The organism is Metabacillus mangrovi (assembly GCF_009711125.1).
In the GTDB taxonomy this organism is placed as follows: domain Bacteria; phylum Bacillota; class Bacilli; order Bacillales; family Bacillaceae; genus Metabacillus_B; species Metabacillus_B mangrovi.
In genome coordinates this window covers 1-115,343 of record NZ_WMIB01000010.1, presented here as the reverse complement: position 1 = coordinate 115,343, position 115,343 = coordinate 1, and the positions used below count along the sequence as shown (strand labels likewise).

Sequence of the window (115,343 nt, the reverse complement as noted above, 5' to 3'; positions counted from 1 at the left end):
GGCCGAGAGAAGATCAGGTGGTCATCAAGTACAGTGGAATGCATGCTGTAGAAGATTACATCATGAGCCGATATCAAATGTATTGGCAGGTTTATTTCCACCCGGTGACACGCAGCGCCGAAGTAATCCTGACTAAAATCCTCCACAGAGCCAAGCAGCTTCACGAAGAGAACTACACGTTCAAACAGGAACCGGTTCACTTTTACTCCCTTTTTAATGGAGAAGTCATTTTAAAGGATTATCTCAAGATGGATGAATCTGTCATTCTCTTTTATTTTCAGGCATGGGAGGAAGAAGAAGATCCGATTCTTTCCGACCTGTGCAGCCGGTTCCTCCACCGTAACCTGTTCAAATACGTAGAATTCAACCCGTCCAACGAACAGATGATGAAGCTTCTGGAGCTGAAAGCTTTGTTTAAAAAAGCGGGAATCGACCCTGAATACTATCTGGTATTAGACTCCTCGTCCGATCTGCCTTATGATTTTTACCGTCCCGGAGAGGAAGAAGAACGTCTTCCGATCCATCTGCTTATGCCCAATGGAGAGATCAGAGAATTATCAAGGCAATCAGAAATTGTTGACGCGATTTCCGGTAAACGAAGAACAGACCATAAACTGTACTTCCCGCTTGATCTGATCGAGGACCTGTCCGTCAAGCGGACGGCCAAGAAAAAAATTATCGAACTGCTCAATCTACATAAATAGAGAGAGAATAACCGGAAGTAAGGAGTTGAAGGGGATTTGCTTACAGAACATGCCAAAGTCCTGAAGGTATTTTCGTCGGCCGGAGAAGTCATCGGACGGAAAAAGCTTCAAAAAATGATCTACATCGCCAAAAAGATTGATTTCCCATTTTACGAAAAATACGACTTTCACTTTTACGGACCCTACTCAGAGGAACTCACACTGAGGGTGGAAGAACTTTGCAACCTCGGCTTCCTGGACGAAGTCCGCGAAAAAAAAGGCGGCTACTATCAATACCGTTACAATCTGACTGAATCCGGCGAAGAATTCCTGGCCAACCATGACCTCGAGCTTCCGCCGCTCGATCCATGCATGACCGACCTCAACACCCAATCCGCCCGCTTCCTCGAACTCGTCTCCACCATCCTGTACTTTGACAGCCTGGAGCGGGAAGAAGTAAAAGAAAAGGTGTTCACCCTAAAAAGCAAACAGAAATACACCGAAGAAGAAATTGCAGAAGCGTACGCGTATGTAGAAGCATTGAGAGACAAAACGAAGCATTGATAGAAAAGGAGAGCCGGCCATGGGCCGGCTTTTTGTGTATTGGGCTTAAAGTGAGTGGTTTGCAGCAGTTTACGGGGACAGGCTCCTGGATCGAGTGGCAGCCGGGGGCTGTCTCTTAGATTGAGCGGGAGTGGGGACAGTCTCTTAGATTGAATGGGAGGCGGGGACAGTCCCCTGCTGCTTCACCGTATCGGGGGACAGAGACCGATGGGCTGCATCCCTTGTGCAGCAAGGGATTGCGGAGCCGGTGCCGGAGCTTTAGTGCTTTAGCGAAAGTGGGGACAGGCACGGTGCCTGTCCCCACATCCTTTAAAGCAACGGGGGACAGAGACTCATCCGTCTCAACCCTTGCATAGCAAGGGATTACAGAGTAGGTGCCAGAGCTTTAGTGCTTTAGCAGAGTGAGGGACAGACCCCGCTTCTGCCGATCTGCGCATCTCTCCATCTCAACGGCCTGTCAAATAAGCCCAAACTCCCTCTCTGCCACCTCCGCAAACTCTTTTTCTCCAATTTCCTGCTTCACTTTCCCTTCCGAGTTCGTCACTGTAAAGGATTGTGGGGATAAGGATTTATAGCCGCCGTCTGCCGTCCTCATCGCAGCGAGCGGAGCTTTGTTGAATGGAGAGTCCGGATGTGTGTGGATTTTGTGCTGCATAGCTGTCAGCTCTTCTGTGTAGATGGGCTGATCCGCGCAGAACGCATACCCTGTTTTCCATTCTCCTGCTTCTTCGTAAGCGAGCTTCATTTGAAGGAGATGGGTGCCTTCCTCTGTCTCCTGCCGGAGGACCCGGAATTGGCCGGAAGCGGTTTGGACTGCCTCTCCATTCATCGGGATCGGCACACCTGCTACATTGGTGCCGAAGCCGGCATCCACTAAGAACACGCCCTTCTCATTAGTCATTAAAAGAGCAGCGTGGGTTCCGCTCAGGCTCCAGCTTCCTTTGGCATGGTTGTATACGGTTCCCTGGATCAGCCGTACATCCAGCCCGTTTTCCAGCAGAAAATAATACAGCAGTGCATTTAATTCGTAACAGACGCCGCCGCGGCGCTGGTTCACGATTTTTTCTGTTAGAGAGGCTTCGTCAAGCCCGGTTCTTTCCCCGCGGATGATTCCGAGGTTTTCGAATGGGATCGTGCTGTAGAAAGCGGTCAGGATTTGTCCCAGATCCAATGAGGCTGTTTCCGGTAATCCAATCCGTTCAAGAAAGGCTTTATTCATGGGAACTCCTCCTTTTAAAAAACGGCCGGCCTGCAAGATCAGGCCAGCCGCTTATGCATTACATATCGCTTAATCGTTTTCCGGCTACGCCGTAATGGTTTTTGCTCATTTCCTCAATAAAGACAACGATTTTGTCTTCAGCCGCGCCGGTTGTTTCGGAAACGGCAGCTGTGACCTTTTCAACGAGGGCTTTCTTCTGGTCTTCTGTGCGGCCTTCCAGCATTTTGACGGTTATGTAAGGCATGTCAATCACTCCTTTTTTTATGGGTTGGAAAATTCGTGAGACTGCTATTCAGCCATAAATATAGTATACTTTAATCAGGAAATCGTTGCAGTGATTATGCGTGTTAAAGGAGAAGAGTACGTGGAAGATGCATTCAGTTTTTTGGCCTTTCCTTTAGAAGTTCTGCCATATGTCATTATTACCTTGCTGGTCGCTTTTACGGTGCATGAATTTGCCCATGCGTATGCCGCATACAAATTTGGAGATCCGACTGCAAAAAATGAAGGCAGGCTGACCCTGTCTCCTCTTGCCCATCTGGATCCGTTTGGCACCATCCTGATTCTGCTTGCCGGTTTCGGCTGGGCAAAGCCTGTACCAGTGAACCGTTTTTATTTTAAGAACCCGCGGCTTGCGGGGGTCATCGTTTCAGTAGCCGGCCCGTTGAGCAACCTGCTGATGGCGTTTATCGGGATCGCGATGTTTTATATTCTGCAAAGTCAGGCGGGCCCGATGCCATCTGGATTTTTGCAGGCGCTGCTGGATTTCTTCCGGATCTTCTACAATCTGAACGTTATTTTATTTCTGTTTAATCTGCTTCCGATCCCTCCGCTGGACGGATACCGGATCATTGAAGACCTCGTTCCGCGCACGATTAGACCGAAGATGGCGAAGTTTGAAACATACGGTATCATTGTATTTATCGTTCTGTTTGTCACGCCGCTTGATCAGTATACAATCCGGCCGTTTCTTGATAATGGCACCTATATAATCACCAGCATCTTTAACGGGATCCTGATCCCGCTGTTTTAGGAGGGTTAATGGATGGAAGAGAAAAAGAAAAAAAGCATCGGATTTAACATTATTAAAAACGACCCGACGGACGGCCACGGAGGCTTTGGAGTCGGAGCGCTCAGTCTCGATAACATTTCGCCGGTCTTCGTTGATATTCAGGAAGAGGAAGCGTTCGTAGACATCGGGGCGATGCACGCCCGCAGTGTAGTCGAAAAAGGCATAAAGTTTCTTCCAAATAAGGAAGACGTCCCTGAAGCGAAGCCTTACTGGCTCGTCTGGGTAACGATTGACCGCAGGGAAGAGGGGCCTTATTATGCAGGGGTCACAGCCTGTGAGATGACGGTTAACCGGGAGATCAGAAGAGGCTATAAATCTCTTCCCGAGCATGTGAACAAAATGGATAAATCCATGAAACGCCAGATTATGGTGGACCATATGGATGAAAAATCCAAAGCAATTCTTACAAACTTTCTCCGGTCCCATGATGAAGGAATGTGGGAGCGCGCAGAAGAGAAGCTGAAAAACGATCTGAATGCATAAAAAGACCCGGCTGAAACCGCCGGGTTTTTTTCAGTTCCAGAATTTTAATCGATCCCATATGCTCTCTTTTTCTTTTATGGTTTTATTCTGCGGCTGTTTCTTTTCCTCGACTGGGCCTGTGCAAAGTCCAGCCGGCTCGGTTCCGATCTTGAAATAGACGAAGCGCTTCACCGGACAGCCGGGGCCTGCAAGCTTGCCGTTCTCAGGGTTGATGTAGACTCCTGTTACACCCTCCGGAGGCTTAAACTCTTTCATGGATTTTCCCTTCAGTGCATCCTCCATAAAATCAGCCCAGATGTTTTTGGCATAGGAGCGCTCAGCCACCTGATTCATCTCAAGGTCCCGGTCATAGCCGATCCAGACGCCCGCTGCGAGCTCGGGGCTGTAGCCGATCATCCAGCTGTCTGTTTTCGTCGTTCCGGATTTCCCGGCATAAGAACGGGTCAGCTTTTTCGCGATTTTTCCACCGGTAACGGCTGTATAGGCATCCATTTTTTTATCGAACATTCCGGTCATCAGCTGGGTCGTAATATAGGAAGATTGTTCGCTGAGAACTTGTTTTCCGGGTCCTTTGTTCCATTCATATAGAAGCTTTCCGGTTGAATCCTCGATTTTCGTGACATAGACCGGAGTGATTTGTTTTCCGCCGTTGGCGAGAACCCCATAGGCGCTGACCAGCTCTTCAAGCCTGGCAGGGGCCGTTCCGAGTGCGAGGGAGGGCAGCTTTGGCAGCTTGCTTGTAATCCCGGCAGCCCGGGCAGTCTCAGCCAGTTTCTCCGTGCCGATAAACAGATGGGTTTTAACGGCATAGATGTTATCGGATAAGGCGATGGCCTGAGCCAGTGTGATCGGACCGTTCGCATAGTAATCATTGTAGTTGCTTGGTTTGTAGACCGATTTTCCTGAATCGTATTCAAATTCAGTTGGCTCACTCACCATCTGGGTCGAAGGGGTATAGCCGTTTTCAATGGCAGCATAGTACAGAAACGGCTTGATGGTCGAACCGGGCTGCCTTAATGCCTGCGTGGCACGGTTAAAGGGGCTTTTGCTGTAATCGCGTCCTCCGATAAGGGCGCGCACAGCCCCCGTTTCAGGGTCCATCGCGATCATGCCGGCCTGAATCCCGGAATCAGGATCAATCCCCGCCTTTACCTGTTTCTCCGCCTTCCGCTGCATGTCAGGATCGAGCGTCGTATGGATCTTCAGCCCTCTTGTGGACAGGGCTCCGGGCTCTGTTCCCAGGAGGCGGGCGGTTTCTTTTAATGCTTCATCATAAAAATACGGCGCCTCGGTTCCGGCTGGCTCCTCAGGCTTCTGCGAAGCGAATTTCAGCGGCTCCTGTTCCGCAGCAGCTGCCTGTTTTTCGGTCAGATCTCCCGCTTTTACGAGACTCTTCAGAATCAGCCGCTGTCTTTCTTTTGCTTTATCCTCATTCAGGAATGGGGAGTACAGACTTGGACCTTTCGGAATTCCGGCAAGAAGGCTTGCTTCAGCGATGGTCAGATCCTTCGATTTTTTCCCAAAGTACATCCTCGAAGCTGCTTCAATCCCATAAGCTCCATGTCCGTAATAAATGGTATTCAAATAGCCTTCCAGGATCTGCTCTTTGCTGTAGTTCACTTCCAGGCGTACCGTATAAAAGGCCTCGGTCAGTTTTCTGGACCACGTTTTGTCATGGTTTAAATACAGGTTCCGCGCATATTGCTGGGTGATCGTACTTGCTCCCTGCACCTTGGCCATGGCTTTCAGGTCAGCCACAGCGGCACCGGCAATCCTCTTAAAATCAAAACCGTGGTGCTCATAGTAGCGGCGGTCTTCAATCGCCAGTGTAGCCTTCACTGCATTCGGTGATATATGCTGGAGCTTCGTCCAATACCGCTTTTCCCCGTAATGCGTTTCCCCGAGCTTGGACTCATCCTTTGCAAATAGGATGGTTGCCTGGGGAACATTTAAAGAAGGCGGGCCCTGTAATTTTGCAGTAAGCAGAATGCAGCCGGCAGCGATTGACATCAATATGATTGCAATCAAGCTGATGAAAAACAAAGCGCGAACCAGCTTGACGGTCTGGCGGATTCGTGAAGGATGGATCACGTTCATTCTCTGCACCCCGTTTCGTCACGTTCTTTTCTTACCATTATGGAAAAAGAGCGGCTGTTCTAAACGGAGAGCCCTGTAAATATTCCTTGATTTTTTGCAGGATTCCTCTATACTTTCTTTGAGGTTTTGTTTAAAACTGTCAGGGTACGATAAAATGAGTCACAAAATAAATCACAATCGGAAAGGATGAAAAACATGTCCGAACTTTGGTATACAGAGAAACAGACAGAAAATTTTGGAATCACAATGAAAATCAAGCGCACCTTACATACAGAGCAAACGGAGTTCCAGCACCTTGAAATGGTGGAAACAGAGGAATTCGGCAACATGCTGTTCCTTGATGGAATGGTCATGACTTCCGAAAAAGACGAGTTCGTTTACCATGAAATGGCAGCTCATGTACCGCTCTTCACCCATCCAAATCCTGAGAACATTCTTGTAGTTGGCGGAGGTGACGGTGGCGTTATCCGCGAAGTGCTGAAACACCCGTCCGTTAAGAAAGCAACACTTGTTGATATTGACGGAAAAGTAATCGAGTACTCAAAAAAATACCTTCCTGAAATTGCCGGAAAGCTTGAAGATCCGCGTGTGGAAGTGAAGGTAGGCGACGGATTCCTTCACATCGCCGAAAGCGAAAATGAATACGACGTAATCATAGTAGACAGCACTGAGCCGGTCGGACCGGCTGTTAATCTGTTCACAAAAGGCTTCTATGCCGGCATTTCCAAAGCATTGAAGGAAGACGGAATCTTTGTTGCACAGTCGGACAACCCATGGTTTACACCGGATTTGATCCGAAACGTACAGCGCGATGTCCGGGAAATCTTCCCGATTACGAACTTGTATATCTGCAACATCCCAACTTATCCGAGCGGCATGTGGGCGTTCACAATCGGTTCGAAAAAATACGATCCGCTTCAGGCAGCAGACGAGCGTTTCCACGAAATCGACACGAAATACTATACAAAAGAACTTCATAAAGCAGCGTTCGTGCTTCCGAAGTTTGTAAAAGACTTAACGAAATAAGAAAAAAGGGGAAAGGGCGTTTAATCAAACGCCCTTTCCTGAATTGGAGGGAAAACGATGAAATTTGATGAGGCTTATTCCGGAAATGTTTTTATTAAAAGCCATCCGTCCTATGAAGAGAGTGAAGCCGTCATTTACGGCATGCCGATGGACTGGACGGTAAGCTACCGTCCCGGCTCAAGATTCGGCCCGTCCCGCATCCGCGAAGTTTCAATCGGTCTTGAGGAGTACAGCGCGTATTTGGACCGTGAGCTGGAAGAGGTAAAATACTTTGACGCAGGCGACATTCCATTGCCATTCGGCAATCCGCAGCGCAGCATTGAGATGATTGAAGAATACATCGACGGCCTGATGGCAGCGGACAAGTTCCCGCTTGGCATGGGGGGAGAGCACCTCGTCTCCTGGCCGGTCATGAAAGCAGTCGCGAAAAAATACCCGGACCTTGCCATCATCCATATGGATGCTCATACCGATTTGCGTGAGGAATACGAGGGCGAACCGCTCTCCCACTCTACACCGATCCGCAAAATTGCTGAGCACATCGGACCTGAAAATGTTTATTCATTTGGCATCCGCTCCGGAATGAAAGAAGAATTCCAATGGGCGAAGGAATCCGGCATGCATATTTCAAAGTTTGAAGTGCTTGAGCCTCTGAAGCAGATTTTGCCGACCCTCGCAGGCCGTCCGGTATACGTAACAATCGATATCGATGTGCTGGACCCTGCCCATGCACCGGGCACAGGAACCGTGGACGCCGGCGGAATCACGTCCAAAGAGCTTCTCGCTTCCATTCACGAAATTGCCCGTTCAGAAGTAAACGTGGTCGGGGCGGACCTTGTCGAGGTCGCGCCGATTTATGACCCATCCGAGCAGACAGCCAACACAGCAAGCAAGCTGATCCGCGAAATGATTCTCGGCTGGGTACAGAAAAAATAAACCATAAACCGGACAGTCCCATACAGCGCCATCAGGCGGTGTATGGCGGGCAATCCGGTTTTTTCAATTTCCAAATTCCGCGTCCTATTGAACTTTGCGTAAAGAATCTTTATACTATTGTAGTTATAGTGGAAGGAGTGTCCTGAATGACGCAGACACCGGTAAGCCTCTACATTCTTTCGAAAATCAGAAATGAAGGCGAAACAGAAACAATTGAGTTCCGTTCAAGCGGCAGTTTTTACATAAAAGATTCCGTCCCCTACCTCTCGTATACAGAGGAACAGGAATACGGATCCATCCAGACGATCGTCAAAATGAAGCCGGAAGAAACGATCGTGTTCAGATCCGGCGCCGTCTCTATGAAACAGCGGTTTATGAAGGATACTGAGACGCTGACACATTACAAGACCCCGCTCGGTACCCTTCAAATGTCAACTTATACATCCAGAATAACGCAAATCGTTCACCCTGAATATGCTGAAGGCAAGCTCGAAATCGAATACGAACTGCACATGGGAGAAGGGCAAAGCCATCTTCATTCACTAATGATTGATTTTAAGGAGGCTGTGAAATGACCATCGCTGAACAAATGAAAGACCTTTTAAAAGAAGAAATCAAAGCATCTGTCCAAAAAGCAGGACTGGCGGAAGCATCCCAGATCCCGGATGCGATCCTTGAAGTGCCGAAAGACAAAGTCAACGGCGATTTTTCCACCAACATGGCGATGCAGCTGGCAAGAGTAGCGAAAAAAGCACCGCGTGCGATTGCTGAAGAAATCGTCAGCAGCTTTGACAAGCAAAAAGCGTCCATCGAAAAAATTGAAATCGCAGGACCGGGCTTTATCAATTTTTACATGGACAATTCCTACCTCGCTGATTTGGTTCCTGCCATCCTGAAAGCAGGCGAAGCATACGGAGAAACGAATGTAGGGAACGGCGAAAAACTGCAAGTCGAGTTCGTCTCCGCCAACCCGACCGGAACGCTCCACCTCGGCCATGCCCGCGGCGCCGCAGTAGGCGATGCGCTCTGCAGCATTCTCGCAAAAGCAGGATACGATGTTTCACGTGAATACTACATCAATGACGCCGGCAACCAGATCAACAACCTTGCCCTGTCCATCGAAGCCCGCTACATGCAGGCACTCGGCGAAGAATTCCCGATGCCTGAGGATGGATACCACGGCCAGGATATTAAGGAAATCGGCCAAAAGCTCGCAGATGAATACGGCGAACGCTTTAAATCCCAACCCGGGGACGAGCGCCTTGGCTTTTTCCGTGAATACGGCCTTAAATTCGAAATGGACAAACTGAAAAAAGACCTGGATGAATTCCGCGTGCCATTCGATGTATGGTACTCCGAAACATCCCTGTATGAAAACGGGAAAATTGACAGTGCCCTTGCCACCCTCCGTGAACAAGGTCACATTTTCGAAGAAGACGGCGCAACATGGTTCCGCTCCACTCAATTCGGCGACGACAAAGACCGCGTCCTGATCAAAAAAGACGGATCCTACACCTACCTGACACCGGACATCGCGTACCATAAGGATAAACTGGACCGCGGCTTCACGAAGCTCATCAACATTTGGGGAGCAGACCATCACGGCTACATCCCGCGGATGAAAGCAGCCATTGAGGCGCTCGGCTACGGAAAAGATACACTCGAAGTCGAAATCATCCAGCTCGTCCACCTGTACAAGGACGGCGAAAAAATGAAAATGAGCAAACGGACCGGCAAAGCCGTCACGATGCGCGAGCTTACAGAAGAGGTCGGCCTCGACGCCGTCCGCTACTTCTTCGCCATGAGAAGCGCCGACACCCACATGGACTTCGACCTCGACCTGGCCGTGTCCAAATCCAACGAAAACCCGGTCTACTACGCACAATACGCCCATGCCCGCATCTGCAGCATGCTGCGCCAAGGCGAAGAACAAGGCCTCACGTTCGGAGCGGATGACGTTCTTTCAGGCGGACTGTCCGAAAAAGAAACCGACCTGCTCAAAAAACTCGGCGAATTCCCGGAAGCCATCGCAGATGCCGCCAACAAGCGCATCCCGCACCGCATCACCAATTACATTTTCGACCTGGCCTCCACCCTGCACAGCTTCTACAACGCCGAAAAAGTGCTCGACCCGGAGAACGTAGCCAAATCAAAAGCCCGCCTAGCTTTAATGAAGGCCACTCAGCAAACACTGAAAAACGCCCTGACTCTGATCGGAGTTTCAGCTCCAAAGAAGATGTAAGGAAAGACACCCCCTGTACGGATGTGCGGGGGGTTTTTGTATTGGGGTGGGGTTAGTTTTGGGGTTAGTTTTGGGATTAGTGTTGGGATTGGTGTTGGGATTAGTGTTGGGATTAGTGTAGGGATTAGTGTAGGGATTAGTGTTGGGATTGGTGTTGGGATTGCTCAGTTGTGAGCAAAGTAAGGGGGAGTAACAAAAAAAGGGGTCTGTCCCCACATCCTTTAAAGCATCAGGGGACAGAGACAGAAAGCTTTCGTCCTTAGAGCTGCAACGGTTTGCAGAGCCGGTGCCGGAGCTTTAGTGCTTTAGCAGAACAGGGGACAGGCACTGCCACTGACCCCACATGCTTTAACGCAAGTGGGGTCAGAGACATAAAGTCGCGGCCGCTAGAGCCGCAAGGGATCAGAGAGCCGGTGCCAGAGCTTTAGTGCTTTAGCAGAGTGGGGGACTGTCCCCGCCAAACTGAATTTAGACCAGCCAAACTGAGTTCAGCCCCGCCAAACTGAATTTAGACCAGCCAAACTGAGTTCAGCCCCACCAATCCAAGTACTAAAATTCACCAAACCACACTCCCCCCATCAACCCGCTTCACCCCGCGCACTTTCGAGACTTCGTCAATCAGCTTAAAGAGGGCGAGATCCTTTTGTTTCGCTTCGATCATCATATCCACGTCGACGTTATAGTCTTTCAGCATTTTCAATAGCGGCATGGCATATTCGAGGTCGACGAAGTCGGAGTGGCTGCGGTATTCTTTTTCGGACTTGGGTGAAGATAGATGGATTTTGGGTGGGAGGCCGGTGCCTTCCCATGTCTGAAAAAACCGCGGAAGCAAGTCGGCGAGTGCTCCGTCTTCTTCGTTTTTGTTTGCCATGTGGTGATGGTAGTCAAACATGAGCGGGGTGCCGCCTTTTTCGCATATTTGCAGGGTTTCCTCTGTTGTATAGGTTTTGTCGTCATTTTCCAGGGTCATTCTTTTAAAAATAGGCATGGATAGGGACTGTATATTGTCAAAGAAGCGTTCGGCGGAGGCGATTTTGTCACCGTAGGCTCCGCCGACGTGAAGGTTGATCAGGCCCTCTTTTTCAAGTCCCATGGCTTCAAGCATCGCATAGTGGTATTCCATGTCTTTCACAGAGTTCTCAGTTATTAAAGGTCGGTCGCTCGTGAACAAGGTGAATTGATTTGGGTGGAAGCTTGTCCGGATGCCGTGTTGCTTTACGAGGCTTCCGATTTCCTGAAATTGATCCCTGAAGGGTGTGACAAAATCCCAGCTCACGTCCGGATGGGTGGCGAGCGGGACGATACTTGATGAGAAGCGGTACAGATGGATTTCATGGGCGATGTTGTAATGAATGATCCGCCGAGTATGCTCCAGGTTTTGGGCGGTTACGCGGAGAAGGGCTTCTCGCCGTTCATCGGGATCCATTTTTTGATAGCGGGCATAGGTGATTGTTTTTGCCGGTGAGCAGTCCCATAAGGATAAGGCGTTTGCTACATAGCCGAACCGGATTTTCATTCTCTTCTCCCTCCAGATGCTATAAAAATAAGGAAAGCAGGTTCGCCGCGCGTTCTTTGGCTTTTTGGCGAAGCGGACGTTTCAGGTAATCATCGTATAAAAGCTGTTCAGCGTTGCGGATGTCTTTTTTGATGGTTTCTTTTACCCGGGACGTGAAGTCTTCATCGAAAATATACACGTTCATTTCATCATTTAAATACAGGCTCCGTTTGTCGAAGTTCGCAGTTCCGATGTCACAGAAACCGTCATCTGACAGAACGATTTTTGCATGGTAGAAGCCGGAATAAAACCGGTGGATTTCCGCTCCGGCTTTTAAAAGGGGGCCGTAATAAAGGAAGGCCGCTTCTTTGACGAAAGGATGGTCGGATTTCATGGGTACGACGATTGTAACCTTTACCCCTCTTGCCAGCACATCAAGCAATTCAGTCTGCAATTTTGTCCCCGGTATGAAATAAGGGGAACAAATATAAAGTTCTTTCTGTGTCTGTCTGATAATCGATACATATTGATCTTCAAGCTTTCCGTATGTGGAAACGAGGCGGTGGGAAATGCCGCTGCAGGAGACCGCCGGTTTATCCTCTGGAATGAACTCTCCCCCGGCATTTCTCCAGTCGCGTCTGAATTGGGCAGCGAGGTCCCTTGTTCCTCCTCCGGTGAAAAACAAATGGTAGTCGCGCCATTTTCCGAGTTTCGGATTCTTTCCGATGTATTCCTTGCCGATGTTGTAGCCGCCGAGATAGCCGGTTTGCCCGTCCACTACGGTGATTTTCCGGTGGTTGCGTGCCTGCAGGGTAAAAAATAGGAAGGGCAGCCTTGGAGTATGGGAATACGCCGTCTTTACCCCGTTGGCTCTGATTTCCTTCAGCAGTTTTCCAGGTGCTTTCAGCGAACCGAGCCGATCCATCAGAAGATAAACCGCAACCCCTTCTTTTGCTTTTTCGCCGAGCAGGGTTAAAAAAGCGCGGCTGACTTCTTCATCGTTTTTGATAATATAAAAGCTTGCAAAGATGGAGGACTTTGCTTGCCTGATGTTTTGAAAATAATGAAAATAAAATTTCTGCCCTTCTGTAAAAAATTGCACCCCGCCCTGTCTGATTGGGTAAGCCTGAAGTCCGGCCTTCCGGATGTGACGGCTGAATCCTCCTGTAAAATCGAGGCGCAGCCAGACAATGACGAGCAGGGTGAGAAGGATTCCGACAAAGAAGCCCATTCATAAACCTTCTTTCCACATACTGAGGTACTCTTATCATGGAACGAGGCAGGGAAAATTATGAAAAGTTTAATGGAAAAGGATTGACTGAATGCTCATTCATATTTATGATGAAGTCAGGGATAATTTCTGAAAATTTGCTTGTTTTAAAATTTTCAAGAGATGAATGAGAAATGATCGAGACATCAGATAGGGGGAAATGAAATGGGCATCCTGCTGTGGATTAATCTGGCTGCATTCTTATTTGTAACCGCTTACGCCGTTGCGCTGTTTGTTCATTTGATCCGTTCCCGGGTGGCTTACATCCGGATGGGGAAAAAGGAAGAATTCGATGGGAAATGGAAGGAACGCCTTAATCAGATTTGGGTGAATGTCTTCGGCCAGAAAAAATTGCTGAAGGATAAAAAGAGCGGAATCATTCATGTCATGTTCTTTTATGGATTCATCCTTGTGCAGTTTGGGGCGATTGATTTTATTATAAAAGGGATTTCTCCGGGGAACCACCTGCCGCTTGGACCGCTTTATCCCGGATTTACATTTTTTCAGGAAATTGTGACGTTTGTCATCTTGGTTGCTGTTGTCTGGGCATTTTACAGACGCTACATTGAAAAACTCGTCCGCCTGAAGCGCAATTTTAAAGCGGGTCTTGTCCTCATTTTCATCGGCGGGCTGATGCTTTCCGTGCTTCTTGGGAACGCGATGGCACTCATCTGGCATGATCATGAGCTGACCTGGACGGAGCCGATTGCTTCATCGCTTGCCTTCTTATTGAGTTTTATGAACGAGACCGCGGCGATTGCAGTGTTTTACGTATCCTGGTGGGTTCACCTGCTGATTTTGCTCACCTTCCTCGTATATGTTCCGCAATCAAAGCACGCTCACTTGATCGCCGGTCCGGCGAATACGTTCTTCTCCAGAGTTGGGCCGCCAGGAAAGCTTTCAAAAATTGACTTTGAAGATGAATCCCAAGAGTCCTTCGGGGTCGGGAAAATAGAAGATTTCAGGCAGTCTCAGCTGATCGACCTGTATGCTTGTGTCGAATGCGGACGCTGTACGAATATGTGCCCGGCAACCGGTACAGGAAAAATGCTGTCGCCGATGGATCTGATCCTTCGTCTCCGTGATCACCTGACGGACAAGGGAGCCGCTGTAACTTCCCAGACACCATGGGTTCCGGCGTTCGCTTTTGCGGATACGCAAGGGAACCAGCTCGCAATGGCCTCCGCGACTCAAGGTTCAAAGGAAGCAGCAGCTACCTCTGCCTACAATCCAAGCCTGATCGGCGAGGTCATCACCGAAGAGGAAATCTGGGCATGCACGACGTGCCGCAACTGTGAAGATCAGTGCCCGGTCATGAACGAGCACGTGGATAAGATCATTGACCTTCGCCGCTACCTTGTACTGACAGAAGGGAAGCTTGATGCAGATGCACAGCGTGCGATGACCAACATCGAACGCCAGGGAAATCCTTGGGGGCTGAACCGGAAAGAGCGAGAAAACTGGCGTGAGGCAAGAGAAGATGTTATCATCCCGACGGTTAAAGAGCTGCAGAAAAAGGATGAGGAATTCGAGTACCTGTTCTGGGTCGGATCCATGGGGTCCTTTGATAACCGAAGCCAGAAAATTGCCCTTTCTTTTGCAAAGCTGCTGAACGAAGCTGGCGTTACCTTTGCCATTCTCGGCAACAAAGAGAAGAATTCCGGTGATACACCAAGAAGGCTCGGCAATGAATTCCTGTTTCAGGAGCTTGCTTCAAAAAACATAGAAGAATTCGAGAAAATCGGTGTGAAAAAAATCATCACCATCGATCCCCACGCCTATAATATCTTTAAAAATGAGTACCCGGACTTCGGGCTGCAGGCAGAGGTATACCATCATACCGAGCTGCTCGCCAAGCTTGTAAAAGAAGGGAAGCTGAAACCGGTGCACGAGGTGAAGGAAACCATTACCTTCCATGATTCCTGCTACCTCGGCCGCTACAATGATGTGTATGATGCACCACGGGATATTCTGAAATCCATTAGAGGGGTAAAGCTTGTCGAGATGGCGCGCCGGCGTGAAACCGGAATGTGCTGCGGTGCGGGAGGCGGTTTAATGTGGATGGAAGAGGATACCGGCACACGGATCAACGTCGCCAGGACCGAACAGGCGCTGGCCGTGAATCCAACGGTGATCAGCTCCGGCTGTCCATACTGCCTGACGATGCTGAGCGACGGAACGAAGGCGAAGGAAGTGGAAGAGACCGTATCCACTTACGATGTTGCCGAGCTTCTGGAAAAAGCAGTCATTGGTGAAGGGAAAAAAGACATCGCATAAAAGGAGAAAGGCGGCGCAATATGTGCTGCTATCCCTTTTTTCATAGACTGAGCGAGCGTTCAGTCAGCTTTTTGTAAGCGTTTCCTAAATAAAAGGAGGAATTATAATGGGAAGAACAGTGATCGTTGGAGGAGCCCGTACACCTTTTGGAAAATTTGGAGGAGCGCTGCAGGCGCTGACAGCTTCTGAGCTTGGCGGCATCGCGGTTAAGGAAGCGTTGAACCGAAGCGGCGTCCGTCCTGAAGAGGTTGGGGAAGTCATTCTCGGTAATGTGCTGCAGGGAGGCCAGGGACAGATCCCTTCGAGGCAGGCCGCGCGCCATGCCGGAATTCCATGGGAAGTAAAAACAGAGACAGTGAACAAAGTATGTGCCTCCGGATTAAGAAGTGTCACGATGGCTGACCAGATCATCCGCGCTGGAGATGAAGAAGTGATCGTTGCCGGAGGAATGGAATCCATGTCCAATGCCCCTTATATCGTTCCGAAAGCCAGATGGGGCTTCCGGATGGGTGATGCTGCGGTTAAGGATCTGATGGTGCATGACGGTCTGACGTGCAGCTTTGAAGGTGTCCATATGGGAACCTATGGGAACAAAACGGCAAAAGATTTGGAGATTACGAGAGAGTCCCAGGATGAATGGGCATTACGGAGCCATCAGCGGGCAGCAAAGGCAGGCGATTTGTTCCGTGAAGAAATCGTTCCCGTCAGCGTTCCGCAGCGCAAAGGGGACCCTGTTCTTGTCGAACGCGATGAGGCTCCGCGGGCAGATACCTCTATTGAGCGGCTGTCGGCATTAAAACCGGTCTTCGGCCATGACGGCACCATTACTGCGGGTAATGCGCCGGGGGTGAATGACGGAGCAGCAGCCTTTGTCCTGATGAGTGAAGAAAGAGCACAACAAGAAGGCAAAGACGTACTTGCTGCAATCATTGCTCACACAGCCGTTGCGACGGAAGCGGCAGATTTTCCGAAGACGCCGGGTCTTGTCATCAGCGAATTGCTGAAAAAAACCGGAAAGACCGCTGCAGATATTGATCTATTTGAAATCAATGAAGCGTTTGCCGCCGTGGCCCTCGCCAGCAATCAGATTGCCGGCCTTGATCCGGAAAAGGTGAACGTGAACGGAGGAGCTGTTGCACTCGGCCATCCGATCGGAGCCAGCGGAGCGCGTATTCTGCTGACGCTCATTCATGAATTGAAAAGACGGGGCGGAGGCATCGGGATTGCTGCAATTTGCTCGGGCGGCGGCCAGGGTGACGCCATTATGGTAGAGGTGTAAGGATCTTTTAAGGGGGATGGGAAGATGGAAATCAACAAAGTGATGGTGATTGGAGCAGGCCAGATGGGTTCAGGGATTGCCCAGGTTTGCGCGATGGCAGGCTTTGAAGTCATTTTGCAGGATTTAAAGGATGAATTTTTAGACCGCGGGTTCTCAGGCATCCGGAAAAACCTGCAGAGACAGGCAGATAAGGAAAAAATCACAGCAGCCGAGATGGAAGAAACGATCGGCCGTCTGGAGCGGTCCCTCAGCATCGAAAGTGCTCGTGAGGCAGACCTCATCATCGAAGCCGCGGTAGAGAATATGGAAATTAAAAAAACGATTTTTGCGAAGCTGGATGAGCTCGCCCAGCCGCATGCGATTCTTGCAACAAACACGTCATCCCTGCCGATCACAGAGATTGCTGCGGCAACGGACCGTCCGGGCAAGGTTATCGGCATGCATTTTATGAACCCGGTGCCTGTTATGAAGCTCGTGGAAATCATCCGCGGCCTTGCGACAGAGGACTCCGTTTACGAAGCGGTTGAACAGATGACACACTCGCTAAAAAAGGTGCCGGTAGAGGTCAATGATTTCCCTGGCTTTGTGTCGAACCGGATTTTAATGCCCATGATCAACGAAGCCATTTTCACGCTGTATGAAGGTGTCGCGAGCCGCGAGGCCATTGATGAAGTGATGAAGCTTGGGATGAATCATCCGATGGGGCCTCTGACGCTTGCAGATTTTATCGGTCTGGATACATGTCTGTATATTATGGAGACGCTGCATGAAGGCTTCGGGGATGACAAATACCGGCCTTGTCCGCTGCTGCGGAAATACGTAAAAGCCGGATGGCTTGGTAAAAAGTCGGGGAGAGGTTTTTACGAGTACGCATAAACGGCAGGGGGAAACAGCGTGAACCTTCATTTTACAGAAGAACAGAAGATGATGAGGAAAATGGTGCGCGATTTTGCAGTCAGCGAAATCGAGCCGTTTATTGAGAAAATGGAGGCTGGGGAGTTTCCGCGGGAAATCCTCGCCAAAATGGGAGAGCTCGGGTTAATGGGGATCCCGGTCCCGGAGCAGTACGGCGGAGCCGGAATGGATTTTACGTCCTATATCATTGCCATCCATGAGCTATCAAAGATGAGTGCGACCGTGGGAGTGATCCTGTCTGTCCATACATCTGTCGGTACAAATCCGATTCTTTACTTCGGCAATGAAAACCAGAAGCAGCGGTATGTGCCAAAGCTTGCTTCAGGTGAATACCTCGGGGCTTTTTGTCTGACGGAGCCGGGGGCAGGGTCAGATGCAGCCGGGCTGAAAACGAAGGCAGTGCGCAAAGACGGTGACTACGTTCTGAACGGATCGAAGGTATTCATCACGAACGGCGGTGAAGCAGATATGTACATCGTATTTGCTTCGACGGATCCTGCTGCAGGCAGTAAAGGGATTTCAGCTTTTATCGTGGAGAAAGGGACGGAAGGGTTCATCATCGGTAAGGATGAACACAAAATGGGGCTGAACGGTTCGAGAACAGTGCAGATCTCACTTGAAGACTGCCGTGTGCCTGCTGACAATCTTCTCGGGGAAGAAGGGCATGGCTTTAAGATCGCACTTGGAAATCTCGATGCAGGCCGGATTGGAATTGCCGCTCAATCTCTCGGAATTGCAGAAGCAGCACTTGAAAAATCAGTCGAATACGCAGCTGCAAGAAGCCAGTTCGGAAAACCGATCGCCGCCCAGCAGGGAATCGGCTTTAAGCTTGCCGATATGGCAACGGCAGTGGAAGCCTCAAGGCTCTTAGTCTACCAGGCTGCCTTCATGCGCCAGAACAACATTGCATGCGGGAAGGAAGCTTCGATGGCGAAGCTGTTTGCCTCAAGAACCGCAATGGAGGTCAGCACCGAGGCGATTCAGGTGTTCGGCGGCTACGGTTATACGAAGGATTATCCAGTAGAGCGGTACTTCCGGGACGCAAAAATCTGTGAGATTTATGAGGGAACGAGCGAGATTCAAAGACTGGTCATTTCGAAAAATTTAACGAGCTAACAGGGGGAGAAGACGATGCAATTTAAACTGACAGAAGAACATGAAATGATCCGGAAAATGGTGCGTGACTTTGCCAGGAAAGAAGTCGAACCGACAGCAGCAGAACGGGATGAGGAAGAGCGCTTCGACCGGGAGCTTTTTGACAAAATGGCGGAGCTTGGACTGACGGGCATCCCGTGGCCGGAAGAGTATGGCGGCATCGGAAGTGATTATCTCGCCTATGTAATTGCGGTCGAAGAGCTGTCCCGTGTCTGTGCTTCCACTGGTGTGACCCTTTCTGCTCATACTTCCTTAGCCGGTTGGCCGGTTTACAAATTTGGTACGGAAGAGCAGAAACAGAAGTACTTAAAGCCGATGGCGCAGGGAGAGAAAATCGGTGCTTACGGACTGACAGAGCCGGGCTCCGGATCAGATGCAGGCGGAATGAAAACGTACGCGAAGCTTGACGGGGATGACTATGTCCTTAACGGCTCGAAAATTTTCATCACAAACGGGGGCATTGCAGACATTTACATCGTATTCGCGGTAACGGATCCGTCCCATAAGCATAAAGGCACGACAGCCTTTATCGTGGAAAGCAGCTTCCCGGGCTTCTCGGTGGGCAAAAAAGAGAAAAAACTCGGCATCCGCTCTTCACCGACAACGGAGATCATCTTTGAAGACTGCCGTGTGCCGAAGGAAAACATGCTTGGTGAAGAAGGAGACGGCTTTAAAATCGCGATGATGACGCTGGATGGCGGCAGAAACGGAATCGCCGCCCAGGCTGTCGGAATCGCTCAGGGAGCACTGGATGCGTCCGTCCATTATGCAAAAGAAAGGCAGCAGTTCGGCAAGCCGATCGCAGCCCAGCAGGGAATCGGCTTCAAGCTTGCAGATATGGCGACAAGCATTGAAGCGGCACGCCTGCTGACGTACCAGGCAGCATGGCTTGAGTCGGAAGGGCTTCCTTACGGAAAAGAATCCGCGATGTCGAAGCTGTTTGCGGGAGACGCGGCCATGAAGGTGACAACGGAAGCTGTTCAGGTATTCGGCGGATACGGCTATACAAAGGATTATCCGGTTGAGCGGTATATGAGAGACGCGAAAATCACCCAAATCTATGAAGGCACCCAGGAAATTCAGCGGCTCGTTATTTCCAGAATGATCACAAAATAACCGCTTCTTCAGGGAGCGGGTCACTCTCCCTGGGGGCTGTTAAAAGGGGCCGATCCTTATGAGAAGAGAGGTGCCGGCATCCGTAAAGGATGAACGGCTGATTAAAAAGAGACGGGATCAAATGATCAAGGGAGCCGTCAGCCTGTTTAAGCAAAAAGGCTTCCACCGCACGACCACAAGGGAAATCGCAAAGGCATCAGGCTTCAGCATCGGCACGTTATATGAATACATCCGCCAGAAGGAGGATGTGCTGTACCTCGTTTGCGATACGATTTATGATGAGGTCCGCATCCGGCTGGAAAAGGATATTGACCCGCAGCACGGAACGGTGGAAGGGCTTGAACATGCCATTGCCAACTATTTCAGGGTCATTGACGATATGCAGGATGAAGTGCTTGTTATGTATCAGGAAGCAAAATCCCTGTCGAAGGATGCCCTGCCTTATGTCCTCCAAAAAGAAGTCGAAATGGTCGGCATGTTTGAACGGGTCATCGACAACTGCATCGTGAACAAAGCGTTTCAGCTGTCCGACAGCGAGAAAAAGCTGCTGGCACATAACATATTTGTCCAGGGCCAGATGTGGGCCTTCAGGAGATGGGCGCTCCAGCGGCTTTGTACGATTGAAGAGTATATTGCCTCTCAGACGGTGCTGATTTTAAATGGGATAAGGATACAAGACCAGTAAGCCGCACATGGGGATGGGCGGTGAATAAAAGGGGGAAACGCAGCATGCATATTTACAAGCCAAAGCATGCCGTTCGATTTGTAACAGCTTCAAGTTTGTTTGACGGACATGATGCATCCATCAATATTATGAGACGGATCCTGCAGGGAAGCGGAGCAGAGGTCGTCCATTTGGGGCATAACCGTTCCGTAGAGGAAGTAGTGAATGCAGCCATCCAGGAAGATGCACAGGGCATCGCCATCTCCTCCTATCAGGGCGGGCATGTCGAATATTTTAAATACATGTATGACCTGCTTAAGGAAAAGGGAGCCCCGCATATCCGCATTTACGGCGGTGGCGGCGGTGTCATTATTCCTCGGGAAATAAAGGAACTGCACGAATACGGGATTGCGAGGATCTTTTCTCCTGAAGATGGCCGGAAAAATGGACTGCAGGGCATGATCAATCAGATGATCGAGGAGTGCGATTTTCCAACTGTCACAAAGCTTGACGGGGAGCTGGAAGAGCTGAAGAACGGAAGCGTGACAGCCGTTGCCAAGCTGATCACCCTCGCAGAGGCGCAAGCGGATAAATCCAACGAAGCCGCCGCAGCAGCGGAAAAAATGATGGCCGGCCTTCAGCAGACAGCCTCTAAAGCACCGGTCATCGGGATTACCGGAACGGGCGGGGCCGGAAAAAGTTCACTGACGGATGAGCTCATCCGCCGGTTCATCAATGAACTGCCTGAATTGAAAATCGCGATCCTCTCCGTCGATCCGACGAAGCAGAAAACCGGAGGAGCCCTGCTCGGAGACCGGATTCGGATGAATGCGATCTTCAATCCGAGAGTTTACATGCGGAGCCTTGCAACGAGACAGTCGCGTTCGGAGCTGTCCCTTGCGATCAAGGATGCCATTTCAGTCGTAAAAGCAGCCGGCTATGACCTTGTCGTAGTGGAAACGAGCGGGATCGGGCAGGGTGACGCAGGCATTACCGATATCTGCGACCTTTCCATGTATGTGATGACCAGTGAATTCGGTGCCCCGACCCAGCTTGAAAAGATCGATATGATCGACTATGCCGATCTCATCGTCATCAATAAGTTTGAACGCAAAGGATCAGAAGACGCGAAGCGCCAGGTCCAAAAGCAGTACCAGCGGAGCCGGAACCTGTTCGAACAGGATCTGGACGAGATGCCGGTATACGGGACCATTGCGAGCCAGTTTAACGATATCGGCACAAACAGCCTCTTCCAGGCCCTTTTAACCGAGCTTCGCCAGAAAACAGGAGTGGAATGGCATTCCCGCTTAGAAACCTCAGCAGAAGTAACGAAGCAAAACGTCATCATTCCAAGTGAACGCCGCTATTACTTAAGAGAGATCAGCGAAACGGTCCGCAATTATCATAAAAAAGCAGAACAGCAGGCGGAAGCCGCCACAAAGCTCTATCAGCTTGATGGCGTAATGGCAATGCTTCCCGAGGCAGAAGTGTCATCCCTGCAGCATTTAAAAGAGCAAGCCCTGGAAAAGCTCTCCAAAGAATCCCGCAGCCATCTTGAAAACTGGGATTCTTTAAAAGAGAAGTATCAGGCAGATCAATTTACGGTAAAAGTCCGCGATAAGGAAATCGTGACAAAACTGAAGACGGTGTCATTATCCGGGCTGCGCATTCCGAAGATCTCTCTTCCTGCATACAGGGATAAAGGAGACCTGCTTCGCTGGATCTACAGGGAAAATGTACCGGGGGCCTTCCCTTACACAGCAGGCGTCTTTCCGTTTAAACGGGAGGGAGAAGATCCGAAAAGGCAGTTTGCCGGAGAAGGGACTCCTGAGCGGACGAACCGCCGTTTCCATTATCTGTCCAAAGACGATGCAGCGAAGCGGCTGAGCACAGCGTTCGATTCCGTTACCCTATATGGCGAGGATCCTGCCCACCGTCCCGATATTTACGGGAAAGTCGGCGAAAGCGGGGTGAGCATCTGTACGCTTGAGGACATGAAGAAGCTGTATGCCGGCTTTGACCTCTGTGCTCCGTCCACATCGGTCTCCATGACGATCAACGGACCGGCACCGATTATCCTGGCAATGTTTATGAACACAGCCATCCAGCAGCAGCTTGATAAACGGAAAACAGAGCTTGGGCGTGAGCTGGATGAAGCAGAGAAGGCAGAAGTCAGGGCGTTCACCCTGCAGACTGTACGGGGTACTGTCCAGGCGGATATTTTAAAAGAAGACCAGGGACAGAACACGTGCATTTTTTCAACAGAATTTGCCTTAAAGCTGATGGGGGATATCCAGGAATATTTCATAGAGCAGAAGGTGCGGAACTATTATTCGGTTTCCATCTCCGGCTACCATATTGCAGAAGCGGGAGCTAACCCGATTTCCCAGCTCGCCTTTACGCTCGCGAACGGCTTCACCTATGTGGAGTATTATTTAAGCAGAGGCATGAACATCGACCATTTCGCACCGAATCTATCCTTCTTTTTCAGCAATGGCCTTGATCCCGAATATACGGTGATCGGGCGGGTGGCGCGAAGAATCTGGGCAACAGTGATGCGTGATAAGTACGGGGCGAATGAGCGGAGCCAGAAATTGAAATACCATGTCCAGACGTCCGGGCGCTCCCTGCATGCGCAGGAAATTGATTTTAATGATATCCGTACGACGCTGCAGGCGCTAATGGCCCTTCATGACAACTGCAACTCCCTGCATACAAATGCTTATGACGAAGCCATCACGACGCCAACCGAGGAATCGGTGCGCCGGGCAATGGCCATTCAGATGATCATTACAAAAGAGCATGGACTCACGAAAAATGAAAACCCGCTGCAGGGATCGTTCATCATTGAAGAACTGACGGATCTGGTGGAAGCAGCTGTGCTTGAGGAGTTTGACCGCATCAACGAACGCGGCGGGGTCCTTGGTGCAATGGAAACCCAATATCAGCGCGGCAAAATACAGGATGAATCGATGCATTACGAAATGAAGAAGCATAACGGAGAGCTGCCTATCATCGGCGTGAACACCTATCTCAATCCAAATCCGCCATCCGAGGAAGCGCTGGACAGCATGGAAATCGCCCGTGCCTCACAGGAAGAAAAAGAAACCCAAATTCAAAACCTGAAAGCTTTCCAGCAAAAGCACGGAAAAGAAGCGGAAGCCGCACTCGAAAAACTCCAGCAGACGGCCATAGCGAACGGCAACCTGTTCGAGGAGCTCATGCATACTGTACAATATGCAAGCCTCGGCCAGATTACCGGAGCCCTGTATGAAGCAGGAGGCCAGTACCGCCGGAATATGTAATCAGCTGATTGGATCAGCACCCCCGGGAAACGTTCGGATTCCGGGGGTTTTGTCATTGCCAGCCAGAAACAGAGGGTCTTGACAAGGCTTGATTGAAGGGGCCGGACTATGGCAGAAAAAAAGGGGGGCTCAAAGGTCCTTGGGCCGGGGGATGAGTTTTTCATCTGCAGCATCCTGCAAAACCATCAAAGTATGTAAAGGAAGGAACTTTACAAAACGGACTTCCAGACTTGGTGTTTCATTATATTTTCAAAGAATCCGCTAGCATAAAGTGCTAGAATTTGTTTATAATGAAAGATATGAATTTATGTCATCATCATAGCTTACATACGGGCCAGGCAGGCGATCCGCCTTACTCCGCCTTTATATAAAGAATGGACGAATAAGAAAGGGAGTGCCTTCATTGAGTTTAAAGCAATACTCGAAAGAAGAAATCAAAGAGATGTCTTTTATTGAAATCGCCCACCAGATTCTAAAGGAAAAAAATCAGCCGATCGATTTCCAGGAATTAATGAAAGAAATAAAAAATGTACTCGGCCTTTCCAAAGAAGAGGTTGAAGAAAAGATTGCCCAATTCTACACGGATATGAACATCGATGGACGGTTCATTTCTGTAGGCGATAACCGCTGGGGACTCCGTAACTGGTATCCGGTTGATACGCTTGAGGAAGAAATGTCCGCTGCACCAAAAGCGAAGAAGAAAAAATCCAAAAAAGCAGCTGCTGCAGATGACGATTTTGAAGAGGAAACGTTTGATGAGGCGGAAGAAGAAGAGGATCTGGACTTTGATGATCTGGATGACTACGATGCGGATGACCTCGATGAAACAGATGCAGATGATGCAGATGACGAGGACGAAGAGGATCTGGATGAAATGATTGAAGAGGATCTGGAAGACGATGAAGATGAAGACGATGACAGCTTCGATGATGACGAAGAGGACGAAGATTAAGATTCATCTTGACTTTCATCCATGAAGTAGGTAGTATTTTATCTGGGCTCTTTTTAAGTGCTTTTAACGATGATTATATCAGCTCCCTTCTGAGCAATTGGAAGGGGGCTTTCTTATTTTAATCAAAAGGCATACGACTGTACCTGTATTTAGCAATGCCATTGCTCCGGCTGTAAGTAAAATAGGCGGGATTGGCACAAATTATACAAAGATTGAATCTCGCGAGGGGGAAGACCATCAAATGACAAAGTATATTTTCGTGACCGGCGGTGTTGTCTCATCGCTCGGTAAAGGTATTACGGCTGCATCCCTGGGCCGTCTGCTTAAGAACAGAGGATTGAATGTAACCATCCAAAAATTCGATCCATACATTAACGTGGACCCGGGAACAATGAGTCCTTATCAGCACGGAGAAGTGTTCGTAACAGGAGACGGCGCTGAAACCGATCTGGACTTGGGGCACTACGAACGTTTTATCGACATTAACCTGAACAAATACAGCAATGTGACGACGGGAAAAGTTTATTCCACAGTGCTGAAAAAAGAACGCCGCGGCGATTACCTCGGCGGAACCGTACAGGTTATTCCTCATATTACCAATGAAATCAAAGACAAAGTGTTCCGTGCCGGGAAAGAAACGCACGCAGATGTTGTCATTACAGAAATCGGGGGAACCGTCGGCGATATCGAATCCCTGCCATTCCTTGAAGCAATCCGCCAGATCAAAAGCGATATTGGCCGCGATAACGTCATGTACATCCACTGTACCCTCGTACCATATATCAAAGCTGCAGGCGAAATGAAAACTAAGCCGACCCAGCACAGCGTTAAAGAACTGCGAAGCCTTGGCATCCAGCCGAACGTTATCGTGGCTCGTACCGAGTACCCGATCTCTCAGGATATGAAGGACAAAATTGCCCTTTTCTGTGACATCGACTCAAAAGCAGTAATCGAGTGCCGTGATGCGGACACGCTTTACTCCATTCCGCTCGCACTTCAGGAACAGAAGCTTGACACCATTACTTGTGAGCATCTTAAACTGAACTGCCCGGAACCAGATATGGAAGAATGGAAAGAGCTGGTGCACCGTGTGACTAACCTTTCCAAAACGGCGAAAATTGCCCTTGTCGGAAAGTACGTTGAGCTTCAGGATGCCTACATCTCTGTAGTGGAAGCTCTCCGTCATGCAGGCTACGCATTTGACGCCGATATCAGCATCGACTGGATCAATGCAGAAGAAGTAACAGATGAAAACGTAAGCACCCTTCTTTCCCATGCAGACGGGATTCTCGTACCGGGAGGATTTGGGGACCGCGGAGTGGACGGCAAAATCGCTGCCACGAAATATGCCCGTGAAAACCGCGTGCCGTTCTTCGGAATCTGCCTCGGCATGCAAGTTGCATCCATTGAATTTGCGCGCAACGTCCTTGGGATGCAGGGAGCACACTCTGCAGAAATCGATCCGCTCACTCCGCATGCAATCATTGACTTGCTGCCTGAGCAAAAGGATATTGAAGACCTCGGCGGTACACTCCGTCTCGGGATCTACCCGTGCAAGCTGACGGAAGGCTCCAAAGCCATGGAAGCTTATGCGGATGAAGTGGTCTACGAACGCCACCGCCACCGCTATGAATTCAACAACGAATACCGTCAGGCTATGGAAGAATCCGGCTTCATTTTCTCCGGTACAAGCCCGGACGGCAGACTGGTCGAAATCATCGAACTGAAAGACCACCCATGGTTTGTCGCATCCCAGTTCCACCCGGAATTCACATCCAGACCGACAAGACCGCAGCCGCTCTTCCGCGACTTCATCCAAGCATCACTCAAAACTGCGGAAAAGCTGTAATATAGAAAAAACCACCCCTTTTTAACGGAGGGGTGGTTTTTTTTGATGGGTGAGGTGAGGTGGAGAGCAGTGTAGAGTAGTAAAGAGCTGAGGCGGGGTCAGTCCCGCTCTGCTTTAACGTAAGCGGGGACAGAGGCCTGTCACCGCAAACCTTTGGGCGGCAAGAGTTTCCAAAGTCGGTGCCGGAGCTTTAGTACGGCAGAGAGTGTGGGGACTGGCACGGTGCCAGTCCCCTTCCGCTTTAACGCAAAAGGGGACAGAGACCTGTCACCGCAAACCCATGGGCAGCAAGAGTTTACAGCTTCGGTGCCGGAGCTTTAATGCTTTAGCAGAACAGGGGTCAGACACTTCCTTGGCCGCTGCGGTTCTTTTAACCGTGCACTGACCCCCACCGCTTTAAAGGAGCGGGGGAAAAAGCATGACCCCGCCAATCCCTTGTGCAGACAGCGTTCGTGAAGATGGGGACGGAGGTTTCGTGCTTTAGCGAAAGTGGGGTCAGAGCACCCCACCCCATCCGTCAGTAATTTAAGTCCTCGATCTCCCCTAAAATCTCCTCCACCGTAAACCGCAATGCATAATAAACAAACAGCCCCGTCATGATGGCCGGGAAGCCATAGCGGCTGCCGTCTTCAGCCGGGATCATCGGTTTTTTGAGTTTTGAATCGATGTGGATGTCCACGGCGGACTGGAACCCGTCTTCAACATCGATGGCGGACACGCCAACGGTTGATATGCCTTCCTGCTGCAGCTTTTGTGCGAGCAGAATAGCTTCCTCGTCTGAAGCCAGCCGGGTGAACAGCAGTACACGGTCAGAGGGCTGGACGCTGGCCATTTCCCCTTTTTCATTAAAAAGGGCCCTGGCTCCAGGGAACGGCTCCAGGCTTTCTGTTGCTTCCTTTACAATGGCAGCCATTTCGCTGAACCCGTGCACATAAACCGTGCCGTCTCCTGCGCAGCCCTGGGCAAGCAGTCTTGCTCCATCCTCTATTGAAAATTCCTCCTGGCTCTGGATCCGCTGGAATTGCCCGGCAAGCTGGGTGGAAAATATTTTAAGCATAGGAAAAACTCCTTTTTCGATGTTCTTGTCACAGGCATTATACGGAATATCAGCTCATATTACAAAAAGTTAGGCATTATCCATTTTGAGGCAGGAGATTGACCATCCGGACAGAATTAGTATCATAGATGATAAGGAATAATAGCGGAGAGGTGCACAAATGGCGAAAGAAAAGATTTTAATCGTGGATGATCAATATGGAATCAGAATCCTGCTCAATGAAGTGTTTCAAAAAGAGGGCTACGATACGTATCAGGCGGCAAGCGGCTTTCAGGCACTGGAAATCCTTGAGCAGACTCCACCTGATTTAGTACTGCTTGATATGAAAATTCCTGGTATGGATGGAATTGAAATCCTGAAAAGAATGAAGCTTGTAGACCCGAACATCCGGGTGATTATCATGACGGCATACGGTGAGCTGGATATGATCCAGGAAGCGAAAGACCTTGGGGCTCTAACGCATTTTGCGAAGCCGTTTGATATTGATGAGATCCGCGCTGCGGTAAAAAAACATCTTCCCTTAAAATCGAACTGACAGTAGTTTGAATTTTTGGACTTGTGTCGAAAAGTTGCCGATTTTCCTTGTTATTGGTATGCTATTGTTTAGAAAAGCTATGCATCCATTTCTTAGTTACATATACAGGAAATTTTCTGGTCAAGCTAGATTTGATAAGCTTTTCGGGTTTAGCAAAATCAGGCTATACAAGGAGGATTATTCGATATGCCTTTAGTATCAATGACAGAAATGCTTAACAAAGCCAAAAGCGAAGGCTACGCTGTTGGCCAGTTCAACCTGAATAACCTTGAGTTCACTCAAGCGATTCTTCAGGCAGCAGAAGAAGAAAAATCACCGGTTATTCTTGGTGTATCTGAAGGCGCGGCTCGTTACATGGGCGGCTTCAAAACAGTTGTGGCACTGGTTAAAGCGCTGATGGAAGAGTATCAGACAACAGTACCGGTTGCGATTCACCTTGACCACGGTTCAAGCTTCGAATCTTGTGCGAAAGCAATCCATGCAGGCTTCACGTCTGTCATGATCGATGCTTCCCATCACCCGTTCGAAGAAAATATCGAAACAACTTCCAAAGTGGTTGAGCTTGCTCATTTCCATGGTGTTTCTGTTGAGGCAGAGCTTGGAACTGTTGGTGGACAGGAAGATGACGTCATCGCTGAAGGCGTAATCTACGCAGATCCTAAAGAGTGCCAGGAACTTGTTGAGCGCACAGGCATCGACACGCTTGCACCTGCACTTGGTTCCGTTCACGGTCCTTACAAAGGCGAACCGAACCTTGGCTTCAAAGAGATGGAAGAAATCGGCGCAGCAACGGGCGTTCCACTAGTTCTTCACGGCGGAACAGGCATCCCGACTCACGATATTCAAAAAGCGATCTCTTTCGGAACAGCAAAAATCAATGTAAACACTGAGAACCAGATTTCTTCTGCAAGAACGGTTCGTGAAGTGCTTGCTGCGAAACCTGAAGAATACGATCCGCGTAAATATCTTGGACCAGCTCGCGATGCGATCAAAGAAACTGTTCAAGGCAAAATGCGTGAATTCGGTTCTTCTAACAGAGCTTAATTTACAAAAATTGAAAACCGTCTTTTATAGGCGGTTTTCATAGCTGTTTAAAGAAAGCGATAACAAGTTTTATTTTTCAGATTTTTGATAAGGGAGCGGGACAAAGTGAAATTTTTCATTGATACAGCAAACCTTGAGGAAATCAAAGAAGCTAAAGCCATGGGCATCCTTTCAGGCGTAACGACAAATCCGAGTTTAGTAGCCAAAGAGAATATCTCCTTTCATGACAGACTAAGAGAAATCACGGACATAGTAAAAGATTCGGTCAGTGCAGAAGTCGTTTCTTTAAAAGCAGAAGAAATGATTGAAGAGGGCAAGGAACTAGCCAAGATTGCCCCGAATATTACAGTGAAAGTTCCGATGACGCCTGATGGCCTGAAGGCTGTTAAGGAATTTTCGGAGCTCGGCATTAAAACGAACGTAACGCTTATTTTCAGTGCAAACCAGGCTCTGCTTGCTGCCCGTGCAGGAGCAACCTATGTTTCTCCTTTTCTCGGAAGACTGGATGATATCGGCCAGGATGGGATGGATCTTATTGCGACCATCTCTGAGATTTTTGATCTGCACGGATTGGACACGGAGATAATTGCAGCGTCCATCCGCCATCCGATGCATGTAACGGATGCAGCCTTAAACGGTGCGCATATTGCGACCATTCCGCTGAAGGTTATCCATCAGCTTTTCAAGCATCCGCTGACTGATCAGGGAATTGAAAAGTTTTTATCAGACTGGAACAACCGGGCACAGCAATAATTGAATATTCAGGGCGGAATGGCAAGCTTATGGCTTGCCATTTGCTCTGAAATACACCAGACTCATCAAAGCAGCCGTTATTCTCCAAAAGTTCCGTTTGAGCCTAAATGGATTTTAATTTACAATAGGGAGAGGCCGTTTTTAAACTTGCCTGAACGTTTAGAGTGGCACCATGCTTACCGCTCTGCCGCGCAGGGGGGACCAGCCCCCGGACAATGATGCAGATTCGTGTAAAAGCAGCCAAATCTATTTTTTTATATAAGCGTATGTTCTGTCGGTTTTATGGAGAATTTGTTGAAAAGAGTACCTTTATTGTCAGCTTCTCAGGAAGGAGACCATCATGGAAAAATTAAAAATTGCAGGCGGGGAACCCCTCAAAGGATCGGTTACAATCAGTGGTGCAAAAAACAGTGCTGTAGCCCTCATTCCCGCCACGATACTTGCGGAATCTTCAGTTGTGATTGAGGGTTTGCCGGACATTTCTGATGTGCATATATTAAAGGATTTACTGGAGGAAGTCGGCGGGAAAGTTGATTTTCAGAATGGCGAAATGCATGTGCAGCCTGAAAACATGATCTCTATGCCTCTTCCGAACGGAAAAGTAAAGAAACTCAGAGCCTCCTATTATTTGATGGGAGCCATGCTCGGCCGGTTCAAAAAAGCTGTAATCGGGCTGCCTGGCGGCTGCCATCTGGGACCGCGGCCGATCGACCAGCATATAAAAGGCTTTGAAGCTCTCGGTGCCCAGGTAACAAATGAACAGGGTGCGATTTATCTTCGTGCAGAAGAGTTAAAGGGTGCGCGCATCTACCTGGATGTAGTCAGTGTAGGCGCGACCATCAACATCATGCTCGCTGCCGTTCTTGCAAAAGGGCGCACGGTTATTGAAAATGCTGCGAAGGAACCGGAAATCGTAGATGTAGCGACGCTCCTGACGAGCATGGGTGCAAGGATTAAAGGGGCAGGAACAGATGTGATCCGCATCGACGGAGTGGAGAAGCTCCATGGCTGCCGCCATACCATCATTCCGGACCGGATTGAAGCAGGGACCTATATGATTATCGGTGCTGCTGCCGGAAAAGAGGTGCTCATCGATAATGTCATCCCTCTTCACATGGAGTCGCTGATCGCCAAACTGAGAGAGACGGGCGTTCATGTCGAAACGAGCAATGATCAGATCTGGATTGTCGGAGGACAGAAGGAACTGAAGCCGGTAGATGTAAAAACGCTGGTGTATCCCGGATTCCCGACAGATCTTCAGCAGCCGTTTACTTCTTTCCTTACAAAAGCAAACGGGACAAGCGTTGTGACGGATACCATTTATTCAGCCCGCTTCAAGCATATTGACGAGCTGCGCCGGATGGGTGCGAACATTAAGGTGGAAGGCCGTTCCGCCATTGTTTCCGGTTCTGCAAACCTGCAGGGTGCAAAGGTAAAGGCGAGCGATCTTCGTGCAGGTGCCGCTCTTGTAACTGCCGGCCTGATGGCTGATGGAATCACAGAAGTAACCGGTCTCGAACACATTGACCGCGGCTACAGCGATTTAGAGAAAAAGCTGACAAACATGGGAGCCTCCATTTGGAGAGAAAAAATGTCGGCACATGAAATCGAACAAGTCGAAAACTCATAGCAGCAACAACCTGTTTCCGTGAGGAAGCAGGCCTACATATATTTGTTACAGCGAAGGGGAGGAACCAAAGATGGAAAGAAGCTTATCGATGGAACTAGTACGCGTAACAGAAGCCGCTGCATTGGCATCTGCCCGCTGGATGGGCCGCGGGAAAAAGGACGAGGCCGATGATGCGGCAACGTCTGCTATGAGAGACGTGTTTGACACCATTCCGATGAAAGGGACGGTCGTGATCGGCGAAGGGGAAATGGATGAAGCGCCGATGCTCTATATCGGAGAAAAACTTGGAAATGGCTACGGACCGAGAGTGGACGTGGCAGTAGATCCTCTTGAAGGAACGAATATTCTCGCTACAGGAGGGTGGAATGCCCTCGCTGTCATTGCTGTGGCCGATCATGGCAATATGCTTCATGCACCGGACATGTACATGGACAAGATCGCAGTGGGACCTGATGCAGTAGGCTGTATTGACATCAATGCGCCGATCATCGAGAACCTGAGAGCTGTAGCAAAAGCGAAAAATAAAGACATTGAAGACATTGTGGCGACCATCCTAAACCGTGAACGCCATCAGGGAATCATCAGCGAGCTCCGCGAAGCCGGTGTCCGCATAAAGCTGATCAATGACGGAGATGTGGCAGGAGCCATCAATACCGCTTTTGACCATACAGGGGTGGACATCCTCTTCGGCTCCGGCGGAGCACCGGAAGGAGTTCTCGCAGCAGTAGCTCTGAAATGCCTCGGCGGGGAAATTCAGGGCAAGCTTCTGCCTCAGAATGATCAGGAGCTGGAACGCTGTGTGAACATGGGGCTTGATGTGAACAAGGTTCTCCTGATGGAGGATCTCGTAAAAGGGGAAGATGCCATCTTTGCGGCAACCGGTGTCACAGACGGGGAGCTGCTTAAAGGGGTACAGTTCAAGGCATCAAGCGGCACCACTCAATCCCTTGTCATGAGGGCAAAATCAGGCACCGTCCGTTTTATCGACGGCCAGCACAGCCTGAAAAAGAAACCAAACCTGGTCATCAGATAACATTCAGGCCAAAACGGCTGAACCGGAGCCCTCGGCTCCGGTTCGCTATTTGTTTCAAATGTTTTACGTCTTCGAAAACGTATTGATTAATCCCTTCAAATAGGGTAAAACTAAAGAGTACTGCAAACAAGATCCCAACTGCATTCAACTACTTCAAAAGCTTTCCCTTCTTTTCCTTCTCTATCTTGAAATCCATTATCTAAAAACAAGGCTGTTCTTAGCTAATTGCAAAAGTACATATAGGGCGGAAAGAAATTATTTTCTCTATTTTATATGGTAAAAGTGTGGTGTTTACATGAGTAAAGTTTCCATTTCATCATTGGAAAATATGAAGCTGAAGGAATTATACGAGCACGCTCGTCATTTTAAAATTTCCTATTACAGCAAACTGACAAAAAAAGAATTGATTTTTGCGATTTTAAAAGCAGATGCAGAACAGGAAGACCTTTTATTCATGGAAGGCGTTCTGGAAATCATCCAGTCTGAAGGATTCGGATTCCTCAGACCGATTAACTATTCTCCGAGCTCGGAGGATATTTATATTTCTGCGTCGCAAATCCGCCGTTTTGATCTGAGAAACGGGGATAAAGTTTCCGGTAAGGTACGCCCGCCGAAGGAAAACGAACGCTATTACGGCCTGCTGCACGTAGATGCCGTAAACGGAGACGATCCTGAATCGGCAAAAGAGCGGGTCCATTTTCCGGCATTGACCCCCCTTTACCCTGACCGGCAGATTGTACTGGAAACACAGCCGCACATGCTGTCCACCAGAATTATGGATCTGATCGCACCGGTCGGTTTTGGCCAGCGCGGACTCATCGTTGCTCCTCCTAAAGCAGGGAAGACCATGCTTTTAAAGGAAATCGCCAACAGCATTACTGCAAATCACCCGGAAGCCGAACTGATCGTGCTTCTGATTGACGAACGTCCTGAGGAAGTAACGGACATCGAGCGTTCTGTTGCCGGGGATGTTGTCAGCTCCACTTTTGACGAAGTCCCGGAAAATCATATCAAAGTGGCCGAGCTTGTGCTGGACCGTGCCATGAGGCTTGTTGAGCACAAAAAGGATGTAATCATCCTGATGGACAGTATCACCCGTCTGGCACGCGCCTACAACCTTGTCATCCCTCCAAGCGGCCGTACCCTTTCCGGAGGGATCGACCCTGCAGCCTTCCATCGTCCGAAGCGATTCTTCGGTGCTGCCCGGAATATTGAAGAAGGCGGAAGCCTGACCATCCTGGCAACGGCACTCGTCGATACAGGATCCCGGATGGATGATGTGATTTATGAGGAGTTCAAAGGAACAGGTAATATGGAACTGCACCTTGACCGCTCCCTTGCTGAAAAACGTATTTTCCCTGCCATCGACATCCGCCGTTCCGGAACGCGGAAAGAAGAGCTTCTTGTTCAGAAGGAACATCTTGAGAAATTGTGGGCGATCCGGAAATCCATGACAGATACCCCTGATTTCACAGAAAAATTCCTGCGGAAAATGAAGCAGTCCAAAGGCAATGAAGAATTTTTTGAAATGCTGTCTGCCGATACGAAGCCCGGCACAGCAGGATCCAGAAGATCACACTAACAGCAGGACGGTATTTCCTTTCCAGTTCCAATTTTGATCCTTGCAATCGGACTGAACCCCTGTTATAATTTTTAGCATATGCCGTTCAAGATGACGAATTCATGAAAGCGATGAGTCACGTCTCTGGACAAGATAACTCTGGATTCGGTAAGAATTCAGGGCGGAAGGAGATGAAAAGAATGAAAGCTGCAATTCATCCAAACTACAAAAAAGTTATGGTGAAATGTTCTTGTGGAAACGAATTTGAAACAGGTTCTGTTAAAGATGAGGTGCGCATCGAGACTTGCTCCGAGTGCCATCCATTCTACACTGGCCGTCAAAAATTCGCTGAAGCTGGCGGACGTGTTGACCGTTTCAACAAAAAATACGGAATGAAGTAATTTTTGGAATAGATCGAAACAAAAACAGGCAAGTCTTCATACTTGCCTGTTTTTTTACGAAAAAAAGCGCATTTGCCAGGTTACATAAGGACTTTTGGCATGTAAAACCTGGCTTCGGGCAAATTAAGAATACAGAAAAACTGGACAAACCGTGCTGTCTTGCGAGCCTCAAGCAGCAAAGGAAGGGAGAGGCCGTTTGCAATGTATGTGATGAAATTCAGCGGATGGCTGGAAGTAATATGCGGAAGCATGTTTTCCGGAAAATCAGAAGAGCTGATCCGCCGGGTGCGCCGCGCTCAATATGCAAAACAAAATGTACTGGTATTCAAGCCATCCATCGATAACCGCTACAGTGAGAAGGAAGTCGTTTCCCACAATGGGACAACCATCATCTGTTCTCCCGTACCGGGTTCGGAGGACGTATTGAAGCTCGTTGATGAAGATACAGACGTGGTCGCCATCGATGAAATACAATTCTTCGACGCCGGAATCACCGACGTTGTAACCATGCTGGCAGACCGTGGCCACCGGGTGATCACAGCAGGTCTCGACCAGGATTTTCGCGGGGAGCCATTCGGCATTATGCCTGATTTGATGGCCATGGCCGAAACCGTCACCAAGCTTCAGGCAGTCTGCTCCGTCTGCGGATCTCCCGCAAGCAGAACCCAGCGCCTGATCAACGGCAACCCAGCCGCCTATCAGGATCCCATCATCCTCGTCGGCGCATCCGAATCCTACGAACCGCGCTGCCGCCACCACCACGAAGTGCCCGGCAAACCTGCCCGTTCAGCGGAGAAAAATCGCGCAGCGCATAAATAATGTGTAAACCCTGGAGGTGATGATCTCCGGGGTTTTTTGTTTTGGAGGTGGGGTGGTGTTAATTTTGGTGTTGATTCTGTTGCTGTTGCTGGCCGGTGCTCTGACCCCATTTTCGCTAAAGCATTAAAGCTCCGTCCCCGCTCCAGTTTAGCCCTTTATTGCCAAGGGCTTCTCCATTTGATGCATGTACCCCCGTTGCTTTAAAGTAAGCGGGGTCAGAGCTGAGCTCTGACCCCACTTTCGCTAAAGCACTAAAACTCCGTCCCCTGCCCAATTTAGCCCTTTATTGCCAAGGGCTCTTCCGTTCGAAGCTTGTACCCCCGATGCTTTAAAGCATGTGGGGTCAGTGCACGGCAAAGTCCTGTTGAGCATAAGCAACAGCACAAAACGCTGCTCCGATGCACTCTTAACTGAGTGATGAGTGTTTTGAACGGTTTTTAAGAAGTGGTGTCTGACCCGCTCTGCGCTACCGGACTAAAGCTCCGGCACCACCTCTCCAAATCCTTGCTGTGCAAGGGTTTGCGTGACCACCTCTCTGTCCCCTGCTGCGTTAAAGCAGCAGGGGACTGGCACCGTGCCAGTCCCCACATTCTCTACCGAACTAAAGCTCCGGCACCGCCTTCGCAAACCGTTGCCGCACAAGGGCTCATTGCGACGGGTCTCTGTCCCCACTTGCGTTAAAGCACAGCGGGACTGACCCCGCACCGCATGCGGTTACCCGGCTGTTTCCCTCGTTTTCCAGGACCGTACCCCGGTTCCGCCCGTTCCCACAACCTCTCCTTAAAAACTAAAAAAAACCAGCCCGCGGGCTGGTCATGCGTCACAAACTAAAGATGGATTTCAGCAGCCCCTTGCGTTTTCCAACCTTCTGGTGTTCAAAAGTGAGTGCAGGCTCTGTTTGGGCATCCGGCAGCTGGGCGAAGAGGATGTCGATGGTCTGTTCGATTTTTTGAATCTTAGTGTTCAGTTCTTCCATTTCTCTGCGATGCTGGAGGAGCTGGTAGGAGACGACAGCGTCCGCTTTATGGTTTAATTTCTGCTCCAGGAGCTGAAGTTTAGCTTCAAGTTCATCGATCCGGCTGTCATTTTCCGGAGTGGAGGTTTCTTCAATGGTTTCTTCAGCGGCAGCTGCAGAAGTTTCTTCGAACGTTTTGGCGACGGCTTTTATGTCTTGAAGAAGAACGCCGTTATGAAGCTGTTCTCTTACATTTTTAAGCAGTTCCAAGTCGTTTTGACCGTAATGGTAGTGTCCGAGTTCGTTTCGTTCCATAGGCAGGTTCAGCTGCTTTACCCAGCGCTGAACGGTTTTGGTAGAGACTCCAAGTTCTTTGGCTACGGCGGCAGTGTTCATGAAACATTCCCCCTATCTCTTGATACAAAGGAATTCGCTGTTCTGTTTCAATCTCCTTTGCAAAAGACAAAACAAGAAGCTGTTCGGCAAAGTCAGTGCATTTGCGCAGGGGGAATGTCGAATCAGTCTTCGTACAGCTCAAGCGGCAGATCGTCAGGGTCTCTGAAAAAGGTGAAGCGTCTTCCGGTTAATTCATCGACCCGGACTGGTTCGCATGGAACGCCTTTGGCTGCGAGTTCTTCAACAGCTCCGTCAAGATCAGAGGTGCTGAACGCAAGGTGCCTTAATCCTCTCGCTTCCGGACCGGTTGGCCGGGGAGGAGGATCCGGGAAAGAAAACAGCTCGATCTGTCCGTCTTCCCCCACTGCCAAGTCCAGCTTGAAGGAATCTCTTTCTTCCCGGTAGGTTTCTTCAATGACCCGGAAGCCGAGTGTGTTTGTATAAAAAGCTTTGGATGCATCATAATCCGAGCAGATGATGGCTGCGTGATGAATGCGGCGGATCATTCCTGTTTCCTCCTGACCTGGCGCTGAAAATACAGGAAGACCGGGAACGGGATCACGATCCAGCCGAGGCTTTTAATGATTCCGTTCAGTGCATTTTCCTTGGCGCGCTGTTTCTCGCCTGCGACGGCATCATCAAACTGTTCTTTGATTTGTTCTTCGCTTAACGGTTTCTTGGCGGTTTCTTCCTTCATGGTTTTAAAATCAGAATAGCTTTGGTAGTAAGTGGGAGGAGATACATAATCGGCTGCTGACATAAAGACGCCGACTGAACCGCCGATGGACATCATCAGCGTAGCGAATAAAACGAGATATACGTATAAATTGCGGAATGCCATATTCATTTCCCCCTCATCTTTGTCTTTCGCTGCAGCAGATGCTGCATACACCACTCCGGTGATGAACAGTACCGCCAAAATAAGAGCTGCGGACAGGATCATGGTGAGCGCCCCTTTCCTCCTTACTTTATCACAAACAGGCCGGGAAAATGCTTTTGATTGTTGGGCTCACCTGTACTATAATTAGAATGTTATACCCAGCGGCCGGCGCTAAAATGCCGTACAGGATTTGCTGCTGGTACAAATAGGCCGGCTGAAAGAATTAGCTAGGAAATCCCAGAGGTGAAGAACGTGTTAGATCGTTTGCAAGCGGTTGAAGAGCGTTATGAAAAATTGAATCAGCTCCTGATGGACCCGGATATCATCGGTGATCCGAAAAAGCTGAGAGACTATTCAAAAGAACAATCCGATCTGTCAGATACAGTGGAAGCATATAGGGAATATAAATCCGTTCGTGAGCAGATTGCGGATGCGAAAGCGATGCTTGATGATAAGCTTGATGCCGATATGCGCGAAATGGTGAAGGAAGAGCTGTCCGAGCTTCAGGACCAGGAAGCCGGGCTGAACGAAAAGCTGAAGCTCCTTCTCGTTCCAAAGGACCCGAACGATGACAAGAACGTAATCATGGAAATCCGCGGTGCGGCAGGCGGAGATGAGGCTGCACTGTTTGCCGGAGATCTGTACCGCATGTACAGCCGCTTCGCTGAATCACAGGGCTGGAAGACAGAAGTAATGGAGGCGAACTCTACCGGAGTCGGCGGATATAAGGAGATCATCTTTATGCTGACGGGCAAGGGCGCTTATTCCAAAATGAAGTTCGAAAATGGAGCGCACCGCGTCCAGCGTGTTCCTGAAACAGAGTCCGGGGGCCGGATCCATACATCCACAGCTACCGTTGCCTGTCTTCCGGAAGCAGAGGAAGTGGAAGTTCAAATCCATGACAAGGATATCCGTGTCGATACGTTCGCTTCAAGCGGACCGGGGGGACAGAGTGTTAACACGACGATGTCCGCTGTCCGCCTTACCCATCTGCCGACGATGACAGTCGTGAGCTGCCAGGATGAGAAATCCCAGATTAAAAACAAAGAAAAGGCGATGAAAGTACTCCGTGCACGTGTCTATGATAAATTCCAGCGGGAAGCACAGGCGGAATATGATCAGACACGTAAGCTTGCGGTCGGATCAGGAGACCGTTCCGAGCGGATCCGCACCTATAACTTTCCTCAGAATCGTGTAACAGACCACCGCATCGGTCTGACGATTCAAAAGCTTGACCAGATTCTTGAAGGAAAGCTTGATGAAGTCATTGACGCCTTGATTGTCGAAGACCAGTCCAGCAGGCTGGAACAGGCGGAAAGCTGATGACAACCGTATTTGAAGCCCTGAAATGGGCTTCTCTTTTTTTAAGTGATGCGGGAAGAGATGAAAATGCAGGTGAATGGCTTCTGAGGCACCATTTGAAGATGAGCAGGTCCGAAATGCTGGCCAGTTTCCGTATGGAAATCGGCAGCGGTGCTAAGAGCGCATTTGAAAGGGATGTCCGGCTCCATGCGGACGGAGTGCCGGTCCAGCACCTGACAGGCTATGAAGAATTTTACGGCAGGCGCTTTGAAGTAAATCGTGAGGTGCTGATTCCAAGGCCGGAAACGGAAGAATTAATTGAAGGCATTAAATCAAGGATAAAAGCTCATTTTCCATCTGGTCAGCCCCTCTCGGCAGCAGATATCGGAACCGGCTCAGGCGCTATTGCCGTCACGCTCGCCCTGGAGATTCCGGAGCTGGATGTGACCGGGACGGATATCGCGCCTGAATCCCTTGAGGTGGCACAGAAGAATGCCTTGCAAAACAAGGCAGATGTCCGTTTTGTACAAGGGGATTTGTATGAGCCGCTGGAAGGAAAAACATTTGATCTGATTGTTTCAAACCCTCCTTATATTCCGGATGAAGACGTCCGCGGCCTTTCTGAAGTTGTAAAGGATCATGAACCGTTACGGGCGCTTGCAGGCGGCAAGGATGGGCTCGATTTTTACCGGAGGCTTTGTGCAGGCCTGCCTTCGATGCTCCATACACCCGGAATTACAGCTTTTGAAATCGGAGCCGGTCAGGGAGAAGCGGTAGCGGCCCTTCTTAAAGAAGCTCTTCCGGATGCGAAGACCGAAATCGTATTTGATATAAACGGGAAGGATCGGATGGTGTTCGCGGTCCGATAAGATCAGGGGGCTTGAAGAGGGATGGAGTATTTAAAGGTACTGGATGAAAAAGGCCGGATGCTCGGGACGGCTTCGAGGGATGAAATTCACGAAAAAGGCTGGTGGCACGAGACGTTCCACTGCTGGATGATCGAAGAACAGGAGAGGCGTGTCTTTCTTTATTTTCAGCTCCGCAGCGCCTCGAAGAAAGACTACCCGGATCTGTACGACATCACTTCGGCAGGGCATCTGCTTGCAGATGAAACGCCGGAGGATGGGGTGCGTGAAATCGAAGAGGAGCTTGGGCTGAAGGTGGCTTTTCAGGATCTGGAGCCGCTCGGCGTGATTCCCTGGACAAGCAGCAGCGGGACTATCATAGACCGTGAGCTTGCCCATGTGTTCCTTTACAGACTTCCCCGGCAGCCTGACTTTGTTTTTCAGGAAGAAGAAGTGGCGGGAGTGGTTAAGGCGGATATCAACGAATTTCAAGAGCTCATTCTTGGAGACCGCAGCAGCATTCAGCTTCTTGGAGAAACTAGGACGTGCACTGATCTCTCCCGGTTTGTTCCGCATCCGAAAGCGTATTATGCGGAGCTTTTTAAAAGAATCGGCTTAAGCGGATCACTAAGGTCCGGCTAGTTTATTTCACAAGTTACTTTTGACCATAAGCCATTCTTTTTTATTACGGCTTCCCTCTCTTTTCCAAAAGCAGTAAAGCACTTTTCGATAATGAGCTGATTTGCCTGATGGTTCCTGTACTCCTGGATAAACAGCAGTCCGCTTATTGCCAGAATAGCAGCACCTCCGATTATGGTGGCTTTCCGGTTCTTTTTATTCAAGTTCATCCATCCTTTCGGTTTCCTGCTTAGTATAGGGGAAAAAGGAATCTATTTCCATAGAACCTGCAGAAATTTTCAGATAGACTGCTAGATTTTCATTTTCCATGTTTACTTTCAGATGCTCCCGTCCATACTGTTTGATAGAGAAGGGATGGTTGAGGAGATATGAAAAAACAAGCGTTAGCGATTATATACATTTTATTGATTACAGCAGGTGCACTGCTGCAGACATACGGCCAGCCTTTAGCGGCAGCTCAGGCGGCTGAAGATGGGAACAGTCCTGAAGTGATTCCGGATGAGGCGATCCGGCTGAGAATTCTTGCAAACAGTGATGCACCTGAAGACCAGGCTGTAAAGCTGAGGATCCGGGATGAGGTCAACAAAGAAATCACGGAGTGGGTAAAGGGGATTGCATCGATCGAAGAGGCAAGAGAGCTGATTCGTTCAGAGATCGGCAAGGTTGAGGAGATTGCTGCAGCGGAGCTTAAAAAGGAAGGCGTCCATCAATCGGTAAAAGTAGAGTATGGGAGCAGCGTCCACTTTCCAACAAAGCTTTACGGCGAGTTTATTTATCCCGCCGGGGAATATGAGGCCATTTTGATCACGCTCGGCAATGGTGAAGGTGCGAACTGGTGGTGCGTATTGTTCCCGCCGCTCTGCTTCCTCGATTTTTCAACTGGACAGGCAGTGGAAGCGCAGGAGGAAGAAGCAGACCAGAAAGAGCAGCAGCTGAAAGCAGCGGCTGAAAAAGAAAAGGCAGAGCCGGAAGTGAAGTTTTTTCTCGCCGAATGGTTCAGCGGACTGTTCTCATAGAGAACAGTCTCTTTTTTTCTCTGCCGAAAGAGGGAGAATAAAAATAGATTCGCTCACATACATTGGACTATCAATAGACAATGGGGTGGGAGAATGTTTTATCAATTAAAGATCGCTGAGCCCTCGGATTCGGGCCGTTTAATAGAATTCGTGAAGGAAGCGGGGTCTAATGCGGATGGCATTCCTGAAAGGATTGACCAGTTTGTGCTGATGACAGACGGCGGGGAGAAGATTTCCGCCTGCATCGGTTTGGAAGTTTACGAGGAAAACGGCTTGCTCCGTTCCCTTGTGGTGTCGAAAGATCTGGATCAGGCTTACATTCTATCGCTTTTCCGCAGCGTTCATGAAGCAGGGCGCAAAAAGAATGTGAAGAATTACTATCTAGTGGCGGGAGGACAAGCCTCCATCGACTTTCTCGAAGCTGTCGGGTTCAAGCGGGTGCCGGAGGACCGTCTTCCGAAGGGCATGCTCGAATCCGAACACGTTCAAACCTCGCTGAGAAGGAAGGGGTCAGCCGTAATGGTCAAGAATGCCTGATTCGGCATAGGTCTAAATACGTTATCAACAGAGTTATCCACTAAAAAGAGGGCTTTATCCACATTTTGTGGATAAAGCCCTTCTGATTTCAGGAAAAACAGAGCGCCGCTTTTACTTCGTACTCTCCGGTGGTAAACTAACTGAAGGGAAAATCAGATCCGGACAGTAAGGAGTCAGATAAAAATGAAGACGATCCATTGGACTGTGGATAAAAAGCAGTCTCCTGAAAAACTTTATCCACAGATTGCACAGGCTGCCGGCCTCCTGGCCGCAAATGAGGCAGTGGCCTTCCCGACCGAAACCGTGTACGGACTTGGGGCCAATGCCGAAAGTGATGAAGCGGTCAAAAAAATTTATGATGCAAAAGGAAGACCGGGAGATAATCCGCTGATCGTGCATGTAGCAGACCAGGAACAGGCTCTGGGGCTTGTCCGTGATATACCGGCGTATGCGATGAAGCTGATGAACATGTTTTGGCCAGGAGCCCTAACGGTCATCCTTCCTCTGAAGGAGGACAGGCTTTCTCCGCTTGTGACTGCAGGGTTATCCACAGTCGCCATCCGCATGCCCGATCATCCGATCGCTCTGGCACTCATCAAACAGGCGGGTGTACCGGTTGCGGCCCCGAGCGCCAATACATCAGGCAAGCCGAGTCCGACCGAGGCGAAGCATGTTGTGCTTGATCTGGACGGGAAAATCGCGGGGATTATTGATGGGGGAGCAACAGGGGTAGGTGTGGAATCCACGGTTCTTGACTGCACAAAGCCGATTCCGGTGATTCTCAGGCCCGGCGGCGTGACAAAAGAGCAGCTGGAAGGGGCCGTCGGGCGGGTAGAGCTGGATGGAGGCCTTGCAGATGAGTCGGCCGTGCCGATTTCACCGGGGATGAAATATACCCACTATGCTCCAAACGCTCCAATGACCATCGTGAAAGGATCGAGGGCTTTCCTGCAGCAGACGGTGGATGAAGCCCGTTCGCAGGGGATGAAGACGGGAATCCTTACAGTCGAGGAGCATAAAAATCTTTACAGGGCAGATGCCGTCATTGCCTGCGGGAGCCTCAGCCAGCCTGAATCGGTGGCAGCCAATCTCTACAGGGTGTTGAGGCAATTTAATGAAAGAGAAGATCTGGACCTGATCTTCAGCGAGTCGTTCTCCGAGGAAGGAGTCGGACTTGCTGTAATGAACCGTCTGATGAAAGCTGCCGGACACAGAGTGCGGAGCGAATAACCCGTTCTAACCCTTTTTGGACAGACATATGCTGAAACAGAGCGTGTCCGAGGAGGGAATGAATGAACATAGAAGCGGTGATCGGCGAGATACTTACGCTGTTTATGATGGCTTTAGCCTTAGGGATGGATGCCTTCTCGGTAGGGCTTGGGATGGGGATGATTTCCCTCAGGCTCAGGCAGATCTTATTTATCGGCCTGGTCATCGGCTTGTTTCATATTGCCATGCCGCTTGCAGGAATGGGTCTTGGCAGGATGCTGTCCGATAAGTTGGGGGCTGTGGCAGGTTACGCAGGGGGAGGACTTCTGATCCTGCTTGGCATCCAGATGGTCGTGGCATCGTTTAAAAAAGATGAAGCTCCGCTTATTACCCCGGCCGGCTTCGGATTGCTGCTGTTTGCCTTAAGCGTCAGCCTCGACAGCTTTTCCGTCGGACTGACCCTGGGAATCTACGGGGCGAGGACGATGCTTGCGATCCTCATGTTCGGGTTCGTGAGCATGGTCCTGACATGGCTCGGTCTGATCATAGGCAAGCGGGTCCAGGGGTGGCTCGGCAGCTACAGCGAAATACTCGGGGGCGCGATTTTGCTTGTTTTCGGAATAAAACTGCTGCTCCCATTTTAAAAACCAGGCCTGTCTGCAAAGGTCTGGTTTTTGATTTAGCGATACACTTGGTGCAGGCTGCACTTAGTAGTACAATAAAGGTACATAAAATGATAACCGCTAAAGGAGCGGTGCCAGATAGATGATGGAGGAGTGGGATCAGTGGCGAATGTTCTTTTCGTTTGTACAGGAAATACATGCAGAAGTCCGATGGCCGAAGCGCTGCTGCAGTTCATGAAGCGGTCAGAGGAAATCAAAGTAAAGTCCGCCGGGGTTTTTGCAATGGACGGCAGCGGGGCATCCCCTTATGCGAAGGATGCTTTGCTGGAAAAAGGCATTGCCTTCAGTCACAGCTCAAGCCTGCTCAGCGGAAAGGATGTGGAATGGGCGACCCATATCCTGACGATGACCGGAAGCCATAAGCAGCTGATGCTTGAAAAATTTCCGGATGCACGGGGTAAAATCCATACGCTTTCAGAGTATGTCCACCCCGCTTCCGAAGCGCGGGATGTTCTTGATCCGTATGGAGGCCCTCCGGAATTATACCGTGCAACGAGGGACGATTTGGAAGAAATGCTGAAACTTTTAGTTGAAAAGCTTGAAAAAGAATAGGGAGGCAGCAACATGAAAGTAGTCATTGCATCTGATCATGGCGGTATGACAATCCGCGCTGAGATCAAATCATTAATGGAAGAAATGGGTATTGAATATGAAGATCTGGGCTGTGAGTGCAGCCAGTCGGTTGACTACCCGGACTACGCTGTCCCGGCCGCTGAAAAGGTCGCAAGCGGGGAAGCGGACCGCGGCATCCTGATTTGCGGGACAGGCATCGGGATGAGCATCGCGGCCAACAAAGTCAAAGGCATCCGCTGCGCACTTGTGCATGACGTATATAGCGCCCGGATGACGAGAGAGCATAACGACAGCAACGTCCTTGCTATGGGTGAGCGTGTGATCGGCCCGGGTCTTGCCCGCGAAATCGCCAAAACATGGCTTGAAACCGCATTTGAAGGCGGCCGCCATGCAAACCGGATCGGCAAGATCGGCGAATACGAAAATCAATCATAAGAGGTGAAAGGGAATGAATGAACTGGCATCCTGGCGTTCAGACCTTCAGACCATCCTTCACGATTTCGAAGAGCAGACAGCCTTTCAAAAAGACAGTCTCTTTGTTGTCGGCTGCAGCACAAGTGAGGTCATCGGCAAAAAAATTGGAACAGCGGGAACCTTCGATGCAGCGGGCATGATTTTTGAGGAGCTCAGCCGTTTTAAAGATAAACACGGCATCCGCCTCGCTTTTCAATGCTGCGAGCACTTGAACCGTGCCCTTGTGGTCGAAAGAAGCACGGCAGAACGAAAGGGCCTTGAGCCGGTAACCGTCATTCCCGTCAAGAAAGCAGGCGGGGCTATGGCTGCCCACGCCTACCGTTCCATGGAAGACGCGGTCGTAGTGGAGCACATTTCGGCTGAGGCCGGCCTCGACATCGGCGACACGTTTATCGGCATGCACCTGAAAGCTGTGGCAGTGCCGGTAAGAAGCACTCTTAAACAGCTCGGACAAGCCCATGTGACGATGGCTAAAACCAGGCCGAAACTGATCGGCGGAACGAGAGCGGTTTATGAAGCAGCCGAGGAAAATGAATCCTGTACGTAATAAATCAAATCTCTGAAGCGATTCAGGGATTTTCTGTTTTAACGGCCAATATCGAACGATGAAAGCTTTTAAAACTTAAATAGTTCGTTATTAGGCCAATTTTTTTAAAAATCAGCCGATTCTCTTTTACATTTTGTTCAGGATAAGTGTAAAATAAGACTTACAAGAAAGCCACTAGTGTACATAAGGGGGAAATACCGATGACATTTTTGCAGGAAAAAGATCCATCCGTATTTGAAGCCATCCAGAAAGAACTGAAGCGTCAACAGACGAAGATTGAGCTGATCGCTTCTGAGAACTTCGTCAGCGAGGCGGTAATGGAAGCGCAAGGCTCCGTTCTGACCAATAAATATGCAGAAGGCTATCCGGGAAAACGGTACTATGGCGGCTGTGAGTACGTGGACATCGCTGAAAACATCGCACGCGACCGGGCAAAAGAAATTTTTGGTGCAGAGCATGTGAACGTGCAGCCTCATTCAGGTGCCCAGGCAAACATGGCCGTATACTTCACGATCCTCGATCACGGCGACACGGTACTAGGCATGAACCTCTCCCACGGCGGCCATTTAACGCACGGCAGTCCGGTGAACTTCAGCGGCGTACAGTACAATTTTGTCGAGTACGGAGTGGATGAGGACACACACCGCATCAACTACGAGGATGTACGCCAAAAAGCGGTGGAGCACAAGCCGAAGCTGATCGTTGCCGGAGCGAGCGCCTACCCGCGCGAAATTGATTTCCAGAAATTCCGTGAGATCGCCGATGAAGTCGGTGCCTACTTCATGGTCGACATGGCGCATATTGCAGGCCTTGTTGCAGCCGGATTGCATTCCAACCCGGTTCCTTACGCAGATTTCGTCACCACCACTACACACAAAACGCTTCGCGGACCACGCGGCGGTATGATTCTCTGCAAAGAAGAATTCGCGAAGAAAATTGATAAATCGATTTTCCCTGGCATCCAGGGCGGACCGCTCATGCATGTCATCGCAGCCAAAGCGGTTGCTTTCGGAGAAGCGCTGCAGCCTGAATTCAAAGATTACGCAGCAAAAATCATTGAAAACGCCAAACGCCTTGGAGAAGCCCTTGTAAAAGAAGGGATCAACCTTGTTTCAGGCGGGACAGACAATCACCTGGTGCTGTTAGATGTGAGGTCCCTCAACCTGACTGGGAAAAAAGCAGAAAACGTGCTGGATGAGATCGGAATCACAGTGAATAAAAACACGATTCCCTTTGATCCGGAAAGTCCGTTCGTAACGAGCGGAATCCGCATCGGAACAGCAGCAGTCACGACCCGCGGATTCGGCCGTGAAGAGATGGATGAGATTGCCTCCATCATCGCACTTGCTCTGAACAGCACCGAAGACGAAGAGAAACAAAAGGAAGCGGCAGAGAGAGTAGAAGCTCTTACTTCCAAATTCCCTTTATATTAAACGGCAGGAGAACAGCTGTTTCACGCTGTTCTCTTTTTTATTCGGCAATTTTTTCTATTTTTTATTGCCGAGCTTTCTCTTGAAACAAAGGGTCTTTTTCTGTAGAATCTATGGAAGTGCAATGAAACTGGAACGACCTACTGAAAAGGAGATGAGCGGCATGGGCAAAGTTTACGTTTTCGATCACCCGTTAATTCAGCATAAACTGACATACATAAGAGATGTGAAAACAGGTACAAAGGATTTCCGCGAGCTTGTAGACGAAGTGGCAACACTCATGGCTTTTGAAATCACGAGAGATCTTCCGCTGGAGGAAGTCGAAGTGGAAACACCGGTCACGATCGCAAAATCTAACGTTCTCGGCGGCAAAAAGCTTGCCATCATCCCGATTCTCCGTGCCGGACTCGGCATGGTCGAAGGCATCCTGAAGCTGATCCCGGCTGCGAAAGTCGGCCACGTCGGCTTATACCGCGACCCGGAAACCCTCAAGCCTGTTGAATACTACGCCAAGCTTCCATCCGATGTGGAAGAGCGCGACTTCATCGTGGTCGACCCGATGCTTGCAACGGGCGGATCCGCTATTGAAGCAATCAACAGCCTCAAAAAACGCGGCGCTAAAAACATCAAGTTCATGTGCCTGATCGCCGCTCCGGAAGGCGTCGAAGAATTTAAAGTAGCTCACCCGGATGTCGATATCTTCATCGCAGCCCTAGACGAAAAGCTGAACGAAAAAGGCTACATCGTCCCAGGCCTCGGCGACGCCGGTGACAGAATGTTCGGAACGAAATAAACGGCAAAAAAACCTGGATCCTCCTTAGCAGATCCGGGTTTTTTTATGTTGATCAGCAGGTGGGTGTGAAATATGGCGAAAAAAGACGAATCGATAATAATGGAGATTTTCGATAATATAGGGGTTGATTTCGATAATATCTACCGGGATTTTCGATAATAAAAAGGGTAGTTTCGATAATATATGAAGATTTTCACTAAGATAGAGAATGCTTTCAATCATATCGCACGATTTTCGGTAGCAGCCAGGTTCATTTTGAACATATTCCGCTCCGGACGAGCCCCGCTGCTTTCCTATTCGCAAATAAACGGTTCAAAATCGCAAATAAAAAATTTTTTTCACAAATAAACGTCCAAAGTCCGCAAATATCCGACCGGCACACTGCTGCCAAATCATAAAAACACCCTTTCAGGAGCACCCTACTCCAAAGAAAGGTGGTTTTTTTATGAAAAGAGGATCCGTTTTAGCTCTAATCCTCATTCTCGCACTCATCCCCCGTATCTCATCCCTCACCTATACCTATCCGCAGCGGCCCCCGCTGCCTAAACCGGCTCTGAGTACAACTGAAACCCGGATTATCGTGGCCAAGCCCGGAGAATGGGCCCGTTTGTCTGCTAAATTACGCTTTGATTTCCCCCATATTAAAATCCGTCGCACGTATCAAAATGTTTTCCAGGGCGCATCACTCGAAGGGGCGCCCGCTGACCTTGACCGGCTCGCAGCCCTTCCTGAAGTAGAAAACTCCGGTCCTGTGACAACGTATCAAACAGAAAATCAGGGTTACGTGCCTTATGTCGGCGGCGACAAGGCCAGGGGTCTTTTTGACAGCAAAAATCAGCGTCTGACCGGTAAAGGAGTAAAGGTTGGCATCATAGATACCGGAATGGACTACATGCATCCGGATCTTTTCCGCAACTATGCAGGTGGCTACGATCTCGTGGATGGAGACCGCTACCCGATGGAGACAAAAGGGAAATATGCGACCCTCCATGGAACCCATGTCGCGGGGATCATTGCTGCAAACGGAAAGATAAAAGGGATCGCTCCCGAGGCGAGTCTCTATATTTACCGTGCCCTCGGTCCGGCCGGTATGGGTACGTCGGAATGGATCATAGCAGCGATCGACCGGGCGGTTAAGGATAAGGTAGATGTACTCAACCTTTCCCTTGGAAATGATGTGAACGGTCCGGACTGGCCGACCAGTCTCGCGCTTGACAAAGCTGTTGAAAAAGGAGTGATCGCTGTTGCTGCAGCCGGTAATTCCGGTCCGGGCAAATGGACGCTCGGCTCGCCGGCAACCGCGGGAAAAGCAATAACAGTCGGTGCCTCGACACCTCCAATCCGGATTTTTTCCCTGAAAATAGCTGACCAGCTTATAAAAATTACTCCCTTGCAGGGCGCGGCATCATGGAAGGCCGTCCGGAATCTCGGGATGGCTGATGCCGGGTTCGGGAGAGAAAACGACTTCCCGCAAAACGTAAAGGGGAAGCTTGTCATCACTAGGCGGGGGAAATCTTCATTCGAAGCGAAAGCTCGGACGGCAGAAAGAAAAGGTGCCGCCGGACTTCTTGTTTATAACAGTGAAAAAGGTGCATTCAGCGGATCTGTTAAACGATCCGGTATTCCTGCTGCCTCGATTTCCAGAGAGGATGGCATGAAGGTGAAAAAGCTGATCTCGCAGACAGGAAGCATCGTGGAAATGAAGGAGGAAGACACCATCGCTTCCTTCAGCTCACGCGGACCTGTTACGGTGAACTGGCAAATCAAGCCGGATCTCGTTGCTCCGGGTGTTGCCATTACGAGCACCATTCCCGGGAAGCAGTACAAAACCCTCCAGGGAACGAGTATGGCTGCACCGCTTGTCGCAGGCGCAGCCGCACTTATGAAGCAGGCTCATCCTGATTGGAAGCCGGAAGAAGTGAAGGCGGCGCTGATGAATACCTCCGTACCGCTGAAAAGGGAAAGCAATGACCTGTACGAACCGATTGAACAAGGTGCCGGCAGATTGGATGCATGGAGGGCTTTGCAGGCAGAGGTGCTGATTGTACCTGGCTCCCTGGTTTTTTCAAAATTCGAATCAGGGAAACGCCGGACAGCTTATGAGGCAAAAATAAAGATCGTCAACCACTCTGATACTGCTCAGAAGGTCCGCTTTTCCTATCCGCCTAAATCAGCAGGGCTCACGTGGAAAATACCGGGTGCCGAAACGGTCGATCCCCGTTCTTCGAAAAACATCACGATCGGTCTTGAAGGAACGCCGATGCACTTAGTGGAAGGCACTCATCAGGGGAGACTGGAAGCATTCGTTGGGAGAGAACGCTTTTCACTGCCCTATTTATACATGATGGATGAACCGGATTATCCGCGGCTGATGGGATTTGAGCTTGAGCGGGGAGAAGAGCCGGGCACGCTTGCGTACCAGGTTTATCTGCCGGGAGGAGCGGATGAAATTGGCATTGCATTATACGATTCTGCATCGTATCATTTTACTGGATATCTTGATTGGAAGGAAAACGTGGGGCGGGGCCGGATGAAAAGAATCCTGAAATTAAAGGACCTTAACATCCCTCCCGGAACATATAAAGCACTCATTTTTGCCCGCAAAGGAAAAGCGGAAGATGTGATTGAAGCGACAATTGCAATCGATAACTACAGCCAGCGATAAATTTATTTCAAAATGTGAACAAATTGTGCCGGGCAGGGCCGTTTGTGAACTTTTAGCATGGAATCACATTGACACAGTAGAGTATCAGTTGATATGCTATACGAGGGTAATGATAAGGTTTTCAAAACTTGTCAATTCCTTGTATTTTTCCTCTGAAAATACCTATTAAAACCGTGATTGAGGGGTGCTGCAAATGCGCGATAAACAGCGTCATCCGCTGCAGGCTATGGCCCTGATGTCTGGCATTCTATCACACCTGGTAGGATCTGTCTTGATAGGAGTTTTTGCCGGAAGATGGCTGGACGGCTATTTTCACACGGTACCGCTGTTTTTAATCATTGGCCTTCTTTTAGGACTCTCAGCTGGCGTTTACGGCATGCTGAAGCTTGTCCGCCACTACTTTCCAGGAGACTGAGCATCTCATGTCTGAATTGCATCTCATGAACCAGCGCTATTTTAAATACATAATCTACTTGCTTGCCATTTACGTGCTTGGCTGGGGTTTTACAGAGTACAGGGACGTGTTTCTCGGTTTAATAACTGGAACAGTATGCAGTCTCTTTAATTTATGGACGATGATCAGAGGACAGAAACGGTTTTCGAACGCGGTGGAATACGGCGGGAAAACAGGTTCGTTAGGCATGCTTTCAAGAATGGCGGCAGCCGGTCTTGGGGTGCTTATTTCTCTGAGATATCCTGAAGAAGTAAGTCTGGTTGCAACGGCTATTGGAATAGTAACAATACACATTGTTATTATGATAGATTTCCTGATTCAAACATTACGCAACAAGCTGGAAGAGAGGTGAATATTATTGGAACATGGAGCACCTATAGTAGAGTTCCTGGGACTGAATTTTAATTTGGCCAACATCTTGATGATTACTGTCTCAAGCATTATTGTCTTCATTATCGCAGTAGCTGGTACCCGTGCGCTGTCCCTTAAGCCTGCCGGGATGCAGAATTTCATTGAGTGGGTAATGGACTTTGTCAAAAACATCATCAACAGCACAATGGACTGGAAAACAGGAGGCAGATTTCTGACTCTGGGAATGACCATTCTCATGTACATATTTGTATCAAATATGCTGGGACTTCCTTTTTCAGTAGTGATTGATGGCGATCTCTGGTGGAAATCTCCAACCGCTGATCCTGTCATAACCCTGACCCTGGCAATCATGATTGTCGCACTGACTCATTATTACGGGATCAGAATGAAAGGTGCCGGCGAATATCTGAAAGATTATGTAAGGCCGATGAAATTTTTATTTCCTATTAAAATAATAGAGGAATTCGCCAATACCTTGACTCTGGGGCTGCGTTTGTTTGGTAATATATATGCCGGTGAAATCCTGCTTACCTTACTAGCGGGAATGGCCACCAGCGGATATGCCGACAGCATTTTCGGAGGGGTCATTGGAACTGTGTCAGCCATCATACCGATGCTTGCATGGCAGGGATTCAGTATATTTGTAGGGGCTATACAGGCATTTATTTTCGCCATGCTGACAATGGTGTATATGGCTCATAAAGTCAGCGCAGATCACTAATCAGGATTCAGTTTAATCCAAATAAAAATTTTAACCATTACAAGGAGGATATACACATGAGTTTAGGAGTTTTAGCAGCTGCAATTGCAGTAGGATTGGGAGCACTTGGTGCAGGTATCGGTAACGGAATGATTGTAAGCCGTACAATTGAAGGAATCGCACGTCAGCCTGAGCTTCGCGGAACACTTCAGACAACGATGTTTATCGGGGTAGCATTGGTTGAGGCCGTTCCTATTATCGCGGTAGTTATCGCATTTATCGTAATGGGCCAATAATAAAAGCCCGATGGAATTGGCGAAGATTAGCTTGCTTCGCCAATTCTCTTATGTAAAAGACCTTCTCTTTTTTTTGTCCCAAAACGAACATTCATCCTTTTCTATAACATAACCCTTGGAGGGAGTGAACGAAAGCAATGCATAATCTACTTGTACTAGGTGCAGCAGCAGGTGAAGGCCTGAACACCGGAGATATCATTTTTCAGCTCCTGTCCTTCCTGATCTTGCTGGCCCTTTTAAAACGTTTCGCATGGAAACCTCTAATGGGAATCATGCAGCAGCGTGCAGAATTCATTGCTGACGAAATTGATTCTGCTGAAAAAAGAAACAGTGAAGCAGCAAAGCTGATTGAAGAGCAGCGTGAACTGCTTAAGCAGGCCCGTCTTGAAGCACAGAATCTAATTGAAAACGCCAAGAAAATCGGAGAACAGCAAAAGGAAGAAATTGTGATTGCTGCCCGGAATGAGTCAGCTCGCCTTAAGGAATCTGCCCGAAAAGAAATCGAGCAGGAAAAAGAGCAGGCAGTTGCCGCACTCCGCAGTCAGGTTGCTTCATTGTCTGTCATGATCGCTTCTAAAGTCATCGAAAAAGAACTGAACGAACAGGCTCAGGAAAAACTCATCAGTGACTATCTGAAAGAAGCAGGGGATCACCGATGAGCAGCAGCGTTGTTTCCAAACGGTATGCTTCAGCCCTTTTTGAAATTGCAAAGGAAACAAAGATGTTTGATCAGTTTGAAGATGATCTGATGACAGTCAAAGAAGTGTTCACGCAAAACCCGACGCTGATGGTTCTCCTTCAGCATCCGAAAATGGACATGCAAAAGAAAAAAGAACTGGTAAAAGAGGGCTTTGGCTCCCTTTCTTCCCAAGTTTTAAATACGGTTTATCTCCTCGTTGATCGTCACCGGACAGACATCATCCCTGCTGTGGCAGATGAATTTGCAGTCCTTGCAAATCAAGTCCGCGGAACAGAGGATGCCATTGTCTACTCTGTCCGCCTGCTGAATGAAACCGAATTAAATGAACTATCTGCAGCGTTTGCAAAAAGAATCGGAAAAACGTCCCTTAGGCTCAAGAATGTCATCGACCAAACCTTAATCGGAGGCATTAAGCTTAAGATCGGAAACCGCATCTTTGATGGAAGCGTAAGCGGCAAACTTGCACGGATCGAGAAACAGCTCGTTATAAAATAGATCACAGATAGGGGTGAAACTCATGAGCATCAAAGCTGAAGAAATTAGTGCTCTGATAAAAAAGCAGATTGAATCCTATCAGTCTGAAATCGAAGTTAGTGATGTCGGTACAGTTATCCAGGTGGGTGACGGTATCGCTCGTGCTCATGGCCTCGACAATGTCATGGCTGGAGAACTTGTTGAGTTTTCAAACGGCGTTCTGGGAATGGCTCAGAACCTTGAAGAAAGCAACGTGGGTATTATCATTCTCGGACCTTACAAAGACATTCGCGAAGGCGATGAAGTAAAACGTACAGGACGCATCATGGAGGTTCCAGTTGGAGAGGCTTTGATCGGCCGTGTAGTAAATCCGCTTGGTCAGCCGGTTGATGGTCTTGGACCGATTGAAACAACGAAGACGCGTCCAATTGAAAGCCCGGCTCCAGGAGTTATGGACCGTAAATCTGTTCATGAACCTCTGCAGACAGGAATTAAAGCCATCGATGCACTTGTTCCGATCGGCCGCGGCCAGCGTGAGCTGATCATCGGAGACCGCCAGACAGGTAAAACATCTGTAGCCATCGATGCAATCCTGAACCAGAGAGATCAGGATATGATCTGTGTATACGTAGCGATCGGCCAAAAAGAATCAACGGTCCGCAACGTAGTAGAAACACTTCGCAAACATGGCGCTCTTGAATACACAATCGTCGTTACGGCTTCAGCTTCCCAGCCGGCACCGCTCTTGTTCCTTGCTCCTTATGCAGGGGTAACATTCGGTGAAGAGTTCATGTACAACGGCAAGCACGTTCTTGTTGTGTACGATGATCTTTCCAAGCAGGCAGCTGCATACCGTGAGCTTTCCTTGCTCCTTCGCCGCCCTCCAGGCCGTGAAGCATATCCAGGGGACGTTTTCTACTTGCACTCCCGTTTGCTTGAGCGCGCAGCGAAGCTCAGCGATGCAAAAGGCGCAGGTTCTCTGACCGCTCTTCCATTCGTTGAAACACAAGCCGGAGATATCTCCGCTTATATCCCAACGAACGTAATCTCCATCACAGACGGACAGATCTTCCTTCAGTCTGACCTGTTCTTCTCAGGCGTACGTCCTGCGATCAACGCCGGTCTTTCTGTATCCCGTGTAGGGGGCTCCGCTCAAATCAAAGCGATGAAAAAGGTAGCAGGTACACTGCGTCTTGACCTTGCATCCTACCGTGAGCTGGAGGCATTTGCCCAGTTTGGTTCTGACCTTGATAAAGCAACACAAGCGAAGCTTGCACGCGGAGCGCGTACTGTAGAAGTACTTAAGCAGGATCTTCACAAACCGCTTAAGGTTGAAAAACAGGTTGCCATCCTTTATGCCCTTACAAAAGGACACCTGGATGACATCCCTGTTCAGGATATCAACCGTTTTGAAAGTGAGCTTTCTGCGTACCTTGACCAGAACAATGCCGATATGATGGAGCAGATCCGCACTACCGGAAACCTTCCGGAAGATTCCGCTATTGTTTCTGCGATCCAGGGCTTCAAGAAAACATTTGCCATTTCTGAATAAACAGAGAAAGAGGGAGCGTCCATGGGCGTTTCCCCTCACTTTTTTGCAAGTATATGACCGGAGTTTAAAACAAGGTGGTGAGGATCTTTGGCATCATTACGTGATATAAAATCAAAAATCAGTTCGACAAAAAAAACCAGCCAAATCACGAAAGCGATGGAGATGGTTTCGGCAGCAAAGCTGAATCGTGCTGAAAACAATGCAAAATCTTTTGTTCCTTATATGAACAAGATGCAGGAAGTAGTCGCGAATGTAGCGAATGGAATTTCCGGGGTAAGCCACCCTATGCTCGTTTCACGCGAAGTGAAAAAGACCGGATATCTTGTTATAACATCAGACCGCGGGCTTGCAGGTGCTTTTAACAGCAGCATACTCCGCGCCGTTTACCAGACTATCCAAAAACGTCATACTTCCAGTGAAGAATATGCAGTCATCGCAATTGGGAAAATCGGCCGTGATTTCTTTAAGCGCCGCGGAATACCTGTTGCCCGCGACATCACAGGTCTTGGAGACCAGCCTGCCTTTGCCGATATCAAAAGTATCGCAAGCCAGACAGTTGAAATGTTCGAGGATGAAACGTTTGATGAATTGTATTTATTCTATAACCATTATGTCAGTGCCATCCAGCAGGATGTTACAGAGAAAAAACTGCTTCCTCTGACAGAAATCTCCCCTGAAGGCAAGAAAACGTCGTATGAGTTTGAGCCGGATGAGGAAGAGATTCTGGAAGTTCTTCTGCCTCAATATGCAGAGAGTCTGATTTACGGTGCCTTGCTGGACAGTAAAGCATCCGAGCATGCAGCGCGTATGACGGCTATGAGAAATGCAACAGACAATGCCAAAGAATTGATCAACAGCTACACACTCACATTCAATCGCGCACGCCAGGCTGCCATCACTCAGGAGATCACTGAGATCGTCGGCGGAGCTGCCGCGCTGGAATAGAACGAGCCTTTACACGTTTTCAAATAGCTAGTTAGGAGGGGAAGCTCATGAAAGGACGCGTTACACAGGTTATGGGTCCCGTAGTAGACGTTAAGTTCGAAAGCGGACACCTGCCGGAGATTTACAACGCACTTACAATCAAGCAAACAGCAAGCGAAAAGGAACAGTCCTTCGCGCTTACGCTGGAGGTTGCTCTGCACCTTGGTGATGATACGGTCCGTACCATCGCTATGGCATCGACTGACGGACTTCAGCGTAATACGGAAGTAACCGATACAGGAGCACCAATTTCCGTTCCTGTTGGAGATATCACCCTTGGCCGCGTATTCAACGTACTCGGTGAAAATATCGATTTGGATGCTCCGCTTGCTCCTGGTGAGCGCCGTGACCCGATTCACAGACAGGCGCCAACCTTTGAACATCTTTCCACAGAAGTGGAAATCCTTGAAACAGGAATTAAAGTTGTTGACTTGCTTGCCCCGTATATCAAGGGCGGTAAGATCGGTCTCTTCGGAGGAGCGGGTGTTGGTAAAACCGTTCTGATCCAGGAACTGATCAACAACATCGCACAAGAGCACGGTGGTATCTCCGTATTCGCCGGTGTTGGAGAGCGTACACGTGAAGGAAATGACCTTTACCACGAGATGACGGATTCCGGAGTTATCAAGAAAACGGCAATGGTATTCGGACAGATGAATGAGCCGCCTGGCGCACGTATGCGTGTTGCCCTGACAGGTTTGACAATGGCTGAGTACTTCCGTGATGACCAGGGACAGGACGTTCTTTTCTTCATGGATAACATCTTCCGCTTCACACAGGCAGGTTCTGAGGTTTCCGCCCTTCTTGGACGTATGCCATCTGCCGTTGGTTACCAGCCGACGCTTGCAACGGAAATGGGTCAGCTTCAAGAGCGGATCACATCTACAAACGTAGGTTCCGTTACATCCATCCAGGCGATCTATGTACCAGCCGATGACTATACGGATCCGGCTCCTGCTACAACGTTCGCTCACCTTGATGCAACGACAAACCTTGAGCGTAAATTGTCTGAAATGGGTATCTACCCTGCGGTAGATCCGCTTGCTTCCACTTCACGCGCCCTTTCTCCTGAAATCGTCGGAGAAGAGCACTACAATGTGGCCCGTCAAGTACAGCAGACACTTCAAAAATACAAAGAGCTTCAGGATATCATCGCGATCCTTGGGATGGATGAGCTTTCTGAAGAAGATAAATTGGTTGTACACCGTGCACGCCGCATCCAGTTCTTCCTGTCTCAGAACTTCCACGTTGCCGAACAGTTCACTGGCCAAAAGGGTTCATATGTGCCGGTTAAAGAAACGGTTAAAGGCTTCAGAGAAATTCTTGACGGCAAATACGATCACCTTCCGGAAGATGCTTTCCGCCTTGTCGGACGCATCGAGGATGTTTTGGAAAGTGCAAAAGGCATGGGTGTAGAAGTCTAATCTGGTCCTTAGGAGGGTTTGGGAATGAAGACCGTACAAGTCAATGTCGTTACTCCTGATGGCCCGGTTTATGACGCGGAAGTGGAAATGGTCAGCGTAAAAGCTCAGAGCGGTGAGCTTGGAATTCTGCCTGGACACATTCCGATGGTTGCACCTCTCAAAATTGGAGCGGTTCGCCTGAAAAAAGGAGGCAGCACCGAGCTTGTGGCTGTCAGCGGAGGCTTCATCGAAGTCCGTCCCGACAATGTTACAATCCTGGCTCAGTCTGCTGAAGCATCCGAGGACATTGATGTCGAACGTGCTCAAGCCGCCAAAGAGCGCGCTGAGCGCCGCTTGAACAAAGCGGAAGGCGATGTTGATGCAATCCGTGCAGAACTGGCGTTAAAAAAAGCGATTAACCGAATTGACGTAAAAAATAATCGGATGTAACGAGAAACCCCCGGCTGCTGCGCCGGGGGTTTTTTATGCTCTTCTAAAGCCAGTTCATTCATCAACGCTTTTATTGCCACTACCTTGCTGCCATAACAATTGCCGGACTTTCTCCAAGCTCAAGTGAAACGAGGATCTCTTCTTCTGTAAAACCGAGTAATTCACTTAATCCTGCAATGGTCAGCGGGCTATTGCAACAGTGATTTTCAGCAGCCTTTTTTATTTTATACAAAATAACCGAGTGGATGCTGTCGAACTTAATGAGTATAGGCCTTGCAACTCCTTGTAAAAAAATAGATCTCCATAATAAACTGGATGATAAATTTGTTCCCCATCCAAATTCACGTTAAACATAAATTTCACAATTTGGCCATCCGTTCTAGCAATCTCTTTATTAAAAAGTAAAATTATAGTAATTATGGAGGGGGTTTATATGACAGCTATTTGTTTAGCCAATCCGAAGTGGGGGTGGTTTTGTGTTCCTTCGACCCTGATTTTGAACTCTAATGCATTAGCCCACCTCTGCCAAACTTTGTAACCCACTCACCCCAAGCTGCCATAGGAACCATACTGGACTGGCCTCTCTTTATTCCGGCACCAATGCAGTTCAAATATAAACTTCCTTAATTCGTCAAACTTTCCATATGCTGAGCTGTATATAAATGGGTATTATGGGATGTGAGGAGGTGCTTTACATGACAGCTATGCGCTTATCCCAGCCAAAATGGGGATGGTTTCTTATCGTTACCACTCTAATTCTGTGCTCCAACACCCTGGTTTACCGGATTCCAAATTTTATCCCGCATTCGCCTCAAGTGGCCTTCGGTACCTTGCTTGATTGTCTGCTCGTGATTCCTGCTTTGGCCTATTTTCTAATCATCCGGAAAAGGTACCCGATAAAAGTCATTGTGCCTATTATCCTTGCAGGGCTTGTGGCTTCATGGTTCATCATCCCGGCCGCTTACCAGGAAAACATGGAAAGCATCTATTATGCGGTACTTGCAGGGGAAGCCGCACTGATTGCGCTGGAGCTGTACATCCTGAGCAAACTGGCAATCAAGCTGCCTGGTGCGATTCGTACCATAAACGATAAACAACATATCCCGTTTTTGCCTAAACTGGACATGGCATTATCTGTATTTGGGGAATCAAACCGAATAGCGGCTATTTTCGCAAGTGAAATCGCGATGTTCCGCTACAGCCTTTTCACCTGGCGGAAACAGCCTCCCGCCTCGGATCTTTACTTTACCACCCATAAAAGGACGAGCTTTATCGCCTTTTATGTCATGCTTATTCACGCAATTGTGATCGAATCCATCGGTTTTCATTTTCTGCTCCACTCTTGGAGCCCTGTGCTCTCTATCGCCATGCTTCTTATTAACGCCTACACCATTCTTTTTTTCTTGGCAGAAATTCAAGCGGTCCGCCTTGAACCAATCAGACTAACAGAAGACACGCTTTATATTCAGATGGGCTTGACGAAAAGAATCGATGTGCCATATAGTGAAATCCGCTCTGTCGCTTACTACGATAAAAAGATACATGGAACTCAAAAAGAGGCCTTTGATGGCATCCCTGCAGACTTCGTAAAAGAAGAGCCGGAAATTGTCATCGAATTTTACAACCCTGTCACGGTCCGAAAAATATACGGGTTCACCGGTCAAGTGACCGCAGCACACATCCGCCCTGATCACCAGGATAAATTTTACGAAGCATTAAAAAAGAAACTGGGAACAGTAGAGTAGACCTGCCGGTGAGGACGCCACTAAACTTTTCACATTCCTTCTGGTAAACTAGCAAGTATCAGGATGAGAAGAAGGAGTGGGAACATGAAATTCGATTTTCATACGCATCACGATCGATGCGGGCATGCTGTCCAGTCAATAAGAGACTATATTGAATCAGCAATCTCAAACAACCTTGATATCATTGGCATTTCCGATCACTCGCCGCATCTGTACTCGGAGGAGGATCACCTTTACCCGGGGATCTCTATGGCGAAGAGCCATTTTCCGGAGTATGCAGAGGAAGTGCTGCAGCTGAAAAAAGAATATGAAGGCAGGATTGAAGTGCTGCTCGGAGTAGAATCGGACTTTTTCCCTGAGCATCTGGCACAGTACAAGAAGTTTTATGAGCAGTTCCCGCTCGATTACATAATTGGTTCGGTTCATTTTGTGGACGGGGCCAGCATTTTTAAAAAAGACCGTTGGGAAGGGTTAAGCACCGCTCAAAAACAGCAGACGAAAGAAAACTATTACCAAATGATCGGACAATCTGCGCGCAGCGGGGTTTTCCAGATTCTCGGCCATATCGATGCGATGAAGGGCTACTACCCTGAGTTTTCCGCGATCCAGACGGACGCAGCAGACCGGACACTGCAAATCATTGCCGAGGCTGATGTGGCCATTGAGATTAACACATCCGGCAAAAATAAATACTGCGGAGGATGGTATCCGTCCCATGAACTGCTTGAACGGGCCCTCCACCACGGAGTAAAGGTCACGTTCGGCTCCGATGCCCACAAACCGGAACGGGTCGGCGACGATTTTGAAGAAGTGCGCGGCAATTTAAAAGAGATTGGCTTCAAAGAATGGGCCATCTTCCGGCAAAAGCAGAGAATCATGGTGCCGCTGTAAAAAAAGAGCCGGTTTCCCGGCTCTTTTTACATGGTGCGGTGCAGATATCTTCGAAAAAAATCGTTTATCTGCGAAAATATCAATTTATCTTCGAAACTAAAAATTTATCTTCGAATTCAAAAGTTTATCTCCGATAATACCTGTCTTTCGATTATTCTCCATTTTTCGACACGCAGCGGACCTTTTCAGGTCAGATCCGTTCCTCTATCCGTTTAAACCGATTATAAAGGTACTGCTCCTCTTCATTCTTCACACTCAAGTAATGATCTTCGAACAGGTTCGTGGAAAAGTCGGTGTGCTGGCCGCGCTTCAGCCCGAGAACGTACTTTTTTTCATCAAACGGATAAGGCTTGACTGTCCAGTCCGTTTGGGAAATATGGCGGGTCACCACTTCACCGAAATAAATGGACATCATCATTTCGAACTCGCGGATGGTGAGCTGCAGCTCCTTCCAGCCATTGGTCCGGAAACATGAGAAGTACAGGTTTTCAACGTCATAAAGACTTTCTGGTGAATAATCCAGTTCTCTGATCCGTAAATATTCAGCGGCATCAAAAAGCGTTGCGAGCATTTCTTGCCGGTAGTCATAATAGTAAGCAATCGCCTCAAACTCGGTTTCAAATTCAGGGAGGCTGCGTCCGTATTCTTCTTCTATATGAAATGATTCATGCATTCTCTTTCACTCCTTCCAAAGAAAAGCCACTGTCAGTATAACACGGAATTTGTAAAATAATAGGGAATAGAAACCATTGCCTAATGCAAGAAAAATATAGTAAACAGTGGGTAATTTAGGTAGAATTAAATACAAATAACAGATAGTCAAGGAGAGTACCAGATGGCGGTATGGGTCGTTTCTCTAATAGCGGTACTGTTTTTTCTGCGGATTCTGTTCCGCATGCTCTGGTCAAGAACCATTTCCCTTCATGTCAGCCGCATTAAAGAGGATCCTAACGAAAAGCAGGCAAGAGCCTTTTTGAAAGGAATCCGCTCCGTATGGTTTGTACCCAATAAGCCCGGGCTGTGGATCGAATTAAAAGAAGCCTACTTTGTGATCCTGAACGGCAGTGAAATCGACTACGAAACCAAATTGGGCATTTATCAGCTGCTTTCGAAAAAAAGGGTATATGGATTGAGGAAGCCTTACAAACGGCTTCATTCCAAAATGATGAATGAACCGTCTGCCTAGCAGGCGGTTTTTGTGCTGTATAGGAATTCGTCCGCATAACATGTACTAAAGATGGTTTCGTGTATGGAAATGTTTTGCAGGCTGTATCGACACTGATAGGCTCCTTTTGCTATAATGATAGCGATTACATTATTAGAAAATTTAGAAGGTTTCAACATTGGAGGGGGATCATGGAATCACTTTATCCATATTGGAATAACTATTTAATCGTTACCGCCTTTCTTCTTCTCGGACTGCTTCTGCCTGCGATTGCACTGACAATCGGACGGCTGCTTCGCCCTCACGCACCTACACAAGCTAAGATGACCACCTATGAGAGCGGAATCGAACCGTTCCACGACTCCAGAATTCAATTCAATGTCCGTTATTACATATTTGCCCTGCTGTTTGTCATTTTTGATGTGGAAACGGTTTTTATGTATCCATGGGCTGTCGCCTATGAAAAGCTTGGACTTTTTGCCTTGATCGAGATGCTGATCTTCGTTGTGATGCTTTTGATCGGCTTGCTGTATGCCTGGAAGAAAGGGGTGCTCAAATGGACTTAAAGCTTGAAAACCTTCCGCAAGACGAGCTCGACCAAATCCGCCAAAGTGTTTTCCTGTCCACTCTTGAGGAACTAAAGGCATGGGCGCGCAGCAACTCCCTCTGGCCTCTGACCTTTGGACTTGCCTGCTGTGCGATTGAAATGATGGGGGTCGGAGCTTCCCACTATGACCTGGACCGCTTCGGCTCCTTTTTCCGCACCTCTCCGCGCCAGTCCGATGTCATGATTGTCTCCGGCACCGTGACGAAAAAAATGGCGCCGATCCTGAAGCGGCTGTACGACCAGATGCCGGAGCCTAAATGGGTCATCGCCATGGGCTCTTGTGCAACCGCAGGCGGTCCATACATTAAATCGTATGCAGTCGTAAAAGGAGTGGACCAGATTGTTCCGGTCGATGTATACATCCCCGGATGTCCGCCAAACCCGGCGGCCCTGATTTACGGAATTAATAAACTAAAGGAAAAAATCCGTTACGAAGCCAAAACGGGAAAGCAGGTGCACTAACCGATGGCAGACGGAAAAAGTCTGGAGCAGCTGAAAAAAGAAGCAGCCGAAAAAGCGAGGCAGGCTGCTAAAGAAAAGCTGATGCAGGAAAACCCTGCGGAAGAAACTGCTGCCTCAGCAGAAGCGGCAGAGGAAGCCTCCCTTGCACTGGCCAAGAAAAAAGCCGCCGCAGCCGCGAAAGCCAAAGCGGCCGCCCTCGCGAAACAGAAGCGGATGGAGTCAGAGGGAAGCGCCCTGGCTGAAGCCAGCGATGATCTGGCCAAGAAAAAAGCCGCCGCAGCCGCGAAAGCCAAAGCGGCAGCTCTCGCGAAACAGAAGCGGATGGAGTCGGATGGAAGCGCCCCGGCTGAAGCCAGCGATGATCTGGCGAAACAGAAAGCCGCTGCCGCAGCAAAAGCCAAAGCGGCTGCAGCCGCGAAAGCAAAGGCAGTTGCTCTTGCGAAATCCGGTCAGTCCTCTGTACCGCTCTCAGATGAGGAGAAGGCGAAAGCGAAAGCAGTAGCAGCCGCAAAAGCGAAAGCCGCTGCGGCCGCGAAGGCGAAGCTTGCTGCAAATGAAGCGGAGGAGCCGGAAGAAGAGGTTCCATCCGTCCATCAGCCGCGGCTTGAACGGACGGCCGCTCTTCTTTCTGCTGCTCTTGGTCCTGAGTGTGTTCAGGAAGCATCTATCAACCGGCTGTCGAAGGAAGTTCCGACGATTACTGTGGCAAAGGAGCATTACCTGAAGGCAGCTGCTCTTATGCGCCGGCACGAAGACCTTGCCTGTGATTATTTATCGGAGATGCATGCGACCGATTTTCAGACCCACATGGAGATCTACCTGTACCTGTACTCTTACACGCATCGGCAATCGATCGTTCTGAAGACCAAGGTGGACCGGGATAACCCGGAAGTCGATTCGGTTGCCGGCCTTTGGCGCGGTGCGGATTGGCCGGAGCGGGAGGCGTACGATCTGCTTGGCATTCATTTTGTCAATCATCCGAACTTGAAGCGGATTATGCTGCCTGATGAATGGGTCGGCCATCCGCTCCGAAAGGATTATGAACCGTATGATGTGGAGGTGTAGCCTTTGATCCGCACGGAAGAGATGCTTTTGAATGTCGGTCCGCAGCACCCGAGTACGCATGGGGTGTTCCGGCTTGTTATAAAAATCGATGGGGAGATCATTAAGGAGGCGACCCCGGTAATCGGCTACCTGCACAGGGGGACGGAGAAGCTCGCCGAGAACCTGCAGTATACCCAGATCATTCCGTATACCGACCGGATGGATTACCTGTCGGCGATGACGAACAACTACGTGATCTGCCATGCGGTCGAGACGATGGCCGGCATTACGCCGCCGGAGCGGGCAGAGTACCTCCGCATCCTCGCGATGGAGCTCGGCCGTGTAGCGAGCCATCTAGTCTGGTGGGGAACATATCTGCTGGATATCGGAGCCGTCAGTCCATTCCTCTATGCATTTCGGGAGCGGGAAATGATTATTAATCTATTAACCGAGCTTTCCGGTGCGCGGCTGACCTTCAACTATATGAGAGTCGGAGGGGTGAAGTGGGATGCGCCGGACGGCTGGCTTGAAAAGGTGGCGGATTTTGTTCCGTACATGCGGGAGCAGCTGAAGGGCTATCATGACCTCGTTTCAGGGAATGAAATCTTTCTGAACCGGGTGAAGGATGTCGGCATTTATACGAAAGAAGAAGCGCTTGAATATTCGCTCAGCGGGGCAAACCTGAGGTGCACGGGTGTGGAATGGGACCTCCGCAAGCATGAGCCATACTCTTTGTATGACCGATTTGATTTTGAAATTCCGGTGCGGACGAAGGGGGATGCTTTCTCCCGTTACGAATGCCGGATGGCGGAGATTGAAGAATCCCTGAAAATCATCGAACAGGCTGTGGTGCAGTTCCCGGCAGACGGGCCGATTATGGCGAAGGTGCCGAAAATCATTAAGCCGCCAAAAGGAGAGACGTATGTCAGGATCGAGTCTCCGCGCGGGGAAATCGGCTGCTATATTGCCTCGGAAGGAAAAAAAGAGCCGTACCGGTTGAAATTCAGGCGGCCCTCCTTTTACAACCTGCAGATTTTGCCCAAGCTCCTGGAAGGAGAAAATATGGCGAACCTGATTACCATTCTCGGAGCCATTGATATTGTTCTTGGGGAGGTGGACGGGTAATGATGGAGGATCTGCTGTATTCCCAGCCGACGATGTGGAATTTTCTCGCCTTCTTTGCACTCGCGCTCCTGTTTCTGTTTGTCGTACTCGGTTTTGTGACCTACGGGATCCTGGCTGAACGGAAAGTCATGGGCTTCATGCAGGGGCGGATCGGTCCGAATCAGGTTGGAGGCAGGTGGGGCCTTCTTCAGACAGTTTCGGATGTGCTTAAGCTTCTGCTAAAAGAAGATACCATCCCGAAGCTTGCTGACCGCCCGCTCTTCATCCTGGCTCCGGTCATCGCCTTTGCTCCGGCATTTCTTGTCCTGGCAGTCATCCCTTTTACAGATGCCTTCCAGTTTGCCGATATCGGTGTCGGCCTGCTTTACTATATCGCGATCTCCGGACTGACCACGGTCGGAGTTGTAGCCGGCGGCTGGGCGTCCAATAATAAATATTCCCTTCTCGGGGGGATGCGGGCAGCCGCGCAGATGATTTCCTATGAAATTCCGCTCGTCATGAGTGTAATTGGTGTCGTTTTGCTGACAGGCAGCCTCAATCTAAATGAAATCGTCGCTGGCCAGGAAAAGGTGTGGTACGTATTTTTACAGCCGATCGGCTTTATCATTTTTCTGATTGCTTCCACAGCAGAGCTGAACCGGACACCGTTTGACCTGCCTGAAGCGGAATCAGAGCTTGTGGCTGGCTATCATGTCGAGTATTCCGGGTTCAGATGGGCCTTTTTTATGCTCTCTGAATATGTCTATTTTTTCGCGATGGCTTCCCTTACAACTGTCCTGTTTCTCGGAGGATGGCATGGGGTGCCGTTTCTCGGGTTCATCCCGGGGGCTGTCTGGTTTGCCTTGAAGTTCAGCCTCATCGTCTTCACATTAATCTGGTTCCGGGTCACGTTTCCGAGACTCCGTGCAGACCAGCTGATGGAATTTGGCTGGAAGGTCCTTCTTCCAGCAGCACTTGCCAATATCTTTATCACAGCCTTAGTAAAGGAATTGTTTTTCCGATAACCGTGAGAAAGGGAGTGACGGCATGAAGGGATTGGGAAAAGGGCTCTCCTATACGCTGAAGAATCTCGCGAAAAAAAAGGTCACCTATGACTACCCGAATGAAGCCCTGCAGCTGCCGGACCGGTTCCGGGGCATTCAGAAGTTTTATCCGGAAAAGTGCATCGTCTGCAACCAGTGTGTGAACATTTGCCCGACGGACTGCATTTCCCTGACCGGCAAAAAACACCCGGATCCGTCTAAAAAGGGGAAAATCATAGAAACGTATGACATTAACTTTGAAATCTGCATTCTGTGTGACTTGTGCACGGAGGTATGCCCGACAGAGGCCATCGTGATGACGAACCATTTCGAGCTTGCTGAATACAGCCGCGATGAACTGTTTAAAGACATGAAGTGGCTGGATGAAAATGATACCCACGTCCGGAAGGAGAATAAAGTGGAATGATGTCTGGAGAATTTGCCGCGTTCACCATTCTTTCTCTTCTGGCGATAACCGGCGGGATTATGATGCTCAATGTCCGCAAAGTAGTCCATATGCTCGTCTCCCTTGTCCTCACCTTTTTAAGCATCGCCGGCCTGTATATTTTGCTGACAGCTGAATTTATCGCAGTCGTTCAGATTTTGATTTACTCCGGTGCGGTTACGATTATCATGCTGTTCGGCATCATGCTGACGAGAAAAACCGATGAAGAGGGGGCAGCACCGGCACGCTTGCGAAACTGGCTGACTGCAGCAGCGATCGCTGTTTTTGCAGGGGTCATGTATACCGGCATTTACCGGCTGAACCTGGAGGGAGAGCCGGCTGCACTCCATGAAAACAATACAGAGCAGATTGGCATCGCGCTTTTTACCGAGCACATCCTGCCGTTTGAGCTGACCTCCGTTCTGCTCCTGGCTGCTTTGATGGGAGCGATCATACTGGCAAAAAAGGATGACAAGGAGGATTCCTCATGACCACAGTGCCGCTGTCCGGATACCTCGTTCTCGCTCTCATCCTTTTTTGCATCGGGCTTTACGGGGCGCTGACGAAACGGAACATCGTCATTATCCTGATCTGTATCGAGCTGATGCTGAACGCGGTCAACCTGAATCTTGTCGCGTTCAGTAAGCTTGGAGCCGCCCCGGCGATTACCGGGCAGATCTTTGCCTTGTTTTCGATCACGATTGCCGCTGCTGAAGCCGCGGTTGGACTGGCCATATTGTTCGCCCTGTACCGGAACCGGAAATCGGTCCTTGCAGAAGACAGCAATACGATGAAGCATTAGAAATACAGAAAAAAGGGGATTGGGAATATGATGCCATATGCCTGGCTGATACCGCTTTTTCCGCTTGCTTCCTTCCTGATTCTGCTTTTTGCCGGAAGGCGGCTGAACAGTTTTTTGACCGGAACAGGCCTGCTGCTGCTGTCTTTTCTGCTGTCGGTCATGGTTCTCGCCGACCGGCTGCAGCATGGTACGTTTAAAGCCGAAGCAGTATGGCTTTCAATCGGTGATGTGCAAGTAACGGCAGGATTTGAGATTACCCAGCTGAACGCCCTCATGCTTTTGACGGTTTCGCTTGTCAGCCTTCTCGTCCATGTTTATTCAAAGACGTATATGGCCGGGGACAAAAGGCTGCATGTATTTTATGCCTATCTCGGGCTTTTTACCTTTGCGATGCTCGGTCTGGTCATGACCCAGAACCTCCTTCAGCTGTATATCTTCTGGGAGCTGGTCGGGCTCGGATCGTTTCTTCTCATCGGCTTTTATTTTTCAAAAGAAGCAGCAAAAAAGGCAGCCCATAAAGCGTTCATCATGACACGGATCGGCGATATCGGCCTGCTGGTCGGGATGCTGCTGCTGTTTGCCTATACGGGAAGCTTTGAATATGACGCCATTTTTCAAACAGTCGGTTCCGGGCTGATTCCAGATAGCACCGTCACGGTCATAGCCCTCCTCATTTTTGCGGGAGCGGTCGGCAAGTCCGGGCAGTTTCCGCTGCATACGTGGCTTCCCGATGCGATGGAAGGGCCGACTCCTGTATCAGCCCTGATCCATGCCGCGACGATGGTTGCTGCCGGGGTTTACTTGACGGCTCTCATGTACCCGCTGTTTGAAGCAAGCGCGGCAGCGATGCAGACGGTAGCTGTTATTGGAGGCTTCACAGCTATTTTTGCCGCAAGCATCGGCCTTGTGCAAAACGACATTAAGCGGGTGCTTGCCTATTCGACGGTCAGCCAGCTCGGCTACATGATGCTTGCCCTCGGATCTGGCGGCTACATCGCCGGGATCTTTCATCTGCTGACCCACGCTTTTTTCAAGGCGCTCCTTTTTCTTGCAGCAGGAAGCGTCATCCATGCTGCCCATACGCAGGATATCCGGAAAATGGGCGGCCTTTGGAAAAAGCTGCCCTGGACCGGTCCTCTCTTTTTAACAGGGGCGCTTTCCATCAGCGGATTCCCGCTTTTCTCCGGATTTTTCAGCAAGGATGAAATTCTCGCATCCGTTTGGCTGCATGGAAATCCGGTATTGTTCTGGCTCGCCGTTGCCGCTGCTTTCTTTACAGCCTTTTATATGTTCCGGCTCTTCTTTATGGTGTTCGGCCGCGGTGCCGATCAAGCGGCCGCCTCGCTCAGTACGGATCTGCAGCCTGCAGAAGTCCGCTCAAATGCGGAATCCGGTCCGTTTATGATTGCGCCAATGGCTGTACTCGGCATTCTGGCAGTCGCAGCGGGGGGCTTGAACGTGCCGTGGTCCCCGTTCCTTACAGAGTGGCTCCTTCCGGGTGAAGCCCATGAAGCCGCTCCGGTTTGGGTGATGGCCGCGGCCGTCACGGTTTCGCTCGCCGGCATATTCCTCGCTTTTGCTGTCTACGAGAAAGGGTGGATCAACAAGGCGGCCATTGTCCGGAAAATGCCGATGATCCATCAGGCTTTATTGAAAAAGTATTTTATAGATGAAATCTATCAAATGACAATCCTTGCCGGAACAAGGGCAATAGCGTTTTTGTGCCAGATGGTCGAGCGCTTTTTCGTGGAAACGCTGGTCAAAGGGACAGCTGCCTTCGTCCAGGGACTCGGCACCGCGAGTTCAAGGCTTCAGACCGGCCAGGCCCAGACCTATGCTGCAGCCGCCTTTATCGGGCTTGCCCTGATTGCTGCTGTATTTATGCTGACAGGAGGGATGTCCGGATGAACAGCTGGATTCTCACATTGATCGTGTTCTCCCCGCTCATCGGGGCGGCAGTGCTTCTCTTTTTGCCGGGAAAAGCGGCCAGGACAGCTGGCTTCCTCGCTACACTTCCGGCCCTGCTCATATCGGCGGTGGTTCTCATCCAATACAGCATCGGGGTGCCGATTGCGCGGTTTCATGTCTCTGTTCCCTGGTTCAAGGCCGGGAACGTAAGCTTGGAGGGAGAGCCCTTCTTTACCGTTCAATATGAACTGGCAATAGACGGCTTTTCACTCATCATGCTGGTTTTATCTGCAGTCATCGCAAGTCTTGCCGCGGCTGCATCGGACGTCCGCTCCGGGGCAAAAGGATTTTTCGTCCTCCTCCTCATTCTGGAAACCGGCATGCTTGGTGTTTTTGCCGCCGGAAACCTGATCCTGTTTTTTCTGTTCCTTGAAGCGACGCTTGTCCCGATGTTTTTCCTGATCGGGAAGTGGGGGCTGCGTGAGCGGGAAAAAGCAGCATGGTACTACCTGATCTATAACGGACTCGGCTCAGCGATTCTGCTTGTGGTCATTGTTTATTTGTTCGCCAATACAGGAACGGTGCAAATCGAAGCACTGAAGGATCTAGCTCCTGACTTTCCGCCATCCGTTCAGCTTGGACTGCTGCTTGCTCTGCTCGTCTCCTTCGGCATCAAGCTCCCGATCGTGCCGCTGCACACGTGGATGCTACACGTGCATGTCCAGGCACCGCCGTCTGTCGTCATGCTTCACTCGGGCATCCTGCTGAAAATTGGCGCCTACGGGCTGATCCGGTTTGGAATGGGAATTTTTCCGGATGCATTCAGCAAGATCGGGACTGCCCTGATGATCCTGGGTACAGTCAATCTGCTTTACGGGGCATTCCTTGCTCTTATTCAATACGATTTTAAACGGATTCTCGCTTATTCCAGTGTGTCTCACATGGGGATCGTGCTGATCGGCATTGGGGCGATGAATGAAGCGGGCGTGCAGGGGGCGATTTTCCAAACCGTCTCCCATGGATTTATTTCTGCGCTTTTGTTTTTGATTGTCGGTCTGATGGCGGCGCGCTTTCAAACGACGGACATCCGCGAACTCGGCGGGCTTTCCTCCAGGCTGCCCATGCTTGCCGGCATTTTGCTTGCAGCAGGGATGGCATCCCTCGGCTTGCCGGGAATGTCCGGCTTTATCAGTGAACTGACGGCCTTCATCGGCATCTTCCGTGTGAATCCGGAGCTTGGCGCTGTGGCAGCAGTCGGTCTGATTTTAACCGCTGCCTATGTGCTGCGGGCCGTGCTCGCCATTGCGTTCGGAAAGGAAAAAGGCCTCGGGGAGAGCCTGAAAGACATCCGGCTGTCGGAAGCGGGTCCCGCTGCCGTCCTCCTCGCTTTGATCCTGGCGGTTGGTCTTTTTCCAAACGGCCTCGCCTTGCCGCTGCAGCCGGCCATTGAAACCATCATGAAGGGAATAGGAGGGTAAGCGATGGATGCTGAAACTTTATTGTCCTATAACTGGCTGCTCATGACTCCCGAGTTCATCGTTCTCGGCGGGGCCCTGCTGATCACGGTGTTCGACCTGTTCCTCCCGAAAAAAGCGGACAAAGAATGGCTTGGCTGGCTGGGGCTCGCAGCTGTACTGGGAGCCGGTGCTGCACTTGCTGCAACAGCACCTGCTGATACGGGTATTCTCGGGGAGAGCTTCGTTCTTGACCCTTTTGCCAAAATGTTCAAGCTGCTGCTGCTCGGTTCAGCAGCGGTCGTGTTCCTGCTTGCGTTTCAGGAAAAAAAGAATGAAATTACTGAACGGAGCGAATTTTACACCCTCTGGCTGACCGCTCTGCTCGGGGCAATGTTTATGAGCTCAAGCCGGGATTTGATCACCCTTTTCACCGGCCTCGAGCTGCTCTCCATCTCTTCTTATATAATGGCCGGTCTCAAAAAGAACGATTTGAAATCAAACGAAGCGGCCATGAAATACGTGATAAACGGAGGCGTAGCAACGGCCATCACCCTTTTCGGCATGAGCTATCTCTACGGGATCACGGGCTCTGTCTCCTTGCCTGAGATGGCTCTTGTGCTTCAAAATCTGGAGGATCCAAACCAGCTTTTTGTCCTTGGCCTTGCATTTTTCATTCTGCTGACAGGCTTGTCCTTTAAAATTGCCGCAGCCCCGTTTCATATGTGGGCACCAGATGTATATGAAGGGTCACCTGTCTCCGTTACGGCATTCCTGAGTGTTGTTTCAAAAGCAGCAGGCTTCATTTTGCTGATCAGGGTTTTTTATACCGTCTTCATCCAGGCCTCGTCGCTCCAGGGAGAGCCGGTGTTTGTAGAACTTCAGCCGTATATTGCGGTGCTCGCTTTGCTCACGATGATCGCCGGAAACGCCGCTGCATTAAAACAGAAGAACGCAAAACGGATGCTCAGCTATTCTTCCATCGGCCACGCAGGCTATATGCTCGCCGCTTTTGCTGCACCGGGCTCACCGCTCATGCTTGATGCAGTCTGGTTTTACCTGCTTGCCTATCTATTCATGAATGCAGGAGCGTTTGCCGTGCTTCAGGCTGTGGAACATCAGCAGGGATCATCCGATCTGCCAGCCTTTGCCGGCCTTTTCAAAACGTCGCCTGCCCTCGCTGTTATAATGGGAATCTTTCTTCTCTCGCTCGCCGGCATTCCCGGAACAGCAGGTTTTATGGCGAAGCTGACCATCCTGCTCAGCGTACTCACCGCCGGCACCCCTATGCTTGTTGTGGCCTGCATCATGCTCGCGGTAACAGTCATCTCGTATATGTACTATTTTAAAATAATAAGCATGATGTTTTTTAAGCCGCATCAGAATCAGGAAAAAGTACGCTTTCGTCCAGCAGCCGCGGCGGCTGTCCTCATTTGTACCGCTGGAACCGTTTTCTTTGGGATTTTTCCGCACATTCTTTAAATTCCTATCATTTTATTCAGGGCGTCCGATATAATAGGAGAGGTGAAAACCTCTTCTTTTTTGTGTGTTTGCATAGACCGGCCTCAAGCCGTCACATAAATGGAGCAAAGGAGACCGTTGCATGATTGAATTTTCCCAGCAGGCTCTCATCGGCCTGATGTCCCACCTCTTTTTTATTGCAGTGACGTGGTGGGCACTGCAGGCGCTGAACTTCGACAAATTTATCCGAAGCGGCCGCGTCGTACAGGCAAGGGTGTTATACATCCTTCTTACCATTGCGATCGCACACCTGGCCAGCAGCTTTTTCCTCGAATATTTCTTCTGGTCAAAGGAACTTCCATCCTTATTTTAAGTTTAATGCTTATTTTCTCTGGGAATATAGGTGGAGAAGGGATTGCAGCGAAGGAATCCCAGCGGAAAATCTGACCGGTACTCGGGATTGGCCAAGGGACGGAATGTCCCGTATTACCCCGTTGCGATCAGTACGAAAGACCTTCCCAAAAAGCTTGGGATGTAGAACAATGACGACTTTTTCCACGTATGTCCAGCCCCTCTCCGGCAACACTGAGAGTATGGAGAGGAAGTGGACGGGATGGACAAAATAAAACACCTTTTTATCATGGCAGCGGTGCTTGCTTTTGTTACGGGCATTTGCATAAAGATCAGCGAGGCAGCTGTCAATAAGCCGGAAATGGAACAGTTAGCCGATGCTTTCGGGAAAAACGGCATTGCTGTAAAGAAATGGACGATGTATTCCAAAGAAAACATTTCGATTCCGCCCGGAAATTTTTCCGAAAATGTGAAACGTTTTACACAGCAGCATCGTCTTTTTAATTGGTCAGTCGAAAAGACCGCCAATGGATGGAAAGCAGCAGGAATCCGGGAGTTTAAAGACGGTACGGAAACGCTGCAGATTGTATCAACCGACACAAACAGACAAAGGCAATCGTATATCCTGTATCAGGTCCAGGGCACTGGGAATTCCCGGAACTGGACAGAGGTACATCAATACTTTAAAAAGCAATCATTCGACATTTTTCATGAATATCCCACAATATTCTCTTGTATTGAAGGCAGTTATGATGATAAGATGGTAGGTGTTTTGCATCTTTCTGATGCTTTGCTCAACGAATTTAACGCAGTACCGCTTGAACAGCTTAAAGAACCTTCATTCGTATCGGTATCTGCATACACAGCACGCTGGGGACAGACGATCCCGGCTGAACAAGGCAGCATGAACATGCAAATAGCCGTCAGACACGGCGGATTGGGCGAAAATACTACGGTTGTCGCAGGAACACCAATCATCACGACTGAATATTAATATAGAGAATTTGGGACGCGGAGGGGAATACCTTGGAAAAAATCATCGTCCGCGGCGGTCAGAAGTTAAACGGCACAGTAAAGGTAGAAGGTGCCAAAAATGCCGTTTTACCGGTAATCGCTGCATCCTTATTAGCAAGTGAAGACAAGAGCATTATTTGTGATGTACCTACGCTCTCCGATGTATATACGATTAATGAGGTTCTGCGCCATCTAGGTGCAGATGTCCATTTTGAGAACAATCAGGTAATTGTAGATGCATCCAAAGAGCTTAGCACAGAAGCACCATTCGAATACGTCCGTAAAATGCGGGCTTCCGTACTCGTCATGGGACCGCTGCTCGCAAGACTGGGCCGCGCACGTGTAGCACTGCCAGGCGGCTGTGCAATCGGCTCACGTCCGATCGATCAGCATCTGAAAGGCTTTGAAGCAATGGGAGCTGTCATTAAAGTAGGAAATGGCTTCATCGACGCCGAAGTAAAAGGCAGACTGCAGGGAGCTAAAATCTACCTGGACTTCCCAAGCGTAGGTGCAACAGAGAACATCCTGATGGCCGCTGCTCTTGCAGATGGAACAACGACACTCGAAAACTGTGCAAAAGAGCCTGAAATCGTAGATCTTGCCAACTACATCAATGCCATGGGCGGAAAAATCCGCGGTGCCGGAACCGGTACAATCCGCATTGAAGGGGTAAAAGAACTAACAGGCGCTAAGCACAACATTATTCCTGACCGGATCGAAGCAGGAACGTTTATGGTAGCCGCAGCCATCACAGGCGGAAACGTACTCGTTCAAGGCGCAGTGCCTGAGCACCTCGCCTCACTCGTTGCGAAAATGGAAGAAATGGGCGTAGAAATCATCGAAGAAGCTGAAGGTCTTCGTGTCATCGGACCTGAGGAATTAAAAGCAGTAGACATCAAAACCATGCCGCACCCCGGCTTCCCGACAGACATGCAATCACAGATGATGGCATTGCTGCTTCAGGCAAAGGGAACAAGCATGATTACAGAAACCGTATTTGAAAACCGATTCATGCACGTGGAAGAATTCCGCCGCATGAACGGAGAAATCAAAATCGAAGGCCGCTCCGTGATCATTAACGGACCAGGCGAACTGCAAGGTGCAGAAGTCGCAGCAACCGACCTTCGTGCCGGTGCAGCACTCGTGCTCGCAGGACTTGTATCAGACGGCTACACTCGCGTAACCGAGCTCAAGCACATCGACCGCGGCTACGTCAACTTCCACGGCAAGCTAGCAGGAATCGGTGCCAGCATCGAACGCATCACAGAAAACGACCAAACCATCCCTGCTGCCAAAGCAGTATCGGACTTGAATGCCTAATTTTTACCTATACGCTTAAAAAGGACTCGCCATCTGGGCGGGTTCTTTTTTTGCGGGCTCGTGCCGGCAGAACTTTTGCCAAGCAGGTCGTGTTTTCAGCATAAATAGTGTATTTTCAGCATAAATGCCAAAGTTTCAGCATAAAATTCGTATTTTCAGCATAAGTGCCATATTTTCAGCATAAAATTCATATTTTCAGCATATATCCCAAAATGTCATCATAAACTCAGGAATCATCAGCATAACTCCTGGAGATTCATCATTAATTGCATAGCGTGCATCCAGTTGGCAGGCAGTCAGCGGCGATCTGGAGGAAGTCAGCAATTAATGCCCGGAAGTCAGCAAATATTCGAAGAAAGTCAGCAATTAATGCCCGAAAGTCAGCAATTATTAGAAGAAAGTCAGCAATTAACATCAGGAAGTCAGCAATTATACCCGGCCAGCAGTAATTCTGGAAGGAAGTCCGCAATTAATGCCTGCAAGTCAGCAATCAATGCCCGGAAGTCAGCAAATATTCGAAGAAAGACAGCAATTAACATCAGGAAGTCAGCAATTATACCCGGCCAGCAGTAATTCTGGAAGGAAGTCCGCAATTAATGCCTGCAAGTCAGCAATTAACAGAAGAAAGTCCGCAATTAATGTCCGAAAGTCAGCAATTAATGCCCGGAAGTCAGCAATTATTAGAAGAAAGTCAGCAATCAACAGAAGAAAGTCCGCAATTACTCGCCGGAAGTCCGTAATTCCTAGAAGAAAAACCGTGATCAGCCCAGACCGGTCATCAATTCCTCCGAAACGGGCAGTCAAACGTCATGGTGTGACCCAAAGTTACATGAAAATGGGCCCTCTTCAGGTATCACTTCCAGTATACCTTCCTATAAGGAAATTCATTCCTGCTGAAGATGAAACATTTTCCGACGGATTTCGTATTACAGGTAAAAGGGGGATCACGGGATGAAGCAGAATGAGATACTCGATCAAATGATAGAGGAATTCCGGCTCCGGGGCTTTACGCCGGGAGAAGCAACCGTCAGAAGAGAGCTGAAAGTGAACAGGGAGACGCATTACTTTCTTTCTGTTGGATGGTATCCGGAGGGCACCGCGCCAGACGAAGAGGAGTTGAATCCGGATGGGACGATATTTATCGAATACCACCTGAACAGCGGGAAGTACACATCATTTCTAATCGTCGGCGGCTGTGATCTTCGGAATAACCCGGCGGCGTTGCAGGCAGCTGGCAAGGAGGAAGCGATCCGGTGGGCAGAACGGAAAACCGGTCTTACATATAAGGAACATTTCATCCTCAGCAAGGAAGCAGCAGACGGCGAAGAGATCGAGTACAAGTTTACAAAAACGTATGATGGTACGCCTATTTTCATGCAAGGTCTGTTTTCCCTCACTCTGAAAAAAGATGGGACCATTATCGGCTTCCAACTCGAACCAGGCTATCCGGACAAAACGTTGTTTTCCAAAGCAGCCAAAGACTTGCAGTGGTACGAAAATACCCTTCTGAATCAGCTCGTGCTTCTGCCTTATCCGGATGCAAAGCAAAAGGCATATGTACAAGTTTATGCGGTGGAAGAGGTTTTCTTAAATGAAAACGGGACCGCTGTACTGCCGTTTGAATTCAGTGAAAGCCGCATGCTTGGGGTGTATCCTGAAAAAATTCTAACCTGGAACAAAACAGAAAGTGCCATCACGCCATTTGTAAATAAACGTGCTCTCATCGAAAGGGATCTGCCTGAATGGGAGGATGCCCTCCGAAACAAGCCGCATCCAGATGCCGCGCCCATCACGGATGGGGAGGAGGAATCGGTTATACAGGCGGCAGCCGGCCATTTGCAAAAATACCGGCCGGACGAGTCCGGCAAGTGGATCCTGCGGAACATTTGCAGAGACCACAGCCGGCTGACGGCCCACCTGTATCCTGTTAATCCGTCCGCTCTATTCGAGAAGCTGGTCTATCTTTTGGAAGGAACGGAGATTGTACATGAAATAGACACGTCTATGATGAATGAGGCACTGAAAGAATTCGCCTCTCCGGCTCCGGTGGCCGTTTCAAAAAAGGAAGCGGCTGAAAACTTGCGGCCTCACGTTCTCACCAAGCCTTACTGGGTATGGGACAGTAAAACGGGCCTCTATCAAAAGCTTTGGATGCTCGATTCAAAACACCTCGTTCTGGCGGCGTCAGGTGAGATCATAAGCGAAAACGACCTTCTCTAAAAGGCATAAAAGGTTGTCCAAGCCCATAGGATGGAGTATAAGCAAACTCTAACCAGGAGGCTCAATGAATGAAATCTATGAAACCGCTATTGGTCGTACTAGCCGGACTTTTTGTTTTGATTCTCATCATACCGGCACTGCTCGTCTCACCCTTCATCAGCCAGTCAAACGGCAGGCTGGAAGAGGATTTGAAGCAGAAGGAAAAGCAGGAGAAACCGCTGGAGACGAAATCGGGTGTGACCGTATCGGTTTACCGCACAGCTCAGGGAAAAGTTGAGAACGTGCCTCTGGAGGATTATGTGTTCGGAGTGGTGGCCGCAGAAATGCCGGCAGATTTTGAAGAAGAAGCCCTGAAAGCCCAGGCTCTTGCAGCAAGGACCTTTATTGTAAAAAAACTGTCCGGGGAGAGCAGGATGGCGACTCCAGCCGGATCAAAAGCAGATGTAACCGATACTGTCGTGCACCAGGTATACAAAAACAAAGGGGAATGGAAGAAAATCTGGGGGAGTGACTACGACTGGCGGGCGCAAAAGGTGCTGACAGCAGTAGCCGAGACAACCGGCCAGATCCTCACCTATAAGAACCAGCCCATCACCGCCTCTTTTTTTTCAACGAGCAACGGCTACACGGAGAACTCTGAAGATTATTGGCCGAACGCCATTCCTTACTTAAGAAGTGTCGAAAGTGCATGGGACAAAGAATCCCCGAAATTTTACAACCAGCAGATTTTCACGGTCGCGGATTTTGAACGGAAGCTCGGCGTGAAGCTCTCAAGCGCAGAAACAATCGGAACCGTGACGAAACGGACATCGAGCAATCGCGTGGCCAGTGTAGATATTGGCGGCAAGACCCTCACCGGACGCGATGTCCGCGATAAACTGCAGCTCAGATCCACAGACTTTGCCTGGACCCGCAAAGACGGCAACATCGTCATTCAGACGAAAGGCTACGGCCACGGGGTCGGGATGAGCCAATACGGAGCCAACTTTATGGCCAAGGACGGAAAAACCTACAAGGAAATCGTCGGACACTACTACAACGGCACCACCCTGGCAGCAGCCGACCCATTTTTGACAAAGCTTACGGCCCAGCAGTAAAAAACAGACCGGCACCATTGCCGGTCTGTTTACTTTACCCGCTTCCCCAGAATCACCAAGTCCCGCTCCACACCCTCAAGCTCTGCAATTCCCGGGAACGTCCCCCATCGACTAAAACCAAACCGTTCAAACAGCCGGATACTTGGTTCATTATGGCCGAACACAAAGCCAAGAAGGGTGTAGATATCCAGACCCGCACATTCATCAATGGCGGCCTGCAGCAATTTTTTCCCGAGACCCGCTCCCCTGAAGGCAGGGTCGATATAGATGCTCACCTCTGCTGTATGCTTATACGCTTCCCTGCCGTAAAAAGGCTGAAGGCTGACCCAGCTGGTGATAGCCCCGTTCTCCTCAGCCACCCAGAGCGGATAGCGGTCCGTATGGTCATCAAACCACTTTTCCCGGCTCTCATAGCTGACCGGCTCCAGATCGGCCGTGACCATTCTCGATGCAATCGTCGTGTTGTAGATATCCACAATTCTCGGCAAATCTTCTCTATTGGCTAACCGCAGCTTCATTCTCCGTTCCTCCTGTTCAATAACTCAAGCTTATGCAAAAAGTGGTCCGCCCTCTTAAAATACGTCCACCTCATAATCAGATAGGAAACCGTCACTCCCACTGCATCTTTAAATAAATCAAACCATGTAGCGGTCCTGAACGGCGTATACATCTGATGAATTTCATCGATGGCGCCGTATCCAATGCAGACCAGCACAATCAATAGACTCGTCTGCTTCGACCATTTGCCGTGAACAATGAGCGCAAACGCAAACAGCCAGTAAAGAATGCCGAACTCAATAAAATGAAGCGAATCCTTTACAGCAGCCTCCCATGTATCCGCGGCATCCGGATCCCCGGGAACACTGGAAAGCATCCAGATCAGCCACATGTACGCAATCGGGGCAATCGTCAGCACCCAGTACCAGGCTTTTTTCATAAAACAACATCCTCTTCAGCTGCATAATGCTAAATTCACAAGCACATACTAAGCATTTTTAAAATTTTTTTCAACCGGTGTATATATTATCAGAATTGTGTTCAAAATGTTGCTGAGGTGATGAAGATGAGAGAGGAAGAAAAAAATCGTACTTCTCAAAATTCAAAGATTCAGCAGTTCTTTAGAAAACGCTGGGTATTTCCAGCCATCTATCTAGTCAGCGCAGCATTGATTCTAACAAGTGTGCTTATGTATCAGGCTTCACGAAATGATCTGAACCCAATAGCCGAACAGCCAGGCAAGCCGCAAACCGAAAAAGGCCAGGATGCAGAAGAAGTAGCGAAGCAAGTCGAAACAGTCACAGCACCAGCCCTGGAAAAAGAGAACATTCAAGTCATCAAAAACTTCTATGACGCGAAAGCTTCCAAAGAAGAACAAGAAGCGGCACTCGTATCCTATAATAACACGTACCGTCCGAACCAAGGAATCGACCTTGCACAAAAAGACGGTAAGGAATTCGACGTGGCAGCTTCCCTCAGCGGAACCGTTCTCCGGGCAGAAAAAGACTCAATCCTTGGCTATGTAGTAGAGATCCAGCACGAAGACAACGTAACAACCATCTACCAATCTCTAGCATCTGTTGCAGTAGAAGAAGGCGAAACAGTCGCACAAAATGCAGTAATCGGCAAGGCCGGGAAAAATCTATTAAACGAAAAGAACGGCGTACACGTCCATTTCGAAATCCGTAAAGACGGAAAAGCATTAAACCCTGCAAGCCTTCTGGACAAACCTGCCACTGCCATCGAAGATGAAGCGGCAGCAAGCAAAGAAACAGAAGCCAAGCCTCAGGAAGAAATGAAAGAAGAGAAGCAAGAGGACAAAAAAGACTCCGAAGCTGCTGTTCCTTCCAAAAACGCATAATTTATGTGAGCCCGCCCGGCGCAAGCCGCTGGCGGGTTTTTTGATGGGGTTTGGTGTTGGACTGCTGTTAGTCACAGCTATTAAACTGCCGCTGCACAGATGCTGAACTGCTATTGAACTACTATTGAACTGCCTACGGCACTTTTTACTGCACTTCTACTACACTGCTGCTAAAATTCTGCTCTGACCCCTCTTCTGCTAAAGCACTAAGGCTCCGTCCCCCATCTCGAAAAATGCAGCCGTGACAAGGGTTCCAAGAGAAGGACCCTGGTCCCCCGCCGCTTTAAAGCAAGTGGGGTCAGTGCATTACTCTGACCCCTGACGCGTTAAAGCAACAGGGGTCAGAGCAAGGGAAAGCGTTTCCCCCCAACATATGATAAAATATCATAGAAAAACGAACCATAAAGGAGAGATCATATGATCCGCTTTGGAGTAATCGGAACGAACTGGATTACCGAAAAATTTCTGGACGCTGCAGAGCAGACAGGAGAATTAAAGCTGACTGCCGTTTATTCACGGACAGCAGACCGCGCCGCGGAATTTGCTGAAAAGCACGGAGCCGGCCATACATATACGGATTTAGAAGAATTTGCAGCGAGCGGAGAGTTCGAAGCAGTATACATCGCCAGTCCCAATGCCTTCCATGCAGACCAGTCCATTCTCTGCATGAACAATGGCAAGCACGTACTGTGCGAAAAACCAATTGCCTCCAACGGAGCGGAAATGAAAAGAATGATCGAAGCAGCCAAGGAAAACGGCGTACTCCTCATGGAAGCCATGAAAACAACCCTGCTGCCGAACTTCAAAGCCATTCAATCCAACTTGCATAAAATCGGCAAAGTCCGCCGGTACGTAGCAAGCTACTGCCAGTATTCCTCACGCTACGACGCCTATAAAGAAGGGAAAATCCTGAACGCCTTCAAACCGGAGCTCTCAAACGGATCGATGATGGACATAGGAATCTACTGCATCGCTCCGATGGCTGCCCTCTTCGGAAAACCGGAATCCATCCAGGCCACGGCCTTCATGCTGGACACGGGCGTAGACGGCGAAGGCAGCATCCTGTTCCAATACCCAGACCACGATGCCATCGTCATGTTCTCCAAAATCACAGATTCCCACCTTCCCTCCGAAATTCAAGGAGAAGAAGGCAGCATCCTGATCGACAAGTTCAGCACAATGGAAAACGTCCGGATCGTCTACCGCAACGGAGAAACAGAAAACATCTCCGTTCAGCAAAACGAAAACTCCATGTACGAGGAAGCAGCCGAATTCGCCTCTCTGATCCGCGAAGGAAAGCTCGAATCAGCCGTGAACACATTCGAAAACTCCCTAACCGTCCTTGAAATAATGGACCTTTCCCGCAGACAAATCGGTCTCGTTTTCCCGGCGGATGAGGTAACGTCCTGACAGCCCGGATCTAAGGCATCGCACAGCACAGTGCGGTGCCTTTTTTTGCTGAGGGTGTCTAGACAGTCACTCTTCAGCCGGATTAAAGCTCGAGCACCAGCTTTAGTGAGCATTCCTTTTTTAGTGGCGGTCTCTGACCCGCACTTCGCTGCCGGACTAAAGCTCCGGCACCGACTCTCGGAGCCCTTGCGACACAAGGATTTGCGGAGGCCGGTCTCTGTCCCCAGTTACGTTAAAGCAACTGGGGACTGGCACCGTGCCAGTCCCCACATTCTCTACCGAACTAAAGCTCCGGCACCGACTCTCGCATCCCTTGTGTCCCAGGGGTTTGCGGCTTCCGGTCTCCGTCCCCGTATGCTTTAAAGCAGCAGGGGACTGACCCCGCCCCGGCACCAAGCCTAAGCCTAAATCCGAATTGCCCCCCGCCCCGGCACCAAGCCTAAGCCTAAATCCGAATTGCCCCCGCCCCGGCACCAAGCCTAAGCCTAAATCCGAATTGCCCCCACCCAAGCAGCAACCCCAAAAAAGACCAGCGCCACCCAAGCAGCAACCCCACCCAACCATCACCCCAAAATTCCCCCAAATCCATCCCCCGTCCCATCCAAAAAAGCAATTTCCGATTCTAAATTCCCATAACTTTCACATATTCTTTATCATACACACTGAAAAATTTACGCAATCCCTTGTCCCTGTTGACTTTTTAGCATATTGCTGCAACCAAGCTAATAGAATGTTACAAACCTAACAAAGAGAGTGTTTGAGGTGAGGATCGTGGCTGTTTATTGTGAATCCAGCAGCGAAAGCATCTTTAGAGTCCATATCACCATTGCAGCTGATGTCTCTTAATATGCGGGTCTCATTTCACACTTCTCACATCCATTTTAGGGAGGTCGAGTGGTGTGCACGATTACATCAAAGAACGTACAATCAAGATTGGAAAGTATATCGTGGAGACTAAAAAAACAGTTCGCGTGATTGCGAAAGAGTTTGGGGTTTCCAAAAGTACGGTCCATAAGGATTTGACAGAGCGATTGCCTGAAATTAACCCGGAACTGGCTGCAGAAGTAAAGGAGATTCTCGATTACCATAAATCCATCCGTCATTTAAGGGGCGGGGAAGCCACCAAGCTGAAATACCGCAAAGAGGATATCCTGCAGGAGGAAACGGTAAACTGATCTGGACTTTTTGTGAATCCGACCCCCATAAAATAGCGCCTATTCTTTCCGATATGTGGTACAATATGTAATTGGGTGCAATTTGAATACACGGGAAATGTGATTTGCAAGGAGGAAACCGGAACCATGTTTGCTAGGGACATAGGGATTGACCTCGGTACAGCGAATGTACTGATACATGTTAAAGGAAAAGGGATCGTGCTGAACGAGCCTTCTGTAGTGGCGATGGACCGCAACACCGGCAAAGTGCTGGCAGTTGGGGAAGAAGCAAAAAGAATGGTTGGACGTACGCCTGGGAACATCGTTGCCATCCGTCCGTTAAAAGATGGCGTGATTGCGGATTTCGATGTAACAGAAGCGATGCTGAAGCACTTCATCCAAAAGCTGAATGTAAAGGGCATTTTTTCAAAGCCGCGCATGCTGATCTGCTGCCCGACGAATATTACGTCAGTTGAGCAGAAAGCGATTCGGCAGGCAGCTGAGAAGAGCGGCGGGAAGAATGTGTTTCTGGAGGAAGAACCGAAGGTAGCTGCCATTGGAGCCGGCATGGATATTTTCCAGCCGAGCGGAAATATGGTTGTGGATATAGGCGGTGGGACAACAGATATTGCTGTGATTTCCATGGGCGATATTGTCACCGCCTCTTCCATTAAGATGGCGGGGGACAAGTTCGATGCAGAGATCCTCAACCATATTAAAAGGGAGTACAAGCTCCTGATTGGCGAGAGAACAGCAGAAGACATTAAAATCAAGGTGGCTACGGTTTTCCCAGGCGCACGTCAGGAAGAGATTTCAATCCGCGGCCGGGATATGGTCAGCGGACTGCCGAGAACGATTACGGTGAGTTCTGTGGAAATTGAACAGGCTCTTAAAGAATCAGTAGCGGTGATTGTCCAGGCAGCCAAAGGAGTGCTCGAACGCACACCGCCTGAGCTTTCGGCCGACATCATCGACCGCGGCATCATTTTGACTGGCGGCGGAGCACTGCTGAACGGACTTGATCAGCTGATGGCAGAGGAACTGAAGGTGCCGGTTCTTGTAGCGGAGAATCCGATGGATTGTGTAGCGATCGGCACCGGCATCATGCTCGATAACGTTGACCGGCTTGCGAAAAGAAAAATCATGTAACCAGATGGCTTGGTTCCTTTACGGGATCAGGCCATTTTTTGGATAGTTGACAGTTAGTGAATGGAAAGCTTACAATCTTATCATATGATAAGCAGCAGAAGGGAAGCGCTTGAATGGCTACAGCCGATATGGGAGATACACGGAAGAACATTATAAAGGCAGCGGAAGCCCTGTTCATGGAATATGGATACCGCGCGATTTCAACAAGAAAGATCGCGGACACTTGCGGTCTTACCCAGCCTGCTCTATATCATCACTTCCCCAATAAAAAAAGCCTCTACGTAGAGGTTGTCAGAAACTATCTCATCGAAATGAAATCGGCACTAAACCGGCTGCTGAAAAGATACACCAGCCTGAAGGAGTCCCTGTATCACGTCATCCGCTACATCCTTTTGCACCAGCCGAAAAAAATGACCCAAATGTTCCACGACATAGAATATGAGATCACACAGGAAGAACAGTTCATGATTGCCCAGTGCTGGCGGGAAGCCTACCAGATCCCGATCAATACCATTTTTGAACGCGCTGCTGAAGAGGGAACGGTAAAAGACCCAGTTGATTACAACACCACGGTTGAAACCTACTCACACCTGCTGATGAGCATGCTCAGCCATCCTCTGCCGGGAAGCGAAAAGTTGCTGGACCAGCGTGCCGAGCTTTATACAGAGGTCATTTTGAACGGCCTTTCATCTTAAAGATTCCCTTTACATACTACTTATCAAACGATAAGGGACCACGCCCAAAAACGGAGGAGAAAGCATGAACGAAAGTCTTGATTTTCCTTATTTTAAAGGACAGAAAATAGCAAAGCTTGAAACCGGGAACCCGCTTCCCCTGATTCTGCACTTTACCAAAGGCGGGCTCGTCATTGAATGCCCGTGGCGTTTGAAGCTTGGAGGGAAAATTGTAGTAGGGCTGACAGACTTCCAGACAGCTGAAACGAAAAAGGATTACCTCGATAAATTGACGGCTCTTCTTGCCGGCCAGGAAATTCAGAACGTCTGCTGGTGGAAAGAAGCAGAGATTCTCAGAATCAAAACAGCCAATGGAGCAGTTCTGGATGTCTTCCACAACAGCGCCTCCTTTGAAGGCTGGGAGCTCTTCGGCGACAACGAATTTTCGTTTATCTCGCTCCCTGGCGGAGAAGTGGAAAATATATAAAAAAAGAAGCAAAGGGGCCTTTGCTTCTTTTTATATCTCGAACTCCTCCAATAATGCTTCCGCATCCTCATCGATCTTGGAGATTTTGCCCGCATCCGCCGCCTCGTGAAGAAATTGAAACCAGCCCAGCTCTGCCTTTAAGTGAAGGATCACCCTCATGATGATCGACAGGTTTCCGAGAGGAGCAGTCTTCTTTTTCTCTGCATACAACCGCTTCATCTTCTTTAAGGTGGTTTCGGTTTCCTCGATTTTGCCCTTGAGCGCGCGCTCCAGCTTATCCTGATCGATGTAGGATGTAAACGAAAGCGATGCATATACGGGGCGGTACATATGCTCTTTTTTCAGAAGCTGTTCAAAGAAAAGCTTCTCGAACTCCGCTTCTCCTGCTTCCGTAATCGCATAGATGGTTTTATCCGGCCGCTTCGTATCACTCACCACATCCACAACCTTCACGAACCCGTCCTTCCCGAGCGTTTCAAACGCATAATAGAGAGAGCCGCTGGCAAGCTTGATATAATGCTTCATCTGCCGTTCATTGATGACCTGCTGGATTTCATAAGGATGCTTATTTCCTTCCATCAATAAACCCAGAATGACTAGCTTAACACTCATTTGATTTGTCCCACCTCTTTATGAAAAAAGCACGAATCTAATTCGCGCTTGAATGAATGTCCGGTTTACGGGCCGGCACCTCTACGCGCTCATTTCCCATGAAAAACACCGTCACCACTGCGGCTGCAATCGGAATCAAAGCGAGCATGAACGTATACGTGATGGAAGAAGACATGGCTCCCACAATCTGATCCAGAACCTGCGGGGGAATGGTTTCCCGGGCGCCTGCCTGAAAAACAGCGCTTGGATCCCCAACCTGATCGGATGATCCACCCAGTCCTTTTTGCAGCTCGTTCGTAAACGTACTGCTCTGAATCGCGCCGAATACCGTTACTCCAATCGTCATACCGAGAGAGCGGGCAAAGGAATTCGTTGAATTCGCTGATCCGCGGTATTGTGGTTCAAGCTTATGAGTAGAAGAAGTCGGCAGCAGGGAAAAACTGAACCCGACCCCAAACCCGGCAAGCACCATATACACCGTCAGCATCCAGCGCGCCGTCTCCGGACCCATCATCCCGAGGAGCAGCATCCCGGCTGCAAAAGAAAACACCGAAATCGTCATTAAATTTCTGAAGCTGACCTTTGTTACATAAATACCTCCAATGGCACTTCCGGCCACAGATCCAAGCATCATCGGTGTCAGGATCAGGCCGGCATTTGCAGCAGAGCCCCCGTAGACCGCCTGCACAAAAATCGGAATGAACACCGTCAGAATAATAAACGTGGCACCATATAAAAACGCAAGAATCTGAGAAGCTGCAAACAGCCGCTTTTTAAACATCCAAAATGAGATAATCGGCTCTGACGCTCTTCTTTCCGCAAAAATAAAAACAGCCAATGCGACAGCGAAAAGACCGAACAGCCCGAGAATCTGCACTGAATTCCAATCATATTCCTTGCCGCCAAGCTCCAGCGCGAACATCAGACTGACGACCGAGATCACTAGTGTCGCTGCTCCGGTCCAGTCAATTTTCTGCTTTTGGTGGCTCTTCGATTCTTGATAATACCGGATAATCAGGAAAAGCGACAACAGCCCGATCGGCACATTCACATAAAACACCCAATGCCAGCTGATATACTCCGTAATGTAAGCCCCCAATAACGGCCCGAACACACTGGAGGAACCGAACACCGCCCCGAGCAGCCCTGTCATTTTCCCGCGCTTTTCCGGAGGGAAAATATCAAACACAATCGTAAAGGCAATCGGCAAAAGGGCTCCGCCGCCGATCCCCTGAATCGCCCTGAATATACTCAGCTGCACAATATCCTGTGCAATCCCGCAAAGAGCAGAGCCCAGGATGAAAACCGTCAAACCGAACACAAAAAACCGCTTCCGTCCATACATATCCGACAGCTTCCCGAAGATCGGCATCCCCGCCATCACAGCGACCATATAAGCTGACGTCACCCAAACAAAATACTCCAAACCCCCAAGGTCCGAAATAATCTTTCCCATCGCCGTCGCCACAATCGTATTATCCATCGCCGCCATAAAAATCCCCAGCAGCAGCCCTGCCACAATCAACCGCGTATTCTTCTCAGCACCCGTCATCCCGGTTCCTCCCGTTAGAAACTTATTACAATTATTATATTCAAATTTGGGTATTTAAGAAAGGTTTGTTTTGGGTAAAGCAGTACATGTAACACGGATTTTAATGGACCATTTGAATTCGTATAAGATAGCCAAAAAAGGCAGATACCAATAGAACCAGCTGCCTGTACACCATTCAAAGCAATGTCCGTCATCTTAGAAAAGCAGGTGAATATCCTTGAAAAAACAGAGAATTTACTACTTTGACTGGCTGCGCGCGCTGGCAACCATCAGTGTCGTGATCCTCCATGCAGCTTCTCCGCTTTTAGAAGAATACAGAACCATTCCAGCAGGCGACTGGTGGACGGGGAACACCTACGATTCAATGACCAGATGGTGTGTGCCGATCTTCTTTATGATGAGCGGTGCACTCATGCTGAACCCCGGAAAACAGGAATCAGCGGCAAATTTCATTAAAAAGAGGGCTTCGAAGGTGTTGATCCCCTTTGCGGCATGGACCATTTTTTACCTCCTGGTCAGTATGAAGGTGGGAGATTTGGAAAAGAACCCCGAAGCAGCAATAAAAGCTGTTCTCTCAGACAATGTCTACTACCACCTCTGGTTTTTATATGTAATGATCGGTCTGTACGCCATAACGCCGATCCTGAGAGTCTACATCCTACATGCCTCCAGGAAAAATATCGAACTGTTCCTTTTCCTTTGGTTTATCTGCACCGCCGTCTTCAGCCTGATATCAAAGCTGTATGATGTGGAAATCGGCTTTGAAGCTTTTCCGGCCAGCGGATACATCGGCTATTTCGTCATGGGCTACTACCTTCATAAATACTCCTTCAAAACAAGCACAAAAGCATTCATCTATGGGCTGGGCGCAACAGGACTCCTCCTAACCATTTTTGCAACCTGGGCACTTACAGAGAAAAGCAATGGAGTTTTCGACGGATTTTTCTACAAATATCTAAACGTGTCCGTCATTTTTATGTCCGCCGCCGTCTTCCTGTTCTTTAAAGACGGGCAAAAGTACATAAAAAAGCCGGAAAACACAGTGACACCATTAAAACCATTCATCGAAGCAAGCCTTGGCATCTACCTGATCCATCCGTTCATCCTGCTCGTCCTGCAAAGGGTGCTGGAATTCGATGCCTTCTCAATGAACCCGTTATACGGAGTCCCGCTACTCGCCGCCGTTACCATCGCAGGGAGTTTTATTTCTGTAAGAATGATGCAGCGGATCCCTGTCGTCCGGAGTATTGTACCTAAGTGATGGCCATTGGGCTTTTGACTGTGTGCTTGCTGAACCTGTTGCTCTGCCCCCCCACAGCCTGGTTGCAAAACCTGTTGCTCTGACCCCACATTCGCTAAAGCACGGAACCTCCGTCCCCTATGCCGGTCAAGCCTTTGCTATCAATGGATCAGCTGTCAGCAGCTTGTTCCCCCGCCGCTTTAAAGCAATCGGGGTCAGAGGAAAGCTCTGACCCCACATTCGCTAAAGCACGAAACCTCCGTCCCCTATGCCGGTCAAGTCTTTGATATCAATGGATCAGCTGTCAGTACCTTGTTCCCCTGCCGCTTTAAAGGGAGTGGGGTCAGTGCAAACTGTAACGGTGAAACCAAGAGATTGCGGTGCCAGTCCCCCGTCGCTTCACCGCAAGTGGGGACAGAGGCGGCCTTCTGCAAACCCTTGTGGCACAAAGGCTTTGAGAGTCGGTACCGGAGCTTTAGTACGGTAGAGAATGTGGGGACTGGCACGGTGCCAGTCCCCTGCTGCTTCACCGCAAGTGGGGACAGAGGCAGCCATCTGCAAACCATTGCGACACTTGGGCTAACGGTTTCGGTGCCAGAGCTTTAGTACGGCAGCGAAGTGCGGGTCAGACCCGCCGCTGCGTCCTGCTGCGCCCCGCCACCATCTCCCCCATTTGTCGATATTTGCAAAAAAATATTTTAAAAAATCCTGTGCAAATCGTCTGAATCAGTTGAGATTTTGGCGGATATGCCGAAAAAAATATAGTAGGAGTTTATTGGGTTTGTCATATATAATAGAAGATAGAGGAAAATTGGCGCTTGACTGCGCCGCTATGAGGTGAAATATGCTTAGAGGGCTTTATACGGCAGCAGCCGGTATGCTATCACAGCAGAAACGGACGGAAATGCTGTCCAATAACATTGCTAATGTGAATACACCGGGTTATAAAGCAGACCAGTCCGCCATTCGCGCTTTTCCGGAAATGCTGCTCAGCAGGATGGAAGGGAAGGACGCTCCAACTTCGATGAAAATGGGTACACAGACGCCGATTGGCGCTTTAAATACAGGAGCTTATTTACAGGAGCTCGTTCCCCAGTTTACACAAGGGGATTTGAAAGAAACGGGACTGCCGACTGACGTGGCACTGTTGGAAGAGGAAGTTCCGGCTAACGCGGAAACCGGGATGAAAGGGTTCCTTTTGTTTGCCGTCGGCATGCAGGATGGAACACTCCGCTATACCCGCAACGGTCATTTTACCGTGAACGGGCAAAATCAGCTGACTTCAAATGGGATGCCGGTTTTGTCAACGGATGGAGCGCCGATTGAGATTACGGGAGAGGATTTTGAGATCACTCCTGACGGCCGGGTGAGAATTAATGGTCAGGAAACAGCACAGATTGATGTGCGGTTTGCCGGGGATGTCAGAAACCTCATAAAAGAAAGCAGCGGCTTCTTCCGCACGGAGGATGGGGTACCCCCGCTTGCGAGTGCCGCTGGCAATCCGGATGTAAGATACTCGCTGAAGCAGGGCTTCACTGAAAGCTCAAATGTAGATACAGCAAGGGCTTATACCGAAATGATGACAGCCTATCGTTCGTTTGAAGCCAATCAGAAGGTGTTGCAGGCATATGACCGGAGTCTTGAGAAAGCGGTCAATGAAATCGGGCGGCTAAACTGATGAGGGGGAATACTAAATGCTGCGCTCAATGATTACAGCAACCAACACCATGAATCAGGTCCAGAAGCAGCTCGATGTGATTGGGCATAATTTAGCAAACGTCGATACGCAAGGCTTTAAGCGCACCCAAACGACGTTTGGCGAAATGGTCCGCCAGCAGTTTGACAGCAAAATTGCTCCTGAACAGGACATCAGCCGGAAGACTGTTACAGGCCTCCGCCAGGGAAGCGGTGCCCAGCTTATGGAAAACATCGTCTTCAGTCAGGGTTCCATCAAAAAAACCGGACGCGACCTCGATTTTTCCTTTACAAAACCGGGGCAGTTCCTGAAAATCAGTGCAGACGGCCAAGTCCGCTATACGCGTGACGGGGCATTGTACCTGTCAAACGAAGCGGACGGGCAGCTCGGACTCGTAAATGCCAATGGCCAGCGTGTGCTGGACGCCAACAACAATCCGATTGTTTTGAATCAAACAGCTTCCACCATAAAAATCAACGCCGACGGGACACTGACGGCACTTGATGCAAACGGCCAGCCTGCCGGGACGTTTACGCTTGGGATCGTTCAATCCAATAAGCCGCAGGCCCTGACGCATATGAGCGGAAACCTGTATGCTCTTGCCAACCCGAATGATCCGGCTGCCGTGACCGATGCGGAAAATGCAGCCATTGAACAAGGGGCACTCGAGATGTCCAATGTAGATATTTCAAAAGAGATGACCGAAATGCTCATTTCGCAGCGGGCTTACCAGCTTAACGCGAAATCCGTGACACTTGGCGATCAAATGCTTGGGCTGATCAATTCGGTCCGCTGAATAAAGGGGTTTTCTGATATGTCTTCCATCACCCGTGAAAAATACAGACAGGAAAAAAAGACAACGGATGCTGCAGAGGAGGAAAAACCGGTCCAGAAAGTCAGGGTCCGGCTCATCCCAATCTGGCTCCGCCTTATTCTTGTGCTCATTTTCTTTGCTCTGGCAGCCATCTGCGGGGCTATGATCGGGTATGGGGTCATTGGAGACGGCCATCCGGTCGATGTGCTGAAGCCGTCTACCTGGCAGCACATCATTGATCTGGTTGAAAAAGAAACCGAATAAGCATATACTCTGTAAACGAAAGGAAGGTTTTTGCCTTCCTTTTGCCGTATACATAGAAAAGAAGCTTGAAAGGAGACCGAATTCCATGCTAGATACTCAGCAAATTAAAGAAATCATTCCCCATCGTTATCCCTTTTTGCTTGTAGACCGTATTTTAGAGGTGGAGGAGGGAGTGCGCGCAGTTGGAATCAAGAACGTCACCGCCAATGAAGAGTTTTTCAACGGCCACTTTCCAGACTACCCGGTCATGCCGGGCGTCCTCATTGTAGAAGCGCTGGCACAGGTCGGAGCTGTAGCCACCCTTATAAAAGAAGAGAACAAAGGCCGCCTTGCCTTTTTTGCAGGAATTGACGGCTGCCGCTTTAAAAAGCAGGTAAAACCAGGTGACCAGCTCCGCCTTGAAGTCGAGATCGTCCGATCCCGCGGCGCGATCGGCAAAGGAAAAGGAACAGCCACTGTAGACGGTGAAGTCGTATGTGAAGCGGAAATTACCTTTGCATTGGGAGATAAGCAGGAATAAGTTATCACCGGCCGTGCTCTGACCCTCTGTACGGCAGAGAACGAAAGGACAGAGCAGTCCAGCCGCTATCCCTTCTGCCGCTTGGCTTGGACAGGCAGGGGGACGGAGGTTTAGTGCGTTAGCGAAAGTGGGGTCAGAGCATAGCTCCGACCCCTTCTGCTTTAAAGGAACGGGGGAACAAGGCGTCATCTCCTGACATCAGTTCCTGCCTGACTTTGCGGTCAGCGGGGACGGAGGTTTAGTGCGTTAGCGAAAGTGGGGTCAGAGCACCCCCCCAATCCCATCCTTCAAAAAAGACCGCCTAGAAAAAATCTAACGGGTTCGGTTTTGAAGTGCAAAATTCTAATTATCAGTGTAATTCGCAGTTGAATTAGCAGGCCTTTTAGCGGTGAAATTAGTACATAAAAAAGCTCGAAGTTATTATGCTTCGAGCTTTTTTTACCGTATTACTTTGTTGGAGATTAGCCCTCTTTAGCTTAATAAGAACCATTTTATAATACGTGTAGATTTTCAACAGCAAAAGCTCGAATATTATCATTTTTGGCTATTATGGCTTCACAAGATAAAGTTAAATCACTTCTTTCATTGTCAATCCAAAGTTCAAATTCCAAAGCATATCCTGAACCATCATTATACTTATAAAAGTGTACATTTTCATAAGCTTCATCGGGCGGAGCCGTTAATGAACCCCAGTAACTCAACTCTTCTTTAATGTCACTGATTGAAAGCCCATTTTGTAACTTTGTTTCAATTTTATTAAAATTGCCTTGAACAAAATCAATTACAGTCTCCCTCAATAAGGTCCTTATTTTATTTTGTATGTCCATCCCATTCACCACGTTCAAATAGTTTTCCTAATTAACATTCTACGTGTTTCTAACATCTTCCTTCTTGAAGTAAACTGCTCCGTTTGTTGAATAAGCTTTTCTCCAATTTTAACATAAATATCCAAAATCCACTCTTTTACACACCAATCCGCACAGCAACTAGCATACGAATTTGCAAACTGACGAGAATTTTAGTCACTCTGTTAAAAGGGGTGTGAACTTGGGTGCTAAAACCCCCACAATTTCACAGAAAACCTTAATACTCAACAAAAAGAAGCAGTCTGATTTAGTTTCAAAGTGGACTGCTAATAAGTGTGCAAATTAGGTTTCTGTACTCGAAAACCGAACCGCCTAGAAAAAATCAGGCGGTCTTTTTCTGCATTCCAATCGCTTGACATTATACCTGTAGGGGTATATGATGAGTCTTGTAAAACAAAAACAACGGGTGGTGCATATGGTTATCTTTCTGCTTTTGCTGCTGCTTTCCGTTTCGATAATCAGTCTTTACAGACGGCTTGTCCCTGTCCGCCGCGTACCTTGTACGAATCAATTCTCATCTGACACCCCTGTTCTGGATATAAGGGATTATACGAGTAAGCCGGAGCTCCTTCATGATCAGTATCAGCATATTCCGTATGCGTACCTGAAGCGTTTTATTAATGAGGTGGCTCCCGGCCGGCTTCATCTAATTGCTTCAGAATGAGGTTTTTAGTGAAAAGGGGATTTGAGGTGACAAGCTTTCACCTAGCAGATGGAGAAGGAGGGTCAAATCCATGCAGTACGATAAAAATGCCGTAAACCGGCTGAAGCGGATCGAGGGTCAAATGAAGGGCGTCTTGGGGATGATGGAGCAGGGCAAGGACTGCAGAGAGATTGTCACTCAGCTGTCTGCTGCCAGAAACGCCATCGACCGCACGATCGGTGTGATCGTCAGCCAAAACCTGGAGCAATGTGTCCGGGAAAACGTTCGCAAAAAGGAAGACACAGATCAGCTCGTCCTTCAGGCGGTTGATTTGCTCATAAAAAGCAGGTAATATTTTTTTAAGAAATTATATACCCCAATAGGTATAATTCATAACTCGGAAGGAGATTGTTCACTATGAAAATTAAAGCAGATGCAGTACTGGATGCAAAAGGTCTTGCATGCCCAATGCCGATCGTTAAAACGAAAAAAACACTTACTACACTTGAGGGAGGGCAGGTCCTCGAGGTTCAGGCGACTGATAAAGGATCAACTGCCGATTTGAAAGCATGGGCAGAAAGCACAGGCCATCAGTACCTCGGAACGGTTGAAGAAGGAGATGCTTTAAAGCATTTTGTAAGAAAAGCTTCTGGAGAAGAAACACTTGAGAAAAAATTTGAACGTGTGACCGGCAATGCAGAGCTGCAGGAGAAAATCGAATCCGGTGAAGAGATTGTCGTCCTTGATGTAAGAGAAGAAGCGGAGTACTTTTTCAAGCATATTCCAACTGCCGTTTCGATCCCGCTTGGTGAGCTGGAAGCACGCATGAATGAGCTCGATAAAGAGAAGGACATCTTTGTCGTGTGCCGTACCGGCAGCCGCAGTGATTTCGCGTCACAAAAACTTGAAGCTGCAGGCTTTCAAAAAGTGACAAACGTAGTACCCGGCATGAGCGGATGGGAAGGCAAAACGGAGAGCAACTAATATAAAAGGAGAGATTGAACATGAGCAGAAGAACAGCAATCATTGCAAGCAACGGAGGACTATCTGACGCATATAAGGTATTTAACATTGCAACTGCAGCGGCAGCAACGGATCAGGAAGCAGCAATCTTTTTCACATTTGAAGGCCTGAACCTGATTCACAAAGAAGGAAATAAGCAGCTTTCAATGCCGGAAGGAAAAGAGCATTTTGCGGAAGGATTTGCGAAAGCCAATGTCCCTTCCATTCCAGAACTCGCAGCGATGGCTAAAGAGATGGGTGTCACATTCATCGGCTGCCAGATGACGATGGACGTCATGGGACTGACCACGGACGATTTCATCGATGGAATAGAAGTCGGCGGAGCGGTCACATTCCTTGAATTCGCAAAAGATGCCGATGTAACACTGACATTTTAATTTTTTTTACAAATTAATATACCCCAGGAGGTAAATGAGATGGCCATTAAAAAAATGACAGCTAAAGAGATCACGCAGCGTGTTTTTAACAAAAAAGAGTTGTTTATCCTGGACGTTCGAAATACAGATGCCTTTCAGGATTGGAAAATTGAAGGGGAAAACATGGAACACCTGAACATTCCTTACTTCGATCTTCTTGATGGAGTAGAAGAGGTTCTGGATCAGATCCCGGCTGATAAAGAGACAGTCGTTGTATGTGCAAAAGAAGGCTCATCGATCATGGTGGCTGAGATGCTGGATGAAGCCGGCCGGGAGGTTTCCTATCTCGAAGGCGGTATGAAGTCTTGGAGTGAATACCTCGAGCCGGTGAAGGTCGGGGATCTCAAAAACGGCGGAGAGCTGTACCAGTTCGTCCGAATCGGAAAAGGCTGCCTGTCTTACATGGTGATTTCCGGAGGAGAAGCAGCTGTCATCGATTCTACGCGTATGGCTGATGTCTACACCGTGTTCGCGGAAGAAAAGGGAGCTGTCATCACACATGTGTTTGACACCCATCTTCACGCGGATCACATTTCCGGAGGGAGAGCGATCGCTGAAGCAACAGGTGCCGCATACTGGCTTCCTCCTAAGGATGCCGAAGAAGTAACCTTTGAATACAAGCCGCTGGAAGACGGCAAAGCAGTCGAAATCGGAAGCTCGGTCATCAGCATTGAAGCACTATATTCTCCTGGTCACACGATCGGCTCCACTTCCTTTGTGATTGATGGACAGTACCTGCTTTCCGGAGACATCCTGTTCATCGATTCCATCGGCAGACCGGACCTTGCCGGGCTCGCTGACGACTGGGTCGGTGACTTGAGAGAGACATTGTACAGCCGCTATAAAGAGCTTTCTGAAGACCTGATTGTCCTTCCGGCTCACTTCATGATCATCGAAGAGCTGAACGAAGATGGCAGCGTGGCCAAACGACTCGGCGATCTTTTTGCTGAAAATCACGGCTTGAACATTGAGGATGAGCAGGAGTTCCGCAACTTGGTGACAGACAACCTGCCGCCGCAGCCGAACGCATATAAGGAAATCCGTCAAACGAATATGGGCAAAATCAGCCCGGATCAGGAAGCGCAGCGCGAGATGGAAATCGGACCAAACCGCTGTGCAGTCAGATAAAAAGGAGAGATGAAGATGAATGCACATAAAATGTTAGACGCAAAAGGGCTTGCATGCCCAATGCCAATCGTAAAAACGAAAAAAGCAATGAACGAGCTGCAATCCGGCCAGGTACTTGAAATTGAAGTAACCGACAAAGGCGCCAAAGCGGACCTTACTGCCTGGTCTGCTGCAGGCGGACACGAGCTTCTGGATATGAAGGAAGAAAATGGCGTCCTGAAGTTCTGGATTAAAAAAGGATAACACATGAAGGGAAGGGAGCCGCTGCAGGTTCCCTTCTTCTTAAAAGGAGGTTTTTCAGATGGATTTAGCATTTATCATTACGATTTTTCTGATTGGATTCATCGGCTCGTATATTTCCGGAATGCTCGGAATCGGCGGGTCCATTATAAAGTATCCGATGCTCTTATACATTCCGCCGTTGTTCGGACTGGCCGCTTTCAGCGCGCATGAAGTGTCCGGAATCAGTGCCGTTCAGGTATTTTTCGCCACAATCGGCGGAGTCTGGGCTTATAGAAAGGGAGGCTACCTCAATAAGCAGCTGATCGCGTACATGGGGGTCAGCATCCTCGCAGGAAGCTTCATCGGCGGTTTCGGCTCGAAATTGATGTCTGAAGACGGGATCAACCTCATCTACGGCATCCTCGCTCTGATTGCCGCTGTCATGATGTTTATCCCGAAAAAGGGAATCGACGACATCCCGCTTGACCAGGTGACCTTCAATAAATGGCTGGCTGCCGCGCTCTCCCTGATCGTTGGAGTCGGGAGCGGCATTGTCGGTGCAGCGGGAGCCTTCCTGCTTGTCCCGATCATGCTCGTTGTGCTGAAAATCCCGACGAGGATGACAATCGCTTCATCCCTCGCCATCACCTTTATTTCGTCGATCGGAGCGACAGCGGGCAAGCTCACAACCGGGCAGATCGAGTACGCCCCGGCCGTTATCATGATCATCGCCAGTCTGATCGCATCCCCGCTCGGAGCAATGGCAGGCAAAAAAATGAACACAAAGGTACTTCAAATTATTTTAGCAGTCCTGATTTCAGCCACGGCTGTGAAAATCTGGCTCGATCTCTTTTAACTCTTTCTGACAGGCGCTTTCGCCCGTTTCATTTTCCCGAAAAAAACCGCGGCACCGGCGAGAATGGCTACAGCTGTTTTCACCCGGAATCCCTCCTTCGAATGAGCTTTTTTTCATAGGGCATGCTAGTTCCTGAGAACACCTTCAGGAAAGGAGCAGAACGCATGAAAAAGAAATGGACCCTTCTCACCGGCCTCATCCTGACAGCAGGTCTCACCGGCTGTGCAGACGATCCGGACAGAGAAGAAGAAAACGAAAACCCGCCTGTCGAACAGGAAAACTACGACATGGAAATGAAAGACGGCAACATGAGCCCGGACGATATGAGGAACGGACGCTACCCTTCTGAACAGGACGGAGAAATGGACCGCGAGACAGAGCGTCAAAAAGAAGAGAAAATGAAAAAAGAGATGATGGATTGAAAAAGAGGGCACGCCTCAAAGGGCAGCCCTCTATTTATTTTGAAGAAACAGGCTCCTGAACCTTATGAAGCTTCGAAGAAAAAGCCTGCAGCAGGTCTTCCCCGTCCAGCCCTTCGTCCAGCAGCTCAGTCAGAATCTTCTCGGCGTCCCCAAACGGACGGTTGGCCGTCATTTTTCCGGAAAAAAGAACGGAGATGAGGTTGTTTTCAAGCTCCACCACATTCCGGACAGAAGCCTTCAGCTTTGCGGGAGTGTTCGTTCTCTTGGAAATCGTCACCACGAGCACCTGTTCATTTTTCTCTTCAAGCAGTTCTTTAAAGCGATCCGTATGCTCACTGCTGACGAGAGATTCGAGCAGCCAATCGTTCTCGCCATCTTTTTTATTGATGACCAGTCCATCCTGTAAAGGGATCTCATCATAATGGCGTCCGTTCTCATCAGTCCGTGCAATCTTCATGGAAACAAGCTTAAACGTCTTCAACTCTTCCACCTCCGCATTGTTTTCCAGTTGTTTTTACTATTATAACACAGGCCAAAGTTTTTCTTAGCTTTTGCCAAAATTGAAAAATGGATTCCCGAAACAGCAGGTTCTTCCCGCTTCGGACCCATATCGAACAAATTCCCCCGCGAAAACTCATTTTCCCTTATTTTTCCTCAGAGAAAGAATCCGGTACAATACGGAAGAATCCACCAGAAAGGAGAATCCTCACTTGATCAACCACGTTACGCTTGTCGGACGCCTCACAAAAGATCCGGAAATCCGTTATACAAAGGATGGTGCACCGGTCGCCTACATTACCCTGGCCGTCAGCCGCAACTTCAAAAACCAAGCAGGCGAAATTGAAACAGACTTCGTCAACTGCACCCTTTGGAGAAGAACCGCAGAAAACACCGCCAACTACTGCCAAAAAGGCTCGATCGTCGGCGTTACCGGCCGAATCCAATCCCGCAAATACGAAAATGCAGAGCGCCGCATGGTCTATGTCACTGAAGTCGTCGCCGATTCCGTCCGCTTCATGAGCGGCAAACCCCGCGAGCTCGCCGAACAGGAATCCTAAAACCCGCCTCACCCCAACAACCCTTCATAGAGAAAATCCCAAAACCTCCTCCGATACCCTCATTTTATGCCAGCTGAACTCGGGCTGGTTTTTTTCATCTTTGGAAAATGGAAAATGCGGGGGCAAAAACCGCCGTTAACAGAGTACAGGGCATGGAAAATGGAAAATGCGGGGGCAAAAACCGCCGTTAACAGAGTACAGGGCATGGAAAATGGAAAATGCGGGGCCAGTTCCGCCGTTAAGTGAGTACAGGGCATGGAAAACAGAAAATGCGGGGTCAGATACCGACGCTAACAGAGTACAGGGCATGGAAACGGAAAATGCGGGGTCAGTCCCGCTCTGCTTTAACGCATGCGGGGACAGAGACTCACCGCTGCAAGCCCTTGTGACGCAAAGTTTTCCGAACATGGTGCCGGAGCTTTAGTACGGCAGAGAATGTGGGGACTGGCACGGTGCCAGTCCCCTGCTGCTTTAATGCAGCAGGGGACAGAGGCTTGCATTCGCAAACCCTTGCGCAGCAGTGGATCCGGGATTCGGTGCCGGAGCTTTATCCCTTTAGCAGAGTGAGGGTCAGACACCGCGGCTATCAGAGTACAGGCCAAAGGCCAGACACCGCCGCTATCAGAGTACAGAGCAAAGGTCAGACACCGCCGCTATCAGAGTACAGAGCAAAGGTCAGACACCGCCGCTATCAGAGTACAGGCCAAAGGCCAGACACCGCCGCTATCAGAGTACAGAGCAAAGGCCAGACACCGCCGCTATCATAGTATAGGGCAAAGGCCAGACACCGCTACTAACAGAGTACAGACCAAAGGAAGATCTAGCTATTTAATCCATCAGGGCAAATTTGCATCACAAGTTTGCCCCTCCGCAATTTCGGGAACTCTTTTATTGATAAAGCGAAACCTTTTTACCTCTCATCCGTACAAATGGTTTCGGGCACGGTTTAGATCGAAACAGGAGGCGCAGATAAACAATGGAAAATTGGATTACGCAATTTATGGAGCAGTACGGATATTTTGGGATCTTTTTAATGATCGCCCTGGAGAATGTGTTTCCTCCGATTCCATCTGAGGTCATTTTGCCGTTCGGAGGCTTTATGACGACTACCTCAAATCTGACGCTTGTGGGGGTCATTCTCGCTGCTACAGCGGGATCGGTGCTCGGCGCCCTGATTCTTTATTATGTCGGCAGACTGCTCGATGTCGAACAGCTCGAGAAATTTGTGGACAAGTGGGGACATATCCTTCTTGTATCCAAAAAGGAAATTCACCGGGGAGACGCCTGGTTTGATAAATACGGAAAATGGACAGTGTTTTTCTGCCGGATGGTGCCGTTCGTCCGCAGTGTCATCTCGATTCCAGCCGGCATGTCCAATATGAATGTATGGCTTTTCCTCCTCTTTACAACGCTCGGAACCTTGATTTGGAATATCCTCCTCGTCTCTCTCGGGGCAAAGCTCGGTGAAGCATGGCCTAAAATCGGAGAATACATGAGCATCTATTCCAACATCATCTACGCAGTGCTTGCGGTTCTGCTCGTAATGATCATCGTCTGGTACGTAAAAAGGAGAAAAAAGTTCAAACAAAGCTAAAAAGAGCAGGATATCAAGGATATCCGGCTTCATTTTTGTCATTAAATGTCGATACATAGCATGTAACCTACATTATTACGGAGGCATGCTATGATCTTTAAAAATATGAAAATCCGCAACCGGCTCATCATTTACACGTCTATCCTTTTGCTGATTCCGGCACTCTCGATTGGAATCTTCGGCTATTTTTCAGCAAAAAAAGAAGTGCGCAGCCAAATCGAGACATCAGCGAAAAGCCAGGTTGACCTGCTAAACGGGCTGACGGATCAATTCTTTCAAAACAAACGCGATGTCGTTGAACTCTTTTCCCAGACACTCAACAGCTCCTCGTTCGAAGACACGCGCTATTTAAACGAGAGGCTGGGCTATATCAGCAACGCCTTCAGCGAAGTCGCCTTCACCTATATTGGAACCGACCAGGGCACCATGTACAGCTTTCCTAAAAGTGAATTTCCATCCGGCTATGATCCCCGTGAACGGGATTGGTATAAAGAAGCGATGAAAGACGGGGGAGAATCCATTGTCACCCCGCCTTATAAAGACGCGGTATCAGGAAAAATGGTGGTCACGATCGCGAATACCCTATCCGATGGCAGAGGGGTTCTGGCCATGGATATCGACCTCGGAGCCGTGGCAAAGGCGGCAGATGAGGCGAAAATCGGCACTAAAGGTTATCCCATCATTCTCGACAGCAGCGGGAAAATCGTTGTTCACCCGACCCTGAAGCCTGGAGAAAAACTCGATAAGAGCATCAGCGGTCCTGTATTCAAATCAGACAGCGGGTCCTTCGAATACACCTTCAACGGAGCCGATAAATCGATGGCCTTCACAACAAATGAACAGACAGGCTGGAAAGTGCTCGGCACCATTGACACATCTGAATACAGAGAACAATCCGCTCCCATCTTAGTAAACATGGTCATTATCGTCCTGATTTTCATTGTACTGGGCACGATCTTAAACTTCTTGATCATCCGCTCCATCGTCCGTCCGATCCGCCTTCTATCCGGTGTTGCAGAAAAGGTCAGCGGAGGAGATCTGACGGAAAAAGTTCAGGTATCCTCAAGAGACGATCTCGGCCAGCTTGGAATGGCCTTTAATAGAATGATCGATTCCCTGACAGGACTCTTATCGCACATCGAGCAATCCTCCAGTACTCTCGCAGCGTCGAGCGTGGAGGTCCAGGAGCACTCTGTAGAGGTCAGCCGCATCACCAGAGAAATCGCCCAGTCCGTCGACGAACTGTCGGACGGAGCTGAGACCCAAATGACAAGCACGGAAGAAACAGCAAAGGCCATCCAGGAAATCGCAAGCGGCGTCCAGCACGTCGCAGAACGTGCAGCATCTGTCAGCCACTCCGTAACAGAAGCGGCAGAGCAGACGCATAAAGGCCGCGTATATATCGAAAAAGCATCGAAACAAATGGATGAAATCAATCACTCAGTAGAAGAAACAACCCGTCTCGTAAAAGAGCTGGGCGAAAAATCCGCTGAAATCAACAAAATTGTCGACGTCATCACAGGCATCTCAGAACAGACGAACCTTCTCGCCCTCAACGCAGCCATCGAGGCAGCACGCGCAGGCGAGCACGGCAAAGGCTTCGCCGTAGTGGCAGACGAAGTGCGAAAACTCGCCGAAGGCTCAAAGCAATCGGCTGAGCAGATCACCACGCTCATCCGCTCCATCCAGAAGCGGACCGATCTGGTGATCGAACACATGGAAGCAGAAAAAACACAGACAGCAGAAGGCCTGATCTTAATGAAGGAAACAGGCGACAACTTCCAAACCATCCTTCAAGCCGTCGAAAACGTAAGCGGACAAATGGAAGAAGTCTCCGCCACCGCGGAGCAAATGTCTGCAAGCTCCCAGGAAGTCACTGCATCGGTAGAAGAAATGGCCAGCATCGCCACCGAATCCGCCAGCTCCTCCGAACAAGTCGCCGCCGGAGCCCAGCAGCAATTTTCATCAATGGAAGAAATCAGCCAATCCATCACCCGCCTCGCCGGCCTAGCCAGCGAGCTGAAAGACGAAGTGGCGAAGTTTAAAATGAAATAATGGCAGGAGAGAGAAGGAGGGATCCTTCTCTTTTTTTTGTGGGGGAGCGGCGCACTGACCGCACTGCATGCGGGCTGCTGGTGTCTGACCCTCACTTCTCTACCGAACAAAAGCTCCGGCACCGCCTCTGCAATCCCTTGCTGGGCAAGGGCTCCTGCAGTCGTGCCTCTGTCCCCCGCTGCGTTAAAGCAACCGGGGACTGGCACCGTGCCAGTCCCCACATTCTCTACCAGACTAAAGCTCCGGCACCGACTCTGCAATCCCTTCTGCCCCAACGAATTCCATCCTCAAGTCTCTGTCCCCACATGCATTAAAGCAGAGCGGGACTGACCCCCCCAGTAGGCCAGCAGCAATCCCATCAATAACAGTAGCAACCCCGCCTATCACACCCATCCCATCCCCTGCCTATCACACTCAAATATAACAATCCCATAACAATTTCAACCAATCCGTAATCCCTCTGTCACAATCTCAATATCTAGTAATATCTAAATTTTCTGTCGAAATAGCCCCATAGTTTTAGAAATAAAATATGAAATGAGAAAAAAATCACTTTTATAAATGGTTTATCGTTTCCAATTTCGGGTATAAGTAGATAGAATTAACCAATTTACTACTAATTTCTAAGTATTAATTGAAATTAGATAGTGATACATTTTACAATTAAAGTAAATTCAGGTAAGGGAGATGTTGAGAAATGTCACAACTAATCAAAGTAACACCGGAAGAGCTTTACACGAAAGCAAATGATTACAAAGCAGAGAGCGAAAATGTACATCAGCAAATCGGACGTTTGAACACGAAGATGCAAGAGCTTCAGGAACTTTGGAAAGGTTCTGCAAGCGATGCTTTCGCTACTCAGTGGGAAGAGCTTCGTCCATCCGTTCAAAAAATGGAAGTTATGCTTGCAGAAGTAAGTGAGCAGCTAACTAAAACTGGACAGGCGCTTCAACAGGCTGACCAGGATATCGCCGGCCAAATCCGCGGCTGATTCCGTCCGCAATCCAGCAAAGACGCTAGAAGAGCGCCATATTCTTCGCGGATTATGGCGCTTCTTTAATTCCTGAGGTGAAAAGGCATGTATATTGAAGTGACAGTAGACTTGAAAAATTATACCGGAGAAGTATTTGATCTTCGCCTATCAGACTATCATTCAGTTAAGAAGCTGATCGATATTGTCTGGCAGGCTAAATGCATTTCTGACCCACCTCGAGAAGGGCATTGGGTGCGCGTTCCGAATAAAGAGATGGTCATCCCCGGAGACCTTCAGCTTGGAACGAGCGGCATTATGACTGGAGACCGACTTGAAATTCTCTAAAGGAGCCGGAACACATGGCAGAAAAACATCCCGATTATTTGGAACAGCAGCTGGAATGCACAATCACAAAAGAAAATAATGAGTGGAACTTCCGTTTTCAGCAGGAGAAAATCAAACTGGATGACCAGCTTGAAATCGCCATGCTGGAAAACATCGATCCGGATATTGAGCGCAAGATCAGTATGATCGAGGATGAACTCCTGATTCTGATCAAGCCAAAGGAGTCCTATCAAACGTTTGAAGCGCTGCATAAAAAGGACCGGCACAGCCGCTGGGTATTCGCCCATCATTTAGTGGAGAGAGTCCGCGCGCACTCCTATCCGCGGGTGCATCTGATCGTTGCCCCGGATAACATGGTGCTGACAAAAGGGCTTGCCCCTGTTTTCCTCCATTACGGGGTGAAAGAAAGCCTGCCGCCTTATGAGCAGGATGAAGAGCGGATCTGGCATGAAGTGCGGGCCGTCATCGCAGCCGCAGTAGATGAGAAATTCAGTTTTGAACAATACATCAAATTTCATACCACCCTCCAGATTTCACCTCTAGTAAAGGAAATATTTGATACAGAAACAACGGAACAGCTGACCGCGCTGATCAGCAGGAAGATTGAGAAACTTGAAGAACGCGAACGGGCGCAAGTACATATTCCGCAAAAGAAATGGAAGACCTTCCGTTACGTCGGCATCGGGCTGCTCGCCCTTTTGATTCCTGCAATCATCTATACGGCTTTCTCTGTATTTTTCCTGCAGCCGCGGGCTGAGGCATTTATCCGGAGCAGTGAGTACTACCAGAAGAACAATTTCAGTGATGTCATCAATGAACTGGAAAAATACAAAGTGGAAGATATGCAGTCCATCGTTCAGTATCAGCTTGCCCACTCTTATATCGTGACAGGGGATTTTCTTCTCGGGGATACGAAGAAGAAAGTGCGGAGCGATCTGACTCTCCAGACGGATAAGCGGTATTTTGATTACTGGATCCGGATGGGCCGCGGAGAGAGTGAACGGGCACTGGAAATCGCCAGGGAACTCGAGGACCGCTTCTCGATCATGGCAGCACTGATCAGCCACAGGGAAACGCTTCAGGCTGACAGTAAACTGGACAGTGAAGAAAAACGGCAGAAAGTCGCTGATTTGGATAAGGAATACAACGATCTGAAAGAAGCGCTTGATGAGGAACGGGCAGAGAGTGAAGAGGTTGAAGAAGCGAGACAAGAAGCGTTAGAACAAGTTCAAAATGCAGAGCAGAAAGAACAGGAACAGGCGGAAGCTGCAAAGAAACAGGCAGAAGAAGCGAAAAAGAAAGCCGAGGAAGCTAAGCAAAAACAGCAGGACAAGCCGGCAGAGCCGAAAGCCAATTAATCAAATGGTCCCCTCCTAAAGAGGCGGACCTTCTATTCGCAACAGAACAAGGAGGCAATTGCACATGGCCACTTTATGGGTCTTTTATCAGCGGACTTATCAGCCATATCACATTCCGGATTCGACAACCCGCTCTCTGACAATTGGACCTGATTACAGTGACACGGTTACGGTCCGGTCTTTTCCGTTTGCATCCGGTGCGCTGGAGCTCTCAAGAGAGGAAAATGGAACCGGCTTTTCCATTGCGGTGAACGGGGATGTGAAAGGGAGCCTTGCGGAAAAAGGATCGTTCGTTTGGGAGGATCAGGGCCAGACGCTTGTGGTGTGCCTCACTCCTGAACTAAGGAAGGCAAGGTCCCTGTTTACAGGCTATGAAAAAGAAATTCTCTTTTCCGGAGAAGATGGCCATGTGTCCAGTGCCAACCCGGCAGCAGACGGGTGGTTCCGGCTTGTTAAAGGGAAAAACAGCTGGCACTTGGAATCCGGGAGCAAGCGTCTTTATAAAAACGGCCACCGTGTATCAGGAAAAACGGAGGTGCAGACCGGGGATATTTTAATGTGGGGCTTCATGACGATCACCCTGGCAGATGACGATGTTCTCTCCATTAAAGACCTGGAAGAATTCAAGACGTCCCTTCCTCCGGTCGAAAAGCCTGAGAGTGAAATGAAAAAGAAATACCCGGTTTACCGGCGGACACCGCGGATGATCTACGAGCTGCCCGACAAAAAAGTAAACCTGAACATGCCGGCGCAGGAGTCGGAGGATAACAACCGGGGTCTGTGGCTTATCATTCTTCCTCCTCTCGTCATGCTGATCCTGATGGGGATCGTTGCCCTTGTTCAGCCGCGGGGAATCTTTATTATCATTACGGTTGCCATGTTTTCCATGACCCTGATCACTTCCACAACCCAGTATTTCAAGGACCGCAAGCAGAGAAAGAAACGCGAAGAACGCCGCGTAAGAGTCTATAAAGCCTATTTGGAGCGTTCCCGCACCGAGCTTCAGGAGCTTGCGGAAGAACAGAAAAAAGTGCTTCGCTATCATTTTCCTTCCTTTGAAAAAATGAAATACATGACACAGGATATCTCCGACCGCATCTGGGAGCGGACGCTGGACAGCGCTGATTTCCTTCAGCTGCGCATCGGGCATGGAAACAGTCCGTCAAGCTATACTGTGTCTTTAAGCAGCAGCGATCTGGCCAACCGGGAAATTGACGACCTGCTCGAACAGTCCCAAGCCCTTGAAAAAGCGTATAAAGAAGTAGGGCCTGTTCCGATCCCTGTAAACTTGAGCACAGGAGCGATGGGGTTGATCGGAAAAGAAAAAACGGTCAAAAAGGAGCTGCACCAGCTCATCGGCCAGCTTGCCTTTTTTCACAGCTACCATGATCTGCGCTTTGTTTTTATTTTTGATGAAAAAGAATACGATGAATGGCAATGGGTGAAATGGCTGCCGCATTTCCAGCTGCCGCATGCCCGTGCCAAGGGGCTGATCTACAACGAACAGACGAGAGACCAGCTCCTGTCTTCGCTATATGAGCTGATCAAAGAGCGCGATATCCAAAAGGATGAGAAGGGAATCTTCTTCTCTCCGCAGATCGTGTTCATCGTCACCAATCAGCAGCTGATCGCAGATCATATCATTTTGGAGTACTTGGAGGCGGAAAATAAACACCTCGGCATTTCCTCCATTTTTGCAGCCGAAAACAAGGAAAGCCTCACCGAGCACATCCACACGCTCGTCCGTTATATTAATGAAAAAGAAGGCGACATTCTCATACAGGAGAAGCGTGCGGTCCAGATTCCGTTCAATCTTGACCAGCACACACTCGAAACGAATGAAACGTTCGCCAGGACTCTGAGGACACTTGACCACCAAATGGGGATGTCAAACTCCATCCCGAACAGTGTTTCCTTCCTTGGAATGTTTCAGGCGAAGGAAGTGGACGAGCTTCCGATCGAACAGAACTGGCTGACGAAGGAATCCGCGAAATCCCTTGCTGTGCCGATCGGTCTGAAAGGGAAAGAGGACATTGTTGAGCTGAACCTTCACGAAAAGGCTCACGGTCCGCACGGATTGCTTGCCGGTACGACCGGTTCAGGGAAAAGTGAATTCCTCCAGACATACATCCTGTCGATGGCAGCACATTTCCACCCTCATGAGGTGGCGTTCCTCCTGATTGATTACAAGGGGGGCGGGATGGCTCAGCCGTTCAAAAACATGCCGCACCTTCTTGGCGTCATCACAAACATTGAAGGCAGCAAAAACTTCAGTGCGCGTGCCCTCGCCTCGATCAAAAGCGAGCTGAAGCGCCGCCAGCGCCTGTTCGATCAATACCTGGTCAATCACATTAACGACTACACAAAGCTTTACAAAAAAGGAGAGGCGAGCGACCCGCTGCCGCATCTTTTCCTGATTTCCGATGAGTTCGCCGAGCTGAAAAGCGAAGAGCCGGAATTCATCCGCGAGCTCGTCAGTGCGGCCCGGATCGGACGAAGCCTCGGCGTTCACCTGATCCTCGCGACACAGAAGCCGGGCGGCGTCATCGATAACCAGATCTGGAGTAACGCCCGTTTCCGCGTGGCCCTTAAAGTTCAGGACGCGACAGACAGTAAGGAAATCCTGAAAAACGGCGATGCTGCAGCGATCACTGTCACAGGCCGCGGCTACCTGCAGGTCGGAAACAATGAAGTGTATGAACTGTTCCAATCCGCATGGAGCGGTGCACCATACAACGAGGAAACGAGTGAGGGAGAGGATGAGGTCGCCCTCGTCACCGACCTCGGCTTTATTCCGCTCTCAGATGTCTCCGGCACAGGGGAAAGAAAGCGTGATTCGCAAAGCGAGATCGAGGTCATCGTCGATAAAATCGAGCAGACCCAGAAGAAGATGGGCATCAAGAAGCTGCCAAGTCCGTGGCTTCCTCCGCTTGAAGAACGCATCTCCCGGATCCCGCACATGTCAGCGGAAGAGGGTGAGGTCGTGATGGGAATCATCGATGAGCCGGAAAAGCAGAGCCAGACGCCATTCCACTACCAGCTCGTGGACGACGGCAGCATCGGCATTTTCGGATCTTCCGGTTACGGGAAATCGACGACAGCCATCACCCTGCTTATGGGAATGGCGACGAAGCTGACACCAGAGGAACTAAACCTGTACATTCTTGATTTTGGAAACGGAGCCCTGCTCCCGCTCAGGCAGCTGCCGCATACGGCGGATTACTTCCTGGTCGATCAGTCGAGAAAGCTTGAGAAATTCCTGATAATTTTAAAAGGAGAGCTTTCCCGCCGGAAAAAGCTTTTCCAGCAGCAGGAAGTATCCAGCATCAAAATGTACAACAGCCTGAGTGAGGAAAAGCTCCCAATCGTTTTCATCACCGTCGACAACTTCGACATCATCAAGGATGAAATGTACGATTTCGAAACGGAGCTGAACCAGATCTTAAGGGACGGCCAGTCACTCGGAGTCTACATGATGCTCACTGCAACTCGGTCGAACTCCGTCCGTCATGCAATCATGAGCAATCTGAAGACAAAAATCGCCCACTATATGCTCGACAGCTCAGACTTGTACGGCATTGTCGGCAGACCTCCTTACGCAATGGAAGCGATGCCGGGACGCGCTTTTATCAAAAAGGACCAGACGTACTTCGCGCAAATGCTCCTCCCTGCGGACGGAGCGAATGATTTCGAGGTGCTCGACCAGCTGAAAGAAGACATTCAGATGCTCGTTGAAAAATACAGCGGCTATAACCGTCCGAAGCCGGTTCCGATGCTTCCGAGCGAGCTTTCAACGATCACCTTCTCGCAATATATGGATGGCAATCAGCGTCCGGGCATCATCCCGATCGGCCTCCATGAGGAAGAGGTGCAGCCGGTTAACCTCAACCTGCTGAAAAACAGGCACTGCCTGATCATCGGCCAGTCGCAAAAAGGAAAGACGAACGTCATCAAAGTCATCGTCAACACCGCCATGTCACAATCGGATGAGCGGATCGCCCTTTTTGATTCAATTGACCGCGGACTCTCTAGCTATGCGACAGAAGAGAAGGTAGCGTATCTTGAATCGAAGGAAAGCATGCTTGACTGGCTTGATAAGGCCGAAGAAACGATGGCAGCCCGTGAACAGCTGTACATGGAAGCCGTGAACACAGGCAAGGCCGGGGAAGTGGCCTTCGCTCCCATTCTGCTCGTCATCGACGGCTACGCGCGGTTTATCCAGACGGCGGATGCTACCGTCCAGGACCGCATCGTCAAGGCGATGAAAAACTACAGCCATCTTGGCTTTAACATCATCGCATCAGGCAGCAGCAACGAAATATCTAAAGGCTATGACACACTGACCTCTGAGATGAAACAAGTCCGCCAGGGAATCATCCTGATGAAAAAATCCGAACAAACCATCCTTAACCTTCCATATGACCGGAAGGAAGAAGAAATCCACGCAGGGTTCGGCTACTACGCAGAGAATGGCAGGGCGACCAAGATTCAAATTCCTCTAAGCACGATTGAAAGGAAGATTTATTCATGAAGGAACAAACAAAATACATGGTGAAAATGATCCTCGCAGTCATTCTCATCCTCGCCGTCCCTGCCCTGTTTTTCCAAACCATCGGGGAGAACCCGATGGAGGTACAGGATAAGGCGACCCGGACCATTGCTGTTGTAAATGAAGACGTCGCAACCGATGAAGATCCCCTTCAATTCGGAAAAGTAGTCGCCCAGGTCATGGGGGAAAACTCCGACTATGAGTGGAAGAGTCTCGGCAGAAGTGCTGCAGAAAGCGGCATGAGAAACAAAGAACTGGACGCCGTCGTATACATTCCCTCGGATTTTACAAACAACGTCCTGACGTATGACGAAACCGAACCGATCAATGCAGAATTCGAATTTGCCATCCAGAATCAGCTGACCGCGATCGACAAGGAACGCGTGTTGAGAACCATTGAAAATGCAACGGATACCGCCAACAAACGCACCGCCGTTTACTATTGGGATTCAGTAGCGCAGGAAATGGACGATGTAAAAAAGAAATTCGACAGCATCTTGGATAAAGAAAGCCAGTTCCAGGAGACGATGATCGCTTTCTATAAACCGAGCTCAAAAGATCTCTCAGGAGAAATTGATTCTCAAAAACAAATGCTCGTCGACCTTCAAAAAACGATGACTGACGCTGCAAAAACAGCACCCGAAAGCGAGCAGAACGCTGAACAATTTGAAGCAGATGTACAAGCTTTCGTCAAGGCCGTAGGCCAGTACCAAGATTACCAGCGCGGCCAGCTGAGTTTAATGAATGACCTGCAAACCGAAACAGCTGCAGGAATCCAGGAAACACTCGCAAATCAATCCAGCCTCACAAACGAAAATCTTGAACTGATGACCGTGCAGACCGAAGCCCTGAACACACAAATGTCCGGGATTGACACCATCCTGCAGGCAGGAGCCGACCAATCCAGCAACATCGACGCCGTGCTCGAGGAACAAATCTCAAGACAATTCGTCGAAATGAAAAACCTTCAGGCCGAGTACCTGGCCTTTTACAGAACGACTTCAACGCAGCTTGCATTAAACGAAGTCGAACAGGCACTCCCTGATTTAAAAGCCGTTCTCGCCACCGCACCAGAGCCAGACCCGGAAAACCCAGACCCGGAAAACCCGGATCCGGACCCAGAGAACCCGGACCCAGAGAACCCAGAGAACCCGGAAACACCAGATACGCCGGAGAACCCGGATACTCCGGACCCAGAAACACCGGAAACTCCAGGTACACCAGATCCGGAAAACCCGGGTGGAGAAAACCCTCCAGCCGATCCGGGACAGATTGCAAGCACGAAGGAGCAGCAGGAAGCCATTCGCGCGATCGCGGATCAGGCATCTTTGCTTCAGCAAGTGTTGGATGCTCTCCCGGAGCCAAAGCTTGAAGAACTCGTCAATGCAGCCGGATTCCTTGGAGACCTTTCCGGCCAGGCTGCGGAAATCGAAAAGCAGCTCAGTGAGAAGGATCTGAGCAATCAGGAATTTCAAAAAGCGTACGACGAGCTCAAAGCGGATCTTGACACAATCGTCAAAAGTCAGGATGACATCCTAAAGGAAAACGAAAGATTACTCGCCGAGAACAAAGACCTGACAGACCGGATCGGGCTTCTCTCTTTACAGATCACGAACCTGTCTGAAGAAGTGAAAGAAACAATCGCCAAAAAAGAACAGGCCATCCTTGCTTCAGAAAGCCTTTCCGATGAACGAAAGGAAAAACTGAAACCGGTATTCGATCAGCCTGTTCAAAACGATTCCCTGCAGCCTGTTCTCAACTACTATTCAAAGCTTGAGCAATATGAAGCTGTCCTGAACAGCATAAAAACAGCGGAAGACCCTGCAGCGGCAACAGTGCTTGCCAACGAAGAACTAAACAACAAAACAGTGGCAGCTCTTGTACCGACCGACAAAGAATTTGAGTTTGCCGAATCCATTACGAGCAAGTTCCCGTCTGCTCAGATGGAGGTCCAGAAGCTTCAAGAAACAACTAACGAATTCCTGCAGCAAAACAGCACCAGTATCGCAGAACAGCAAAATGCGATGCTGGATGAAATGACACAGATTCAGACAAATGCCGGCGAACTCCTGCAGCAGATCAACGGAGGAGCGGCAGTTCCTGGAGAGCCTCCGGTAGCGGAAGCGGAAGAAGGTCTGACGGAAGGAACAAGCCTTGTGTCAGGCACCACAGGTGTTACATCTGCCATCGACCAGATGAACAGTCTGATGGACTCCCTTGGCGAACGCCAGGCGAGCGTAGTAGGGTACACAGACAACCTGTATAAAAAAGTAGACGAAGTACAAGCCCAATCAGATGAACTGAATGACAAATGGGCGACCAACGTTGCAGCCACGAAGCTTTCAAGGGACCAAGTATTCGAAGTGCTGGACAACACCCGAAAAGACGGACAGGATAACGGATATGTCTACAACCACCTGGCAAATCCAATCCAAATCTCAGGTGAGGAGCCGGTCGAACAGGCTAAAGTCGTTCCGCCGGTTGTCATCCTGGTCATTGTCCTCCTGAGCAGCCTTCTAATCGGCTACTTCAGCGGGGTGTACTTTAAAGCAGCACCGTTCTGGCTGCGCGCCACTCTGTTCATTCTATTGAACGTCATCGTCGGACTGCTGATCAGCTTATTCGGAACGAGCATCTACAACCTTGCGGATGACCGGGCGATCCAATGGACGCTCTTTACCATCCTGCTGCTGCTCACAGCCTCAAGCCTCATCCGGGTGGCCTTCCTGTTCGGCAGCACACCTGGGATGCTTGCAAGCGTCGGCCTGACAGCATTCTTTGTAAGTCCGCTGCTGGCCCTGACTGTACCGAATTTTTCATACAGTGATCCAATTTCAAATGTCTATATTTCCATCCAGGAAGATACTGAGAACCTGTTTACAGAAGGCTCTCTCATCCTGATCGGAATATTCGTCATCCTGACGGTCATTCCGTTTATCGGCAAAGCGATAATGGACAGCAGATCTGCTCAAACAGAGGAAGTCTAATCCAAAAGGAGGGACCATCCGCTGTGAACAAAAAAATGAGAGTGATTGCCGGAGCCATGATCCTGCCGGCTCTCCTCCTTCTCAATCCCTATGCGAGCGCAGAAGAACAGGAAACAGAAGCGCCGAGCATCCAGGACCTGGCACCGAACACGTATGAAAAAGAAGTCATCGAGCAGCAGGAAGAGTACTTCTACGAAGACTCCCTGTATGAAAAAAAGGGGAACCTTCCAGAAGAGCTGCAGGACCTTCAATATGAACAGCGTGACCCTTACCAACAGCAAAGACAGCTCAATGAACTGTTCTTAGCATTCGAAAACAACAATCTTGAAACGAACTCTACCGCCGCGAAGCTTGCCCAAAGTGGTGTGTTCACGGACACGGATGAAAAACTGTTCCAAAGCACCGGCAGCCGTGGGATTCAGCCGGTAACAGAAGAGGATACAGGCGGCTCTACGCTGACCATCCTCTACATCACCATCATCGGAATCGGAATTCTTTCCGTCCTCCTGTTCCTCATCCCCAAACTCACAGCAGGGAAAGAGGAAGAACTATAAGCAAAGCCTGCTCTCAGGCTTTGCTTTTTTGGTTCTAAAAAACAGGTTTGTCCCGGCAGTGAACAGGGTAAAGTAATAAACCTAAAGTCCGTTTTAAGAACACCCCAGTTTGTAAAAGGAGAGAATTCATGAATATATACGCAGAACAGCATCGTACCTTGGGGATCGAAAAGGTTTGGGGCAATCCCGATAAAGAAATATCAGCGATTTACTATGATTCAAGACAAGTGCAGACCGGGACTCTTTTCGTATGCATCAAAGGGGAAAACCACGATGGGCATGCTTATATTCATGAAGCCGTTCTTGGCGGTGCAGCAGTCATCGCTGGAGATGATGCAGCCAAACTTGAAGAACATGCGCATCTCTACCCTGATACAGCCTTCATTTATGTAAAAGATGCCCGGAGCTTCTTAGCCGCAGCTTCTATCCTTTTTTATAAACGCGTACATGAACAAATCATAACCGTCGGCGTGACCGGTACGAACGGCAAAACAACCGTCGCAGCCTACGTGAAATCCTTAATGAATAACATCGGAGTGCCAAGCGGCTACATCGGAACCATCGGCATGTATTCTTCAAAAGGCAAATTGGATTTCAGCCAGACGACACCGACCACACCGGAATCCCTCGATATGCACACCATCTTCTCGGAACTTTACAGCAAAGGCGACAGACTGGCAGCAATCGAAGTGACCTCCGTAGCACTCGAGCAGAAGCGGGTGGAAGGGATCCAATTTGATGTAGCCATCCATACCAATCTGACACCAGAGCATCTTGAATTTCATCATACATTTGAAAAGTATAAAGAGGCGAAACTCAAGCTGTTCCGCCAAGCGAAAAAAGCAGTCGTCAACATCGACGACGAAGGTATGGCTTCAGACATCCTTGAAACGTTCAAAGGTCCGCTGCTCACCTACAGCCTGAATCCAAACTCAACCGCCGACATCAAAGCAGCCAACATCAAGATGTCCAGCAAAGGAACATCCTTTGATCTGATTGCCGGCCAAACCATCTATCACACAGAAGCACCGGTCTTTGGCCACTACAACATCGCCAACCTGCTCGCAGCCATCTGCACAGGCCTGCACGAAGGATACCAGCTTCCTGACCTGCTGCTTGCTGCCGAATCCATCGAAAATCCGGAAGGAAGAATGGAAGTCCTGCACGAGTATGGAAACCGGACCATCATCCTGGACTACGCCCATACTCCGCCGGCACTCATCAACCTGCTGAAGGAAGTAAAGAAAATGCCGCACCGCCGCCTCATCGTCATGATCTGCGGCATCGGCATCCGTGACCGAGAAAAAATGCCGAAAATGGCCCGCGTCATCGAAGGCCAGGCAGACGAAATCATCGTCTCCGTCGACCATCCCGGTTTCAACAATCCAATGGACATCGTCACCCAGGTCATGACCGGATTCAATAATCCCCATGCCCGCAATATCCATAAAGCACCCACCCGCCACGAAGGAGTCCTGACAGCCCTTGACCTCAGCAGCGAACAAGACCTCATCGTCCTGACCAGCGGCTGCATCAACGGCGCCCAAATCGTAAAAGGGAAGAAAATCCCCCACTCCGACCGGGCCATCATCCACGAGTACTTCGACGAAACCGTGGCAGCCAAGCAAATAGGGGTAATGTGATGACAGCCTGATTTTTGGGGCTGTTTTTTTGTATTTAAACCGTTAACTGGTGTCTGACCCGCACTTCATTAGCGAACTAAAGCTCCGGCACCTACTCTGTGAACCCTTGGTAGACAAGGCCTCGCAGCAGCAAGTCTCCTTCCCCCGCTGCGTTAAAGCAGCAGGGGACTGGCACCGTGCCAGTCCCCACATTCTCTACCGAACTAAAGCTCCGGCACCAACTCCGCAACCCCTTGCCACTCAAGGGTTCACAGCTGCAAGTCTCTGTCCCCACATGCGTTAAAGCAGAGCGGGACTGACCCCGCCACTCCATCTGAAAACTCAATTTCCTTTTTCAAAAACACAATTCCCGCTATTTGACTGAGAACCTTCCGCCGGCTACCCTTGATGTATCCAAGCAAGAAAGGAAGAGAAAAAATGCCCCGTAAATTAAGAGACTGGAAAGAGAACACCATCTATCACATCACCGCAAGAGGAAACCGGCGAATGGAGATCTTCCATTACAAACAGGACAGGGAAAAATATCTGGAATTGCTCGGAGAAGTCTGCACCCTGTACCCCTTCAAACTTCATGCCTATTGCCTCATGTCCAACCACATTCATCTTCTCCTCGAAACGGAAAGTGTTCCCTTAAGCTCCATCATTCGAGTCCTCCATTCACGCTACGCTGTATTCATCAATCACCGCCACAAATATGAAGGCCATCTGTTTCAAGGCCGATTCGCAGCATCTGAAATAAGAGATGACTACCAATTTAAAGACACAAGCCGCTACATTCACCTGAATCCCGTCAAATCAAGCATCGTCCTTCATCCAAGTGAATACCTCTGGAGCAGCTATGAAAGCTATATCCGCAACAGACCCAACCCCTACATCACAAAAGAAAAACACTTCTCCCTCTTCCCAAAACCATTTGAAAAAAACTATCAAAAGTTTGTCGAAATAAGAAAACCCCAATCTGCCACGTCGGATTAGGGTGAAATTTGTTTACTAACATAATCAAGTTACGGAAAATAGAATTTTGCTGATGAATAAGAAGAGGGAAATCGAGATTTTAATGAGTGGGAAAAGGAGGTCTCTGACCCGCACTCCATTAGCGAGCTAAAGCTCTGGCACCGACTCTGGAATCCCTTGGTACACAAGGCCTCGCACCCGCAAGTCTCCGTCCCCCGCTCCGTTAAAGCAAAAGGGGACTGGCACCGTGCCAGTCCCCACATTCTCTACCGAACTAAAGCTCCGGCACCAACTCCGCAACCCCTTGCCACTCAAGGGTTCACAGCTGCAAGTCTCTGTCCCCACATGCGTTAAAGCAGAGCGGGACTGACCC

116 protein-coding genes (1 of these 116 running past the window's edge) are annotated in these 115,343 nt (G+C 49.3%); 99 read left to right on the top strand and 17 right to left on the bottom strand.

The window, feature by feature from the left end:
* Positions 1-704: the 3' portion of an HD domain-containing protein gene (locus tag GKZ89_RS11685; protein WP_155112592.1), read on the top strand. The gene continues 604 nt to the left of window position 1, outside the view; the window shows 704 of its 1,308 coding nt (coding positions 605-1,308); the start codon falls outside the window, past its left edge; it ends in the stop codon at positions 702-704.
* A gap of 36 nt (positions 705-740) precedes the next feature.
* On the top strand, positions 741-1,247 hold the full coding sequence (locus tag GKZ89_RS11680) for a YwgA family protein (RefSeq protein ID WP_155112591.1): 507 nt from the start codon (positions 741-743) through the stop codon (positions 1,245-1,247).
* A 457-nt stretch (positions 1,248-1,704) separates the two neighbouring features.
* On the opposite strand, the gene GKZ89_RS11675 is transcribed toward GKZ89_RS11680, so the two are convergent.
* On the bottom strand, positions 1,705-2,466 hold the full coding sequence (locus GKZ89_RS11675) for an arylamine N-acetyltransferase family protein (protein WP_155112590.1): 762 nt from the start codon (positions 2,464-2,466) through the stop codon (positions 1,705-1,707).
* Between the two features lie 58 nt (positions 2,467-2,524).
* Positions 2,525-2,710, bottom strand: a complete 186-nt coding sequence (gene thmT, locus GKZ89_RS11670; RefSeq protein WP_155112589.1) for a 2-hydroxymuconate tautomerase — start codon at positions 2,708-2,710, stop codon at positions 2,525-2,527.
* A gap of 96 nt (positions 2,711-2,806) precedes the next feature.
* Between thmT and GKZ89_RS11665 the strand changes: the two genes are divergently transcribed.
* Together GKZ89_RS11665 and GKZ89_RS11660 are read left to right on the top strand one after the other, a co-directional pair.
* Complete coding sequence (locus tag GKZ89_RS11665; protein WP_155112600.1) at positions 2,807-3,499, top strand: site-2 protease family protein; 693 nt, start codon at positions 2,807-2,809, stop codon at positions 3,497-3,499.
* Between the two features lie 12 nt (positions 3,500-3,511).
* The gene (locus GKZ89_RS11660; RefSeq protein ID WP_155112588.1) at positions 3,512-4,021 is read left to right on the top strand and encodes a YwhD family protein; all 510 of its coding nucleotides are present in this window, start codon (positions 3,512-3,514) and stop codon (positions 4,019-4,021) included.
* A gap of 30 nt (positions 4,022-4,051) precedes the next feature.
* On the opposite strand, the gene GKZ89_RS11655 is transcribed toward GKZ89_RS11660, so the two are convergent.
* Positions 4,052-6,118: a transglycosylase domain-containing protein gene (locus GKZ89_RS11655; RefSeq protein ID WP_155112587.1), complete on the bottom strand. Its 2,067-nt coding sequence runs from the start codon at positions 6,116-6,118 to the stop codon at positions 4,052-4,054.
* 195 nt (positions 6,119-6,313) lie between these two features.
* On the opposite strand from GKZ89_RS11655, the gene speE reads away from it, so the two are divergent.
* From speE to argS, 4 genes are all read left to right on the top strand, one after another.
* On the top strand, positions 6,314-7,144 hold the full coding sequence (gene speE / locus GKZ89_RS11650; RefSeq protein ID WP_155112586.1) for a spermidine synthase: 831 nt from the start codon (positions 6,314-6,316) through the stop codon (positions 7,142-7,144).
* A gap of 57 nt (positions 7,145-7,201) precedes the next feature.
* On the top strand, positions 7,202-8,080 hold the full coding sequence (speB, locus tag GKZ89_RS11645; protein WP_155112585.1) for an agmatinase: 879 nt from the start codon (positions 7,202-7,204) through the stop codon (positions 8,078-8,080).
* 146 nt (positions 8,081-8,226) lie between these two features.
* Positions 8,227-8,655, top strand: a complete 429-nt coding sequence (locus GKZ89_RS11640) for a YwiB family protein (protein ID WP_155112584.1) — start codon at positions 8,227-8,229, stop codon at positions 8,653-8,655.
* Complete coding sequence (gene argS / locus GKZ89_RS11635) at positions 8,652-10,322, top strand: arginine--tRNA ligase (RefSeq protein ID WP_155112583.1); 1,671 nt, start codon at positions 8,652-8,654, stop codon at positions 10,320-10,322. Before GKZ89_RS11640 ends, argS begins: the two co-directional genes overlap by 4 nt.
* A 556-nt stretch (positions 10,323-10,878) precedes the next feature.
* Here argS and uvsE read toward each other — a convergent pair.
* The gene (gene uvsE, locus GKZ89_RS11630; RefSeq protein ID WP_155112582.1) at positions 10,879-11,838 is read right to left on the bottom strand and encodes a UV DNA damage repair endonuclease UvsE; all 960 of its coding nucleotides are present in this window, start codon (positions 11,836-11,838) and stop codon (positions 10,879-10,881) included.
* 19 nt (positions 11,839-11,857) lie between these two features.
* Positions 11,858-13,048: a phospholipase D-like domain-containing protein gene (locus GKZ89_RS11625; protein WP_155112581.1), complete on the bottom strand. Its 1,191-nt coding sequence runs from the start codon at positions 13,046-13,048 to the stop codon at positions 11,858-11,860.
* A 204-nt stretch (positions 13,049-13,252) separates the two neighbouring features.
* Here GKZ89_RS11625 and GKZ89_RS11620 point away from each other — a divergent pair, with 204 nt between their 5' ends.
* From GKZ89_RS11620 to pyrG, 9 genes are all read left to right on the top strand, one after another.
* Positions 13,253-15,364 (top strand): (Fe-S)-binding protein, encoded by a 2,112-nt coding sequence (locus tag GKZ89_RS11620; protein WP_155112580.1) that lies wholly within the window; start codon positions 13,253-13,255, stop codon positions 15,362-15,364.
* A gap of 106 nt (positions 15,365-15,470) precedes the next feature.
* Positions 15,471-16,643: an acetyl-CoA C-acetyltransferase gene (locus tag GKZ89_RS11615; RefSeq protein ID WP_155112579.1), complete on the top strand. Its 1,173-nt coding sequence runs from the start codon at positions 15,471-15,473 to the stop codon at positions 16,641-16,643.
* Between the two features lie 24 nt (positions 16,644-16,667).
* Positions 16,668-17,519, top strand: a complete 852-nt coding sequence (locus tag GKZ89_RS11610) for a 3-hydroxybutyryl-CoA dehydrogenase (protein WP_155112578.1) — start codon at positions 16,668-16,670, stop codon at positions 17,517-17,519.
* An 18-nt stretch (positions 17,520-17,537) separates the two neighbouring features.
* On the top strand, positions 17,538-18,674 hold the full coding sequence (locus tag GKZ89_RS11605) for an acyl-CoA dehydrogenase family protein (protein ID WP_162356759.1): 1,137 nt from the start codon (positions 17,538-17,540) through the stop codon (positions 18,672-18,674).
* 15 nt (positions 18,675-18,689) lie between these two features.
* Positions 18,690-19,829 carry an acyl-CoA dehydrogenase gene (locus GKZ89_RS11600; RefSeq protein ID WP_155112577.1) on the top strand — a complete coding sequence of 380 codons (1,140 nt, stop codon included), beginning with the start codon at positions 18,690-18,692 and terminating at the stop codon, positions 19,827-19,829.
* Between the two features lie 58 nt (positions 19,830-19,887).
* On the top strand, positions 19,888-20,514 hold the full coding sequence (locus tag GKZ89_RS11595; RefSeq protein WP_155112576.1) for a TetR/AcrR family transcriptional regulator: 627 nt from the start codon (positions 19,888-19,890) through the stop codon (positions 20,512-20,514).
* A 44-nt stretch (positions 20,515-20,558) separates the two neighbouring features.
* Positions 20,559-23,798 (top strand): fused isobutyryl-CoA mutase/GTPase IcmF, encoded by a 3,240-nt coding sequence (gene icmF, locus GKZ89_RS11590; protein ID WP_155112575.1) that lies wholly within the window; start codon positions 20,559-20,561, stop codon positions 23,796-23,798.
* A 394-nt stretch (positions 23,799-24,192) separates the two neighbouring features.
* Complete coding sequence (gene rpoE / locus GKZ89_RS11585) at positions 24,193-24,750, top strand: DNA-directed RNA polymerase subunit delta (protein WP_338324921.1); 558 nt, start codon at positions 24,193-24,195, stop codon at positions 24,748-24,750.
* Between the two features lie 241 nt (positions 24,751-24,991).
* Positions 24,992-26,599 (top strand): CTP synthase, encoded by a 1,608-nt coding sequence (gene pyrG, locus GKZ89_RS11580; RefSeq protein WP_155112573.1) that lies wholly within the window; start codon positions 24,992-24,994, stop codon positions 26,597-26,599.
* 517 nt (positions 26,600-27,116) lie between these two features.
* Here the strand turns inward: pyrG and GKZ89_RS11575 are convergent.
* Positions 27,117-27,656 (bottom strand): DUF2529 domain-containing protein, encoded by a 540-nt coding sequence (locus GKZ89_RS11575; RefSeq protein ID WP_155112572.1) that lies wholly within the window; start codon positions 27,654-27,656, stop codon positions 27,117-27,119.
* 160 nt (positions 27,657-27,816) lie between these two features.
* Here GKZ89_RS11575 and GKZ89_RS11570 point away from each other — a divergent pair, with 160 nt between their 5' ends.
* From GKZ89_RS11570 to GKZ89_RS11535, 8 genes are all read left to right on the top strand, one after another.
* Complete coding sequence (locus GKZ89_RS11570) at positions 27,817-28,191, top strand: response regulator (RefSeq protein ID WP_155112571.1); 375 nt, start codon at positions 27,817-27,819, stop codon at positions 28,189-28,191.
* A gap of 186 nt (positions 28,192-28,377) precedes the next feature.
* The gene (locus GKZ89_RS11565; RefSeq protein WP_155112570.1) at positions 28,378-29,235 is read left to right on the top strand and encodes a class II fructose-bisphosphate aldolase; all 858 of its coding nucleotides are present in this window, start codon (positions 28,378-28,380) and stop codon (positions 29,233-29,235) included.
* 105 nt (positions 29,236-29,340) lie between these two features.
* Positions 29,341-29,988 carry a fructose-6-phosphate aldolase gene (fsa, locus tag GKZ89_RS11560; protein WP_162356757.1) on the top strand — a complete coding sequence of 216 codons (648 nt, stop codon included), beginning with the start codon at positions 29,341-29,343 and terminating at the stop codon, positions 29,986-29,988.
* A gap of 340 nt (positions 29,989-30,328) precedes the next feature.
* A complete protein-coding gene (murA, locus tag GKZ89_RS11555) occupies positions 30,329-31,618 on the top strand; it encodes a UDP-N-acetylglucosamine 1-carboxyvinyltransferase (protein WP_155112568.1) in 1,290 nt (429 codons plus the stop codon).
* 70 nt (positions 31,619-31,688) lie between these two features.
* Positions 31,689-32,651, top strand: a complete 963-nt coding sequence (glpX, locus tag GKZ89_RS11550; protein WP_155112567.1) for a class II fructose-bisphosphatase — start codon at positions 31,689-31,691, stop codon at positions 32,649-32,651.
* A 295-nt stretch (positions 32,652-32,946) separates the two neighbouring features.
* Complete coding sequence (gene rho, locus GKZ89_RS11545; protein ID WP_155112566.1) at positions 32,947-34,233, top strand: transcription termination factor Rho; 1,287 nt, start codon at positions 32,947-32,949, stop codon at positions 34,231-34,233.
* Positions 34,234-34,412: 179 nt separating this feature from the next.
* Entirely contained in the window at positions 34,413-34,613 is a 201-nt protein-coding gene (rpmE, locus tag GKZ89_RS11540; RefSeq protein ID WP_155112565.1) for a 50S ribosomal protein L31, read from the top strand.
* Positions 34,614-34,814: 201 nt separating this feature from the next.
* Positions 34,815-35,432, top strand: a complete 618-nt coding sequence (locus tag GKZ89_RS11535; protein WP_155112564.1) for a thymidine kinase — start codon at positions 34,815-34,817, stop codon at positions 35,430-35,432.
* A gap of 820 nt (positions 35,433-36,252) precedes the next feature.
* Here GKZ89_RS11535 and GKZ89_RS11530 read toward each other — a convergent pair.
* From GKZ89_RS11530 to GKZ89_RS11520, 3 genes are all read right to left on the bottom strand, one after another.
* Positions 36,253-36,783: a MerR family transcriptional regulator gene (locus GKZ89_RS11530; RefSeq protein WP_155112563.1), complete on the bottom strand. Its 531-nt coding sequence runs from the start codon at positions 36,781-36,783 to the stop codon at positions 36,253-36,255.
* A gap of 122 nt (positions 36,784-36,905) precedes the next feature.
* A complete protein-coding gene (gene gloA2 / locus GKZ89_RS11525) occupies positions 36,906-37,289 on the bottom strand; it encodes an SMU1112c/YaeR family gloxylase I-like metalloprotein (protein ID WP_155112562.1) in 384 nt (127 codons plus the stop codon).
* The gene (locus GKZ89_RS11520; RefSeq protein WP_155112561.1) at positions 37,286-37,726 is read right to left on the bottom strand and encodes a hypothetical protein; all 441 of its coding nucleotides are present in this window, start codon (positions 37,724-37,726) and stop codon (positions 37,286-37,288) included. The genes gloA2 and GKZ89_RS11520 overlap by 4 nt, the downstream gene beginning before the upstream one ends.
* Positions 37,727-37,915: 189 nt before the next feature.
* On the opposite strand from GKZ89_RS11520, the gene prfA reads away from it, so the two are divergent.
* The 3 genes from prfA to GKZ89_RS11505 are packed head-to-tail and all read left to right on the top strand — an operon-like array spanning position 37,916 to position 40,452.
* Positions 37,916-38,986 (top strand): peptide chain release factor 1, encoded by a 1,071-nt coding sequence (gene prfA / locus GKZ89_RS11515; RefSeq protein WP_162356755.1) that lies wholly within the window; start codon positions 37,916-37,918, stop codon positions 38,984-38,986.
* A complete protein-coding gene (gene prmC / locus GKZ89_RS11510; protein ID WP_155112560.1) occupies positions 38,986-39,834 on the top strand; it encodes a peptide chain release factor N(5)-glutamine methyltransferase in 849 nt (282 codons plus the stop codon). Before prfA ends, prmC begins: the two co-directional genes overlap by 1 nt.
* Before the next feature lie 21 nt (positions 39,835-39,855).
* On the top strand, positions 39,856-40,452 hold the full coding sequence (locus tag GKZ89_RS11505) for an NUDIX hydrolase (RefSeq protein ID WP_155112559.1): 597 nt from the start codon (positions 39,856-39,858) through the stop codon (positions 40,450-40,452).
* Here the strand turns inward: GKZ89_RS11505 and GKZ89_RS11500 are convergent.
* A complete protein-coding gene (locus GKZ89_RS11500) occupies positions 40,449-40,658 on the bottom strand; it encodes a hypothetical protein (RefSeq protein WP_155112558.1) in 210 nt (69 codons plus the stop codon). The two genes, GKZ89_RS11505 and GKZ89_RS11500, sit on opposite strands and share 4 nt — an antisense overlap.
* Before the next feature lie 159 nt (positions 40,659-40,817).
* Between GKZ89_RS11500 and spoIIR the strand changes: the two genes are divergently transcribed.
* The 22 genes from spoIIR to GKZ89_RS11390 all read left to right on the top strand — a co-directional run bounded on the left by spoIIR (position 40,818) and on the right by GKZ89_RS11390 (position 60,397).
* Positions 40,818-41,465, top strand: coding sequence for a stage II sporulation protein R (spoIIR, locus tag GKZ89_RS11495; RefSeq protein WP_155112557.1), 648 nt, complete (start codon positions 40,818-40,820; stop codon positions 41,463-41,465).
* 93 nt (positions 41,466-41,558) lie between these two features.
* Positions 41,559-42,002: a GNAT family N-acetyltransferase gene (locus tag GKZ89_RS11490; protein ID WP_155112556.1), complete on the top strand. Its 444-nt coding sequence runs from the start codon at positions 41,559-41,561 to the stop codon at positions 42,000-42,002.
* Positions 42,003-42,185: 183 nt separating this feature from the next.
* On the top strand, positions 42,186-43,232 hold the full coding sequence (locus GKZ89_RS11485; RefSeq protein ID WP_155112555.1) for an L-threonylcarbamoyladenylate synthase: 1,047 nt from the start codon (positions 42,186-42,188) through the stop codon (positions 43,230-43,232).
* Positions 43,233-43,294: 62 nt separating this feature from the next.
* On the top strand, positions 43,295-43,855 hold the full coding sequence (locus GKZ89_RS11480) for a manganese efflux pump MntP (RefSeq protein ID WP_155112554.1): 561 nt from the start codon (positions 43,295-43,297) through the stop codon (positions 43,853-43,855).
* A 132-nt stretch (positions 43,856-43,987) separates the two neighbouring features.
* Positions 43,988-44,446, top strand: coding sequence for an arsenate reductase/protein-tyrosine-phosphatase family protein (locus GKZ89_RS11475; RefSeq protein WP_162356753.1), 459 nt, complete (start codon positions 43,988-43,990; stop codon positions 44,444-44,446).
* 12 nt (positions 44,447-44,458) lie between these two features.
* A complete protein-coding gene (rpiB, locus tag GKZ89_RS11470; protein WP_155112553.1) occupies positions 44,459-44,902 on the top strand; it encodes a ribose 5-phosphate isomerase B in 444 nt (147 codons plus the stop codon).
* A gap of 13 nt (positions 44,903-44,915) precedes the next feature.
* The gene (locus GKZ89_RS11465) at positions 44,916-45,488 is read left to right on the top strand and encodes a TIGR01440 family protein (protein WP_155112552.1); all 573 of its coding nucleotides are present in this window, start codon (positions 44,916-44,918) and stop codon (positions 45,486-45,488) included.
* A 200-nt stretch (positions 45,489-45,688) separates the two neighbouring features.
* On the top strand, positions 45,689-46,921 hold the full coding sequence (gene glyA / locus GKZ89_RS11460) for a serine hydroxymethyltransferase (protein WP_155112551.1): 1,233 nt from the start codon (positions 45,689-45,691) through the stop codon (positions 46,919-46,921).
* A gap of 160 nt (positions 46,922-47,081) precedes the next feature.
* On the top strand, positions 47,082-47,711 hold the full coding sequence (gene upp, locus GKZ89_RS11455) for a uracil phosphoribosyltransferase (RefSeq protein WP_155112550.1): 630 nt from the start codon (positions 47,082-47,084) through the stop codon (positions 47,709-47,711).
* A 445-nt stretch (positions 47,712-48,156) separates the two neighbouring features.
* Positions 48,157-50,376 carry a S8 family serine peptidase gene (locus GKZ89_RS11450; RefSeq protein ID WP_155112549.1) on the top strand — a complete coding sequence of 740 codons (2,220 nt, stop codon included), beginning with the start codon at positions 48,157-48,159 and terminating at the stop codon, positions 50,374-50,376.
* A gap of 193 nt (positions 50,377-50,569) precedes the next feature.
* Positions 50,570-50,791 (top strand): AtpZ/AtpI family protein, encoded by a 222-nt coding sequence (locus GKZ89_RS11445; RefSeq protein WP_155112548.1) that lies wholly within the window; start codon positions 50,570-50,572, stop codon positions 50,789-50,791.
* Between the two features lie 7 nt (positions 50,792-50,798).
* On the top strand, positions 50,799-51,182 hold the full coding sequence (locus tag GKZ89_RS11440; protein ID WP_155112547.1) for an ATP synthase subunit I: 384 nt from the start codon (positions 50,799-50,801) through the stop codon (positions 51,180-51,182).
* A 6-nt stretch (positions 51,183-51,188) separates the two neighbouring features.
* Positions 51,189-51,923: a F0F1 ATP synthase subunit A gene (gene atpB / locus GKZ89_RS11435; protein ID WP_155112546.1), complete on the top strand. Its 735-nt coding sequence runs from the start codon at positions 51,189-51,191 to the stop codon at positions 51,921-51,923.
* A 56-nt stretch (positions 51,924-51,979) separates the two neighbouring features.
* Entirely contained in the window at positions 51,980-52,198 is a 219-nt protein-coding gene (atpE, locus tag GKZ89_RS11430; RefSeq protein ID WP_155112545.1) for a F0F1 ATP synthase subunit C, read from the top strand.
* 137 nt (positions 52,199-52,335) lie between these two features.
* Positions 52,336-52,857, top strand: coding sequence for a F0F1 ATP synthase subunit B (atpF, locus tag GKZ89_RS11425; protein WP_155112544.1), 522 nt, complete (start codon positions 52,336-52,338; stop codon positions 52,855-52,857).
* The gene (locus tag GKZ89_RS11420) at positions 52,854-53,393 is read left to right on the top strand and encodes a F0F1 ATP synthase subunit delta (RefSeq protein WP_155112543.1); all 540 of its coding nucleotides are present in this window, start codon (positions 52,854-52,856) and stop codon (positions 53,391-53,393) included. Before atpF ends, GKZ89_RS11420 begins: the two co-directional genes overlap by 4 nt.
* A 22-nt stretch (positions 53,394-53,415) precedes the next feature.
* Positions 53,416-54,924, top strand: coding sequence for a F0F1 ATP synthase subunit alpha (gene atpA, locus GKZ89_RS11415; protein WP_155112542.1), 1,509 nt, complete (start codon positions 53,416-53,418; stop codon positions 54,922-54,924).
* Between the two features lie 87 nt (positions 54,925-55,011).
* Positions 55,012-55,869: a F0F1 ATP synthase subunit gamma gene (locus tag GKZ89_RS11410; protein WP_155112541.1), complete on the top strand. Its 858-nt coding sequence runs from the start codon at positions 55,012-55,014 to the stop codon at positions 55,867-55,869.
* A gap of 47 nt (positions 55,870-55,916) precedes the next feature.
* A complete protein-coding gene (gene atpD, locus GKZ89_RS11405) occupies positions 55,917-57,332 on the top strand; it encodes a F0F1 ATP synthase subunit beta (RefSeq protein ID WP_155112540.1) in 1,416 nt (471 codons plus the stop codon).
* A gap of 24 nt (positions 57,333-57,356) precedes the next feature.
* On the top strand, positions 57,357-57,761 hold the full coding sequence (locus GKZ89_RS11400) for a F0F1 ATP synthase subunit epsilon (RefSeq protein ID WP_155112539.1): 405 nt from the start codon (positions 57,357-57,359) through the stop codon (positions 57,759-57,761).
* A 695-nt stretch (positions 57,762-58,456) separates the two neighbouring features.
* Complete coding sequence (locus tag GKZ89_RS11395) at positions 58,457-59,506, top strand: PH domain-containing protein (RefSeq protein ID WP_155112538.1); 1,050 nt, start codon at positions 58,457-58,459, stop codon at positions 59,504-59,506.
* Between the two features lie 84 nt (positions 59,507-59,590).
* Entirely contained in the window at positions 59,591-60,397 is an 807-nt protein-coding gene (locus GKZ89_RS11390) for a histidinol-phosphatase (protein ID WP_155112537.1), read from the top strand.
* A gap of 190 nt (positions 60,398-60,587) precedes the next feature.
* On the opposite strand, the gene GKZ89_RS11385 is transcribed toward GKZ89_RS11390, so the two are convergent.
* Positions 60,588-61,070, bottom strand: coding sequence for a hypothetical protein (locus GKZ89_RS11385; RefSeq protein ID WP_155112536.1), 483 nt, complete (start codon positions 61,068-61,070; stop codon positions 60,588-60,590).
* Between the two features lie 162 nt (positions 61,071-61,232).
* On the opposite strand from GKZ89_RS11385, the gene GKZ89_RS11380 reads away from it, so the two are divergent.
* The 19 genes from GKZ89_RS11380 to spoIID all read left to right on the top strand — a co-directional run bounded on the left by GKZ89_RS11380 (position 61,233) and on the right by spoIID (position 77,894).
* Entirely contained in the window at positions 61,233-61,583 is a 351-nt protein-coding gene (locus tag GKZ89_RS11380) for a hypothetical protein (protein WP_155112535.1), read from the top strand.
* Between the two features lie 170 nt (positions 61,584-61,753).
* Positions 61,754-62,128 carry an NADH-quinone oxidoreductase subunit A gene (locus GKZ89_RS11375; RefSeq protein ID WP_155112534.1) on the top strand — a complete coding sequence of 125 codons (375 nt, stop codon included), beginning with the start codon at positions 61,754-61,756 and terminating at the stop codon, positions 62,126-62,128.
* Positions 62,119-62,631, top strand: a complete 513-nt coding sequence (locus GKZ89_RS11370) for a NuoB/complex I 20 kDa subunit family protein (protein ID WP_155112533.1) — start codon at positions 62,119-62,121, stop codon at positions 62,629-62,631. The genes GKZ89_RS11375 and GKZ89_RS11370 overlap by 10 nt, the downstream gene beginning before the upstream one ends.
* Positions 62,632-62,634: 3 nt before the next feature.
* The gene (locus GKZ89_RS11365; protein ID WP_155112532.1) at positions 62,635-63,696 is read left to right on the top strand and encodes an NADH-quinone oxidoreductase subunit C; all 1,062 of its coding nucleotides are present in this window, start codon (positions 62,635-62,637) and stop codon (positions 63,694-63,696) included.
* Between the two features lie 3 nt (positions 63,697-63,699).
* On the top strand, positions 63,700-64,800 hold the full coding sequence (locus GKZ89_RS11360) for an NADH-quinone oxidoreductase subunit D (RefSeq protein ID WP_155112531.1): 1,101 nt from the start codon (positions 63,700-63,702) through the stop codon (positions 64,798-64,800).
* Entirely contained in the window at positions 64,800-65,804 is a 1,005-nt protein-coding gene (gene nuoH, locus GKZ89_RS11355; RefSeq protein WP_155112530.1) for an NADH-quinone oxidoreductase subunit NuoH, read from the top strand. Before GKZ89_RS11360 ends, nuoH begins: the two co-directional genes overlap by 1 nt.
* A gap of 22 nt (positions 65,805-65,826) precedes the next feature.
* Positions 65,827-66,249: an NADH-quinone oxidoreductase subunit NuoI gene (nuoI, locus tag GKZ89_RS11350; protein ID WP_155112529.1), complete on the top strand. Its 423-nt coding sequence runs from the start codon at positions 65,827-65,829 to the stop codon at positions 66,247-66,249.
* Positions 66,249-66,758 (top strand): NADH-quinone oxidoreductase subunit J, encoded by a 510-nt coding sequence (locus GKZ89_RS11345; RefSeq protein ID WP_155112596.1) that lies wholly within the window; start codon positions 66,249-66,251, stop codon positions 66,756-66,758. Before nuoI ends, GKZ89_RS11345 begins: the two co-directional genes overlap by 1 nt.
* Entirely contained in the window at positions 66,755-67,069 is a 315-nt protein-coding gene (gene nuoK / locus GKZ89_RS11340) for an NADH-quinone oxidoreductase subunit NuoK (RefSeq protein WP_155112528.1), read from the top strand. Before GKZ89_RS11345 ends, nuoK begins: the two co-directional genes overlap by 4 nt.
* 27 nt (positions 67,070-67,096) lie before the next feature.
* Positions 67,097-68,977, top strand: coding sequence for an NADH-quinone oxidoreductase subunit L (nuoL, locus tag GKZ89_RS11335; protein WP_155112527.1), 1,881 nt, complete (start codon positions 67,097-67,099; stop codon positions 68,975-68,977).
* On the top strand, positions 68,974-70,455 hold the full coding sequence (locus tag GKZ89_RS11330) for a complex I subunit 4 family protein (protein WP_155112526.1): 1,482 nt from the start codon (positions 68,974-68,976) through the stop codon (positions 70,453-70,455). The genes nuoL and GKZ89_RS11330 overlap by 4 nt, the downstream gene beginning before the upstream one ends.
* 3 nt (positions 70,456-70,458) lie before the next feature.
* A complete protein-coding gene (nuoN, locus tag GKZ89_RS11325) occupies positions 70,459-71,913 on the top strand; it encodes an NADH-quinone oxidoreductase subunit NuoN (RefSeq protein ID WP_155112525.1) in 1,455 nt (484 codons plus the stop codon).
* 121 nt (positions 71,914-72,034) lie between these two features.
* Positions 72,035-72,265, top strand: a complete 231-nt coding sequence (locus GKZ89_RS11320; protein WP_155112524.1) for a DUF1146 family protein — start codon at positions 72,035-72,037, stop codon at positions 72,263-72,265.
* A 240-nt stretch (positions 72,266-72,505) separates the two neighbouring features.
* The gene (locus tag GKZ89_RS11315) at positions 72,506-73,237 is read left to right on the top strand and encodes a YwmB family TATA-box binding protein (protein WP_155112523.1); all 732 of its coding nucleotides are present in this window, start codon (positions 72,506-72,508) and stop codon (positions 73,235-73,237) included.
* A gap of 32 nt (positions 73,238-73,269) precedes the next feature.
* Positions 73,270-74,577 carry a UDP-N-acetylglucosamine 1-carboxyvinyltransferase gene (gene murA / locus GKZ89_RS11310; protein WP_155112522.1) on the top strand — a complete coding sequence of 436 codons (1,308 nt, stop codon included), beginning with the start codon at positions 73,270-73,272 and terminating at the stop codon, positions 74,575-74,577.
* 285 nt (positions 74,578-74,862) lie between these two features.
* Positions 74,863-75,150 carry a hypothetical protein gene (locus GKZ89_RS20895; RefSeq protein ID WP_162356751.1) on the top strand — a complete coding sequence of 96 codons (288 nt, stop codon included), beginning with the start codon at positions 74,863-74,865 and terminating at the stop codon, positions 75,148-75,150.
* A gap of 23 nt (positions 75,151-75,173) precedes the next feature.
* Positions 75,174-75,317 (top strand): hypothetical protein, encoded by a 144-nt coding sequence (locus tag GKZ89_RS11305; protein ID WP_155112521.1) that lies wholly within the window; start codon positions 75,174-75,176, stop codon positions 75,315-75,317.
* Between the two features lie 211 nt (positions 75,318-75,528).
* Positions 75,529-76,797, top strand: a complete 1,269-nt coding sequence (locus GKZ89_RS11300; RefSeq protein ID WP_155112520.1) for a hypothetical protein — start codon at positions 75,529-75,531, stop codon at positions 76,795-76,797.
* A 68-nt stretch (positions 76,798-76,865) separates the two neighbouring features.
* Positions 76,866-77,894 carry a stage II sporulation protein D gene (spoIID, locus tag GKZ89_RS11295; RefSeq protein WP_155112519.1) on the top strand — a complete coding sequence of 343 codons (1,029 nt, stop codon included), beginning with the start codon at positions 76,866-76,868 and terminating at the stop codon, positions 77,892-77,894.
* Between the two features lie 29 nt (positions 77,895-77,923).
* On the opposite strand, the gene GKZ89_RS11290 is transcribed toward spoIID, so the two are convergent.
* Together GKZ89_RS11290 and GKZ89_RS11285 are read right to left on the bottom strand one after the other, a co-directional pair.
* Positions 77,924-78,412, bottom strand: coding sequence for a GNAT family N-acetyltransferase (locus GKZ89_RS11290; protein ID WP_155112518.1), 489 nt, complete (start codon positions 78,410-78,412; stop codon positions 77,924-77,926).
* Positions 78,409-78,831 (bottom strand): VanZ family protein, encoded by a 423-nt coding sequence (locus GKZ89_RS11285; protein WP_155112517.1) that lies wholly within the window; start codon positions 78,829-78,831, stop codon positions 78,409-78,411. The genes GKZ89_RS11290 and GKZ89_RS11285 overlap by 4 nt, the downstream gene beginning before the upstream one ends.
* A gap of 126 nt (positions 78,832-78,957) precedes the next feature.
* Here GKZ89_RS11285 and spoIIQ point away from each other — a divergent pair, with 126 nt between their 5' ends.
* From spoIIQ to GKZ89_RS11255, 6 genes are all read left to right on the top strand, one after another.
* On the top strand, positions 78,958-79,752 hold the full coding sequence (gene spoIIQ / locus GKZ89_RS11280; RefSeq protein ID WP_155112516.1) for a stage II sporulation protein SpoIIQ: 795 nt from the start codon (positions 78,958-78,960) through the stop codon (positions 79,750-79,752).
* Positions 79,753-80,169: 417 nt separating this feature from the next.
* On the top strand, positions 80,170-81,162 hold the full coding sequence (locus GKZ89_RS11275) for a Gfo/Idh/MocA family protein (RefSeq protein WP_155112515.1): 993 nt from the start codon (positions 80,170-80,172) through the stop codon (positions 81,160-81,162).
* Between the two features lie 899 nt (positions 81,163-82,061).
* On the top strand, positions 82,062-82,337 hold the full coding sequence (gene spoIIID, locus GKZ89_RS11270) for a sporulation transcriptional regulator SpoIIID (RefSeq protein ID WP_162356749.1): 276 nt from the start codon (positions 82,062-82,064) through the stop codon (positions 82,335-82,337).
* Between the two features lie 126 nt (positions 82,338-82,463).
* Positions 82,464-83,465, top strand: coding sequence for a rod shape-determining protein (gene mreB / locus GKZ89_RS11265; protein ID WP_155112514.1), 1,002 nt, complete (start codon positions 82,464-82,466; stop codon positions 83,463-83,465).
* A gap of 113 nt (positions 83,466-83,578) precedes the next feature.
* Positions 83,579-84,160 (top strand): TetR/AcrR family transcriptional regulator, encoded by a 582-nt coding sequence (locus GKZ89_RS11260; protein WP_155112513.1) that lies wholly within the window; start codon positions 83,579-83,581, stop codon positions 84,158-84,160.
* Between the two features lie 64 nt (positions 84,161-84,224).
* Positions 84,225-84,626 (top strand): DUF6188 family protein, encoded by a 402-nt coding sequence (locus tag GKZ89_RS11255; RefSeq protein ID WP_155112512.1) that lies wholly within the window; start codon positions 84,225-84,227, stop codon positions 84,624-84,626.
* Between the two features lie 30 nt (positions 84,627-84,656).
* On the opposite strand, the gene GKZ89_RS11250 is transcribed toward GKZ89_RS11255, so the two are convergent.
* Both GKZ89_RS11250 and GKZ89_RS11245 read right to left on the bottom strand, forming a co-directional pair.
* Complete coding sequence (locus GKZ89_RS11250; protein ID WP_155112511.1) at positions 84,657-85,238, bottom strand: PadR family transcriptional regulator; 582 nt, start codon at positions 85,236-85,238, stop codon at positions 84,657-84,659.
* 37 nt (positions 85,239-85,275) lie between these two features.
* Positions 85,276-86,790 carry an MDR family MFS transporter gene (locus GKZ89_RS11245; protein WP_155112510.1) on the bottom strand — a complete coding sequence of 505 codons (1,515 nt, stop codon included), beginning with the start codon at positions 86,788-86,790 and terminating at the stop codon, positions 85,276-85,278.
* Between the two features lie 217 nt (positions 86,791-87,007).
* Between GKZ89_RS11245 and GKZ89_RS11240 the strand changes: the two genes are divergently transcribed.
* From GKZ89_RS11240 to fabZ, 5 genes are all read left to right on the top strand, one after another.
* Positions 87,008-88,051, top strand: coding sequence for an acyltransferase (locus GKZ89_RS11240; protein WP_155112509.1), 1,044 nt, complete (start codon positions 87,008-87,010; stop codon positions 88,049-88,051).
* Positions 88,052-88,874: 823 nt separating this feature from the next.
* Entirely contained in the window at positions 88,875-89,708 is an 834-nt protein-coding gene (locus GKZ89_RS11235; protein WP_155112508.1) for a flagellar hook-basal body protein, read from the top strand.
* A gap of 16 nt (positions 89,709-89,724) precedes the next feature.
* The gene (locus GKZ89_RS11230; protein WP_155112507.1) at positions 89,725-90,522 is read left to right on the top strand and encodes a flagellar hook-basal body protein; all 798 of its coding nucleotides are present in this window, start codon (positions 89,725-89,727) and stop codon (positions 90,520-90,522) included.
* An 18-nt stretch (positions 90,523-90,540) separates the two neighbouring features.
* Positions 90,541-90,804, top strand: a complete 264-nt coding sequence (locus GKZ89_RS11225) for a DNA-directed RNA polymerase subunit beta (RefSeq protein WP_155112506.1) — start codon at positions 90,541-90,543, stop codon at positions 90,802-90,804.
* Between the two features lie 85 nt (positions 90,805-90,889).
* Complete coding sequence (fabZ, locus tag GKZ89_RS11220; protein WP_155112505.1) at positions 90,890-91,324, top strand: 3-hydroxyacyl-ACP dehydratase FabZ; 435 nt, start codon at positions 90,890-90,892, stop codon at positions 91,322-91,324.
* A 491-nt stretch (positions 91,325-91,815) separates the two neighbouring features.
* Here the strand turns inward: fabZ and GKZ89_RS11215 are convergent, their stop codons facing one another.
* Positions 91,816-92,151 (bottom strand): DUF7668 domain-containing protein, encoded by a 336-nt coding sequence (locus GKZ89_RS11215; RefSeq protein ID WP_155112504.1) that lies wholly within the window; start codon positions 92,149-92,151, stop codon positions 91,816-91,818.
* A gap of 418 nt (positions 92,152-92,569) precedes the next feature.
* On the opposite strand from GKZ89_RS11215, the gene GKZ89_RS11210 reads away from it, so the two are divergent.
* The 8 genes from GKZ89_RS11210 to GKZ89_RS11175 all read left to right on the top strand — a co-directional run bounded on the left by GKZ89_RS11210 (position 92,570) and on the right by GKZ89_RS11175 (position 96,900).
* Positions 92,570-92,854, top strand: coding sequence for a hypothetical protein (locus tag GKZ89_RS11210; protein WP_155112503.1), 285 nt, complete (start codon positions 92,570-92,572; stop codon positions 92,852-92,854).
* 70 nt (positions 92,855-92,924) lie between these two features.
* Positions 92,925-93,185, top strand: coding sequence for a metal-sensitive transcriptional regulator (locus GKZ89_RS11205; RefSeq protein WP_155112502.1), 261 nt, complete (start codon positions 92,925-92,927; stop codon positions 93,183-93,185).
* Between the two features lie 65 nt (positions 93,186-93,250).
* Positions 93,251-93,817 (top strand): sulfurtransferase TusA family protein, encoded by a 567-nt coding sequence (locus tag GKZ89_RS11200; RefSeq protein WP_155112501.1) that lies wholly within the window; start codon positions 93,251-93,253, stop codon positions 93,815-93,817.
* A 20-nt stretch (positions 93,818-93,837) separates the two neighbouring features.
* Positions 93,838-94,233, top strand: a complete 396-nt coding sequence (locus GKZ89_RS11195; protein ID WP_155112500.1) for a DsrE/DsrF/DrsH-like family protein — start codon at positions 93,838-93,840, stop codon at positions 94,231-94,233.
* 39 nt (positions 94,234-94,272) lie between these two features.
* Positions 94,273-95,400, top strand: a complete 1,128-nt coding sequence (locus GKZ89_RS11190; RefSeq protein ID WP_155112499.1) for an MBL fold metallo-hydrolase — start codon at positions 94,273-94,275, stop codon at positions 95,398-95,400.
* A 15-nt stretch (positions 95,401-95,415) separates the two neighbouring features.
* On the top strand, positions 95,416-95,643 hold the full coding sequence (locus GKZ89_RS11185) for a sulfurtransferase TusA family protein (RefSeq protein WP_155112498.1): 228 nt from the start codon (positions 95,416-95,418) through the stop codon (positions 95,641-95,643).
* 58 nt (positions 95,644-95,701) lie between these two features.
* Positions 95,702-96,478: a sulfite exporter TauE/SafE family protein gene (locus tag GKZ89_RS11180; RefSeq protein WP_155112497.1), complete on the top strand. Its 777-nt coding sequence runs from the start codon at positions 95,702-95,704 to the stop codon at positions 96,476-96,478.
* A gap of 164 nt (positions 96,479-96,642) precedes the next feature.
* Complete coding sequence (locus GKZ89_RS11175; RefSeq protein WP_155112496.1) at positions 96,643-96,900, top strand: hypothetical protein; 258 nt, start codon at positions 96,643-96,645, stop codon at positions 96,898-96,900.
* 34 nt (positions 96,901-96,934) lie between these two features.
* Here the strand turns inward: GKZ89_RS11175 and GKZ89_RS11170 are convergent, their stop codons facing one another.
* On the bottom strand, positions 96,935-97,381 hold the full coding sequence (locus GKZ89_RS11170) for a YwpF family protein (RefSeq protein ID WP_155112495.1): 447 nt from the start codon (positions 97,379-97,381) through the stop codon (positions 96,935-96,937).
* A 229-nt stretch (positions 97,382-97,610) separates the two neighbouring features.
* On the opposite strand from GKZ89_RS11170, the gene ssb reads away from it, so the two are divergent.
* From ssb to GKZ89_RS11115, 11 genes are all read left to right on the top strand, one after another.
* Positions 97,611-97,958 (top strand): single-stranded DNA-binding protein, encoded by a 348-nt coding sequence (gene ssb, locus GKZ89_RS11165; RefSeq protein WP_155112494.1) that lies wholly within the window; start codon positions 97,611-97,613, stop codon positions 97,956-97,958.
* 976 nt (positions 97,959-98,934) lie between these two features.
* Positions 98,935-99,552, top strand: a complete 618-nt coding sequence (locus GKZ89_RS11160) for a DedA family protein (RefSeq protein WP_155112493.1) — start codon at positions 98,935-98,937, stop codon at positions 99,550-99,552.
* A gap of 90 nt (positions 99,553-99,642) precedes the next feature.
* Complete coding sequence (locus GKZ89_RS11155; protein WP_155112492.1) at positions 99,643-101,607, top strand: methyl-accepting chemotaxis protein; 1,965 nt, start codon at positions 99,643-99,645, stop codon at positions 101,605-101,607.
* Between the two features lie 697 nt (positions 101,608-102,304).
* A complete protein-coding gene (locus GKZ89_RS11150) occupies positions 102,305-102,598 on the top strand; it encodes a WXG100 family type VII secretion target (protein ID WP_155112491.1) in 294 nt (97 codons plus the stop codon).
* An 87-nt stretch (positions 102,599-102,685) separates the two neighbouring features.
* The gene (gene yukD / locus GKZ89_RS11145; RefSeq protein ID WP_155112490.1) at positions 102,686-102,925 is read left to right on the top strand and encodes an ESX secretion system protein YukD; all 240 of its coding nucleotides are present in this window, start codon (positions 102,686-102,688) and stop codon (positions 102,923-102,925) included.
* Positions 102,926-102,939: 14 nt separating this feature from the next.
* Positions 102,940-104,283: a type VII secretion protein EssB gene (gene essB, locus GKZ89_RS11140; protein ID WP_155112489.1), complete on the top strand. Its 1,344-nt coding sequence runs from the start codon at positions 102,940-102,942 to the stop codon at positions 104,281-104,283.
* A 64-nt stretch (positions 104,284-104,347) separates the two neighbouring features.
* Positions 104,348-108,814 (top strand): type VII secretion protein EssC, encoded by a 4,467-nt coding sequence (essC, locus tag GKZ89_RS11135; RefSeq protein ID WP_155112488.1) that lies wholly within the window; start codon positions 104,348-104,350, stop codon positions 108,812-108,814.
* On the top strand, positions 108,811-111,819 hold the full coding sequence (esaA, locus tag GKZ89_RS11130; RefSeq protein WP_155112487.1) for a type VII secretion protein EsaA: 3,009 nt from the start codon (positions 108,811-108,813) through the stop codon (positions 111,817-111,819). The genes essC and esaA overlap by 4 nt, the downstream gene beginning before the upstream one ends.
* A 23-nt stretch (positions 111,820-111,842) precedes the next feature.
* Complete coding sequence (gene essA / locus GKZ89_RS11125) at positions 111,843-112,373, top strand: type VII secretion protein EssA (protein WP_155112486.1); 531 nt, start codon at positions 111,843-111,845, stop codon at positions 112,371-112,373.
* A 128-nt stretch (positions 112,374-112,501) separates the two neighbouring features.
* Positions 112,502-114,016, top strand: coding sequence for a UDP-N-acetylmuramoyl-L-alanyl-D-glutamate--2,6-diaminopimelate ligase (locus GKZ89_RS11120; protein WP_155112485.1), 1,515 nt, complete (start codon positions 112,502-112,504; stop codon positions 114,014-114,016).
* A gap of 417 nt (positions 114,017-114,433) precedes the next feature.
* A complete protein-coding gene (locus GKZ89_RS11115) occupies positions 114,434-114,991 on the top strand; it encodes an REP-associated tyrosine transposase (protein WP_155112484.1) in 558 nt (185 codons plus the stop codon).
* Positions 114,992-115,343: the final 352 nt, after the last annotated feature.

Coding starts and splice junctions, on each gene's coding strand:
- GKZ89_RS11600 (WP_155112577.1), top strand. CDS start 18,690: ATGCAATTTAAACTGACAGAAGAACATGAAATGATCCGGAAAATGGTG.
- GKZ89_RS11185 (WP_155112498.1), top strand. CDS start 95,416: ATGAATGCACATAAAATGTTAGACGCAAAAGGGCTTGCATGCCCAATG.
- GKZ89_RS11120 (WP_155112485.1), top strand. CDS start 112,502: ATGAATATATACGCAGAACAGCATCGTACCTTGGGGATCGAAAAGGTT.
- spoIID (WP_155112519.1), top strand. CDS start 76,866: ATGAAATCTATGAAACCGCTATTGGTCGTACTAGCCGGACTTTTTGTT.
- GKZ89_RS11225 (WP_155112506.1), top strand. CDS start 90,541: ATGTCTTCCATCACCCGTGAAAAATACAGACAGGAAAAAAAGACAACG.
- uvsE (WP_155112582.1), bottom strand. CDS start 11,838: ATGAAAATCCGGTTCGGCTATGTAGCAAACGCCTTATCCTTATGGGAC.
- nuoI (WP_155112529.1), top strand. CDS start 65,827: ATGAAGGGATTGGGAAAAGGGCTCTCCTATACGCTGAAGAATCTCGCG.
- GKZ89_RS11505 (WP_155112559.1), top strand. CDS start 39,856: ATGGAGTATTTAAAGGTACTGGATGAAAAAGGCCGGATGCTCGGGACG.
- GKZ89_RS11250 (WP_155112511.1), bottom strand. CDS start 85,238: ATGAGTGTTAAGCTAGTCATTCTGGGTTTATTGATGGAAGGAAATAAG.
- GKZ89_RS11315 (WP_155112523.1), top strand. CDS start 72,506: ATGGACAAAATAAAACACCTTTTTATCATGGCAGCGGTGCTTGCTTTT.
- rpmE (WP_155112565.1), top strand. CDS start 34,413: ATGAAAGCTGCAATTCATCCAAACTACAAAAAAGTTATGGTGAAATGT.
- atpA (WP_155112542.1), top strand. CDS start 53,416: ATGAGCATCAAAGCTGAAGAAATTAGTGCTCTGATAAAAAAGCAGATT.
- GKZ89_RS11150 (WP_155112491.1), top strand. CDS start 102,305: ATGTCACAACTAATCAAAGTAACACCGGAAGAGCTTTACACGAAAGCA.
- GKZ89_RS11200 (WP_155112501.1), top strand. CDS start 93,251: ATGAAAATTAAAGCAGATGCAGTACTGGATGCAAAAGGTCTTGCATGC.
- rho (WP_155112566.1), top strand. CDS start 32,947: ATGAGTAAAGTTTCCATTTCATCATTGGAAAATATGAAGCTGAAGGAA.
- GKZ89_RS11320 (WP_155112524.1), top strand. CDS start 72,035: ATGATTGAATTTTCCCAGCAGGCTCTCATCGGCCTGATGTCCCACCTC.
- GKZ89_RS11395 (WP_155112538.1), top strand. CDS start 58,457: ATGACAGCTATGCGCTTATCCCAGCCAAAATGGGGATGGTTTCTTATC.
- GKZ89_RS11230 (WP_155112507.1), top strand. CDS start 89,725: ATGCTGCGCTCAATGATTACAGCAACCAACACCATGAATCAGGTCCAG.
- GKZ89_RS11235 (WP_155112508.1), top strand. CDS start 88,875: ATGCTTAGAGGGCTTTATACGGCAGCAGCCGGTATGCTATCACAGCAG.
- GKZ89_RS11565 (WP_155112570.1), top strand. CDS start 28,378: ATGCCTTTAGTATCAATGACAGAAATGCTTAACAAAGCCAAAAGCGAA.
- GKZ89_RS11575 (WP_155112572.1), bottom strand. CDS start 27,656: ATGCTTAAAATATTTTCCACCCAGCTTGCCGGGCAATTCCAGCGGATC.
- spoIIQ (WP_155112516.1), top strand. CDS start 78,958: ATGAGAGAGGAAGAAAAAAATCGTACTTCTCAAAATTCAAAGATTCAG.
- nuoK (WP_155112528.1), top strand. CDS start 66,755: ATGACCACAGTGCCGCTGTCCGGATACCTCGTTCTCGCTCTCATCCTT.
- GKZ89_RS11345 (WP_155112596.1), top strand. CDS start 66,249: ATGTCTGGAGAATTTGCCGCGTTCACCATTCTTTCTCTTCTGGCGATA.
- GKZ89_RS11530 (WP_155112563.1), bottom strand. CDS start 36,783: ATGAACACTGCCGCCGTAGCCAAAGAACTTGGAGTCTCTACCAAAACC.
- GKZ89_RS11640 (WP_155112584.1), top strand. CDS start 8,227: ATGACGCAGACACCGGTAAGCCTCTACATTCTTTCGAAAATCAGAAAT.
- thmT (WP_155112589.1), bottom strand. CDS start 2,710: ATGCCTTACATAACCGTCAAAATGCTGGAAGGCCGCACAGAAGACCAG.
- atpE (WP_155112545.1), top strand. CDS start 51,980: ATGAGTTTAGGAGTTTTAGCAGCTGCAATTGCAGTAGGATTGGGAGCA.
- GKZ89_RS11380 (WP_155112535.1), top strand. CDS start 61,233: ATGGCGGTATGGGTCGTTTCTCTAATAGCGGTACTGTTTTTTCTGCGG.
- GKZ89_RS11305 (WP_155112521.1), top strand. CDS start 75,174: ATGCCTGCAAGTCAGCAATTAACAGAAGAAAGTCCGCAATTAATGTCC.
- GKZ89_RS11465 (WP_155112552.1), top strand. CDS start 44,916: ATGAATGAACTGGCATCCTGGCGTTCAGACCTTCAGACCATCCTTCAC.
- pyrG (WP_155112573.1), top strand. CDS start 24,992: ATGACAAAGTATATTTTCGTGACCGGCGGTGTTGTCTCATCGCTCGGT.
- GKZ89_RS11180 (WP_155112497.1), top strand. CDS start 95,702: ATGGATTTAGCATTTATCATTACGATTTTTCTGATTGGATTCATCGGC.
- GKZ89_RS11245 (WP_155112510.1), bottom strand. CDS start 86,790: ATGACGGGTGCTGAGAAGAATACGCGGTTGATTGTGGCAGGGCTGCTG.
- atpF (WP_155112544.1), top strand. CDS start 52,336: ATGCATAATCTACTTGTACTAGGTGCAGCAGCAGGTGAAGGCCTGAAC.
- murA (WP_155112568.1), top strand. CDS start 30,329: ATGGAAAAATTAAAAATTGCAGGCGGGGAACCCCTCAAAGGATCGGTT.
- rpiB (WP_155112553.1), top strand. CDS start 44,459: ATGAAAGTAGTCATTGCATCTGATCATGGCGGTATGACAATCCGCGCT.
- GKZ89_RS11160 (WP_155112493.1), top strand. CDS start 98,935: ATGGAAAATTGGATTACGCAATTTATGGAGCAGTACGGATATTTTGGG.
- GKZ89_RS11275 (WP_155112515.1), top strand. CDS start 80,170: ATGATCCGCTTTGGAGTAATCGGAACGAACTGGATTACCGAAAAATTT.
- GKZ89_RS11190 (WP_155112499.1), top strand. CDS start 94,273: ATGGCCATTAAAAAAATGACAGCTAAAGAGATCACGCAGCGTGTTTTT.
- glpX (WP_155112567.1), top strand. CDS start 31,689: ATGGAAAGAAGCTTATCGATGGAACTAGTACGCGTAACAGAAGCCGCT.
- mreB (WP_155112514.1), top strand. CDS start 82,464: ATGTTTGCTAGGGACATAGGGATTGACCTCGGTACAGCGAATGTACTG.
- GKZ89_RS11490 (WP_155112556.1), top strand. CDS start 41,559: ATGTTTTATCAATTAAAGATCGCTGAGCCCTCGGATTCGGGCCGTTTA.
- prmC (WP_155112560.1), top strand. CDS start 38,986: ATGACAACCGTATTTGAAGCCCTGAAATGGGCTTCTCTTTTTTTAAGT.
- glyA (WP_155112551.1), top strand. CDS start 45,689: ATGACATTTTTGCAGGAAAAAGATCCATCCGTATTTGAAGCCATCCAG.
- GKZ89_RS11330 (WP_155112526.1), top strand. CDS start 68,974: ATGAACAGCTGGATTCTCACATTGATCGTGTTCTCCCCGCTCATCGGG.
- GKZ89_RS11205 (WP_155112502.1), top strand. CDS start 92,925: ATGCAGTACGATAAAAATGCCGTAAACCGGCTGAAGCGGATCGAGGGT.
- GKZ89_RS11300 (WP_155112520.1), top strand. CDS start 75,529: ATGAAGCAGAATGAGATACTCGATCAAATGATAGAGGAATTCCGGCTC.
- GKZ89_RS11155 (WP_155112492.1), top strand. CDS start 99,643: ATGATCTTTAAAAATATGAAAATCCGCAACCGGCTCATCATTTACACG.
- GKZ89_RS11210 (WP_155112503.1), top strand. CDS start 92,570: ATGAGTCTTGTAAAACAAAAACAACGGGTGGTGCATATGGTTATCTTT.
- speE (WP_155112586.1), top strand. CDS start 6,314: ATGTCCGAACTTTGGTATACAGAGAAACAGACAGAAAATTTTGGAATC.
- argS (WP_155112583.1), top strand. CDS start 8,652: ATGACCATCGCTGAACAAATGAAAGACCTTTTAAAAGAAGAAATCAAA.
- GKZ89_RS11370 (WP_155112533.1), top strand. CDS start 62,119: ATGGACTTAAAGCTTGAAAACCTTCCGCAAGACGAGCTCGACCAAATC.
- GKZ89_RS11260 (WP_155112513.1), top strand. CDS start 83,579: ATGGCTACAGCCGATATGGGAGATACACGGAAGAACATTATAAAGGCA.
- essC (WP_155112488.1), top strand. CDS start 104,348: ATGGCCACTTTATGGGTCTTTTATCAGCGGACTTATCAGCCATATCAC.
- GKZ89_RS11420 (WP_155112543.1), top strand. CDS start 52,854: ATGAGCAGCAGCGTTGTTTCCAAACGGTATGCTTCAGCCCTTTTTGAA.
- spoIIR (WP_155112557.1), top strand. CDS start 40,818: ATGAAAAAACAAGCGTTAGCGATTATATACATTTTATTGATTACAGCA.
- GKZ89_RS11485 (WP_155112555.1), top strand. CDS start 42,186: ATGAAGACGATCCATTGGACTGTGGATAAAAAGCAGTCTCCTGAAAAA.
- GKZ89_RS11625 (WP_155112581.1), bottom strand. CDS start 13,048: ATGGGCTTCTTTGTCGGAATCCTTCTCACCCTGCTCGTCATTGTCTGG.
- GKZ89_RS11535 (WP_155112564.1), top strand. CDS start 34,815: ATGTATGTGATGAAATTCAGCGGATGGCTGGAAGTAATATGCGGAAGC.
- GKZ89_RS11440 (WP_155112547.1), top strand. CDS start 50,799: ATGTCTGAATTGCATCTCATGAACCAGCGCTATTTTAAATACATAATC.
- speB (WP_155112585.1), top strand. CDS start 7,202: ATGAAATTTGATGAGGCTTATTCCGGAAATGTTTTTATTAAAAGCCAT.
- yukD (WP_155112490.1), top strand. CDS start 102,686: ATGTATATTGAAGTGACAGTAGACTTGAAAAATTATACCGGAGAAGTA.
- nuoH (WP_155112530.1), top strand. CDS start 64,800: ATGATGGAGGATCTGCTGTATTCCCAGCCGACGATGTGGAATTTTCTC.
- GKZ89_RS11595 (WP_155112576.1), top strand. CDS start 19,888: ATGAGAAGAGAGGTGCCGGCATCCGTAAAGGATGAACGGCTGATTAAA.
- atpD (WP_155112540.1), top strand. CDS start 55,917: ATGAAAGGACGCGTTACACAGGTTATGGGTCCCGTAGTAGACGTTAAG.
- GKZ89_RS11390 (WP_155112537.1), top strand. CDS start 59,591: ATGAAATTCGATTTTCATACGCATCACGATCGATGCGGGCATGCTGTC.
- fabZ (WP_155112505.1), top strand. CDS start 90,890: ATGCTAGATACTCAGCAAATTAAAGAAATCATTCCCCATCGTTATCCC.
- GKZ89_RS11660 (WP_155112588.1), top strand. CDS start 3,512: ATGGAAGAGAAAAAGAAAAAAAGCATCGGATTTAACATTATTAAAAAC.
- GKZ89_RS11445 (WP_155112548.1), top strand. CDS start 50,570: ATGCGCGATAAACAGCGTCATCCGCTGCAGGCTATGGCCCTGATGTCT.
- GKZ89_RS11215 (WP_155112504.1), bottom strand. CDS start 92,151: ATGGACATACAAAATAAAATAAGGACCTTATTGAGGGAGACTGTAATT.
- GKZ89_RS11620 (WP_155112580.1), top strand. CDS start 13,253: ATGGGCATCCTGCTGTGGATTAATCTGGCTGCATTCTTATTTGTAACC.
- GKZ89_RS11610 (WP_155112578.1), top strand. CDS start 16,668: ATGGAAATCAACAAAGTGATGGTGATTGGAGCAGGCCAGATGGGTTCA.
- nuoN (WP_155112525.1), top strand. CDS start 70,459: ATGGATGCTGAAACTTTATTGTCCTATAACTGGCTGCTCATGACTCCC.
- icmF (WP_155112575.1), top strand. CDS start 20,559: ATGCATATTTACAAGCCAAAGCATGCCGTTCGATTTGTAACAGCTTCA.
- GKZ89_RS11400 (WP_155112539.1), top strand. CDS start 57,357: ATGAAGACCGTACAAGTCAATGTCGTTACTCCTGATGGCCCGGTTTAT.
- GKZ89_RS11375 (WP_155112534.1), top strand. CDS start 61,754: ATGGAATCACTTTATCCATATTGGAATAACTATTTAATCGTTACCGCC.
- GKZ89_RS11655 (WP_155112587.1), bottom strand. CDS start 6,118: ATGAACGTGATCCATCCTTCACGAATCCGCCAGACCGTCAAGCTGGTT.
- GKZ89_RS11450 (WP_155112549.1), top strand. CDS start 48,157: ATGAAAAGAGGATCCGTTTTAGCTCTAATCCTCATTCTCGCACTCATC.
- upp (WP_155112550.1), top strand. CDS start 47,082: ATGGGCAAAGTTTACGTTTTCGATCACCCGTTAATTCAGCATAAACTG.
- nuoL (WP_155112527.1), top strand. CDS start 67,097: ATGATGCCATATGCCTGGCTGATACCGCTTTTTCCGCTTGCTTCCTTC.
- GKZ89_RS11480 (WP_155112554.1), top strand. CDS start 43,295: ATGAACATAGAAGCGGTGATCGGCGAGATACTTACGCTGTTTATGATG.
- GKZ89_RS11615 (WP_155112579.1), top strand. CDS start 15,471: ATGGGAAGAACAGTGATCGTTGGAGGAGCCCGTACACCTTTTGGAAAA.
- GKZ89_RS11365 (WP_155112532.1), top strand. CDS start 62,635: ATGGCAGACGGAAAAAGTCTGGAGCAGCTGAAAAAAGAAGCAGCCGAA.
- GKZ89_RS11285 (WP_155112517.1), bottom strand. CDS start 78,831: ATGAAAAAAGCCTGGTACTGGGTGCTGACGATTGCCCCGATTGCGTAC.
- GKZ89_RS11675 (WP_155112590.1), bottom strand. CDS start 2,466: ATGAATAAAGCCTTTCTTGAACGGATTGGATTACCGGAAACAGCCTCA.
- GKZ89_RS11115 (WP_155112484.1), top strand. CDS start 114,434: ATGCCCCGTAAATTAAGAGACTGGAAAGAGAACACCATCTATCACATC.
- essB (WP_155112489.1), top strand. CDS start 102,940: ATGGCAGAAAAACATCCCGATTATTTGGAACAGCAGCTGGAATGCACA.
- GKZ89_RS11500 (WP_155112558.1), bottom strand. CDS start 40,658: ATGAACTTGAATAAAAAGAACCGGAAAGCCACCATAATCGGAGGTGCT.
- GKZ89_RS11570 (WP_155112571.1), top strand. CDS start 27,817: ATGGCGAAAGAAAAGATTTTAATCGTGGATGATCAATATGGAATCAGA.
- GKZ89_RS11385 (WP_155112536.1), bottom strand. CDS start 61,070: ATGCATGAATCATTTCATATAGAAGAAGAATACGGACGCAGCCTCCCT.
- gloA2 (WP_155112562.1), bottom strand. CDS start 37,289: ATGATCCGCCGCATTCATCACGCAGCCATCATCTGCTCGGATTATGAT.
- GKZ89_RS11520 (WP_155112561.1), bottom strand. CDS start 37,726: ATGATCCTGTCCGCAGCTCTTATTTTGGCGGTACTGTTCATCACCGGA.
- GKZ89_RS11255 (WP_155112512.1), top strand. CDS start 84,225: ATGAACGAAAGTCTTGATTTTCCTTATTTTAAAGGACAGAAAATAGCA.
- GKZ89_RS11195 (WP_155112500.1), top strand. CDS start 93,838: ATGAGCAGAAGAACAGCAATCATTGCAAGCAACGGAGGACTATCTGAC.
- GKZ89_RS11290 (WP_155112518.1), bottom strand. CDS start 78,412: ATGAAGCTGCGGTTAGCCAATAGAGAAGATTTGCCGAGAATTGTGGAT.
- GKZ89_RS11175 (WP_155112496.1), top strand. CDS start 96,643: ATGAAAAAGAAATGGACCCTTCTCACCGGCCTCATCCTGACAGCAGGT.
- esaA (WP_155112487.1), top strand. CDS start 108,811: ATGAAGGAACAAACAAAATACATGGTGAAAATGATCCTCGCAGTCATT.
- GKZ89_RS11665 (WP_155112600.1), top strand. CDS start 2,807: ATGCGTGTTAAAGGAGAAGAGTACGTGGAAGATGCATTCAGTTTTTTG.